We start from the raw sequence: 115343 nt of genomic DNA, 5'->3' as shown, positions 1-115343 counted from the left end.
GGAGCGCCGCAAGGCGGGCGCGGACCTTCCGCTCGTGGGCGGAGTCGTCGGCGGAGGAGTCCGGCAGGCCCGGCCCCACGAGGAGCAGGCGGAACCGCGGATCCGTCTCCCGCAGGCGCTCGAGCAGGTCGAGCGTGAAGAGCACGTCCTTGACCGGGCGCACCCAGCCCACCTGCGCGAGCAGGTGCGGGTCGTGGCCGGCGCCCGGCTCGGGCCCGAGCCCGTGGGCGAGGAAGTTCTCCACCTCGAGCACGGATCCGGCCCGGGAGAGGTGCGGGGTGAGGTGGTCGAGCAGGATGCGCACGTGCCCGGAGACGAAGAGCACCCGGTCGATCACCGGGTACACCGTCAGCAGCGGGAACGGCGTGTAGACCTCGAAGCGGTGGAAGCGGGCGACGGTGCGGCGGGGCATCAGCTCGAGCAGCGACATCCAGGTCAGGACGTGGTGGCCCCATTCGACGAGGACGACGTCGGCCCATTCGATCTGCTCGGCGAGCGGCGCCGGGGTGGGCAGGCGCCGACCGTGCAGGGCCAGGTCGAGCCGGGCCCGGAGCACCCGCTCCCGGGAGGGTCGCTCGGCGACGGGCAGGGAGTCCACCTCGAAGCGGCGGATCTCCACGCCGCGCGCGCCGAGCGACTCGATGACCGGGTCGACGAAGGTCCAGTTGCGCTGGGCGACGACGAGCAGCCGCACGGGCGCGCCGTCCTCCGCGGTGCGGGGGGCGGGGCGCCTGGGTCCCGGGTCGTGCGCCGGCAGGTCGAGCAGCAGCGGACCCAGTCGCGCCGCCCGGAACGGGGCGAGGAAGGCGGAGGGGTCCGTGGCGAGCGGCGACGGGGTCGCGTCGTAGTGCAGTGCGGGGTGATAGGCCATGCGCAGCGCCTTGTCGAACCAGCCGAGGGCCTCCTCAGGCTTCCCGGCGGCGACGAGGGCGTCGGAACGGGCGAGCAGGGCCTCCTGCACCTCGGCGCCGTCGACGGGGAGCTCACCGCGGTCCATCCGGTCGACGGTGTCCATGTAGCGGGCGCGGTCCCCGGGCGCGCCGGGGAGCGCGCGCCCGCCGCGCGCCGCCCAGCGCAGGGCGTGGGTGCGCACGGCGCGGACGACGGCCTGCCTGCTCATGCCTCCGGGCCCGGATCGGGGACGACGACGGTCCCCTCGCGCGCCGACTCGAGCACCGCCTCGACGGTGCGCACGGTGTGCAGGCCCTCGCGCATGGTGACGATGTTCGAGCCCTGGCCGAGGACGGCGTCGCGGAAGGCCTCGTGCTCGGTCGCGAGCGGCTCGGTGCGCTGGAGCGCGTAGCGGATCGCGTCGCCCTCACTGACCCCGCGGAAGGACGCCATGTGGTCCCAGTGGTTCGTGTCCGCCTCGGCGTTCGCGATGAAGGTGAGGTCCGCGTTGACGGTGTCCCCGATGAGCGCGCCGTTCTCGCCGGTCACGACGGTCACGCGCTCCTTGAAGGGGGACAGCCAGTTCACGAGGTGGTTGGTGATCGTGCCGGAGGCGAGGCGCCCGGCGATCGAGACCATGTCCTCGTCCTCGCGGCCCGAGCGGCGGGTCGAGGTCGCGGCGACCTGCGCGTACGAGGACTGGGCGACCCAGGCGGTGAGGTCGAGGTCGTGGGTGGCGAGGTCCTTGACGACGCCGACGTCGGCGATGCGGGCGGGGAAGCCGCCCTGGCGGCGGGTGGTGATCTGGTAGATCTCCCCCAGCTGGCCCTCGGCGATGCGCCGACGCATCTCCTGCAGGGCGGGATTGTAGCGCTCGATGTAGCCCACGGCGCCCACGAGCCCGGCCTCCTCGTAGGCGGCGGTGATCTCCTCCGCCTCGGAGATGTCGAAGGCGAGGGGCTTCTCGACGAGGGTGTGCACGCCGGCCTCGGCGAGGCGCAGGGCGACGTCCTTGTGGAACTGGGTGGGGACCGCGACGACCGCGTAGTCGATCCCGGCGTCGATGAGCGCATCGACGTCCGGCAGCACCTCGTAGCCGGGGGCGGCGCCGTGCGGGTCGCCGTAGGCGTCGGCCACGGCGACGAGGTCCACGCCCTCGAGGGCGCGGAGGTTGCGGGCGTGGTGGCGCCCCATCATGCCGAGGCCGATCAGACCGGCCCGGAGCGACGGGCGCGTCGGGTCCGTCATGCTCACGCCCCCGCCTTCGCGACGGCGTTGACGGCCGCGACGATGCGGTCGCGGTCCTCGTCGCTCACGCTCGGGTGCACGGGGATCGAGAGCACCTCCCGCGCGAGCATCTCGGTGACGGGGAGGTCGAGGTCCACGCGGAAGGTGTCCAGGCGGTGCACGGGGGTCGGGTAGTAGACCCCGCAGCCCACGGCGTGCTCCTCGCGCAGGGCGGTCGCGAAGGCGTCGCGCTCGGCGGCGCTCGCGCCCTCGATGCGGACGGTGTACTGGTGGTAGACGTGCACGGCGCCCTCGCGGACCACGGGCGTCACGACGCCCTCGAGGTGCGCGTCGAAGTGGGCGGCGAGCTCCTGGCGGCGGGCGGTCCAGGCGGGGAGCTTCCCCAGCTGGACGCGGCCGATCGCTGCGTGGATGTCGGTCATGCGGTTGTTGAAGCCGGCGACCTCGTTCGCGTACTGCTTCTCCATGCCCTGGTTGCGCAGCAGCCGCACCTGGCGGGCGAGCTCCGGGCCGTCGGTCGCGACCATGCCGCCCTCGCCGGAGGTCATGTTCTTCGTGGGGTACAGCGAGAACATCGCGCCGCGGCCGAAGCTGCCGACGGGCGCGCCCTGCCAGGCGGCGCCGTGCGCCTGGGCGGCGTCCTCGAAGATCCACAGGCCGTGGGCGTCCGCGATCCGGAGGAGCTCGTCCATCGGCGCGGGGTGGCCGTACAGGTGCACGGGCTGGATGCCGACGGTGCGCTCGGTGATCGCGGCCTCGACGGCGGCGGGGTCGAGCGTGAAGGTCTCGGGGTCCACGTCGACGAAGACCGGGGTCGCCCCGGAGACGGCGACGGAGTTCGCCGTGGCGGCGAAGGTGAAGGAGGGCACGATGACCTCATCGCCCGGGCCGAGGCCCAGCGCGAGCATGCCGAGGTGCTGGCCCGAGGTGCCGGAGTTCACGGCGACGCACTCGCGGCCGGCGACGAGGGCCGCGCTGAACTCCTCCTCGAAGGCCGCGACCTCGGGGCCCTGGGCGACCATGCCGGAGGCGAGCACGCGATCCACCGCGTCCCGCTCCTCCTGGCCGATCAGCGGCTTGGCCGCGGGGATCATCGGGAGATCGGTCGTCATCGTGCGGATCCGTCCTGTTCATCGGTGCTGTCTGTGCTGGAGCTGCTGTCGGCGCCCACGGCGGCCGTGGCGTCGGTGGAGTCGTCGGCGTCGTCGGCCTCGAGCGGGGCGGGGCGGGGGGCGTCGACCACGGGGGTCGAGGCGAGCTGGAGGCCGCCCGTGGACTCGTCAGGGATGTACCACTCGCCGGTCACCGGGCACACCCACGCGTCGGTGCCGTCTGAGGCGGGGACGAGCTTCTCCCCGGCGCGGCCCACCCAGGCCAGGCGGCGGGCGGGCACCCCGGCGACGAGCGCGTGCGGCGGGACGTCCTTCACGACGGTGGCGCCCGCGGCGACCATCGACCAGGCGCCGATCGTCACGGGGGCGACGCACACGGCACGGGCGCCGATCGAGGCGCCCTGCTCGCAGGTCACGCCCACGGGCTCCCAGTCGCTCGCGGACTTCGGGCTGAGGTCCGGGTTCACGGCGCGGGGGAAGTGGTCGTTCGTGAAGACGACGGCGGGACCCACGAAGACGCCCTCGGCGAGCCGGGCGGGCTCGTAGACGAGGGCGTGGTTCTGGACCTTGCAGCCGGCGCCCATCTCGACGCCGGAGCCGATGTAGGCGCCGCGTCCCACGATGCAGTCGGCGCCGAGGACGGCGCCCTCACGGATCTGGGCGAGGTGCCAGATCGCGCTGCCCGCGCCGATCACGGCGTCCTCGGCGATGTCGGCGCCCGGGGCCACCCGGTACGCGGGGGTGTTCGTCATGGCCTCGACGATACCGCGCGGACCAGCCGCTTCCCAGGAGCCACGGCGCGGGCCCGGCAGCTGTTGCACATCTCGCCCCGGCCCTCCACAGGCCCTTCACGCGGGCCCGCGGAGGCTGGGGGGATCAGCGGGAGGAGCGCAGCGCCTCGCCCTTGCGCAGCGCGACCTGTCGCAGCTCCGCCTGGAAGGCCTCCATGCGCGCGCGGAGCTCCGCGGCGCGCTCGTCCCCGCCGGCGGCGAGGATCCGCGCGGCGAGCAGCCCGGCGTTGCGGGCCCCACCGATCGAGACGGTCGCGACCGGGACGCCGGCGGGCATCTGCACGATCGAGAGCAGGGAGTCCATGCCGTCGAGGTGCTTGAGCGGCACCGGCACGCCGATCACGGGCAGCGGGGTGAGGGCGGCGAGCATGCCGGGCAGGTGCGCGGCCCCGCCGGCGCCCGCGATGATCGCGCGCAGGCCGCGACCCGCGGCGCCGCGGCCGTAGTCGACCATGTCCTCGGGCATGCGGTGCGCGGAGACGACGTCGACCTCGACGGGGATCCCGAACTCGGCGAGCGCCTCCTCGGCGGCCTTCATGACGGGGTAGTCGGAATCGGATCCCATGACGATGCCGACCAGCGGCGCGAGGGTGCTCATGCGGTCTCTCCTGCGATGACGGGGGTAGGACGGGGACGGGTCGGGTCGCGGTGGCGGGTCACGGGGCGGGGACGGCGTCGCCGTCCCCCGGGCCGTCGACGATCAGGCGCTCGGCGCGGTGGGCGCGCTCGAGCAGGGCGCCCGGCTCCTCGCCGAGCAGGGTCACGTGGCCGATCTTCCGGCCGGGCCGCACGGACTTGCCGTACAGGTGCACCGTGAGCTCGGGATCCGCGGCGAGCGCGGCCTCGAGGCCGGGGCGGAGGTCCTCGGCGGCGCCGCCGAGCAGGTTCACCATGACCGCGCACGGGGCGAGCGGGGTGGTCGCGCCGAGCGGGAGGTCCGCGACGGCGCGCAGGTGCTGCTCGAACTGACCGGTGACCGCGCCGTCCATGGACCAGTGGCCCGTGTTGTGGGGGCGCATGGCGAGCTCGTTGACGCTCACGGCGCCGTCGGCCGTCTCGAAGAGCTCGACGGCGAGCATGCCGACCACGTCGAGGTCCTCGGCGATCGCGAGGGCCAGCTCGCGGATCCGGCGCTCGGCCTCGGGGTCGAGGTCCGGCGCGGGGGCGATCACCTCGTAGCACACCCCGTCCTTCTGGCGGGAGGCGACGACCGGGTAGGCGACGGCCTCTCCCCTGGGCCGGCGCGCCACCTGGGCGGAGAGCTCGCGGGTGAAGGGCACGAGCTCCTCGCCGAGGAGGTCGCCGCCCTGGGCGAACCAGTCCGCGACGTCCTCGGCGCGCTCGACGATCCGCACGCCGTGGCCGTCGTAGCCGCCGCGCGGGGTCTTCACGACGATCCGGCCGCCCGCCTCGGCGAGCGCTGCCTCGAGCGCGGCCGCGTCGGGCAGGCGCCACCAGCGCGGGCAGGGGTGGCCGAGCGCGGAGAGCCGCTCGCGCATGTGCAGCTTGTCCTGGGCGTGCAGGAGGGCGTCCGGGCCGGGCCGGACGGCGGCGAGGCCGTCGCGGCCGATCCCCTCGAGGATCTCCGGGGGCACGTGCTCGTGGTCGAAGGTGATCACCTCGACGGGGCCGGCGAGCTCGCGCACGGCGTGCTCGTCGTCGTGGGCGCCCAGGGTCACGTCCCCGGCGACCGCGGCGGCGCTCTCGGCGGGGTCGGTCGCGAGGACGGTGAGGTCCAGGCCGAGCTCGATCGCGGGGCCCAGCATCATGCGGGCCAGCTGCCCGGCGCCGACGACGCCGATGCGTCGGGCGCTGCGGGCGGGGGTCAGGGAGGTGGGGTCGTCAGGCACCGGATCAGTGTAGGCGGGGCCGTGGGCACCCTCCGCGGCCGTCCGCCCCTGCCGGCGTCCGAGCTCGACCCTCAGCCGCGGGAGCGGTGGCGCCGGCGCACCACGGAGCCCTGCGGCAGCGAGGAGAGGTCGTCGGTGCGCTCAGTCCCCGCCGGCTCCTCCTCGCCGGGCGCGGAGATGAGGAAGACGCCGAAGGTCGCGGGGCTCTCCGTCAGCAGCTCGAGCCGGCCGCCGTCGTCCTCCACGAGGGTCCGCGCGAGGGCGAGGCCGACGCCGGTGCCCTTGGAGCTGCGCCCGGAGACGGAGCGCTCGAAGATGCGGTGCCCGAGCGCGGGGTCGATGCCGCCGCCCTCATCCATGACCTCGATGACGGTCGAGTGGTCGTTGCGGCGCACCTTGACGCTCGTGCGGCCGCCGCCGTGCATGAGCGCGTTCTCGATGAGCGTCGCGACGACCTGGGTGAGGGGGCCCGTCGATCCCCAGACGGCGGCGCTGCGCGGCACCTGGATGCGCAGCTCCCGGCCGGCGCGGCGGTACGCGGGCGCCCACTCCTCGCTCTGCTGGGTGAGCACGGTGCGCAGCTCGACCACGCCGGGCGTGCGCCGCTGGGAGGAGCGGGGGGCGTTGATGAGGTCGTGGACCACCTCGGTGAGGCGGTCGATCTGCTCGAGGGAGATGCGGGCCTCCTCGCGCACCCACTCCTCGGAGCTCGTCGCGAGGATCTCGTCCAGCCGCATGGACAGCGCCGTGAGCGGGGTGCGCAGCTGGTGGGAGGCGTCGGAGGCGAGGCGGGACTCCGCCTCGAGCCGCTCGGTGAGCTGGGCGCCGGAGCGGATGAGCTCCTCGGCGACCTCGTCGACCTCGACGATGCCGGCGTCGGTCCAGGGGCCGCGGGCGCGCCCGCTGCCCATCTCCTCGGCACGGCGGGCGAGCCGTGAGAGCGGCATGGAGATCCGCTGCGCCTGCCACAGCGCGACCGAGACGCCGATCGAGAGCGCCGCGAGGCCCGCGACCACGAGCAGCACGATCGCGCTCGCGGTGTGGGCGCGCACGTCGGACTGCGGGATGAGCACACGGATCGACTGGCCGTTCGCCCCGTTGGTCGAGACCTGCAGCGGCGAGTCGCCGGGGTCCTCGCCGACGGAGATCACCTGGCCGTCGTGGGTGACCTCGATCGCGACGTGGAGGTCGGTCTGGGCGTCGACGTGCCGCTGGAGCAGCGCCTGGTCGAGATCGCGCTTGCTCGCGAGCCGGGAGTCGGTGTCGACGCGGACCTCGTCGAGGATGCTGGTCGCCTGGGTGGTGAGGCTCTGCTGGGACAACGTCAGCCACGAGTAGCCGAGCGGGATGCCGAGGATGAGGACGACCAGGAGCACCGTGATCATGGTCGCCTGCAGCACGCGCTGCCGCAAAGGTCAGCTCCCGTCGCCGGTCTCGAACCGGAAGCCCACCCCGCGCACCGTGGTGATGCGTCGCGGATCGGAGGCGTCGTCGCCGAGCTTCCGGCGCAGCCAGGAGATGTGCATGTCGAGCGTCTTCGTGGAGCCCCACCATTCGGCGCCCCACACCTCGCGCATGAGGTCGTCGCGGGTGACGACGCTGCCGGACTCGCGCACGAGCACGGTGAGCAGGTCGTACTCCTTGGCGGAGAGGCTGAGCTCCTCGCCGTCGGCGTAGGCGCGGCGGGCGGAGACGTCGAGGCTCACGCCGTTGACGTCGAAGCTGTCGCCCGTCTCCTCGACGGCCTGGGCGCGCCGCAGCAGCGCACGGATGCGCGCCTGGAGCTCGCCGAGCCGGAAGGGCTTGGTGACGTAGTCGTCCGCGCCGGCGTCCAGCCCCACCACGGCGTCGACCTCGTCGGCGCGGGCGGTGAGGATGAGGATCGGTGACTCCAGACCGCCCTTGCGCAGGCGCCGGGCGACCTCGAGGCCGTCCAGGTCGGGCAGCCCGAGGTCCAGGATGACCACGTCGATCGGGTCCTCCCCCGCGGCGATCGCGAGCGCGTCCATCCCCCGGGAGGCCCGGGTGACGGTGTAGCCCTCGCGGTCCAGGGCGCGGGACAGCGGTTCAGCGATGGCCGAGTCGTCCTCGACGAGAAGCAGTCGTGTCACGTCAGCCATAGTACGTCCCGCGCTCACAGCCCCAGGTCCAGGGCCGCCGAGCGGCCCCGCCGGAGCTCCGCCAGGTGCACCGTGCCGATGCCGTGGAGGTCCACGTCCTCGCCCTCGGCGACCTCGAAGCCGCCGGGGATGGCCTTCTCGACGGCGTCCGCCGTGTCCGGGTCGATCAGGACCGTCCCGGGCCTCGCGACGGACTCCATGCGGGCGGCGAGGTTCACGGTGGGGCCGAAGACGTCGCCGTAGCGGGAGAACATCGATCCCCAGGCGAGGCCGACCCGGAGCGGGGGGAGGTCCGGGTCCGCGGTGATGGTCTCGGCGAGGGAGACGGCGATCTGGGCGCCGTCCTCGGGAGTGTCGGCGAGGAACATGATCTCGTCGCCGACGGTCTTGACGACGCGGCCGCCGCCCACGGAGATGACGTCGCGGCCCACGGCCTCGAAGCGGGCGACGACGTCGGCCAGCTCGGCCCCGGAGAGGTCGCGGGAGAGCCGGGTGAACTGGACGAGGTCGGCGAAGCCCACGGCGCGCTGGAGCGGGAACAGCTCGTCGGTGCCCCGGTGGAGCACCTCGGATCCCGCCCGGGCGGCGTAGGCGGCGAGCTGGCGCCGGAAGGTGAAGACGACCTGGGACTCGAGGGTCTCGAGCAGCTCGGGCATGCGGTCGAGCATCTGGAGGCGGGCGTCGGCGTCCCCGAGGCCGTCGACCACCTTCGCCTCGTCGACCATCGCCTCCGTGATCCACATGGCCAGGCGTCCCATGTGGAAGCCGAGGCCACGGGTGATGGAGGAGAAGGCGCGCTCGGACAGCGCGTCGTCCTCGACGATCGCGGCGAGGTCGCCGATCGCGTGGGCGTCCTCCTCGGTGTAGACGACGGTGTCCTCGTCCACGGGGCTGAAGCCCAGGGAGCGCCAGTACACGGAGGTGAGGCGCTCGGGGATCCCCTGCTCCTCGGCGAGGTCGCGCCGGGAGTACTTGCGGGGACCCTGGAGGAGGACCTTCTCGAGGGCGCCGACGCTGCGGCGCACCTGTGCGAAGCGTCGGTTCAGCCCGAGCACCTCCTCGCCGTCGATCGAGGTCTGCTCGAGGTCCGGGCTGGTGTCCGTCGCGCTCGGCGCGGCCTGTCCCGCCGCCTCCTCGGGCGTCGTGCGCCCGTGCGCCGTCGTGGCGTCCGGGGTCCCGGGCGCGCTCTCCGTCCCGTGGATGTCGCTGCTCACCGCGTCCCTGCCTCCTCGCCGTCGTGACCGTTCCGAACCGGACCTGCCATGGTGCCCCCGCTTCCTCGGACGGCCCTGAGATGCCGGACGTCGCCGACGTCCACCGCCACGACCCCGCCCTGCTCCGGGCCGGGGTCGACCAGGAGCCGTCCGCGATCGTCGATGCCGACGGCCCTCCCGGTGAGGGGCGCCGACCCGCGGGGACCGTCGTGCCCGAGAGGCTCGACGCGCACGTCCCGCCCGAGTGTGACACAGGTCATAGCAAAGCGCTCGTCGAGTCCGGTGGCCGAGGCGTCGCCGCCGCTCGCCTCGAGCGCCTCGAGCTCCCGGACAAGACGGGAGGCGATGCCGGCGGCGAGCGCGTCCCGCAGCGCGGGCACCTCCGCCGCGGTCAGCCCCTCGCCGCCCTCGTCGTCCAGCAGCCCTCCGGGCCCATGGAGCCACGCCGCACCGGGCACCTCCGTGGCGTCCTCGCCGTGGATCGGGCCGCGCAGGTTCAGGCCGATGCCCAGCAGCACGGTCCCGGCGCCGCGGCCCTCGACGAGGATCCCGCCGAGCTTCCCGCCCGCGGCCGTGTGCAGGTCGTTGGGCCACTTCAGGCCGAGCCCGGCCGCCTCGAGACCCGCGGCGGCCCCGGGCAGCGCGTGCAGGGCGTCCAGGGCGGCGACGCCGAGGGCGAGCGGGAACCAGGAGCGGTCCCCGGGGGCGAGCGCGGACTCGTGGACGACGGTGAGCGCGAGGGCGCCCCCGGCGGGAGAGGAGAAGCGGCGCCCGAGCCGGCCGCGTGCGGCGGACTGCTGCGCGGCGAGCACGGCGAAGGGGGCGGGCCGCCCCTCGGCGCGCCGGCGCGCGGCGAGGTCCTGCGTCGAGGGCGTCAGGTCGACGAGTTCGACGGGGAGCGCGGGCGGCTCGGCCTCCCCGCGAGCCCCTCCGCGGACGACTGACGTGTTCATCCGGGGTCTCCTCGCATGCCGGGGCTCACTGCCGGGCTCCCCGACGGGGGCCGAGGGGTAGCGTAGTATCCCTGTGTTTCGGGCCGTGGACCCGCGCCTGCCGCCGGACCCCGCCCGCGCCCCTGCACCCGGATCAGGCGGCCCCAGGGTCGCAGTTGGAGGCTCCGTGTCCGACGCCCCTCGGCCGCTCACCACCGCTCAGCGACTCGAAGACCTGCGCGCCCGCTCGGCGGCCGCGGTCTCCGACGCCGACGGTCTCGCCGTCCAGAAGCAGCACGCCCGGGGCAAGGGCACCGCTCGCGAGCGCATCCACGACCTGCTGGACGACGGCTCCTTCGTCGAGACCGACCGCTTCGTGGCGCACCAGTCCCACTCCTTCGGACTCGAGCGCAAGCGCCCCGCGGGTGACGGCATCGTCACCGGCTACGGCACGATCGACGGCCGCCAGGTGTGCGTGTACTCGCAGGACTTCACCGTCATGGGCGGCTCCCTGGGCGAGGCGCACGGCCGCAAGATCCAGAAGATCCAGGACCTCGCGCTGTCCACCGGGGTGCCGATCATCGGCATCCTCGACGGCGGCGGCGCGCGCATCCAGGAGGGCGTGGCCTCGCTCGCCATGTTCGCCGGGATCATGCGGCGCAACACGCGCGCCTCGGGCGTCATCCCGCAGATCTCGCTGATCATGGGACCGGCCGCGGGCGGTGCCGTGTACTCCCCGGCCCTCACCGACGTCATCGTCATGGTCGAGAAGACCTCCCACATGTTCATCACGGGACCGGACGTCATCCGCACCGTGACCGGCGAGGACGTCGGCTTCGAGGAGCTCGGCGGGGCGCGCACCCACTCCACCCGCTCGGGCGTCGCCCACTACATGGCGCCGGACGAGTCCGAGGCGATCGAGTACGTCAAGGACCTGCTCTCCTACCTGCCCTCGAACACGCTGAGCCCCGCGCCCGTGTTCCCCACGCCGCTCGAGGAGCAGCCCACCGCGGAGGACCGCGCGATGGACGTGCTGATCCCCGACTCCCCCAACCAGCCCTACGACATGGGCGAGGTGTGGCGGGCGATCCTCGACGACGGCGAGTTCCTCGAGGTGCAGCCGGGCTACGCGCAGAACATCGTCGTCGGCTTCGGCCGGGTCGAGGGCAGCAGCGTCGGCATCGTCGCGAACCAGCCCTCGCACTTCGCCGGCACGCTCGACATCGACGCCTCGGAGAAGGCGGCGCGCTTCGTGCGCCTGTGCGACGCGAACAACATCCCCGTGCTCACGCTCGTGGACACCCCCGGGTTCCTGCCCGGCACGGACCAGGAGTACAGCGGCATCATCCGCCGCGGCGCGAAGCTCCTGTACGCCTACGCGGAGGCGACGGTCCCCCTGGTCACCGTCATCACCCGCAAGGCCTACGGCGGCGCCTACATCGTCATGGGGTCCAAGGACCTCGGCGCGGACGTCAACCTCGCCTGGCCCACCGCGCAGATCGCGGTCATGGGCGCCCAGGGCGCGGTGAACATCCTCCACCGGCAGGGCCTCAAGCAGGTCGCCGAGGAGGGCGGGGACGTCGAGGCGGAGCGGCTGCGCCTGCAGACCGAGTTCGAGGACCAGTTCGCGACGCCCTACGCGGCGGCCGAGCGCGGCTGGATCGACGGGGTCATCGAGCCCTCGGAGACCCGCGTCCAGGTGGCCCGCGCGCTGCGCGCCCTGCGCACCAAGCGCGACTCCCTGCCCACCAAGAAGCACGGGAACATCCCGCTGTGAGCACGGAGTCCCCGGCCGCCGAGGGCGGTCCCGACGGGCGGTCCGACGTCCGGCTCGTCTCCGGCCGCCTCGAGGCCGACGAGCTCGCGGCGATCGCCGTCGTCGTCTCCGCGATGAGCGTCACGAGCCGCCTCGAGGCGGAGGAGCGCTCGCTCGACGGCGGTCCCGTGCAGGAGAGCGCCTGGACCTCCCCCGTGCACACGCACGCCCGCGGGCACAGCGAGCGCCACCACCCCTCCGCCTCGGCCTGGGTCTTCGCGGACCGCTGAGCGCGCCGGCGCGCCGGGGACCGCCCGTCGCGCCCGGCCCCGCCGCGGGCGTCGCACGGCGTTCATCCGGACGTCGCGCGGCCGCCATGCCGTGGTCGCCGGGGGCCGATGGGATCGGTCCATGACCTCCCTCCCCCGCCGCGGCGTCCTCGCCGCGCTCGCCGTGTCCCCGCTCGCCGTCGCCTCCCCTGCGCTGGCCGCACCCTCCCGCGGCCATGACCGCGGTCCGCGGCTCGTGGCCCGCGCGACCCTCCCCTCCGACCACCTCGAGGAGGGCCCGGTCTCGGGCGCGGCCGTGAGCCCCGCGAACGGGGTGTCCGGTCCGTTCGACGGGCAGGTCGTCCCCGGGTTCTCGGCGGCCGTCGAGATCGGCGACGGGAGCTACTGGGCGATGCCGGACAACGGCTTCGGTGCGAAGACCAACTCCGCGGACTTCCTGCTGCGGATCTACCGGGCGACCCCGCGCTGGGAGACCTCCCGCGGCGGGGCGGGCACGATCTCCCTGGACTCCTTCGTGTCCCTGAAGGATCCTCGGCGCGTGCTCGACTTCCCGATCGTCCACGAGCACACCGAGGAGCGGCTGCTCACCGGTGCGGACCTCGACGTCGAGTCGCTCGTCCTCGCGAAGGACGGCAGCTTCTGGATCGGCGAGGAGTTCGGCCCGTTCCTGCTCCACGCGGACGCCGACGGCGCGCTGCTCGAGGCGCCGGTCCCGCTCCCGGGCGGCCTGCGCTCCCCGCAGAGCCCGTACCTCGAGGACGGCGAGACGCCGAGCATCCGCGCGAGCAAGGGCTTCGAGGCCCTCGCCGCCTCCCCGAACGGGAAGATCCTGCATCCGATCCTCGAGGGGTACCTCCCCGGCGAGGAGGACCAGCACCGCGTCGAGGTGCTCGAGTTCGACGTACGCCGCCGCGCGTACACCGACCGCCGCTGGACCTACCGCACGGACCTTCCCGGGAACCTCGTGGGCGACGCCTTCGCCCTGGATCCCCACCGCCTGCTGATCCTCGAGCGGGACGACGTGTGGGGGCCGGGCGCGGTGACGAAGAAGGTCTACCGGGTGGACCTGCGCCGCACCGACGCCGACGGGACGCTCGAGAAGACCCTCGTCATCGACCTTCTCACGATCCCCAACCCGGACGGCATCGGCCTCGCGGCGGACCCCGGCGCCTACGGCGTCGGCGAGACCTTCTCCTTCCCCATGCAGTCCGTGGAGACGGTCGTGCTGCTCGAGGACGGCCGCCTGCTCATCGCGAACGACAACAACTACCCGAGCAACGACGCCCGCTACCCGGGCACCCCGGACGACACCGAGATGATCCTCATCGATCTCGGCACCCGCCGCGGCGGGAGGGCCTGACCTCGATCGGAGGACGTGCGGCGGCAGCAGGAGACCTAGACTGCGACCCATGTCGAGCGACTCCCCGGCCACCGGCCGCACCCCCTCCGCCCTGGACGCCCTGGCCGACTCCTACGTCGACCGCCTCGCCGCGGCGGACCCGTTCCTCTCCACCCAGCTCGGGATCGTCGGCCACGACGCGGAGGCGACCGACTACTCCCCCGCCGCCGAGCAGGCGCGCCACGACCTCTCCCGTGAGCTGCTCTCCGCGATCGCCGAGGTTCCCGACGCCGACGGCGTCGACGCCGTGACCCGCGCGGCGCTCCAGGAGCGCCTGGGCCTCGAGCTCGAGCGCGCCGAGCAGCACCTCGACGTGGCCGCCGTGAACAACCTCGCCTCCGTGCTCCAGTCGCGGGACGTCCTGGACCTCATGGCGACGGAGACCGCCGCGGACTGGGAGGTGCTCGCCGAGCGCATGGCCGGCTTCCCGCGCGCCCTGTCCTCGTGGGCCGAGTCGCTGCGCGAGGCCGCCGCCGCGGGCACCGTCTCCGCCCGCCGCCAGCTGCGCCTCGGCGCCGAGCAGGCCCGCGGCTACGCGGCGGATGGCGGCTTCTTCGACACCTTCGCCGCGGAGGCCGTGGGCGACGACGCGCAGAAGGCGCACGTGCGGGAGGCGGCGAATCAGGCCCGCGCCGCGTACCGCGAGATCGCCGACGTCCTCGAGGAGCTGCTGCCGCAGGCGCCCGAGGCGGACGCCGTCGGCCGCGAGGCCTACCAGCTCGCCTCCCGCACCTACCTCGGCACCGAGATCGACCTCGACGAGACCTACGCCTGGGGCGTCGAGGAGCTGCGCGCGATCATCGCCGAGCAGGAGCAGGTCGCCGCGCGCCTCAACGAGCGCTACGGCACCGGCGGCGGCAGCAGCGTCGCCGCCGCGAAGGAGGCGCTGAACGCCGATCCCGCCCGCATCCTCCACGGCAGCGACGCGCTCCAGGCCTGGATGCAGCAGCTCTCCGACACGGCGATCGCGGACCTCGCCGGCACCCACTTCGACATCCCCGAGCCGCTGCACCGGCTCGAGTGCCGGATCGCCCGCACCGGCTCCGGCGGCATCTACTACACGGGCCCCAGCGAGGACCTCACCCGTCCCGGCCGCATGTGGTGGGACGTGCCCGCGGGCACCGAGGAGTTCCGCACCTGGGCGGAGACCACGACCGTCTACCACGAGGGCGTCCCCGGCCATCACCTGCAGGTGGGCACGCAGACCCTGCAGGCGGGCTCCCTGAACCGCTGGCGCGCGATGCTCTGCTGGGTCTCCGGGCACGGCGAGGGCTGGGCCCTGTACGCCGAGCGGCTCATGGAGCAGCTGGGCTACCTCGACGACGACGGCGACCGCCTCGGCATGCTCGACGCGCAGCGCCTGCGCGCCGGGCGCGTGGTCCTCGACATCGGCCTGCACCTGGGGCTGCCCATGCCGACGGGCGTGCCGGGCTCCGACGGCGGTGCGTGGGACGAGCGCACCGCCTGGGACTTCATGACGGAGAACTGGGGCATCGAGGAGGCCGAGCGCCGCTTCGAGCTGCACCGCTACCTCGGCTGGCCGGGGCAGGCGCCGTCGTACAAGATCGGTCAGCGCACCTGGGAGCAGATCCGGGACCGGGCGACGGCCGCGGACTCCTCCCCCGGCGCTGTCCGCGCCTTCCACCGCCGCGCCCTCGAGCTCGGCAGCCTCCCCCTCTCCGTCCTCGAAGGAGCCCTCTGATGAGCACCGCCCCCGTGTCCGCCGCCGCGACCGAGGACGGGTTCGAGCCGCTGCTGCTGCTCGCCTCCGCCTCGCAGGGCCGCCGCCACGTCCTCGAGGGCGCCCGCATCGCGCACTCGACCCTGCCCGTGGACCTCGACGAGGCGGCGATCCTCGCCGCGGCGCGCGAGGCCGCCGGCGAGGAGCCGCTCACCGCCGCGGAGGAGGTGCTGCTGCTCGCCCGGGAGAAGGCGCAGGCGGCGACCACCCGCAGCGAGGGCGGCTACGTGGTGCTCGGCTGCGACTCGATGCTCGAGCTGGACGGCGAGGCGATCGGCAAGCCGCACACGGCGGAGGTCGCCGTCGAGCGCTGGAACCGGCTGCGCGGCCGCACCGCCGTGCTGCACTCGGGCCACTGGCTCGTGGACGACCGCGACGAGGAGGACGGCGGGACCGGCGCGACCGTCGGCGCGACGGCCAGCTGCGAGGTGACCTTCGCCGCGGTCACCGACGAGGAGATCGAGGCCTACGTGGAGACCGGGGAGCCGCTCGGCGTCGCCGGTGCGTTCACGATCGACGGGATCGCCGGCCCCTTCGTCACCGGCGTCGACGGTGATCCGCACGCCGTGGTGGGGCTGTCCCTGCCGCTGCTGCGGGAGCTGCTCGCGGGGATCGGGCTGACCGTCATGGATCTGTGGGACCTCCCCGAGGCCGACGGCGACGCCGTCTCCGGCTGAGCCGCCTGCGCCGATCGGCGCGCCCGCCCCGTTAGACTCGATCGTCGTCGCCTCCCGGAAGGACCCTCGCCCCATGGCTTCACGCCACCCCAAGCCCCGCCCCCTGACCACGGTGCTCATCGCCAATCGTGGGGAGATCGCGGTGCGCGTGGCCCGGGCCTGCAAGGACGCGGGCCTGCGGTCGATCGCCGTGTACGCGGACCCGGACCGCGACGCCCTGCACACCGTCATCGCGGACGAGGCCTACGCCCTCGGCGGCACCACCGCCGCGAGCTCCTACCTCGTCATCGACAAGCTCCTGGACGTCGCCAAGCGCTCCGGCGCGGACGCCGTCCACCCGGGCTACGGGTTCCTCTCCGAGCGCGCCGACTTCGCCCAGGCGGTCATCGACGCCGGGCTGACCTGGATCGGCCCGAGCCCCGACGCGATCGAGAAGCTCGGCGACAAGGTCTCCGCGCGGCACATCGCGCAGAAGGCCGGCGCCCCGCTCGTCGCGGGCACCAAGGACCCCGTCCAGAACTCCGACGAGGTCGTCGCCTTCGCGCGCGAGCACGGACTGCCGATCGCCATCAAGGCGGCCTTCGGCGGCGGCGGCCGCGGCCTCAAGGTCGCCCGCGAGGAGGGCGAGGTCCGCGAGCTGTTCGACTCCGCGGTGCGCGAGGCGACGGCCGCCTTCGGCCGCGGCGAGTGCTTCGTCGAGCGCTACCTCGACTCCCCGCGCCACGTGGAGACGCAGTGCCTCGCGGACCAGCACGGCAACGTCCAGGTGGTCTCCACCCGTGACTGCTCGCTGCAGCGCCGCCACCAGAAGCTCGTCGAGGAGGCGCCCGCGCCGTTCCTCACGCCGCAGCAGAACGCGCAGCTGATCTCCTCCTCGAAGGCGATCCTGCGCGAGGCCGGCTACGTCGGCGCGGGGACCTGCGAGTTCCTCGTCGGCAAGGACGGCACCATCTCCTTCCTCGAGGTGAACACGCGCCTCCAGGTCGAGCACCCGGTGACCGAGGAGGTCGCCGGGGTGGACCTCGTGCGCGAGCAGCTGCGGATCGCCGCCGGCGAGCGCATCTCCGAGGAGGACCCCGTCGCCCGCGGGCACTCCTTCGAGTTCCGCATCAACGGCGAGGACCCGGGCCGCGGCTTCATGCCGTCCCCGGGGCCCGTGCACCGCTTCGACGCGCCGAGCGGCCCGGGTGTGCGGGTGGAGACCGGGGTGCGCTCGGGCGACGTCGTCTCCGGCGCCTTCGACTCGATGCTCGCCAAGCTCGTCGTCACCGGCGCGACCCGGCAGGAGGCGCTCGAGCGCTCCCGCCGGGCGCTCGCCGAGTTCCGCATCGAGGGTCTGCCCACGGTCCTCCCCTTCCACCGCGTGGTTGTCGAGGACCCGGCCTTCGCCCCGGCGGATCCCGAGGCGCCGTTCTCAATCCACACGCGCTGGATCGAGACCGAGTTCACCGGGGAGATCCCGCCGGCCTCCCTGCCCGCGCAGCCGGAGGAGCCCGAGGACCGCGAGGCGGTCGTCGTCGAGGTGGACGGTCGCCGCGTCGAGATCTCCCTGCCCGCGTCCCTGCGTGCCCCGCAGCAGGCGGTGCGCCAGCGCCGCAAGCGCCAGCACCGCGCCTCGGGCGAGGCGGCGGTCTCCGGCGGCACGGTCACCGCGCCGATGCAGGGCACGATCGTGAAGGTCCAGGTCGAGGAGGGGCAGACGGTGGCCGACGGCGACCTGCTGCTCGTGCTCGAGGCGATGAAGATGGAGCAGCCCATCACGGCGCACCGCTCCGGCGTCGTCACGGGGCTCAGCGCGGAGGTCGGCGCGACCGTCTCCGCCGGCGCCGCGCTCTGCACCATCGACGACTGAGACCGAGCTGGTGACCGGCACCGCCGGGCCACCACTCCCTCGCTGATCCGCGGACGCGTCGGCCGAGCCGGTCGTCCTCGGACAGGTCGGCCCCACCGAGGGCGAGCCGGCTCCCGAGCACCGTCTGTTCCGAAAAGCCCGGACATCATGTACATGATATCCGCGTTCTTCTGCAGGGCACCCCGACCCGAGTGCGGTCCGCGATCGACGACGGACTGCGGTCGGCAGCCCCTGCTGACGGTTCCTGGCGGAGGCTGTCGGTCGACGGTCCGCCGGCGACGGCCTCCTGCCGACGGTCGAGGCCCGGCGGCCTGGCGCCCATCGGCAGAGCGTCCATCGAGAGGCCACGTTCATGCGCCGTCCCCGACGGGGCGAGGACTCCGGGCCGGCTCACTCCCCCAGCGTCATCGCGATCTGCCGGGCGGCCTCGGCGAGCGAGCCGGTCATCGACGGGTAGACGATCGAGGTGTCGGCGAGCTGCTCCACGGTGAGCCGCTGGGCGACGGCGAGGGTGATCGGGTGGATGAGCTCGCTCGCCCGCGGGGCGACGACCACGCCGCCCAGCACCGTCCCGGAGTCGTGGCGCACCACGAGCTTCACGAAACCCTCGCGCACGCCCTGCATCTTCGCGCGGGCGTTCGTGCCGAGCGGGTAGGAGCGGACGTCGGCGACGACGAGGCCGTCAGCGACGTCCTGCTCGCTCGCGCCGACGGTCGCGATCTCGGGGCTCGTGAACACCGCGGAGGCGACATGGGCCCGGAACAGCGGGGCGACCGCCTCGCCGAGCGCATGGTGCACGGCGGTGCGGCCCTGGATCGCGGCGACCGAGGCGAGCGGGAGCACGCCGGTGCAGTCCCCCGCCGCGTACACCCCGCGCACCGAGGTGCGGGAGACCCGGTCGGTCTCGATGTGGCCGCTCTCCCGCAGCCGCACCCCGGCCTCCTCGAGGCCCATGCCCGCTGTCGCGGGGATCGCACCGAGGGCGAGCAGCACGTGGCTGCCGCGGATCTCCTCCCCCGAGGTGAGGGCGACCCGCACCCCGTCCCCCTCGACCCGGGCGGAGGCGGCGCGGGAGCGGGAGCGCACGGTGATGCCGCGGCGACGGAAGGACTCCTCGAGCACCGCCGCGGCGTCGCGGTCGCTGCCGGGGAGGACCTGGTCCCTCGAGGAGACGAGCGTGACCTCGCAGCCGAGCGCCCGGTAGGCGCTCGCGAACTCGGCGCCGGTCACGCCGGAGCCGACGACGACCAGGTGCGAGGGCAGCTCGTCGAGGTCGTAGAGCTGGGTCCAGGAGAGGATCCGATCGCCGTCCGGCGGGGACCCGTCGAGCTCACGGGGACGGGCACCCGTGGCGAGCAGCACGGCGTCCGCCTCGATCCGCTCGATCTCCGCTCCTGCCCCGACCAGGGCATGCACGGCGACGAGCCCCGGCGTGAGGAGGTGCCCGCGCCCGAGGACCGTCCGCACCCCGGCCTCGGCGAGCGCGGCGGTGACGTCCGCGGACTGCGCCCGGGCGAGCCGGCGCACGCGCGCGTTGACGGCCGCGAGGTCCACGGTGAGCGCCCCTGCGCCGGGGCTGCCGGCGGTGTCGGCGTCGCGGATGCCGAGCGCCGCGGAGCCGGCGACGAGGTCGAGGACGTCCGCGGTCGCGATGAGGGTCTTCGAGGGGACCACGTCCGTGAGCACCGCGGCCCCGCCGAGGGGTCCGGCGCTCACGAGGACGACCTCCGCGCCGAGTCGGGCGGCGGTGAGCGCTGCCTCGTAGCCGCCGGGCCCGCCGCCGATCACCACCAGGCGGGTGCCGCCGTCGTCGGCGGTGATCCGAGGTGCTCCGGCGGGGATCGCGGTCGTGGAATCGCTCACGGTGCCATTCTCGCCCAGGCCCCGCACCGCGCGGGCGGCAACGGAGGGACCGGGGGCGTCCCCCGGCGGGCACGGCCCGCGCTAGGTTTCTCCCATGAGCGATTCGACCCCTGATCCGTACCTCCTCGCCCGTGATGCGGCGGCCGCGATCGCCGAGGCCAGCGGCGTCGGCTCGCACGACGTCGCCCTCGTGCTCGGCTCCGGCTGGGCCGGCGCCGCGGACCTCCTCGGCGAGACCGTCTGGCAGGCCCCCGCGACCACGATCCCCGGCTTCCGCGCCCCCGCCGTCGCCGGCCACGTGGGCACCCTGCGCTCCGTGGAGGTGGAGGGCAGCGGCGCCCACGCCCTCGTGCTCGGTGCGCGCACCCACTACTACGAGGGCGCCGGCGTGGACCCGGTCGTGCACGGCGTGCGCACCGCGGCGGCCTCCGGCTGCCGCACGATCGTGCTGACCAACGGCTGCGGCGGCATCGACCCGTCGTGGGAGCCCGGCACCCCCGTGCTCATCGCCGACCAGATCAACCACACGGGCGCGACCCCGTTGCGCGGCGCGACCTTCGTGGACATGACCGACGTCTACACCCCCGCCCTGCGCGACATCGCCCGCGAGGTGGACCCGGACCTCCCCGAGGGCGTCTACATGCAGTTCCACGGGCCGGCCTACGAGACCCCGGCGGAGGTCCGCATGGCGCGCACCCTCGGCGCGACCCTGGTGGGCATGTCCACCGCGCTCGAGGCGATCGCCGCCCGCGAGGCGGGGCTGGACGTGCTCGGCATCTCGCTCGTCACGAACCTCGCCGCGGGCATCTCCCCTGTGCCGCTCTCCCACGAGGAGGTGCTGCAGGCGGGCCGCGAGGCCGGTCCCCGCATCTCCCGCCTGCTCGCCGAGACCGTGCGACGGATCACCGGGGCGAGCACGGAGGACGCACCGGCATGAGCGCCGCCGTCCTCACGCCCGAGCTGCAGGAGCGGGCGCGCGCCTGGATCGCCGACGACCCCGACGCCGAGACCCGCGCGGTCCTCGGCAGCCTCCTGGAGCAGGCGGAGGGCGGTGACGAGTCGGCCGTCGCCGAGATCGCCGACGCCTTCTCCGGCACCCTCGAGTTCGGCACGGCCGGCCTGCGCGGCCGCATGGGCCCCGGTCCCCTGCGCATGAACCTCGCGGTGGTCTCCCGCGCCGCCCGCGGGCTCGCCGACCACCTCGTGGGCACGCTCGGGCTCGAGGAGCCGCTCGTGGTGATCGGGCACGACGCCCGTCACCGCTCACGCGACCTCGCGCACCGCTCCGCGGCGATCATGGCCGCGGCGGGCTGCCGTGTGCAGCTGCTGGACCGGGCGCTGCCCACCCCGCTCGTCGCCTTCGGCGTGCGGCACCTGGGGGCCGACGCCGGGATCGTCGTCACCGCCTCCCACAATCCGCCGGCGGACAACGGCTACAAGGTCTACCTCGGCGGCCGTGCCGCGGACGCCGACGGGAACGGCGTGCAGATCGTGCCGCCGTCGGACGCGCAGATCGCCGCGAGCATCGAGGCCGTCGGCCCCGTGCTGGAGATCCCGCACGACGCCGAGCCGGAGATGATCGGCGACAGTCTGGTCGAGGACTACCTCGAGGCGATCTGCGCCCTCGTGGATCTGCCCGCGCTCGCCGAGGTGGGCGGCGGGCGGTCCGTGCGGATCGTCCACACGGCCATGCACGGCGTGGGCACCGAGACGGCCGTCGCGGCCCTGCACCGCACGGGCTTCACGGACGTGCACACCGTCGGCAAGCAGGCGGACCCGGATCCCGACTTCCCCACGGTCGCCTTCCCGAACCCGGAGGAGCCCGGTGCGATCGACCTGGCCCTCGAGCTCGCCCGCACCGTCGAGGCGGACGTCGTCGTCGCGAACGACCCGGACGCGGACCGCTGCGCCGCGGCGGTCCTCGACCCGCACCTCGGGGACTGGCGGATGCTCACCGGCGACGAGCTGGGCGTGCTGCTGGGCGACCACCTGCTGCGCCGCCACGGCTACCGGGGCACGGTCGCGAACTCGGTCGTCTCGAGCCGCTGGCTGGGCCGGATCGCCGAGGCGGCCGGCGCGAGGGCCGCGACGACCCTCACGGGCTTCAAGTGGATCGCCCGCGCCGCCGGCATCGTCTTCGGCTACGAGGAGGCGATCGGGTACTGCGTGCTGCCGCAGGTCGTCAAGGACAAGGACGGACTCTCCGCAGCCCTCATGGTCGCGGAGATGGCCGCGTACGCGAAGGCGGAGGGCACCACGCTCGTGGGGCGGCTCGACGCGCTCGCCCGCGAGCACGGGCTCTTCGCGACCTCGCAGCTGTCCCTGCGCGTCACGGACCTCTCGGACCGCGACGTCATGATGGCGCGCCTGCGCGAGCGGCCGCCCGTCTCCCTCGCGGGCTCCGAGGTGACCGAGGTGCAGGACCTCGCCGAGGGCTCCGTGGAGACCACGGGCCTCCCCGCGACCGACGGCGTGCTGCTCGCGACGGCGGACGACGCCCGCGTGATCGTGCGCCCCTCGGGCACCGAGCCGAAGCTCAAGTGCTACATCGAGGTCCACGAGGAGGTCGCCGCGGGGGCCGGCGACGCCGCCCTCGGGACGGTCCGCGTCGCCGCCGCGGAGCATCTCGCCGCGATCACGGAGGACATGCGCACGGCGCTCACGGGCGCCTGAGCACGGGGACTCGAGGAGCGCACCGACGCGGGAGGGCGGCCGGGACCACGTGGTCCCGGCCGCCCTCCGTCGCGAGTGTGCGGGCTGCTGCTCAGTAGCCGGTGCCGGTCCCGCCGTCGAGGATCGCGCGCGAGGAGGACAGGCCCAGGCGGCTCGCGCCCGCGGCGACCATCGCCTCCGCGGCCTCGCGGGTGCGGATGCCGCCGGAGGCCTTCACGCCGAGGCGGTCGCCCACGGTCGCTCGCATGAGCTGGACAGCATGCTCGCTCGCGCCGCCCGCGGGGTGGAAGCCGGTGGAGGTCTTCACGAAGTCGGCGCCGGCGCGCTCGGAGGCCTCGCAGGCGGCGACGATCTGCTCGTCGGTGAGCGCGGCGGACTCGATGATCACCTTGAGCACCACGGGGGCCGGGGCGGCCTCGCGCACGGCGCGGATCTCCGCCTCGAGCGCCTGGTCCTCACCGGCGCGGGCGAGGCCCACGTTGATGACCATGTCGACCTCGTCGGCGCCCTTGGCCACGGAGTCGGCGGCCTCGGCGGCCTTGATGGAGGGGGCGTGCTGACCCGAGGGGAAGCCGCAGACGGTCGCGACCTTCACGGTCGTCTCGATCGGCAGCATCGACGGGGAGACGCAGATGGAGTAGGTGCCGAGCTCCTCCGCCTCGCGGGCGAGGGCGAGGGCGTCCTCGCGGGTGGCCTCGGGCTTGAGCAGGGTGTGGTCGATGAGGGCGGCGAGATCGGTGCCGGCGGCGGGGTTCGTCATGTCCCGAATCCTCCCACGATCGAGCACTGACGGACCGCAGCATCACACCTGTCGAGCTATCTGATAGGTTGCGCGAGTACGGCGCCGTCGGTCCTCCGCGAGCGCCCCGCCCCACGAAGGAGAAGCGTCGATGACGACGTCCCCCGGCCCCGCCCCCGCGGACGCCCCCAGCACCACCATCCTGTCCAAGGAGGTGGACCCCTACGTCGTGGACGGCTCGCAGATCGCCGAGCCGCCCTCCACCCTGCGGGGCAAGCTGAAGTTCCTCGGCCCGGGCATGATCACCTCCGCCGCCGTCGTCGGCTCCGGCGAGCTGCTGACCGCCACCGCCCTCGGCGCGACCGTCGGCTTCATGCTCCTGTGGCTCGTGCTCGTCTCCACCTTCCTCAAGGTCTGGGTGCAGATCGAGCTCGCCCGCTGGTCCATCTCCACCGGCCGCACCGCCGTGGACGGCTACGACGACGTCCCGCCCAGGATCGGGAGGCGCGGCTGGATCGCCTGGCTCCAGCTGCTCATGCTCCTGCAGTTCTTCATCGGCCAGGCGGGCGTCATCAGCGCCTCGGCCTTCGCCTTCTCCTCGCTCCTGCCGATCGGCCCCGAGCCGTACTCGCTGCTCTCGATCGGCACCTGGGTCGCGATCCTCGTCGTCGTCGCGATCGCCATCCACTCCCTGAACCGCTACGCGGTCGTCGAGCGCATCTCCACCGTGCTCGTCCTGGCCGTGACGCTCTTCGCGATCGCCATGGTCTTCCTGCTCCAGGGCACGCAGTTCGCCTGGACGCTCGGCGACCTCGGCGGCGGCCTGCGCTTCCAGGTCGCGGCGGGCGCGATCGGCGTCGCCATCGCCATGTTCGGCATGACCGGCGTGGGCGCCGGCGAGACCACCGCCTACACCTACTGGGTCGTCGAGAAGGGCTACGCCGCCTGGACCGGCCCGAACGACGGCACCCCCGGCTGGGTCACCCGCGCCCGCGGCTGGATCTCCGTCATGAAGGTCGACGCCTGGGTCAGCTGGGTCGTCTACACCGCCTCCACCGCCGCCTTCTACGTGCTCGGCGCGGCCGTGCTGCACCCGCAGGGGCTCGTCCCCGAGGGCAACGAGGTCATGGTGACGATCTCCTCGATCTTCGACTCCGCCGTCGGCACCTGGGGCGGCGTGCTCTTCCTCGTGGGCGCCGGGCTCGCGCTGTTCAAGACGATCCTCGCGAACGTCCCGAGCCTCAGCCGGATCGTGGGCCAGACCCTCGCCGTCTTCGGCGCCTACGACTGGCGCGACCAGACCGCCCGGAACCGCTGGCAGCGGATCATCATGATCATCCTGCCGATCGGCTGGGGCCTGCTGGGCACCATCGCCTCCTCCCCGCTGCTGCTCGTGATCATCGCCGGCATCCTCAACGCGGTGTACCTGATCGGTGCCGCCATCGCGACGGTCTACCTCGCGCGCACCCAGACGGACCCGCGGATCCGCGACGGCCGCCCCACGGAGGTCATGCTGTGGATCTCCGCCGCGGCGATCATCGCGGTGGGCGTGATCGGACTGGTCAATGCCTTCTGAGACCGCCGTCGAGGGCGCGGGCTTCCCGCTCGGCGACGCCGCCCGCCGCCATCTCGCGGCGTCCTCGACGGCCGACGGCTCCGTAGGCCTGTCCCGCGAGACCCTGGTGGACCGGGCACGGGACGCGGTGCTCGCGCTCATCGACGACGAGCACCTCGGCGCCGGGGACGCCCTCCCCTCCGCGGGAACCCTCGCGGAGCGGTTCGGGGTCTCCAAGGCCGTGGTGCGCGAGGCGCTCTCCGCCCTCGCGGCCCTCGGCATCGTCGAGATCAGCAACGGCCGTGCCGCCCGCGTCCGGCCCCCGGACAGCTCGATCGTGCGCTTCTACCTCTCCCGCGCGATCCGCGACACCCCCGGGGACGGCTTCCTCGTGCTCATGGACCTCCGTGCTCCGCTCGAGGTGCGCGCGGCCTCCCTCGCGGCGGATCGCCTCGCCGCCGATCCCGCCGGGCGCGAGCAGCTCGAGGAGCTGCTCGCCCGGATGGGGGAGGCGCTCGGCGACGCCGAGGAGTACCCGCGGCTGGACCTCGAGCTCCATGCGCTCGTCGCCCGCCTCTCCGGCAACCTCGCCCTGCAGGGCGTGCTCGACGCCGTGAGCGGGCCGCTGTTCCGGGCCATGCGCGAGCTGCGCGTGACCCGTGAGCAGCGCGGCCTCGTCGGCGCCGAGCACGACGAGCACAGCGCCGTCGTCACCGCGATCATCGCCGGGGACGCCGCCGCCGCGGCCGCCGCGATGGACGCGCACATGACCGCCGCCGCCGGCTTCGCCGTCCCCCGCTGACCACCCCACCCACCGAACGACCCATCCCGATCCTGGAAGGACCCCCCTCATGCGCAGCCTCGAGATCCACGCCGTCCGCGACCTCCGCCTCGCCGAGCGAGAGATCGTCCCGCCCGGCCCCGGCCAGGTCCGCATCGCCGTCGAGTACGGCGGCATCTGCGGATCGGACCTCGGCTACTGGAAGCACGGCGGCACCGGCACCGCCCTCATGCGCCACCCCTTCGTGCTCGGCCACGAGATCTCCGGCCGCGTGGCGGAGCTCGGCGAGGGCGTCACCGGCCTCGCCGTGGGCCAGGGCGTCACCGTCCACCCGGCCCGCACGCACGGCGAGCTCCCCGAGCGCCTCGCCGGCCGCGAGAACCTCCACCCGCAGCTGACCTACTTCGGCTCCGCCCAGCACGAGCCGCACACCGACGGCGCCTTCGCCGAGTCGGTCACCGTCGACGCGGACCAGGTCGTGCCGCTCCCCGAGGGCCTCTCGACCCGGCGGGCCGTGCTCGCCGAGCCGCTCGGCGTCGCCATGCACGCCGTCTCCCGCGCCGGGGACGTCACCGGCCAGCACGTGCTCGTGAGCGGCTGCGGCCCCGTGGGCCTGCTCGTCGTGCTCGCGGCCCGCGCCGCGGGCGCCCGCCGCATCACCGCGGTGGACCTCTCCGAGGTGGCCCGCGAGCGCGCGCTCACCCTCGGGGCCGACGTCGCCGCCGAGTCCCCCGACGACCTCGACGAGGAGTTCACCGTCGCCTTCGAGGCCGCCGGCGTCGCCCCCTCCCTCGAGGGGATCCTGCGCAACGCCGCCCGCGCCTCCGTGGTCGTGCAGGTGGGCAACCTGCCCACGACCCCTGTCCAGGTGACCCTCGCGGCCCTCGTCACCCGCGAGATCGACTACCGCGGCACCTTCCGCTTCGTCGACGAGATCGAGCGCGCCGTGGAGCTGCTCGCGACCACGCCCGAGGCCGAGCAGGTGATCAGCGACGAGTTCCCCCTCGACCAGGCGGAGGCCGCCTTCGAGGCGGCGGCGGGCCGCGGATCCAGCAAGGTCGTGCTCACGATCGCCTGAGCGATCCCGGGAACGTGGTGCCCGCCCCGGGACCGGCACGTATGCGGATCGGTGTCCCCGTCCTCGCGTGGGCGGGTCCGACGTCGATCCCGACAGCAGCCGGCTCGGCGGGGACGACGAGAGCCAGGGACGGGGCTCCACGTCCTCGATCTGCTGCTCGCCACCCCGCGCCCGGACGGTTCCTTGACGGTCACCTCGACGTGCATCAGTCCCGTGTCGGGCCAGCGAGGCCCGGCGCCGCGCCTAGAATCGACGTCCATGACCGCTCCCGCTGCCGCCTCCAGCCCGCCGCGCCGGATCGTCATCGTGGCCGGGCCCTCGGGCAGCGGGAAGGGCGAGATGTCCCGCCGCGCCGGGCTCCCCACGGTGCCGCTGGACGAGTTCTACCGGGACCACGACGATCCCTCCCTCCCCCGTCGCTTCGGCATCGTCGACTGGGACGACCCGGCCTCCTGGGACGCCGGGGCCGCGCTCGAGGCGCTCGTCTCCCTCGCCCACGAGGGGCGCGCTCAGGTGCCCGTCTACTCGATCCCCCGCTCCCGCCGCACGGGCACCACCACGCTCGACGTCGACGGCGCGGAGCTCGTCATCGCCGAGGGGATCTTCGCCGCGGAGCTCATCGCCCCGCTGCAGGCGCTGGGCCTGCTCGCGGACGCGATCGTGCTGCACCGGCCGGTGCCCGTGGTGTTCGCGCTGCGCCTCACCCGTGACCTCCGCGAGGGACGCAAGCCGCCGCTCACGCTGCTGCGCCGCGGCTGGGCCCTCGCCCGGGAGCAGCGGGGCGACCTCGAGCGCTGGCGCGGTGCGGGGATGCGGCCGGTGGGGCTGCACGAGGGGACGGCGCTGCTGCGCCGCCTCACCCAGCTCGCCGAGGCGGAGCGTCGCCAGCGCTGGACCGCCGGGGCGCCCACGGTCCTCGAGATCACGGCCGTGGCCTTCCTCCGCGAGGGGAGCGGCGGCGAGGAGCTGCTGACGGTCCGCAAGCGCGGCACCGGCTCCTACATGCAGGTGGGCGGGAAGCTCGAGCCCGGGGAGAGCCCGCTCGAGGCGGCCCTGCGGGAGGTCGAGGAGGAGATCGGCGTGCGGCTGCGCGCGGAGGACCTCGAGGTGCTCGGCGAGTTCGAGGCGGTCGCCGCGAACGAGCCCGGCACGCGCGTGCGCTCGACCGTGTTCCGCTGCCGCACGGCCCTGCCGGAGCCGCTCGCGGTGCGCGCCGAGCTCGCGGACCACCGCTGGATCAGCATCGAGGACCCGGCTCCCGGTCCCCGCCTCGCCCCGCTCATGACCGAGCACATCCTGCCGGCGCTGCGACGGGCCTGAGGGCCGCGGCGTCGCGGACGCACCGCCTCTGCACGTGACACGGCCCCTGCCCCGCGCCTGCGGGACGGTGGCCGTGGTGCAGCCGCTGCCAGACGTCAGGCGATGCGGTCCATGACGATGCGGCGCTCGGGCAGGGCGGTGCCGGGAGCGGCGAGGGTCCAGGAGCCCTCGATCGCCTCGAGCGCGCGGGCCACCCGCTCGGGGGTGTCCGTGTGCAGGCGCGCGAGGACGTCCCCGGCGCGCACCTCGTCGCCGAGGTGCTTCTCGATCTCGACGCCCGCGGCGGCCTGCACGGCCTCGCCCGGGCGGGAGCGGCCCGCTCCGAGCCGCCAGGCGGCGACGCCCACGCCCATCGCGTCGAGCCCCGTCACCACGCCGTCCTCGGTCGCGCGCAGCTCCTCGACGTGCTTCGCCGTGGGCAGCGGGGCGTCCACGTCCCCGCCCTGGGCGGCGATCATCGCGCGCCAGGAGTCCATCGCGCGGCCGTCGCGCAGCGCCGCCTCGACGTCCGCGTCGTGCACGCCCGCGGCCTCGAGCATCTCGCGGGCGAGGGCGACGGTGAGCTCGACGACGTCGGCCGGGCCGCCGCCCGCGAGCACCTCGAGGGACTCGCGCACCTCGAGGCCGTTGCCGGCGGTGCGGCCGAGCGGCGCGGACATGTCGGTGAGCAGGGCGACGGTGCGCACGCCCGCGTCGGTGCCGAGGTCCACCATCGTGCGGGCGAGCTCGCGGGCGTCGGCCTCGTCGGTCATGAACGCCCCGGCGCCGGTCTTCACGTCGAGCGTGAGCGCGGCCGTGCCCTCGGCGATCTTCTTGGACATGATCGAGCTCGCGATGAGCGGGATCGCCTCGACGGTGCCGGTGACGTCGCGCAGGGCGTAGAGCTTCTTGTCCGCCGGGGCGAGGCCCGAGCCGGCCGCGCAGATCACGGCGCCCACCTCGTCGAGCTGGCGCATCATCTCGTCGTTGCTGAGCGCGGCGCGCCAGCCGGGGATCGCCTCGAGCTTGTCGAGCGTGCCGCCCGTGTGGCCGAGGCCGCGGCCGGAGAGCTGCGGGACGGCGACGCCGAAGGAGGCGACGAGCGGGGCGAGCGGGAGGGTGATCTTGTCCCCCACGCCGCCGGTGGAGTGCTTGTCCGTGGTGGGCTTCGCGAGCGCGGAGAAGTCCATGCGCTCGCCGCTCGCGATCATCGCGGCGGTCCAGCGTGCGATCTCGGAGCGGTCCATGCCGTTGAGGAAGACGGCCATGGCGAGCGCGGCCATCTGCTCCTCGGCGACGACGCCGCGGGTGTAGGCGTCGATGACCCAGTCGATCTGGGAGGGCTCGAGGGTGCGGCCGTCCCGCTTGGTGCGGATGACGTCGACCGCGTCGAAGGGCTCGACGGCGGGGGCGGGCTGGTTCATCGGTCTCCTCAGGAGCGGTGTCGGCGGCGGTGTCAGGGAAGCTCGAGGTCCGCGGGCCCGAAGGCCTGCGGGAGCACCTCGTCCATGGTGCACGGTCCGGCGGGGGTGAGCACCACCAGGCTCTCCCCCGCGTGCTCGGAGAGCAGCTGCCGGCAGCGCCCGCAGGGCATGACGACCTGCCGCTCGTCCCGGCCCAGGTGCTCGTCCCCGCCCACGCACACGAAGCGGGAGAGCCGGCCGCCGCCTCCGGCGACGAGCTCGCTGATGAGCCCGCACTCGGCGCACAGGGTCACGCCGTAGCCGGCGTTCTCCACGTTGCAGCCGCGCACGAGACGGCCGTCCTCGGTGAGCGCGGCGGCGCCCACCCGGAAGTGCGAGTACGGGGTGTAGGCGCGCTCGGCGATCTCGCGGGCGGCGGCGAGCAGCTCCGCGAACTCCTCGCCGGCCCGACCGTCGGCCGTGCCGGCGCCGTCTCCGGTGCCGTTCGCCGTCATCGCCTGCTCCCCCATGGTCACTGCTTCACGTAGGGCACGCCGTCGGCGGCCGGGACGCGCACCCGGCCCACGACGCCGGCGACGGCGAAGAGGGTGACGATGTACGGGAGCATGAGCAGGAACTGGCTGGGGATGCCGGCGCCGCTGCCGGTGGGCAAGGTGCCGAGCCGCAGCTGGAGGGCGTCGGTGAAGGCGAACAGGAGCGCCGCGGCGAGCGCGCCCACCGGGTGGTAGCGGCCCAGGATCATCGCGGCGAGGGCGATGTAGCCCTTGCCCGCGCTCATCTCCTCGCCGAAGGCGACGCCCGTGCCGATGGTGAGGGTCGCCCCGCCGAGGCCCGCGACGGCGGAGCCCAGCAGCACGTTGCCCCAGCGGGTGCCATTGACGTTGATGCCGACGGTGTCCGCGGCGCGGGGGTGCTCGCCGACGGCGCGCACGCGCAGGCCCCAGCGGGTGCGGAACAGGGCGACGGTGAGCACCGCGACGATGATCCACATGAGATAGACAAGGATGTTCTGCTCGAACAGCACCCGCCCGATCACGGGGAGGTCGGCGAGCAGCGGGATGCGCAGGGTCGGCAGGCGCAGCGGCTGGTTGAACATCTGCGGGTTCTGCTTCATGACGGTGCCGAAGAAGAAGCTCGTCAGGCCGATCGCGAAGACGTTGAGGACGACGCCGACGATGATCTGCTGGACCCGGTAGCCGACGGCGAACAGGGCGAGCAGCACGCCGATCAGGAGGGACATGACGGGCGCGGCGATCAGGCCCGCCCAGGGGCTGCCCACCATCGAGCCCACGAGCACGGCGCCGAAGGCGCCCATGAGCAGCTGGCCCTCGATCGCGATGTTGATGACGCCGGAGCGCTCGGAGAGAACGCCGGAGAGGGCGCCGAAGGCGAGCGGCACCGCGAGCACCATCATGGTCTGCAGCATGGCGCCGACGTCGACGGTCGCGCCGTGGAAGGCCCAGTCGAGGAAGGCGATCACCCACAGCAGCCCGAAGACGACCACGAGCGCGGTGCGCCAACGACCCAGCGCGGTCACCGTCGCCGAGGCCCACCAGAGCACGCCCGCGATGACGAGGCAGAGCGCCGCGAGGACGATCGCTAGCACCCGCGCCGGGATCGCCACGTCCCCGGGGACGATGCCGCCGGGGTTGAGGTCGCCCTCGGCGGCGAGGCGGAAGGTCGTGGAGTCGGCCGCGGGCGAGCCGAGGCCGAAGACGAGCAGCGCCGCGAGGGCGAGCACGGTCAGCGCGGTGGGCAGGTGCCACCAGGAGCGCAGGCGCTCGGAGGTGCGCACGGGGACGACGGGGGCGTCCGCCACCGGGACCGGGTCCTGGACGAGGGTGCTCATGCGTTCTCCCCCTTCGGGGCGTCGGGGCCGCAGGGGTCCACGGTGCTGTGGGTGCCGGCGGGGTCAGCGGGATCGGCCGAGTCGACAGGGCCGACGGGTTCCGCGGGATCGCCGGGCGGACCCGGCGGCTGCGCCCCGCCGTCGGCCGCGGGCTCGACCGGGGCGCGGTGGGCGCCCTCGCGCGGGGCGGCGGGCCCCTCCGCGGCGGCGACCGCGGCGGCGTCGGCCGCGAGGACCGGGGCGGCGTGCGCGCCGGTCGCGGTGCGTCGGCGCGGGGCGCGGGGGCGGTCCACGCCGCCGAGGCCCACGAGGAAGCGCACGAGCGGCGGCGCCGCGATGAAGAGCACCACGAGCGCCTGGATGACCTGCACGAGGTCGATCGGGACGCCCTGCGCGGACTCCATGAACCGCCCGCCCGTGGAGAGCCCCGCGAAGAGCACGCCCGCGAGCAGGATCCCGACGGGGCCGGAGCGGCCCAGCAGGGCGACGGTGATCGCGTCGAAGCCGATGGAGCCGGCGATCGAGCCGGTCAGCCGCTGCTCCGTGCCGAGCACGTGCACACCGCCCGCGAGGCCCACGAGGGCGCCCGCGACGACCATGACGCCGATCGCGCTGCGGCCCACGTCGATGCCGGCGACCTCCGCGGCGCGCGGGTTCGATCCCACGGCGCGGAAGCGGAAGCCCAGGGTGGAGCGGCTCATGAGCCACCACAGGAAGACGACGGCGAGGAGTGCGATGACCAGGCCCAGGTGGAGGCGGTACTGGTCGCCCGCGAGGAGCGGGAGGCGCGCGGTCCCCGCGATCGCGGGAGAGGTGGGCTGGGCCTTGTTCGCGCCCGTGAAGGCGGAGGTGGTCAGCGCGAAGGCGAGGGCGTAGGTCGCGATCCAGTTCAGCATGATCGTCGTGATGACCTCGCTCGCGCCGAAGCGGGCCTTGAGGAAGCCGGCGATGCCGCCGTAGAGGCCGCCCGCGACGATCGCCGCGAGGATGCAGACGAGCAGGTGGATCACGACGGGGAGGTCGATCGCGAAGCCGACGTAGCCCGCGGCGGTCGCGCCGACGATCAGCTGGCCGGTGCCGCCGATGTTGAACAGGCCCGAGCGGAAGGAGACCGCCATGCCGACGGAGGCGATGATCAGCGGGGTCGCGACGGTGAGGGTCTCCAGCAGCGGCTTGATGCCGCGCAGGAAGGCGGGGCCCAGCAGGTACAGCCCGCTGCCGCCGCGCTCGGCGATGTCGTCGGCGACCTTGCGCGCGCCGGGGAGGTCGAAGACGGCCCCGCGGAACATCGCCGCGTAGGCCTCGGTGATCGCCGTCCAGGAGGCGCCGATGAGGTCGCCCGGACGGGAGAGGAAGTAGCCCGCCGCGGCGCGCACGTCCACGTCGGAGACGAGGATCAGCACGGAGCCGACGACGAAGGCGAAGACGAAGGCGAGCACGACGACGAGCACGTTGCTGCGCGCGATCGACTGCAGCACCGAGCCGGCGGAGCGCTCGGCGGCCTCGGCTCCGGGGGTGCCGGGGTCGCCGGGCTGCGTGGCGGTGCCGGGGGCGACCGCGGGCGCCTGGCCCTCGGTGGGGGCGCTCATACGATGTCTCCTTCGTCGGCGAGCGTGGTGTCGCTGGTGCGGGCGCCCGCGGCGACCGCCTCGCGGGCGGCCTCCGCGGTGTAGCCGGCCATCATGAGGCCCAGCACGTCACGGTCCTCGTCCGCGGGGACGATGCCGAGGATCCCGCCGCGGTACATGACGGCGATCCGGTCGGAGAGCTGGATGACCTCGTCGAGCTCGGTCGAGACGATGATGACCGGGGTGCCCTTGTCGCGCTCGGCGACGATGCGGCGGTGGAGGAACTCGATCGAGCCCACGTCCACGCCGCGGGTGGGCTGGGAGGCGATGAACAGGGAGAGGTCGCGGCCCAGGGCGCGGGCCATGACGACCTTCTGCTGGTTGCCGCCGGAGAGGGTCGAGACGGCGTCGTCGATCGATCCGGTGCGGACGTCGAACTCCTCGACCTCCGCGGTCGCGCGGCGGCGCACGGCCTCGGGGTGCAGGAGCACGCCGGTCGCGTAGGGCGCGCGGTGGTGCTGGTCCAGGACGAGGTTCTCCGCCACGGAGAAGTCGGGGACGAGCGCGTCGTGGGTGCGGTCCTCGGGCACGAAGCCCACGCCCGCGTCGAGGATCTGGCGGGTGCTGCGGCCCACGAGCTCGGCGCCGTCGAGGCGGATCGAGCCGCGGGCGCCCTTCTGCAGGCCCAGCAGGGCCTCGGTGAGCTCGGTCTGGCCGTTGCCCTGCACGCCCGCGACGCCGAGCACCTCGCCGCGGTGCACGTCGAGGTCCACGTCGTCCAGGAGCACGACGCCGTCGGCGTCGGTCACGCCGAGGCCGCGCACCTCGAGGGCCACCTCGCCGGGGGCGGCGGGGGCCTTGTCGAGGTCGAGGGCGACGGAGCGGCCCACCATGAGGGAGGCGAGCTCGGTCTGGTCCGCGGAGGGATCGGCGGTGCCGACGATCCGGCCGCGGCGGATCACGGTGATGCGGTCCGCGACGGCCTTGACCTCGCGGAGCTTGTGCGTGATGAAGACGATCGAGGTGCCCTCGTCCCGCAGCTGGCGCATGATGCCCATGAGCTCGTCGGTCTCGTGCGGGGTGAGCACGGCGGTGGGCTCGTCGAGCACGAGGACCTTCGCCTGGCGCGAGAGGGCCTTGATGATCTCCACGCGCTGCTGGGCGCCGACGGGCAGGTCCTCGACCACGGCGTCGGGGTCGATGTCGAAGCCGAAGCGGGCGGAGAGCTCGCGCACGGTGCGGCGGGCGGAGGCGAGGTCGAGGAACCCGAAGGTGCCGGGCTCGTTGCCGAGCATGACGTTCTCGGCGACGGTGAAGGGCGGCACGAGCATGAAGTGCTGGTGCACCATGCCGATGCCGGCGCGCATCGCGTCGCCGGGGCCGCTGAAGCGGACGGGCTCGTCGTCCAGGAGGATCTCGCCGCCGTCGGGCCGGTAGAGCCCGTACAGCACGTTCATGAGGGTGGATTTGCCCGCACCGTTCTCCCCCAGCAGGGAGTGGATCTCTCCGGGCTCGACCACGAGGTCGATCGCGTCGTTGGCCACGAAGGTGCCGAAGACCTTCGTGATCCCTCTGAGCTCGAGCTTCACGCCTGCTCTCTCCGTCGGGGTGGGCGGTGCCGGGGCGGCACCGCAGGGGCGTGGCCGCCGCCTCCGTCGAGGGTCTCGACGGGGGCGGCGGCCACCTGGTGGTGCGGTCTCAGCCGAGGTTCTGCGGGGAGGCGTCGGACTCGACGGTGATCTTCCCGGAGATGATGTCGGCCTTGAGCTGGTCCACCTCGGACTTGAGCTCGTCGGGGACCTGGGCGTCGAGGTCGTGGTACGGGGCGAGGCCCACGCCCTCGTTCTCGAGCGTGCCCACGTAGGGCTCGTTGGAGAACTCGTCGGAGGAGGCGGCGGTCGCGACGTCCTCGACGGCGGGGGCGATGCCCTTCATGACCGAGGTGAGGATGAGCGGCTTCGCGGCGTCGTCGTCCACGGACTCGTAGCCGTCGGAGTCGACCCACACGACGTAGCGGCCGTCGGCCTCCTTCGCGGAGGCGAGGGTGCCGGAGCCGACGGGACCGGCGACCGGCATGACGATGTCCGCGCCCTGGGAGTAGAAGGTGTCGGAGAGCGCCTTGCCCTTGGACTGGTCCTCGAAGTCGCCGGTGAAGGAGCCCTTCTGGGTGTCCTTGTCCCAGCCCATGAGCTGCACGTCGGCCTTGTGGACCTCGTTGTACTTGGCGACGCCGTCCGCGAAGCCGTCCATGAAGATGGTGACGGTCGGGATCTGCATGCCACCGTAGGTGGCGACCTTGCCGGTCTTCGAGGTGCCCGCGGCGACGTAGCCGGCGAGGTAGGCCGCCTGTGCGGTGTCGAAGGAGAGCGGCTTGACGTTGTCGACCTCGATCGCGTTGCCGTCGGCGTCCTGCGCGGTGGAGTCGATGATCGCGAACTCGACGTCCTCGTTGGCCTGGGCGGCGGTGCCCGTGGCCGGGGCGAGGAGGAAGCCCACGGTGAAGATGAGGTTGCAGTCCTGGGAGACCAGGTTGTCGATGTTCGTCGCGAACTGGGCCGGGTCGGTGGACTCGGCGGTGGAGGTCTCGATGCCGAGCTTCTCCTTCGCGGCGGTCAGCCCGGTGAAGCCGGACTCGTTGAACGACTTGTCGTCGAAGCCGCCGGAGTCGGAGACCATGCAGGCCTTGAAGTCCGAGGTCGCCCCGGAGCCGCCGTCGCTGCCACCGGAGGAGGCGGACTCCTCGGGCGGGGCGCCGCAGGCCGCCAGGGTCAGGATGCCGGCGCCCGTGAGGGCGATCGCGCGCGAGATGCTCTTCATGAAGTTCCTCCGAGGAAAGGGATGCCGGACGCGCCCGGTGTCGGGCGTCACCACGTCGCAGTCCTCCGGAGACTAGCCGCGCCGCACACTCCGTGAGACGCCGTCGCGGTCCCGGTCTCGAACCGTTATGAAATCGTCGCGCGGGCGACGGGCAGATGGCCGGCAGGCGACCGTCGTGCTCGCCCGGGGGCGCGGCGCCTCAGCCGCGCTGCGCGACGAGGTCGCGCTGCAGGCACGCCGTGGCGAGCACCGCGGCGCCGTTGCCGATCGCGCGCTCGTCGATCATGAGGTCCCCCATGTGGAGGTCGTAGCTGCGACCGCCGGGCGTGCGCGTGCCGAGCCGGGCGAGCGCGCCGGGCACCTTCTCGAGGTACCACGCGAAGTCCTCGCCGCCCAGGGACTGCGCGGTGGGGTCCACGTTCGCGCAGCCCAGCACGGCGGAGGCGGCGGCCTCGAGCACCGCGGTCGAGGAGGCGGAGTTCGAGACCGGCGGCACGCCGCGGTCATGGGTCACGCGGGCCTCGACGCCCCACGGCCGCACGAGATCGGCGAGGAGCTCCTCGAGCAGCTCCTCCGCGCGGTCCCAGGCGTCGTGGTCCAGGCAGCGCAGCGTCCCCTCGAGCGTGCCCGAGCTGGGGATCGCGTTGAAGGCGGAGCCCGCGTGGATCGAGCCCCAGGTGAGGTTCACGCCCGAGCGGGGGTCCATGCGACGGGTGAGGGCCGCGGGCAGGCCGGTTGCGATCGAGCTCAGCGCGAAGACGAGGTCCTGCGTGAGGTGGGGGCGGGAGGTGTGGCCGCCCGCACCGCGCACCTGCACCGTGACCGGGTCGGTCGCGGAGGTGATCGGGCCGACCTTGAGCCCCACGTGACCCACGTCGACGCCCGGGTCGCAGTGCAGGGCGAAGATCGAGTCGACGCCGTCGAGCACACCCTCGCCGATCAGCTCGAGCGCGCCGCAGGGGTGGCGCTCCTCGGAGGGCTGGAAGATCAGGCGCACCCCGCGGCGCAGGTGCCCCTCCTCGGCGACCCGCACGAGGGCCATGGCCGCGCCGAGCACGGCGCTCATGTGCACGTCGTGTCCGCACGAGTGGGAGACGCCCTCGACGCTCGAGCGGAAGGAGACGGTGGAGAGCTCGGGGATCCCCAGCGCGTCCATGTCCGCGCGCAGGGCGACGGGCTTCAGGGAGGGGTCGCTGCCGGGCACGTCGCAGATGAGACCGGTGCGCGGCATGCGCACGGGCTTCAGACCGAGCGCCTCGAGCTGCTCGGAGATGTAGTCGGTGGTGCCGTGCTCCTCGTGGGAGAGCTCGGGGTGGCGGTGGAGGTGGCGGCGGATCCCCCGCAGGTGGTCGGAGCGCTCGTGGACGGTGCGCATGATGAGCCCGTCGGGGCCGAGCATCGCCTGCTCCGGTCCGCCCGGGTGCTGCTCCTGCTGAACCTGCTGCGCCTGCACGTGCGTCCTGCCTTCCGGACGGTCCCTGGGGCCCGTCCCTCGATCCTGGCCGCCCGCGGTCGCGGGCGGCGACTGCCGGGTCTCCCCCGCCCGGCTCTGCTCCTGCTCCCCCGTCCCCGCGCGGACCTCAGCGCAGGTCGTCCCTCCCGGCGCCGGACAGGGCGGAGACGATCCGCGTGAGCTCCTGGGCGTGGTCCTCGTCGAGCACGAGGAGGGCGTCCTCGGCATCGACCACGGTGATCCCGTCGAGGCCGACGAGGGCCACGTGACGATGCGTGGCACCGTACACCGTGGCCCGGGAGCCGACGGCATCCACGGTGGCGGTGCCCAGCACCCGGACATCTCCCCCACCTCCGGCGCCGTCACCGGCCCCGTCGACACCTTCCGCGCGGACGGTCCCGTCGGCGGCGCCGACCGTCCGGACGCCGCCGCCGGCCGCCGGCGAGCGCAGCTGCCGCGCCAGCGCGGCGAAGTCGCCGACGTCGTCCCAGTCGAAGCGGGCCGGCACCACGGCCACGCGGCCGCGCGCGGCGAGCGGCTCCGCGAGCGCGTGGTCGATCGCGATCGAGAGCAGCGAGGGCCAGACCTCCTCGAGCACCTCCTGCTCCTGCGCGGTGCCGCGGGCCGCGGCGATCCTGCGCACACCCTCGGCGAGCGGCGGGATCTGCACGGCCAGCTCGTCGAGCAGGACCCGCGCGCGGACCACGAACATGCCGGCGTTCCACAGGAACCGGCCCGAGGCGAGGAACTCCTCCGCGACCTCCCGGGTCGGCTTCTCGACGAACCGGGAGACGGGCAGCGCCCCCGCGCGCTCGAGGACGGACGCCACCGGCGCGGTGGAGCGCTCGATGTAGCCGAAGCCCGTCGCCGGGTGCGTGGGGACGATGCCGAGGGTGACGAGGTGGCCGTCCTCCGCGGCGGCGCGCGCGGCGCGGACGTCCTCGGCGAAGGCGGCGGTGTCGGCGACCAGATGGTCCGCGGCGAAGGAGCCGATGACGGCGTCCGGCATCTCCCGCTCGACGACGGCGGCGGCGAGCGCGATCGCGGGCATCGAGTTGCGCGGCGAGGGCTCCGCGATCACGCGCGCGCGCCCGGCGGCCTGCTCCTCGACCGCGGCCCGGTGCACGGCGCCGGTGACGACCACGGGAGGGGCGTCGGCCAGCGGGAGCAGGCGCTCGATCGTCTGCTCGAGCAGGGAGGATCCGGTGCCGGTCAGATCGAGCAGGAACTTGGGGCGCTCACGCCGTGAGAGCGGCCACAGTCTGGTGCCGGAGCCGCCTGCGGGGATGACGGGGACGAAGGGGGCCTCGGGCATGCGGCCAGGGTAGCGGCGTCCTGCGACCCCTCCGTGGAGGCGCCGGGGACCGACCCGACACCGCCGCGCGCGGGACAGAAAGCGCACGTCATGGTGTTACGCTGGCGGGGCCCCTGTCGGGGGCGATGATGATGTCGCCGTGTCGTGAACCGGCCCTCTGCGGGTCCCCAGTGCGGGCCCTGCAGCCGTCGGGCCGGGTGCGGCGCGACAGGCCCCTGCGGGCCCGCCCGTCATCCCGTCCGCCGACGACTCAACCGACGCTTCTGGAGGAACTCCGTGGCTTCCGCCCAATCCGGGACGCTGTATCGCGGACGCGAGGGCATGTGGTCCTGGGTCGCTCACCGCATCTCAGGGATGCTCATCTTCCTGTTCCTGCTCGTCCACGTCCTCGACACCGCCCTCGTGCGTGTCTCCCCCGAGGCGTACAACGAGGTGATCGGGCACTACAAGACGGTGGTGTTCGGCCTCGGCGAGATCGGCCTGGTGGGCGCCGTGGTGTTCCACGCGCTGAACGGCCTCCGCATCATCCTGGTGGACTTCTGGTCGAAGGGCACCAAGCACCAGCGCGGCCTGTTCTGGGGCGTCGTCGTGCTGTGGGTGGTCCTCATGGCCGGCTTCCTCCCCCGCCACCTCATGCACATGTTCGGAGCCTGACCATGAGCGCACAGACCTCCCCCACGCGGATCCCCGATCCCACCACGCGCTACCGCCGCACCGGCCAGCGCGGCGTGAACACCGAGATGCTCTCGTGGATGTTCATGCGCGCCTCGGGCGCCCTGCTCGTGATCCTCATCTTCGGCCACCTCTTCGTGAACCTCTGGCTGGGCCTCGGCGTCAAGGGCATCGACTTCGCCTTCGTCGCCGGCAAGTGGGCCAACCCCTTCTGGCAGGTCTGGGACCTGCTCATGCTGTGGCTCGGCCTCATCCACGGCGGCAACGGCGTGCGCACGATCATCAACGACTACGCCCGCTCCTCGACGCCGCGCCTGGTCCTCAAGGGCCTGCTGCTCGTCGCCGTGGTCGTCACGATCGTGCTCGGCACCCTCGTGATCTTCACCTTCAACCCCTGCCCGGCCGGCGCGGAGCCCAGCCTCCTGCCCGCCGTCTGCCAGGGCTGACGGCTCGGCCGTCCCGCATATCGCGATCGAAACGGAGCACTCACCGACCATGCAGACTCATGACTACGACGTGGTGATCGTGGGCGCCGGCGGCGCCGGCATGCGCGCCGCCCTCGAGGCCTCCAAGCGCGCCCGCACCGCCGTCGTCACCAAGCTCTACCCCACCCGCTCCCACACCGGCGCGGCGCAGGGCGGCATGTGCGCCGCCCTCGCCAACGTCGAGGAGGACAACTGGGAGTGGCACACCTACGACACCGTCAAGGGCGGCGACTACCTGGTGGACCAGGACGCCGCCGAGGTCATGGCCAAGGAGGCCATCGACGCGGTGCTCGACCTCGAGAAGATGGGCCTGCCGTTCAACCGCACGCCCGAGGGCAAGATCGACCAGCGCCGGTTCGGCGGCCACACGCGTGAGCACGGCGAGGCGCCCGTGCGCCGCGCCTGCTACGCCGCGGACCGCACCGGCCACATGATCCTCCAGACCCTCTACCAGAACTGCGTGAAGCAGCAGGTGGAGTTCTTCAACGAGTACTACGTGCTCGACGTCCTCATGACAGGCGACCCTCGCACCGACGAGGGCGTCCGCGCCTCCGGCGTGGTCACCTACGAGCTCGCGACCGGCGAGATCCACGTCTTCCGTGCGAAGTCCGTGGTCTTCGCCTCCGGCGGCTTCGGCAAGGTCTTCAAGACCACCTCGAACGCGCACACGCTGACCGGCGACGGCCCCGCCATGGTGCTGCGCCGCGGCATCCCGCTCGAGGACATGGAGTTCTTCCAGTTCCATCCAACGGGCCTCGCGGGCCTGGGCATCCTGCTCTCCGAGGCGGCCCGCGGCGAGGGCGCGATCCTGCGCAACAGCAACATGGAGCGCTTCATGGAGCGCTACGCGCCGACGCTGAAGGACCTCGCCCCGCGCGACGTCGTCGCCCGCGCGATGGCCAACGAGGTGCGCGAGGGCCGCGGCTGCGGTCCGAACAAGGACTACGTGCTGCTGGACCTCACCCACCTCGAGCCCGCGCACATCGACGCGAAGCTCCCGGACATCACCGAGTTCGCCCGCACCTACCTGGGTGTGGAGCCGTACACGGAGCCGGTGCCGGTGTTCCCCACCGCGCACTACGCCATGGGCGGCATCCCCACGAACATCCGCGGCGAGGTGCTCCGCAACGCGGAGGACGTCATCCCCGGCATGTACGCCGCGGGCGAGGTGGCCTGCGTGTCCGTGCACGGCGGCAACCGCCTGGGCACGAACTCGCTGCTGGACATCAACGTCTTCGGTCGCCGCGCCGGCATCGCCGCCGCGGAGCACGCGGCGACGGTCGAGTCCCCCGAGCTGCCCGAGGGCGTCGAGATCCCGACGGTCGAGCTGCTGCAGCGCCTCCGCGACCGCCCGGCCACCGAGGACCGCGTCGCGGACATCCGCCGCGACCTGCAGGAGACCATGGACGCCAACGTCCAGGTGTTCCGCACCGAGGAGACCTGCCGGAAGGCGCTCGCGGACATCGAGGCGCTCAAGAAGCGCTACGAGACCGTCGCCGTCCAGGACAAGGGCCTGCGCTACAACCTCGACCTGCTCGAGGCCGTGGAGCTCGGCTTCCTGCTGGATCTCGCGGAGACCGTCGCACTCGGTGCGCTGTACCGCAAGGAGTCCCGCGGCGGCCACTTCCGCGAGGACTTCGACAAGCGCGACGACGTCAACTTCCTGCACCACACGATGTACTACCGCACCCTCGAGGGTGAGGAGGGTGCCGAGGGCACCTCGATCCGGCTCGGCACCAAGCCCGTCGTGATCACGCGCTACGAGCCGAAGGAGCGTACGTTCTGATGACCGCCGTCGCCGAGAAGACCCCGGCCCCCGAGGCCTCCGCCGCGGAGATCCCCTCCTTCGAGGTCACCCTCCGCATCAACCGCTTCGACCCGGATTCCGGGAAGGACTCCTCCTGGGAGGACTTCACCGTCACGATGCACGGCACCGACCGTGTGCTCGACGCCCTGCACGAGATCAAGTGGCACCTGGACGGCTCGCTGAGCTTCCGCCGCTCGTGCGCGCACGGCGTGTGCGGCTCCGATGCGATGCGCATCAACGGCCGCAACCGTCTGGCCTGCAAGACACTGCTCAAGGACCTCGACATCTCCAAGCCGATCCTGGTCGAGCCGATCAAGGGCCTGCCGGTGGAGAAGGACCTCATCGTCGACATGGACCCGTTCTTCGAGTCCTACCGCGAGATCATGCCGTTCCTCGTGGCGAAGGGTCAGGAGCCCAGCCGCGAGCGCCTGCAGTCCGCGGAGGAGCGCGAGCGCTTCGACGACACCACCAAGTGCATCCTGTGCGCGGCGTGCACCTCGTCCTGCCCCGTGTTCTGGACCGACGGGCAGTACTTCGGCCCGGCCGCGATCGTCAACGCGCACCGCTTCATCTTCGACTCGCGCGACGACGCCGGCGAGCAGCGTCTGGAGATCCTCAACTCCAAGGAGGGCGTGTGGCGCTGCCGCACGACCTTCAACTGCTCCGAGGCGTGCCCCCGGGGCATCCAGGTCACCAAGGCCATCGCCGAGGTCAAGCAGGCCGTCATCCGCGGTCGCATCTGATCCTGCGGGGCCCGCCCACCTGCGGGGCGGCCCCCGCACGACGGAGCGCCCGGCCCCCTCGAGGGGGCCGGGCGCTCCGTCGTCCCGGAGGAGGGCGTCGGATCAGTCGTAGGTGACCACGAGCGGCGAGTGGTCGGACCAGCGGGTGTCGTAGCTCGGGGCGCGGTCCACCTGCGCGGCGGTCGCCCGCTCCCCCAGCTGCGGGGTGGTCAGCTGGTAGTCGATGCGCCAGCCCGAGTCGTTGTCGAAGGCCTTCCCGCGCTGCGACCACCACGTGTAGGGACCCGGGACGTCGCCGGCGAGACGGCGGTGCACGTCGACCCAGTCGCCCTCGACGAGGAGGCGGTCGAGGTAGGCGCGCTCCTCGGGCAGGAACCCGGCGGACTTCAGGTTGCCCTTCCAGTTCTTGATGTCGTTGTTCTGGTGGGCGATGTTGAGGTCTCCGGTGAGGACCACGTGGCGGCCGTCGGCCCGCAGCGCGGCGAGGCGCTCGAGGGCGACGTCGAGGAAGGCGTACTTGTCGACCATCGTCTGCGGCTTGTCGACGCTGCCGGAGTGCATGTAGCAGGAGATGACGGTGAGGTCCTGGCCGTCGCCGAGGGGGTCGCCGAGGTCCGCCTCGAGCCAGCGGCCCGAGTGCGCGTCCTCCTCCTCGAGGCCGGGCAGGCCGCGCCGCACGCCCTCGAGATCGATCCGCTCGAGCGAGGTGCGGGCCGCGATCGCGACGCCCGCACGGCCCTTGAGCCGTGACGCCTCGCCGACGATGCTCCAGCCCTCCCCCATGAGGTCGGCGAGCAGCTCGTCCGGCGCACGCACCTCCTGGAGGGTGACGACGTCCGCGGAGGTCGCGGCGAGCCAGTCGCCCATGCCCTTCCGGGCGGCGGCGCGCAGGCCGTTGACGTTGACGGTGGCGAGTGTGAAGGTCATGCCCGCCAGTATTCCAGGGCGAGCCGAGGCCCGCCGCCCGCACCCCTCCCCCGGAGCGCCGTCACCGGGGGGCGTCCGCACGCGACGAGGCCGCCCCGATCACCGGCCGGGGCGGCCTCGTGCGCGTGCGGCGAGCGGGTCAGGCGGCGGGGCCGGTCCCTGCGGCGTGCTCCGCCATCTCGACGACGTTCTGCACGAGCAGCGCGCGGGTCATGGGGCCCACACCGCCGGGGTTCGGGGAGATCCAGGAGGCGACCTCGGCGACGGCCGGGTCCACGTCGCCCACGAGCGTCGCCTTCCCGCCCTCGGGGTCCTCGACCCGGGAGACGCCCACGTCGAGCACGATCGCGCCGGGCTTGACGTCCTCGGGTCGCACGAGGTGCGCGACGCCCGCCGCGGCGACGATGACGTCCGCCCGCTTCAGGTGGTCGGGGAGGTCGCGGGTGCCGGTGTGGGTGAGGGTCACGGTCGCGTTGATCGCGCGGCGCGTGAGCAGCGCCCCGATCGAGCGGCCGACGGTCACGCCGCGACCCACCACGACGACGTCCTTGCCCTTGAGGTCCACGTCGTGGCGCAGCAGCAGCTCGACGACGGCCCGCGGGGTGCAGGGCAGCGGCGTGGAGATCGGGCCGTAGGCGTTGAGCACGAGCCGGCCCAGGTTCATCGGGTGCAGGCCGTCGGCGTCCTTCGCGGGGTCGATCCGCTCGAGGATCGCGTCGGTGTCGATGTGCGCGGGCAGCGGCAGCTGCACGATGTAGCCGGTGCACGCCGGATCGGCGTTGAGCTCGTCGATGACGGCCTCGAGCTCGGCCTGGGTGGTCTCCGCCGGGAGGTGGCGCTGGATCGAGTTCAGGCCGATCTGGGCGCTGTCGCGGTGCTTGCCACGCACGTACGCGGCGCTGCCGGGGTCCTCCCCCACGAGGACGGTCGCGAGGCCGGGCTGGGGGTGGCCGGCGTCGACGAGGGCGCTGACGCGCTCGGCGAGCTCGGCCTTGATGGCCTTCGCGGTGGCCTTGCCGTCGAGGATCTGAGCGGTCATGGGGCTCCTTCCGGGGAGCGCTGGGAACGGTCGGGGACGAGCGCGGGGCCCGGCATCGGCCGGGCCCCGCGAACGTCGATCAGTACTGCTGGAGCTCTGCGTAGAGCGGCTTCTTCTCGGCGAGGGCCGCGGTGCGGGCCCGCAGGGACTCGAGGTCCGCGCCGCCCGTGAGGGCGAGGGCGATGACGTCGGCGACCTCGGTGAACTCCTCGGCGCCGAAGCCGCGGGTCGCGAGGGCCGGGGTGCCGATGCGCAGGCCCGAGGTGACGCGCGGGGGACGCGGATCGTTGGGGACCGCGTTGCGGTTCACGGTGATGCCCACCTCGTGGAGGCGGTCCTCGGCCTGCTGACCGTCGAGCTCGCTGTCCACGAGGTCCACGAGCACGAGGTGCACGTCGGTCCCGCCGGAGATGACCTTCACGCCCTGGGCGGCGGCGTCCTCCTGCTGGAGGCGCTCGGCGAGGATCTTCGCGCCCTCGAGGGTGCGGGCCTGGCGATCCTTGAAGTCCTCGGAGGCGGCGACCTTGAGCGCGACGGCCTTCGCGGCGATGACGTGCATGAGGGGCCCGCCCTGCTGGCCGGGGAAGACGGCGGAGTCGATCTTCTTCGCCCACTTCTCCTTGCACAGGATCATGCCGGAGCGGGGGCCGCCGATGGTCTTGTGGATGGTGGTGGAGACGACGTCCGCGTAGGGGACGGGGCTCGGGTGCAGACCCGCGGCGACGAGGCCCGCGAAGTGCGCCATGTCGACCCAGAGCGCGGCGCCGACCTCGTCGGCGATCTCGCGGAAGCGCGCGAAGTCGAGCTGGCGGGTGTACGCGGACCAGCCGGCGACGATGACCTTGGGCTGCGACTCGACGGCGAGGGCGTGGACCTTGTCCATGTCGATCAGGCCGGTGCCGGGCTCGGTCTCGTAGGCCACGATGTCGTAGAGGCGGCCGGAGAAGTTGATCTTCATGCCGTGGGTGAGGTGGCCGCCGTGCGCGAGCGAGAGGCCCATGAGGGTGTCGCCGGGGCGGGCGAGGGCGTGCATGACCGCGGCGTTCGCGGTGGCGCCCGAGTGCGGCTGGACGTTCGCGTGCTCGGCGCCGAAGAGGTCCTTCGCGCGCTGGATCGCGATCTCCTCGGCGACGTCGACCTCCTCGCAGCCGCCGTAGTAGCGGCGACCGGGGTAGCCCTCCGCGTACTTGTTCGTCAGCACCGAGCCCTGCGCCTGGAGCACGGCGCGCGGCACGAAGTTCTCGCTGGCGATCATCTCCAGCGTGCGCTGCTGGCGGGCGAGCTCCCGATCCAGGACCTGGGCGATGTCCGGGTCGAGATCGGCGATGGACTGGGAGAGGACGTCGTTCACAGGGCCTCCTGCGGCAAGGGTGGATCGGCGGGCATGGGCCGTCCCTCCATCCTAGATCGCCGCGCCGCCCCGGGCAGGATCGTCCACGCCGTCCCGCAGCGTCGCGGCCCTGCGCGGCGTCCCCGGCCAACCGCCTCGGATCAGCCGCCCCGGGTCAGCCGTCCCCGGATCAGAGGTCGACGCCGAGCCGCACCGGCTCCGGGTGCAGCGCGACGCCGAAGCGCTCGGCGACCCCGGCCTGCACAGCGCGGGCGAGGGCCACGAGATCCTCGCTCGAGGCGCCGCCGCGGTTGGTCAGTGCGAGGGAGTGCTTGGTGGACAGGCTCGCCCGCTCCCCCACCGCGAAGCCGCGGTCGAAGCCGGCATGGCTGATGAGCCAGGCGGCGCTCGTCTTCACGAGGCCGTCGCCCGCGGGGAAGCGGGGGGCGTCCTCGGGCAACCGCTCGGCCTCCGCCGCCGGGAGGATCGGGTTGGTGAAGAAGCTGCCGGCGCTCCACGTGTCGCGGTCCGCGGGATCCAGGACCATGCCCTTCTCCCCGCGGATCCGCAGCACGGTCCCCCGCACCTCCGCCATCGGCGCCCGCTGGCCCACCTCGATGCCGAGCGCCGCGGCGAGCTGGGCGTAGCGCACCGGGGCGGAGAGCGAGCCGAGGGTGTGCTGGAAGCTCACGGAGAGCACCACGTAGCGGCCGGTGGCCGACGGCGCACCGCCCGTGAAGGGCGTGCGCTTGAAGATGCTGTCGCGGTAGGCGAAGTCGCAGTCGCCCGCGTAGAAGGTGCGCACGGCCCCGCGCTCGCGGTCCCAGGTGCGCACCCGGGTGATCGTCGAGGCGACCTCCTGGCCGTAGGCGCCGACGTTCTGGATCGGGGTCGCGCCCACGGTCCCGGGGATGCCGGAGAGCGCCTCGATGCCCACGAGCTCCCGCGCCACGGCGTACTGCACGGCGCGGTCCCAGCTGACCCCGGCGAAGTGCTCGACGATCGCGCCGCCGCAGGTGGGGTCCAGCGGCGTGAGGGCGGCGGGATCCGCGGGGCTGCCGTCGGGCTCACCCGAGGTCGGGATCTCGCAGGTCGCGTCGAGGCCGGGCGGGGTCCCGGGGTCCTTCAGCAGGACGACGGTGCCCTCGAAGGGGGCGTCGGAGGCGATGAGGTTGGAGCCGCCGCCGAGCACGAGCATCGGCTCCCCTGCGGCGTCCGCCGCGGAGACGGCGTCGATGACCTGCTGCTCGGTCGTCGCCTCGACGAGGGTCCGGATCTCCCCGCCGATCCGCAGGGTCGTGAGGTCGGCGAGCCTCATGCCTGCACCGGCAGCGCGATGACGGCGCGGGCGCGGCCCAGCACCGAGGTGCCCTCCGCGGTGACGGCGGTGAGGTCGATCCGGACGGTGCCGGCCTCGGGGTCGACGGCGCCGACGGTCGCGGTCACCTCGAGCACGGCCTCGCCGGTGGCGGGGACGGGCACGGGCTTGGTGAAGCGGGTGGAGTACTCGCGCAGCAGCGAGGGGTCGCCGAGCTCCTCGAGCAGGCCGGTGATCGCGGTGCCCATGGTCAGCATGCCGTGGGCGATGACGCCGGGCAGGCCGGCGGCCTCGGCGACGGTGTCGTTGTAGTGGATCGGGTTGAAGTCGCCGGAGGCGCCCGCGTAGCGGACCAGGGTGTCGCGGCTGAGCCGGTGCTCGCGCCGGGCGAGGACCTGGCCCTTCTCGAGGGTGCTGAGGTCGAGGTCGTTCATCGCATCTCCAGGGGCGTGGGGCGGCCGGGGCCGCGGGAGGTCGGGGATCCGGCGTCGGTGCCGGGGCGCTGCGGGGAGGGGGCGGGCGGGCCGTGTGCGGCAGGTCGCCGCGCGGAGCCGCCGTCGCTGCGGCGGGTCAGTCGCCGCGGACGACGAGCATGCTGCGCACGCTCGCGACCGGCGCGCCGGCCTCGTCGGTCATGTCCACCCGGGTGGTGACCATGGCGTGGCCGCCGGCGGCGCGCACGGACTCGACGGTGAGCGTCGGGACGAGCCGATCCCCCGCGACGACGGGGCGCTCGAGGGTGAACCCCTCCTCGCCGTGGACCACGCGCGTGAAGTCGATCCCCGAGGCCGGGTCCTCGATGTACTGCGCCTCGGTGGCCTGGGCGAGGGAGACCAGGAAGGTGGGCGGTGCGACGACGCCCGCGTGGCCGGCCGCGCGCGCCGCCTCGGGATCGAGGTGCAGCGGGGAGGTGGCGCCGGTGGCGCGCGCGAACTCGGCGATCTTCGCGCTCGAGACCTCGTGCACGGCCCCTGCGGGGTAGGTGCGACCGGCGAAGGACGGATCCGGGGTGGTGGTCATGTCTCTCCCAGGGTGCCCGGGCGGGTGATCCCCCGGGCGATCGAAGGCGGTGGCACTGCGGAGCCGCAGGTCCGACGGCGGGCCCGCGGGCGTGGTGGCCTGCGGGCCGTGAGGACGGCGCGCCCGTGGCGCACCTCCCCCCGAGGATGCACGAAGGCCACCCGGGTCGCCCCGAGTGGCCTGTCGTGTCGCGCTGGGGAGACCCGGTCAGCGGGTCTCGCGGTGCGCCGTCTGCTTGCCGCAGGTCGGGCAGAACTTCGAGAGCTCCAGCCGATCCGGGGTGTTGCGACGGTTCTTCTTGGTGATGTAGTTGCGGGCCTTGCACTCGGTGCAGGCCATGGTGATCTTGGGACGCACGTCAGAGCTCTTGCTCGCCACGACTCGCCTCTTTCGTTCCGAGAAGCGCGCTCGCCCGCGCGCCTGGCTGGGTCCCCTCGCGGGGAGATGAATCTTATCGCCGGTAGGACCGGTGCGGTACCGAGGGCGGGGATCGAACCCGCGACCTCACGATTATGAGTCGTGCGCTCTAACCGTCTGAGCTACCCCGGCGTGATCGATGCGACGGCCCGATCTCGAGACGAGACCGGGCCGGCATCCATCAGAGCCCTGAAAGGGAATCGAACCCTTGACCTTCTCCTTACCATGGAGATGCTCTGCCGACTGAGCTATCAGGGCAACCCGGTGAACACTACACAATCCCTGCTCGGAGAGCAATTCTCGCGGTGTTCCCGGTGCTTCGGATCACAAGGACCCTCCGCGGTGGCAGGTGAGGGATTCGAACCCCCGTAGGCAATGCCAGCTGATTTACAGTCAGCCCCCTTTGGCCACTCGGGTAACCTGCCGGGTTGGCCTCCCCCGTCGTCCTCCACCCCTGGGAACCAGGTGCGAGGGCCGCCGGAAGCGGACTCGGAAAGCATAGCGGGGTGGGCGACGGTGCGCGAACCCGGGAGGCCTCTCCGCCGCATGACCATGGTCACAGGGCTCCTGACCTGCAGTTTCGATGCCCCTGGCGGATTCGGTGCCCGCTCGGCACCGGGGCAGCGCCGGGTCAGCACCGGGTCACGGGGATCGTCGGCCCGCCGCCGGCGGCCCGGCCGACGCGTCCCGCTCCGATCCGGCACGGCCCGCGGATCGCCTCTCCCTCGGCACACAGGGCCACGGCCCCGCCCGGCGCAGCGCTCGGATCGGGCATCATCGGGGGATCGTGCATCATGCAGGGGCAGGGAACCCCCGAGGAAGGAAGGCACCCCATGGCCGATTCATCGTTCGACATCGTCAGCCAGCTCGACCGCCAGGAGGTCGACAACGCCGTGAACCAGGCGGTGAAGGAAGTGGGCCAGCGCTACGACTTCCGCGGCACCGGCGCCTCGCTCACCCTCAGCGGGGACGAGATCGTCATGACCGCGAACGCCGAGGAGCGCGTGCTGGCCGTCCTCGACGTCCTGCAGACCAAGCTCCTGCGCCGCGGCATCTCCCTCAAGGCCATCGAGGTGGGCGAGCCCAAGCAGTCCGGCAAGGAGGTGCGCCTCGCGGCCGCCCTCAAGGAGGGCATCAGCACCGAGGACGCCAAGAAGATCTCCAAGATCATCCGCGACGAGGGCCCCAAGGGCGTGAAGGCCCAGATCCAGGGCGACGAGCTGCGGGTCTCCTCCAAGAGCCGCGACGACCTCCAGGCCGTCATCGCCCTGCTCAAGGGCAAGGACCTCGAGGTCGCGCTGCAGTTCATCAACTACCGCTGATCGCCCGCGACCCCTCAGCACGTCGAGGAGCCCCGATCCCCTCCCCTGCACGGGGTGGGATCGGGGCTCCTGCGTTCTCCCGGCGGGGCCGGGAGGGACCTCAGTTGCTGTTCGAGGTCGTGTCCTGCTCCTCGGCATGCTGGTTCAGCTCATCCGACTTCGCCTTGCACGCCTCGACCACGCTGTTCACCGGACCCGAGACAAAACCGTTCCAGTCATCCACATACGTGTCGTAATCCGGACCGACCCACTCCACACCGTTGACCACACCGGTCACCGCATCGATCGCATCCAGGATCTGGCTGCCCGCCTCATTGATCGCGGTCGCGACCTCGCGACCCTCCTCCGGGTTCATTCCCTTGAAAGCCATGACAATCCCCTCGCTCTAGAAAAAACTGATCTCGACGACTACGAGAAGCTGACGCACCCGCCGATCAGGCGGACGCATCCCGCTGCTCGGAAGCATTCTTCGACGCCCGCTCCGACAGATCCTGCGCCTGCTGCACCAGCTGCTGCACCGCCTGACCCACCGTCGACTCGAACTCCGACACGTACCGGTCACGATCCTCACCGGTCCAGTCGAACTCCTGCACACGCGCCAGCACCCGCTGGTACGCCTCATTCGCCTGATCAGCCGCATCGGTGATCTGCGTGGCCATCTGATCGACAGCCTCCGGGTTCATACCCTTCTTCATGGCGTTCCTCCTCGTCGCGTCTTCCCTGGTCCACCCATGGCCCGGATCTCCGCGGCCGCCATGGCCGCCTCCTCGATCCCTGACCTCCAGGTGATGACTCCACACTAGGCGGCCCTGCACGACCTGACGATGGGGACAACTCCCCATCCCCCTCCCCATACCGCCTGCTGAATATCACCACAGGTCAGAGGCGGGATCGCGCTCTCGGCCCGCACGGAGCCGTTGTGGATGACGGCCGGCTCGGGCCGCTCGTCCCGGCCGCCCAGCTCGCCGTCGGCCCGCACCCCCGCTCGCCCAGCTCCCCGCCGGGGTCGGCGGCGGACGGCGAAGGACCCCGCACCGCTCCCCTGCGGGGGACGGGACGGGGTCCTGCGGCGGCGCGGACGACTACGCGACCGGACGGACTCAGTTGCTGTTCGAGGTCGTGTCCTGCTCCTCGGCATGCTGGTTCAGCTCATCCGACTTCGCCTTGCACGCCTCGACCACGCTGTTCACCGGACCCGAGACAAAACCGTTCCAGTCATCCACATACGTGTCGTAATCCGGACCGACCCACTCCACACCGTTGACCACACCGGTCACCGCATCGATCGCATCCAGGATCTGGCTGCCCGCCTCATTGATCGCGGTCGCGACCTCGCGACCCTCCTCCGGGTTCATTCCCTTGAAAGCCATGACAATCCCCTCGCTCTAGAAAAAACTGATCTCGACGACTACGAGAAGCTGACGCACCCGCCGATCAGGCGGACGCATCCCGCTGCTCGGAAGCATTCTTCGACGCCCGCTCCGACAGATCCTGCGCCTGCTGCACCAGCTGCTGCACCGCCTGACCCACCGTCGACTCGAACTCCGACACGTACCGGTCACGATCCTCACCGGTCCAGTCGAACTCCTGCACACGCGCCAGCACCCGCTGGTACGCCTCATTCGCCTGATCAGCCGCATCGGTGATCTGCGTGGCCATCTGATCGACAGCCTCCGGGTTCATACCCTTCTTCATGGTCCTCATCCCCTCATCCGGTGTTCCCTGGACTCTCCCCGGGTGACCTCCGCGGCCTCCGTGGCCGCCTCCTCGATCTCCCGGGCTGATGGCTCCACGCTATGTCGGGGACCGGCGGCGGGTCGATGGGGAGAACTCCCCGTGGATTACCCTCCGCTCGGGGACGCCCCGGCGGGCGGGGGGGGGTGGGTCAGTCGGTCTCGATGCGCAGTGAGTCCTGGATGCCGCGCACGATCTCGATCTCGTCGTCGGCGCCATCCGCCCCGCAGCTGCCGACGATCTCCACGACATCCGTCGCGCTCTCCCCGCGCGGGACCACCGTGTACCGGGCGGCCTGCACCACGGTGGGCCGGCCGGGCTGGGTGTAGCCGTATTCGCTCGCGATCCACTCGCGCTCGCCCACCTCGATCCGGCCCGTGCCGAGCTCCTCGAGCTCGGGGAGGGCGGCCTTGCGGCGCGTGAGCGACTCACCGGCCTGGTCGAGCGTGAACCCGGGCCCGAAGCGCTGCACGGTGACCACCACGTTGGCGCGGAAGCGCCCCTCGATGCGCGGCTGGGCGACGGCGAGCTGGACACCGGCGACCGTGAGAGCCTCCCAGTCCTCGGGCACGCCGGCGCTGATCCGCGGCGGCCCGGGGAAGTCGGCGCTCGGGTACGAGATGCTCTTGACCATGCTGTCCGCTCCGTTCGTCCCACCCGTGACGGCGCCCAAGATACCAGCGCGCCGGAGGCCCGGACGGGTGTTCCGTCCGGGCCTCCTGTCCCCCGTCTCCAGGGGTCACCGCGTCCCTTCGATCAGGAGGAGGTGGCCTCCTGCTCGGCGGCGTTGGAGTCGGCCGTCTGCCCCAGCTCCTCGACGGCCTTCCTGACCTGCTGCAGCGCGGGGACCATCTCCCCGGACCATTCGCCGCGGAAGCGGTCCGCATCCGGACCCGTCCAGTCGACCTCCTCCAGCCCGGAGGTCAGCTCCTGCTCGATGCGGGTGATCTCCTCCGCCGCATCGCGCAGCTGGTTCGCCATCCGGCGGACCTCTTCCACGTTCATGCCCTGCGTGGCGTTCACGGGACCCTCTCCCCTCACTCGGTGTGCTCGGCTGATCGGACCGGCGCCCGCGTCCCTGCTCGGGGCTCCGGCACCTGCGTCCTGGTCGACGTCCTCACTGTAGGTCGACCTCCCGGATCCGACGATGGGGAGGAGTCCCCATGTGGACGACCGGTCCTCCCCAGCGCGGCGGGAGCGCCGACGTGGGACCGGATCAGTCGATCGTGCGCTGGGCGACCTGCAGCTTGGTCGCACGGCCGCCGGCGACGAGGAACCCTCGGCCCGTCGGGAAGTCCGCGCGCCGGATCCTGCCCAGGCTCGTCCCCAGCAGCGAGTCGCCCTCCATCTCCCCCGGCTGCAGCAGCAGGCCGCGGCGACCGGACTTGAAGGGCTGGGCGAGCACGTAGGCCTGCGACCACGAGGCGGACTCGTTCTCGCCCACCACGAACTGGGCCTCGCGGGTGGAGGCGCGGATCAGCTTGTCGAGGTCGTTCTCGACGCCCGTCCCGGTGAAGTCGGTGACGCCGTCGATGAAGAGGGCCAGCCGCCCCTCCCCCACGGATCCGGACTCCACGGTGCCGCGCAGCTGCGCGGCGAGCTCCTTGACCGTCTCCGGGTCCGAGGCCTCCACGTCCCAGACGTCGAGCCCCGTGAGCGGAGTCCGTCGTGCGGAGAAGCGCACGAGCCGCATCGGCTGCTCGAGCGCCTTGAGGCCGGTGGCGATCGTGAGCATCGCGGTGGTGCGACCCGAACCCATCGGGCCCGTGACCATGAACGCGCCGCGCGGCTCGAAGGTGACCTCGGCGAGGGTCTCGTCGCCCACACCCAGCACGGGGCGACCGCCGACGACCGGACGCAGCGAGGACAGCTCGACCCGCTCCGGCAGGCGCTCCACGGCGGGGGCCTCCGGCACGCCGGCCCGGCGCATGGCCCGCGCGAGCTTCGTGACCTCGCGGGACTGGATCGCGACGTTCGCATCGCCGCCGTGGACGGCGACCTGCACCTCGTGCCCCTCGAGGATCGCGCGGCCGGGTGGCGAGGAGCCGTCGAGCACGTCCTTCGGCTCGCCGAAGCCCGCATAGTCGTCCACCCCGGTCATGCGGTGGATGAGGCGGCGCTGGATCGAGGAGCCCAGCGAGGTGGGGATCGCGTTGGGGCGGTCGCCGGTGACGATCACGTGCACGCCCACCTGGCGCCCGTCGGTCGCGATCTGCACGAAGGTCGTGAACCATTTGGTGAGGTTCGAGTAGTCGTAGGCCTCGCGGAACGCGGCCATGCCGTCCACGAGCAGCAGGATGCGCGGCTCCTCCGGCTTCCCGGCGAGTGCGCGGTACTCGGAGATCGAGCCGGCGCGGAAGCGCGCGAAGTCGCGGGCGCGCTCGTCGACCAGCCCGCGCAGGGTGCGCAGCAGGCGGATGACCCGCTCCTCGTCGTCCCCGGGGACGATCGAGCCCACGTGCGGGAGCTCCTCGAGCATCGACAGGCCCGAGGCGCCGAAGTCCAGGCCGTACACGTGCACGGGACCGCCGCGCACCGTCGAGGCGGCGGAGATCGCGAGGGTGCGCAGGGTCGTGGACTTGCCGGAGCCGCCCGTGCCGTAGATGGCCATGTTGCCGTCACGGTCGGGGAAGTAGGAGATCGTGGGCTGCGCCTGCTGCTCAGGGACGTCCATGACGCCCAGCAGCAGCTCCTCGTCGCTGCGCCGGGTGGGCAGGCGGGAGAGGTCGTAGGCGTCCGCGAGCTCGGAGAGCCACGGCTTGCGCGGGGCCGGAACGCAGGCCTGCTCCGCGGCGCCGATGATCGTGTGCACCATGCGGCTGATGTCGTTGGGACCCGGGTCCTTGACCTCCTTCACGGGCGGGGCCGGGATGTCCCAGGCCTCCCCCGTGCCGAAGTCCCGCTCGACGATGTCGATGCGGGCCCGCTCGGGCTCCTCCGTCGTCCAGCCTCCCGCGTAGCCGGTCTGGAAGGTCGCGATGCGGCCCGGACCGGTCTTGGCGGCGGCGCGGCCCGGGATCCCCGGATCGAAGTGGGCGGCCATCTTGTCGCCCAGGATGTCCTGGGAATCCGCCTCGTCGGCCATGCGCAGGGCGATCCGGAGGTTCGTGTTCGCGCGCAGGTTGTCCTTGATGACACCGGCCGGCCGCTGGGTGGCGAGGATCAGGTGGAGCCCCAGGGAGCGGCCGCGCGCGGCGACGTCGACCACGCCGTCCACGAACTCGGGGATCTCCTTGGCCAGCGCCGCGAACTCGTCGACGATGATGATGAGGCTCGGCGGGGTCTCGGGGTCGCCGGTGCGCTCGAGCGAGACGAGGTCCTTCGCCTTCTTGCGGTTCAGCAGGTGCTCGCGATGGTGCAGCTCGGCCCGCAGGGAGGTGAGCGCGCGCCGCACGAGGTGCGGGGAGAGATCGGTGACCAGGCCCACCGCATGGGGCAGCGTGATGCAGTCCGCGAAGGCCGCTCCGCCCTTGTAGTCCACGAAGAGGAAGGTCACGCGGTCCGGGCTGTGGGCGGTGGCCATGCCCATCACCCACGCCTGCAGGAACTCGGACTTGCCGGCGCCGGTGGTGCCGCCCACGAGGGCGTGCGGGCCGTTGGTGCGCAGGTCCAGGTGGAAGGCGTCCTGGCCGTTGTGCCCGATCAGCCCGCGCAGGTTCGCGTCGTGCTTGCGGCGCACCGGCTCGGAGCCGTCCCGCGGGGTGAGGGAGTTGTTCTCCTTCCACCGCTCGATGATGTGGCCGGGGTCCTCGGCGAGCGCCATGCCGCCGAGCTTGAGGTAGGAGATCGCGCGCGGGAGGTCGGAGTCGTCGTCCACCGGCACGCCCGCGTCGACCACGGGCGAGAGGTGGCGGGCCACCCCGGCGGCGACGTCGACCGCGACGGTCTCGACGGTCACGGGGTAGTACCGCTCCCCGAGCCGCACGTGGCCCGCGCTCGCGCCCTCCACGGCCTCGTCGACCGAGACGTAGGTGCGGCACGCCGCGGGTAGCGCGGCGACGTTCGCGGCGGACCACAGCACGTGCACGCCGACGTCGGGCCCCTTCTCCGCGAGGCGCACGAGGCGGGCGCGGTCGACGGGCGCGTCGTCCTCGATGACCACGAGCAGCAGCGGGGCGACCGGCTCCGGCGGGATCCGCGGCTCCTTCGTCACGTCCGGCGTGAGCGGGGTGCGCAGCTGGGCCGGGGCGCCCTGGCCCCGCTGCTCGATGAGCTCCTCGATGCGGGAGAGCAGGGCGGTGCCGCGGCCGGGGCTGTCCGCGAGGTGGTCGCCGGGCAGCGGGGAGTGGGGGCTCGAGGTGTGCGGGAGCCACTTCAACCACTGCCAGCGGTCGCGGCTGGTGCGCGAGGTGATCGCGGCGATCGCGAGATCCGCCGGGGAGTGCAGGGCGAACAGCTGGGTGACGAGCCCGCGGGCCACGCCGTCCGCCTCCTGGCCGCCGCCGGCGACGCCGATGCTCCCGGCGGAGCGGAGGTCCCCGACGATCGGCACGCCCGCGATCAGGCGGTACTTCTCGTGCATGTCGTCGAGCATGTCGTAGTACTTCGGGATCGCGTCGTTCTCCCCCGGCATCTCGATGCCCACCCGCGACTCGGCGACGCCGAGGCCCAGGCGCACCGTGCCGAAGGCGTTGTGCTCGGTGCGGTGGGTCCACAGCAGGCGGCCCAGGCGGAACGCCGCGTCGACGGTGTCCGCGGCGGAGGGGGTCTCCACCAGCCGCACCGCACGCTCGAGGTCCTGGGCGGCGGTGACGCGGCGCTTGAGCGAGGCGAGCCCCTCCTCGAAGTTCTCGATCTGCCGCTCGAGCTGCTTCTTCTGCTGCCACTTGCGGTTGAGGTAGCCCGCGGTGGCCATGAGCGGCATCATCACCACGAACATGAGCGAGAAGGGGCTGCGGGTCAGGGAGAACATGAACGCGCCCATGAACACCGGCGCGAACATCATGAAGATCGGGAAGTACTGCGGCGCGGGCTCCTTGGGCGGGGTGGGCGCCTTGAGCGGGCGGTAGGGGAAGCGCGGCACCACCCGCGGGGAGCGGTTGAACTCGACGACGGGGCTGCTCGGGGCGGCGCCGCCCAGTCGGTGCAGGGTGATCACGGAGAAGGTCGTCCCGCCGATGAGGACGGTGTCCGCGGGGCCGATGACGGCGCGCTGGACCTGCTCGCCGCCGATCACCACACCGTTGGAGGAGTGCAGGTCCACGACCTCGATCGTGTCGGAGACGTTGATCCGCGCGTGCCGTTTGGAGAGCATCGGATCGGCGATGCGGATGTCGAGGTCGCCCTCGCGTCCCACGACGCTCGAGCCGCTGGGCAGCGGGAACTCGCGTCCCGCCTCCGGCCCGGAGAGGACCCGCAGCAGGGCGACGGCCGCGCCGCGTGACTCCGCCCGGGTCTCGAAGTCCTCCGAGGAGCGGGCGATGGAGACGACGCTCCCGGAGCGCAGGCCCGCCTGGATGAGGTCCGCGCCGCGGTCCAGGGAGCGCACGCCGCTCGCGCCGGGGCCCGCGCCCGGGTCCTGGACCTGGAGGGTCAGCCCATCGGGCGGCTCGACCTCGTCGCGGAGGGGATCGGCGAGGTACAGCGCGTTGGCGACGTCGGCGACCGAGGCGGTCGCGTCGGCGGTCACCTCGAGGTCGGTGAGCCGGTCCTCGGGACGGCGCAGCGTCAGCTTGATGCGCATGGTGGTGCGGGTCCTCCCCTGGGGCGGGCTCAGACCCGCCGTCGTCGGCGACCGGCGGTGCCGGCCGCCCGGTCGATCAGTCCTCGTCGGGCTGCTGCGCCTGGTCGAGCAGCGGCAGGTCCTCCACCGTCACGAGCCGCGACATGACGGCGTGCTCGACGAGACGGGCCCGCCGGTTGCTCGCGAGCTTCCCGGGGCCGCCGCGCAGACCGCGCACGCCCATCCGGTCGAGCTTGTCGCACACGTTGTCGAGCTTGCGGTTGAACTTGGTGAGCTGCCATCCGAGCCGCTCCGCGGCCTGCGCAGAGGTGGGGACGGTGCTCATGCCGCTGCCCTCACGGGCGAGCATCTGCTCGGAGAGCGCGAGGATGAGCAGCTTCTGGCTCGCCGTGAGCTGCACGGCGCCCACCGTCGTCTCCCCCACCGGGTCGTCCGGGCCGGCGATCCGCTCGAAGGAGGGCGACTCGGTGTGGATGGAGAGGTCGTAGGTGGTCGGTCCCGCGGTGAACACGACCTTGGTCTCGTCGAAGACGAGCGGGATGCGGGCGCCCGGGGCGAGCCAGGCCTGCATCGCGCCGCCGGGGTCGGTGATCGTGGCGGAGAGCCGTGAGCCGATGTTGACGAGCCACCACAGCGTGTCCACCTGCACGATCGACAGGAAGCGCCGGTGCAGGAAGGGGTTGTCGTCGTCGACGCTGAGATCCGCGTCGCGGCCGATCGTCAGCTCCTCGCCGTCGGCGACCGTGAACCATTCGCCGCAGAACTCCACGGAGATCGAGGACGTCATCGGCGTCCCTCCTCGTGCTCGTGCCCCCGTCGGGGGCTGCTGTCGTCGGTCATCCTGCTCGTGCCGGTCATCCGTCGTCCTCGAGGCAGGCCTCGACGATCCCGCTCGACTGCCCGTCCGGGGAGACGGTCTGCACCTCGAGGCAGCGATCCTTCAGGTTCGGCGGCATGTCGCGCACCTCGGAGCTGCGCCCGTGCTGCTCAGTCCACTCGCCGAACTTCTCGTAGTTGTCCGGCATGTCCTTCCACCGGACGCGGAAGAAGTCGTCCTCCGTGTAGCCCTCGGGGACGCCCCAGGTGACCTTGGCCCGCCCGGTGACGCCCTCCGACTCCTCGGTGATGACGACGACCTTCGGGTCGACGGGCTCGCCCGGGGGCTCCGCCCCGCCCGTGGGCACGTTGACCGGCGAGGTCGCGGTGACCGGCTCCGGCTCGACGACCAGGGCGCGCACGCCGATCGTGGTGCCGACGCCGAGGAGGACGACGAGCACCGCGGCGAGCACGATCCAGGGCCAGGTCCGGGTGGTCCGCTCGGGTGCCGCGCCGCCGGCGGCGGTCGCCGCGAGCGGGGTCGCGCCGAGGGGGGCCGCGCCGGCCGGTCGCAGGACGGTGGACTCCCCTCCCGGCTCCGCGGCGGAGGCCGCGGAGTGCGCCGACGCGCCCGAGCCGGGCGAGCCGTGACGGGGGCCGGACAGCGCCGGCGCGACCCCGGCGAAGCGGTCGAGGCGACGGGAGGACTCCTCGGGGTCCACGGTCGAGACGCGCCGGATGCGTGTGTGCGCCTCGAGCTCGTCGTCCTGGCCCTGCTCCTCGGGGGCGGGTCCCCGCTCGTCGAGCACGTCCATCTGCGTGACCGGCAGGGAGAGCCCCAGCTCGACCTGCTGGAGCGCGCGGCCCAGGTCGAGGGCGCTCGGGTAGCGGGCCTGAGGATCCTTCGCCATGGCGACGGCGAGCACGCGCCCCAGCTCGGGCGGGACGTCGGGCCGGTCCAGCGGCAGCAGGGGCTCCGTGCTGATCCGCTGGATGAGATCGGTGGCGGAGTTGCGCTGACCGCGACGCTCGAACGGCGTCGCGGAGGCGAGCAGGGAGTAGATCGTCGCGGCGAGGGAGAACACGTCGCTGCGGACGTCCGCCCGCGGCGGGTCGGTGAAGAACTCGGGCGGCGACCACGGGATCGACAGGCCCTGGCTGTCCTCGATGTCCTGGCCGCCGGTCGTCGCGATGGAGATGCCGAAGTCCGTCAGCGCCGGCCGGTTGTAGTCGGTGACGAGGATGTTCGCAGGCTTGATGTCGCGGTGCAGGATCCCCGCGCGGTGCGCGGTCTCCACCGCGCCGGCGATCTGCACCCCCACCCGCAGGGCCTCCGTGACGGTGATCCGCTCGCGCCGGAAGCGCACGCCGTAGTTGGGGCGCGAGCAGTACTCCATGACGATGTAGGGCCGGTGGTCGGCGGAGACCTCGGCGGCGTAGATCGCGACGATCGAGGGGTGCGTGGAGAGGGAGGCCATGACGTTGGCCTCGCCCTCGAACTGGCGGGCGACGCTCTCGTCGAGCACGGTCGACAGCAGCACCTTGATCGCGACGCGTCGCTGCGGGCGCTGCTGGCGGTAGAGGAAGACGTCGGCGAAGCCGCCCGAGCCCAGCACGGTCTCGTAGGAGTAGCCGGCGAGCTCCGGCGGTGCCTGGGGCGGGCGCGCCATCACCGCACCCCCAGGTAGCGCAGCAGCACGCCGTCCCCGAGGTCGAGGACGTCCTCGTGACCCAGCCCGACGCCCTCGCGGGGGCGCAGGCGCACCGGGTCCGCGCCGGGTCGGTGCAGGGTCGTGCCGTTGGTGGTGCCGAGGTCCGTGGCCAGGACGTGCCACCCCTCGAGCCGCAGCTCGAGATGGGAGCGGGAGACGTCCTGCTGGGGGCTCGGGACGGTGATCAGCTGGGGCATGTCGGCGACGCTCACGCGGGAGGCGCGGGGGCGCCGGCCGATGATCGCGCTGCGGTCCAGGACGAACCCGCCGCCGGTCGAGATCATGACCTGCCCCAGAGCGGGACGGGCGACGGGCCGCACCGGGCCCTGGAGCGGGAGCCGGCACACGGCGCAGACCGCGCGCTCGGGGGCATTGGCATGGCCGCGGGGGCAGACGAGCCCGGGGAGGGTCACCTCGTGGGTGACCGCGTCGGGCCGGGAGCTCGACGGGCCCGACGCCGGGGCCACGGTCGGTCCGGCCTGGTGGCCGGGGGCGGGTGCCGCAGGGTTCGCCGACGCCGGCGGGGCCGTGGGTCGCCGCGGCGGGGCGGTGGGTCGCTGCTGCGGCGGGGCGACCGGCGATCCCGGCGCGCCCGCGGGAGCCGACGGCTCGGGCATGTGGACCTGCGGATAGGCGGGGGCGGCGACGGGCGGGGTCGCCGCGCGCTGCGCCGCGGTCTGCGCGATCTCCGGCGCCGTGCGTCCCACCCCGGGCACCCAGTCGATGAAGTCCGAGCCCGTGTGCTCGGGAGCGGGCGCCGGGCTGGGGGCGGCGAGGCTCGGCGACGGGGCAGGCTGCGCCGACGGGACGCTCCCCGGTGACGCGGCGTCCGCTCGTCCCGCATCGGGGACGTCGGCGCCGGGGCGCTCCGGTGCGTCCACCTCGTCCGCGTGCTCCTCGTCCTCCTCGCGGCGACGGACCGCGGCGTCCTCGATCGTGCGGAAGACGGTCTTCCCGAAGAGGTCGTCGTAGGTGAGGGAGGTGTCGAGATCCGGCGGGAGCTCCCGACGGGAGCCGGCGCGCGCCCCGGAGTGCTCGGGGACCGGTGAGGCGGCGCGATGGGCCGGCTGCGATCGAGCCGGGGCCGGAGCGGGGGTCGCCGCAGCCGCGGGCGTCACCGCGGATGCCGGCGTCGCCGCGGGTGCGGGCGTCGATGCAGAGGCGGGCGTCGCCGCAGGTCCCGGGGTCACGGGCCCCGGCTCCGCGGGAGCGGTCTCCGTGACCGGCACCTGGGTCTGCTCGTCCGGGACGTCGATACGGTCATCCGCCGGCTCGATCCGGGTCGCCCCGGGGTCCTCCGGCGCGACCGGCGACGACGCGGTGGCCGGCGCCGGAGCCGGCGTGGCCGCGGGACGACGACGGTCGAAGAGCGAGGTGCTCACGAGTCGGCGCCGGGGCGCGGGCTGCTCGGCCTGGCCCTGCACGGTCGACCGCTGCGGGACGGGCTGCTGCTCCGCCGACGGCGACGAGGGCACGTCCTGCGTCGGGGCCGGCGTGGGGACGGGCGAGGCTGCGAGTGCCGGAGAGGGTGTCGGGGCGGCGGCCGGCGCCGACTCCACGGCGGGGGTGGGGGCCTCGGCCTCGGCGCTCTCCGCCACCGGGGTCTCGGGGACAGGGGTCCCGACCGCCAGGGTCTCGGGCGCGGGCGCGGGCGCCGCTGCCGGGGTGGGCTCGGACACCCACCTCTCGGCTGCCGGGGCCACGGGGTCCGGGGCTGCGGCCGGGGTCGCCGCGGCGGGAGCCGGCGCGTCACCGCCGAACAGCCCGTCGAACACGCTGGGGCCGCGCGGCGCCTCGGGCTCGGTCCGCGAGGACCGAGAGGAGGAGCCGCCGCGTCCGGCGATCGAGGGAGGCATCTCCCCCGGCTTGCGGGTGGCCGCGGCGGGCTTCCTCACGGGGGTCGAGGAGCTCGAGGACGCCGCGGGCCGAGCAGGCGCCGGGGCCGCGGCCCGCTTCGCCTTCGACTCCTCGGACTCGATCGAACGACCGTCCTTCTCGACCTGCGCGGCAAGACGGGCCCGACGCTCGTCCGGGAGCGCGGCCGGGTCCACGAGCATGTGCACGAAGCCCTTGGTGCGCATGACCCCGGTCCCGATCCGCAGGACTCCCGTCGGATCCTCGGGAGGGAGGTCGCCGAAGGCGATCCGCTCGAGGCCCTCGGCGCTCGCGCTGCGCAGCTCGCCGTCGGCGCCCTCGAGCTGCCGTGCGCCGTCGGCGTCGTGGAGCGAGAGCAGGGTCCGTCCCTTCACGCCCAGCTGCGCCGAGCTCCCGCTGACGAGGGCGAAGAGGATCGCCGGGATCTTCTCCGGCCCCTCGAGGCCCGCGAGCTCCGCGGTCCGGGGCAGCAGGGTGTCGCCGTCGACCGCGTCCTCGCCGAGGACGCTCCACGCGGCCTCGATGACCTCCTTGCGGGTGCCTGGCACGAGGACGATCCAGCCGCGCTCGCGCACGACGAGCGTCGCCGGCCCGTTCTGCACCCAGATCCCGGCCCCGAGCAGCGGCGCGGGGCCGTCCCCGGTGCCCGTGCTCGCCGCTCCCTCGCCCCCGGTTCCGCTCATCGTCCCTCGCCGGCCTCGCGCTCGAGACCGCGGGGCAGCGTGTCCTCGTCGATCTCGTGCTCGTCGGTGTCCTCCCCGGGGAGGTCCGCCGTGGACTCCGGGGGCAGCGACAGGCCCAGGATCTCCACGGCCTCGACGATCACGACGCTCACGTTGTCGCGGCCGCCGGCGTCCAGCGCGAGCCGGACGAGGTCCTCGCCGATCGTCCGCACGTCCCGCGGGCTGCGCAGCGCGCGCTCGATCGACGCGTCCTCGACCTCGTTGGTCAGGCCGTCGGAGCAGATGAGCATGCGATCGCCGACCTCCGCCGGGATCAGCCAGTAGTCGGGCTCGGAGTCCGGGCCGGCGCCCAGGGCGCGCGTGACCATGTGCCGGTACGGATGGACCTCCGCCTCTGCCGGAGTGAGGTCACCGCGGTCCATGAGCTCCTGGACCACGGAGTGGTCCACGCTGACCTGCTCGAAGATCTCTCCCGAGAGGCGGTACACACGGGAGTCGCCGAGGTTCAGCACCACCCAGTAGCCCACGCCGTCCAGGACCATCGACGCGACGAGGGCGACGGTGGTCCCGGCACCCTGCTGCGCCTCGCCGGTGAGGGCAGCGATGCGGTCCCCGGCGGAGGTCAGCGCGTCGCCGAGCTGCTCGACGCTCACGTTCTCCTGCAGCGTGAGGCGCTCGAACTCCTCGACGGTGATCGCGCTCGCGACCTCGCCGGCGTTGTGCCCGCCCATGCCGTCGGCGACCAGGAAGATCGGCGGGTGGGCGAGCATGCTGTCCTCGTTCGTGGCGCGCACGTGCCCCACGTGCGTGGTCGCCGAGGAGACCACGCGGATGGTGCCCTGCGCGTCCGGGTCCGAGAGGGAGCGGTCGATCACTGCTCCCTCTCCACGGTGAGCCAGCGGTCGCCGATGCCCACGCGCGCCCCCGCGGGGACCTCGGTGGCGGTGTGCGGGACCAGCGCCTCGCGCGTGCCGTCCTGGAGGAGGATCGCGGAGCCGTTGGTCGAGCCGAGGTCCGTGACGGTGACGCCCTCCGCCGTCGGCTCCACCCGCAGGTGGGTCTTGGAGATCGAGCGCGTGGGGTCCGGCAGCACCACGCCCGCCTCGCCCTCCTCGGCGCTCGGGTTGCGGCCCAGGACCGTCGTGCGGTCGAGCCGGTGCTCGGTGCCGTCGTCGACGGTGAGCAGGGCACGGTGCACGGGCGGCAGGGAGACGGCGGAGATGCGGGTCGCCTCGAGGTCACCCAGGTCCTCGCCGACCGGGGAGGTCATGCGGGTCTGCTCGTCGACCTCGTCGGCGCCGACGGCGGTCTCCGCCTCGGCAGGGCCGTCGACCGCGGGCTGCGCGGCCCAGGCGTCGCCCGTGATGTCGCCGGACTGCTCCGGGACCGGCGCCGGGGCGAAGGACTCCTGGGGCGGGGGCGCGTACCCGGCGGCGGGCTGTGCCGGCGGAGCGGACGGGAAGAACTGGGCCGGCTGAGCCGGCTGGACCGGCGAGGCGGGCTGTGCGGGCTCGGCCGGCGGGACGGGCTGCTCCGTCGAGGGCGGCGGACCCCAGGCGGGAGCCGGTTGCTCCGCCTGCGCGGGGGCCGAAGGCGCGGACGGAGCCCAGGACTCGTGACCGGCGCCGGAGGGTGCGGAGCTCACGGGCGGCTGATCCACAGGTGCCGAGGCCGCGGGAGCAGGAGGGCCCCACTGCTCCGCGGGCGCGGCCGAGGGACCGCTCGACGGGGCCGCCTCGGGCGCGGGAGCCGCAGGGGCCGACGGCGGCGACCACAGGGCGTCGGCGGCCCCCGGCGCCCCGGCGGGCTGCGCGGACGGCGCCGACGGGACGCCGCCCGACCATGCGGCACCGGGCGCGGCGAGGAGGTTGTCATGGGCGTCGACGGCGACGGAGGGCGCCCCGAGGTACTCCTCGTCGCTGCGGCGCTCGAAGTCGTCGGCACGGGGACGCAGGGGGTCGCGGCCCGCCTTCACGTCGACCACGACCGAGTCCACCACGCGGTCGTGGAAGCCGCGCAGGGTGCCGCGCGGGTCCAGGAAGATCGACAGCGCGAAGAGCAGCGGGAACAGGCGGTACAGGAGCGCGCGGCCCAGGGAGCGCAGGAAGCCGAGGCGGCCGCCCTCCGAGACCCGCGCCGTGCGCAGGCCGAGGGCGAGCTTGCCGGGGGTGAAGCCCTTCGCTCCGTGCAGCCAGATGATCACCACGGCATAGGCGACGGGCAGGGCGACGCCGATCCCGGTGAGCACCGCGGCGAGGGTGCCGGGCGACTCCTGGGTCGCGATCAGGACGATGCCGATGATCAGCGGCACGAGGACGACGCCGTGGATCACGCCGTCGACGATCGCGGCGAGCAGGCGCTTGGCGGCGGGTGCGGACACGCAGCCGTCCAGCGGGGGCTCGAGAGCGGCGGGGCCGCCCTCCCCCGGGGTCGCGGAGACGGGTGCGGGAGCGGGAGCGGGGGAACCGTAGACGGGCGAGGCGCCGGGGTCCCCGCCGGGCTGCGTTCCGGGCTGTGTGACCATCCGCCGATCGTACTGGTCCGCACCCCGCATCGTCGTGGCCCCGGCCTCACGCGGAGCGAGGTCCTCGCGGGAGAGGATCTGGATTCCCTCCTCCTCCGCGGGGCCGGACTCCTCCTGACCGAGGTCACGGGAACGGGCGCGCGGCGACGGCGACCAGGCATCGGGTGCGTCCGTGGCGCGGCGCTCGTACGGGGAGGCCTGATAGCGGGCGCCGCACTCGCCGCACACGGCCGCCCCCTCCGAGAGCAGCGCGCCGCAGGTGCTGCAGTATCGGGTCTGGTTCATCGTCGATCGCCCTTCCTCGGCGCTCTCGGGATCCGCCCGGCGCGGCGGGAGAGGAATCCTCGCACCGCCGGGAGCAGGTTCTGGGGTGTCAGCGCGCCGCCCCCGGTGGCGGGGCGGGAGCCGGGGGCGGCCCGGCGGCGTCGGAGCTCGGCCCCACGGCGGTCCGCGGCGGCACGGGCACGGACCCGGGCCCGCTCGGAGCGGCGCTCGAGAGCCGACTCCCGCGGGCCGCGCCGGAACGAGCGCAGCGAGAACAGCGCACGGAGGCGGCGACGCCGCGGGGCCGCCGCGACGAGCGCGCGCCGGGTCCCCTGGACGTCGTCCCAGTAGGCGTCCACTGCGGCGGCGGGGACGTCGTCCGGTCCGAAGACCACGCGGTCCGCGGTCGCCGCGAGCGCCCTCGCACCGACCCCGGTCCCCGTGCCCCCGGGGCCTGCCGCACCTGGCGCCCCTGCGGGGATCGCCGCGGCGTCGAGGGTCGCGGCGATCTCCTGCCGCGTCATCCGCGGGTCCGGGCGCGTGCCGAGATCCGTGACCTGGTCGAGGATCTCCTGCCACCCGCCGTCGACCCGTGCCGGCAGCGAGTCCCGGTTCCTCCGCCGACGGCGGCGCACCACCTTGGCGACCACGATCGACGTGAGCACGAGCCCGATCAGGAGGAACGGAGAGACGCCGAGGAGCACGTAGACGCCCCAGGAGAGGGTCTCGTCCTGCTCGTCCTCCTCGTCGTCCGCGTCGTCGCTCATCGCGCCGGGCGGCGGGCTCGGCGGCTCGGCCGGGGGCGGCGGGGGCTGGGCGACCTGCGGCAGCGGCTTGTCCACCTCCTTGGGCTGGGGCTGGGTGGGGTCCTCGTCCTCCTCGGGGGCGGGATCGAAGCGCACCCAGCCCAGCTTCTCGAAGTCCACCTCGACCCAGGCGGTGACGTCCTCGCCCGTGATCGAGACGGTGCCCGAGGCGTCCTCGGGGACCTGGAAGCCCATGACGACCCGCGCCGGGATCCCGATCTCGCGGGCCATGACGGCGGTGAGCGCCGCGAACTGCTCCTCGTCACCGATGGGGCCCTTGGGACGCGCGTCGGCCTTCCCCTCCTCGAAGGAGGGGTCCTCGAGCATGTCCTGGAGGCGCATGACGCCATGGCCCGAGGGCGAGGCGGCGTCGTCGTCGTCCACGCCGTGGGAGTAGAAGGCATCCGCCTTGATCTGGCGGGAGAGGTTCGCGAAGCGCTCGTAGTCGGAGGCCGAGGTCCCCGCCCAGTCCTCGGCGAGCTCCCTGATCCGGGGATCGAGCTCCGGGTTCTCGGGCAGCTCGACGTCGGCGAACGTGGCGCTGCGTCGATCCTCCGCGGTGGGCGGCGTGTACGGCTCGTAGGAGAGCGTGTAGGTGTCCCCCGTGACCATGCCCGAGGCGTTGACGGCCGTGCCGCTGCGCTCGTTGAGGAACAGGTTCTCGGCCACGTCCCCCTCACGGCTCGGGGTGAGGTCACCGAGGTCGATGCGATCCGTGCGGCTGCCGACGGTCGGCATCCAGACCCCCGTGTAGGCGCCGATCGTGACGGTGCTCGTCGCCTGGGCGCTCGTCCCCTCGTGGAGGTCCACGCCGCTCGCGGTGCGCACGAACGCGCCCGAGGCGCTGTTCTTGGAGGTCGAGCTCGCGACGTTGTAGACCTGGGCGTCGTACCGGTCCAGGGAGGCCAGCCGCACGTACTCCCCGCCCGCCAGCCCGGTCGCGGAGAACAGCTCGGTATCGCGCTGGGACTTGTAGTAGCCCCGGAACTCCGCGAGCGGGGAGACGTACTCGCGGGGGTCGAAGGGCGGGGTGATCTCGTCGCGCAGCGCGGTGCGGCCCGCACCCTCCGGCGGGTCCAGGAGGGATTGCGCGCCGATCGCGACGCCGCCGGCGAGCGCGAGGATCACCGCGCCGCCCACCACACGGCGGCGCAGCACGGGGTTGCGCCAGGATCCGGGGCTCACCGTGCCGGTGGAGTCGGAGATGATCGTCGAGCGGGCCCCGGCGAGGCGATCGCTCTCGAAGCGCCAGGTCAGCCACGCGACGGAGAGGATCGCGAAGGGGACGGCCCGGATCACGGGCGCGAAGGCCTCGGTCGTCCCGAAGACGATCGTCACCGCGAGCAGGGCGATCGGGAACAGCCAGGCGGCGACGACGGCGCGCGTGCGCAGCACGATCGTGGAGCCCAGCAGGCTCAGCAGCAGGGTGCTGATCCAGACGACGCCGAGCACGCCCTGCGCGGTGCCCACCGGCGGGGCGACGGTGAGCACGGACTTCCAGGTCGCCACCGGCGCCCTGAGCAGCTCGAGCAGCGCGGCCGGGGTGGGGACCACGCCCCAGAGCGCGTGGGTGGGCGCCGCGACCATGGCGCCGAGCAGGAGGTAGACCCCGATCAGCAGGGCGGTGATCCGCAGCGGGCCACAGCGCCACTGCGCGCCGATCACGGCGATGAGCATGCCGAGCAGGATCCCGAGCACACCGGTGACCAGGTACTGCGCTCCCCCGTAGACGGGCTGGAATCCGACCAGGGCGAACACGAACAGGACGAGCAGGACCGCGAGGTCGATGACGTGACGGCGCATCGGCACCTCGGAGAAGAGGCTGCGGGAGCGCGGCGCACGGGCGCGGGCGGCGGCGCTCATCGGCCCACCGCCCGGAGGGCCTTGGGGAGGTCGTCGAGGGCGCCGAGGGTCACCACGTCGAGGCCGCCGATCGCGGAGCGGCGCACCTCGGCGCCGTCCACGCAGCGGATCGCGACGGCGAGCACGCCGAGCGGCAGCTGGGTGGCCGCCGCGTTCAGCTCCCGGGCGGTGGCGTGGGCACCGACGACGAGCATGACGGCGGAGGCGTTCGGGGCGAGGTCGGCGGCCTTCTGCCCGAGCTCGTGGAGCCCCTGGCGGCCGGCGCGCAGCTCGAGCTCGGTGTAGTCGTCCATGAGCGGGCGGTACGCGGCGGTGCGCTGGTTCGCGGTGACGGTGAAGGCGGTCAGCTCCTTCTCCTCCCGGAAGGTCTGGGCGGAGATCGAGGCGGCGGCGGAGACGGCGAGCTCGAACTCGTCCTCGCCGCTGTAGTGGTCGCGGAGGTCGTCGAGCGCGACGACGACGTGGGAGCGCCGGGTCTCCTCGAACTGCCGCACCATGAGCTTCCCGGTGCGCGCCGTCGTGCGCCAGTGCACGTGGCGGCGGTCGTCCCCGGGCACGTAGTCGCGCAGGGCGTGGAAGGCGATGTCGGAGCTCGAGAGGTCCGAGGACGGGGTGCCCTCGAGGTCGCGGAGGAAGCCGCTCGCCGCCTCGTCGAGGCGCACGGTGCGCGGGTGCACGTACAGCTCCTGGGAGCGGGCCCACGTCACCTGGCGGCGCATGAGGGACAGCGGGTCGTCGCGCACGGAGCGGACGGGGCCGACGACGAGCACGGCGCGTCGGCGGGTGGGGACGGCGAAGAGCTCCTCGTGCGTCTGCTCGGGGGCGAGGCGCGGGACGAGGAACTGGGCGGTGGCGGCGCCGACGGCGAGCTCGATCCGCGAGGGGAGGATGAGCCGCTGGGTGGGGTTGGCGACCTCGACGCGGCCGACGGCGCGCGTCCCCACCACCACCCGGTGGCTCTGGAGGTCGAGGGTCACCCGGTAGTTCGCGCGCCCCAGCACGAAGGCCGCCGCGATCACGAGCGGGACGGTGAGCACGAGGGCGAGCACGTTCAGCTCGGTGACGTGGAGCAGGAGGCCCGCCGTCCAGGCCGCGACGGCGACGCCGAGCACCGCCCAACCGATCGGCGAGACGACGCCGAGCACCGGTCGGATCCGCCTCCGCCAGAGGCGGGCGAGGCGAGAGCGGATCCTCGCGGCGCCGGTGGGCTCCGCCTCCGGGTTCTCGCCGTCGCCCTGGACGGCGCCCTGCGGGGCGGGCGCGCCGCCGCGGGGGTCCGTGGGCCCGGAGCTCCGTCGGCGTCGGCGGGACTCCCGGCGGGCGGCCTTCGCGTCGGCCGTGTCCTGGGGCAGCGAGGTGTCGACGTTCATGCGGTCTGCTGACGCGCCTGCGGAGGCGCCACCTCGCTGAGGATCTTCGTCATGACCGTCTTCGCAGTGGTGCCCGCGAACTCCGCCTCGGGGTCGAGCACGAAACGGTGCAGCCAGACTTGCTCGACGAGGTGCTTGACGTCGTCGGGGATGACGTAGTGGCGGCCGTTGACCGCGGCCCATACCTTCACGGCGCGCATGAGCGCGAGCGCGCCGCGGATGGAGACGCCGACCCGCACCTCGGGTGCGAGACGGGTCTCCTCCATGAGGCGGGAGACGTACTCGAGGACCGCCGGGTCCACGTGGACGGTCGAGGCGAGCTGGGTCATGTCGTTCACGGCCTGCAGGGAGATCCGTGGGGCGAGCTGGGCGCTGCGGTCGCGCACCGAGGCGCCCTGGAGGATCTGGACGCTCGAGGCGTGGTCGGGGTAGCCGAGGGAGGTCTTCATGAGGAAGCGGTCCAGCTGCGCCTCGGGCAGGCGATAGGTGCCCGCCTGCTCGATCGGGTTCTGGGTCGCGATGACCATGAAGGGGCTGCCCACCTCATGGGTGACGCCATCCACGGTCACCCGCCCCTCCTCCATGACCTCGAGCATCGCGGACTGGGTCTTCGGGGACGCGCGGTTGATCTCGTCGGCGAGGACGACGTTCGCGAAGACGGGGCCGCGGTGGAACTCGAACTGCTTGCTCGTCTGGTCGTAGATCGTCACGCCGGTGACGTCCGAGGGCAGGAGGTCCGGGGTGAACTGGATGCGCGCGCTCGAGCCCTGCACGGTCGCCGCGATGGAACGGGCGAGCGAGGTCTTGCCGGTGCCGGGCGCGTCCTCGAGCAGCACGTGGCCGGGCGCCATCATCGCGGTGAGCACGAGGCGCACCACCTCGTTCTTCCCGATCACCGCCTGGCCGACGCTCTGCACGAGCTTGTCGAAGGTGTCGGAGAACCAGCGGGCCTGTTCGGGGGTCATGCTCATGGGGTCAGCACCTCGGGGTCGGAGTGGGGTGGTCGGGGGCGGTACGGCGCGGGGAGGCGGTCACTTCACCGGATAGACCTTGTTGGAGTCGGCGGACCTCCCATCCTTCTCGACCCAGATCCAGACGGCCTTGTTGGGATTGCCCCAGTAGGGCTTCCGGCCGTCGCCGTGCAGCTGCCACCTGCCGTTGCCGTCCGTGGTCAGGGTCCCGGTGGTGGCGGTGCTGCCGTCGGTCGTGGGGTACCAGCAGTTCCCGCCGGCGAGGCCCTCACCCTTCACGCAGTAGGTGTAGGTCGTGTTCGGATCGAGGCCCGAGACCGTGAAGTCGATGTAGTAGCAGCCGCGTCTCGTCGTGCAGCCCTTCTCATGGCTCGCGTCGCCCACGGTCCCCTCGCCCGAGACGCTCGGGGTGGGCGTCGCGGTCGGGGCGTTCGCCTCGGCGCTCGCCTCGCTGACGAGCCCGCCGCGGTTCCTCGCCCGCACCGTGATCGTGTGCTTCTGCCCGCTCGAGCCGCTCACCGAGCCCGGGCAGTCGCCGAACGCACCGCCGTCGATGCTGCAGGTGAGGGTCACCGGGTCCGCCCCGCCGCTGCCGTTGGCGGAGGAGGAGAAGGTGACCGAGCAGGAGCTGCCGGAGCAGCTGCCGGGAGCGGCGGAGACGCTCGGCGCCGCGGGCGTCGTGTACGGGGTGACGCTGTTGGACGCCTTCGAGTAGTCGCTCTCGCCGCCCTCGAAGCGGTTCCGCGCCTTGACGGTGAAGGTGTAGGCCTTCCCGTTCGTCAGCCCCTCGATCCGGGTCGAGTTCTGCGAGGCGTCCACGATCTTCGTCTTCCCGGACCAGCTGACCACGTAGTCCTTGACCCGTGTGCCGCCGCCGTCGGCCTTCTCCCAGGAGACGTCCACGCGTCCGTTGGGACCGGCGCCCTTCCCCTCGTCCGGCAGCTTCGCGGTCACCTTCCCCGGTGCCTCGGGCTTCGCCCAGGGCACGACCTTGTTCGAGGCCGCCGAGGCGGAGGTGCCCGTGCCCACCGAGTTCACGCCGGTGTAGGTGAAGGAGTACTCGGTGTCCTCGTCGAGGCCGCGGAAGGTGTACGAGTTCGTGCCGCTCCGCGCCGTGACGGTCTTCTCCTGCCCGCCGGAGGCGGTGATCACGTACTGCGTGATCGGCTCGCCGTTGGACTCGGCGGTGGTCATCGCGGGCCAGGTGACGGTCACGCCGCCGCCGATCGGATCGTTGACGCGCGAGGCCTCCATCTTCCCGCCGGGCTTGCCGGGCTTGCCGGCCGGGTGCTCGGGGGCGGACCAGGCGGACCAGTCCGAGGGGTCGTCGGCGAGGTTCATGGCGCGCACCCGGAAGCGGTAGTCGGTGCCGTTGGTGAGCTCGGAGAACTCGTGCGTGGTCGCGCCGCCCTCGACGTTCACGGCCTCCGTCTGCCCGGTCGCGGTGTCCTGGATCTGCACGTCGTAGGACTGGATCGCGGAACCGCGGTTCTCGGGGGCGGACCATGTCACGCCGAGGCGGGTGTCACCGCGCTCGGCGGAGGGCGCGGCGGGCTTCTCCGGCTTCACGTCCGGCCGAGCCTTGGCGGAGGCGACGGACGGCTCCGACTCCCCCACCTCGTTGGTGGCGGTGACCCGGAAGGTGTACTCGGTGTCGTTGGCGAGCCCGGTGATCGTGCACGAGGTCGCGGGGCACTGCGTCGGCTTCGCCGATCCGCCCGCGGGGGTCACGGTGTACCCGGTGATCGGGGCGCCGTTGTCGTCCCCGGCGGAGAACCTCAGCTCGACGCTGCCGTCGCCCACCTCGCCGATGCGCGGGGCCGACGGCGCCTTCGGCACGTCCCGCACGGTCACGCGGACCTCGCCGGTGACGCGGCGGTCGGGGTCGCCGGTGTCGTCGAGCACCGCGTACTCCACGGTGAGGGTGCCGTGGAAGCCGGCGTCCGGGGAGATCTCGACCTGGTCGCCCTTGGCCTCGGCCTTCCCCTCGCCCGCGGTCGCCCGGGCGCTCTCGATCGTCCGCTTCCCGTCCTCGAAGGGGTTGGAGTCGTTGGCGAGCACGTCGACCGTGCCGGTCTTCCCCGCGTCGATCGTCGCGGTGTCGAGGCCGGCGGAGATCAGCGGCCGGTTCGACCCGGTGACGTTGACCTGCACGGAGGCCGTGACAGGGTCGTGGCTGCCGTCGGTGACCGTGACGGGCACGTCGATGATCGTCCCCTTGACGGCCGTCGTCGACGCCGTCGCGGTGAGCGTGCTGCCCTCGAGCGCGACGTCGACGCCCTTGCCCTCCGGCACGGCGGCGAGGGCGTACTCGAGCTCGTCCCCCTCGGGGTCCTCCGCGCCGGCCGAGAGGTCCACGGGGGGCGAGGACTCGCCCTGCTCGACCCGCAGCGAGGCGCCCTGGAAGGTGGGCGGGAGGTTCTCCTCCTTCTCCGTCGAGGGCTTCACCTCGATCGGGATGGCGAGTGTCGCGGTCGCCGCGGTCGCGTCCCCGCTCGCGCCGTCGGAGACCTCGACCGACACGGTGTCCTGGCCGGAGAAGCCCGCGGCGGGGCGGTAGGTGATCGTCGAGGCGTCCGTGACGAGCTGCGAGCCGTCGGCGTGGTCCGCGGAGACGCTCTCGGCGTCGGTGATCGTCGCGGCCTCGGCGCCGGGGCGCACGCGCACGTTCTCGGGGCTCGAGAGGTCGATGCTGGCCTCGCCCTCGAAGTCGACGGTGACCGGCTCGCCCACCCACACGGGGGGCTGCTTCGCGGTGCCCGGCACCCAGATGTAGCCGTAGGCCTCGAGGCCGTCCGGGTCCTCGACGCGGTAGCGGATGCGCTGCTGCTCCTCCTGCGGGGTGACGCGCACGGTGCCGTCGTCGCGGGCCTGCGTGCCCTCGGGCGCGCCGTCGGGCAGGGTCACCTCGAGGTCGGTGGTCGCACCGTCCGGGTCGGCGTCGTTCGCCCTCACGTCGACGTCCACGTACTCGATCTCGGGGTCGAGGGCGTCGTCCGGGGAGACGAAGTCGTCGCGGGCGATCGGGGCGAGCAGCGGCGCGTCGGGGTTCACCTTGACGGTGATCGTCCCGGTGCTGGAGAGCTGGCCGTCGCTCGCGGCGTACTGCACGGTGTGGGTGCCGGGCTCCTCGGGGGTGGTCACGGTGACCATGCCCTCGGGGGACTCCTCCTGGGGCGCGACCTCGATCTCGCTGATCGCCTCCACCTGGCCGGCGTCCACGGAGAGCGGCGCCCCCTCGGGGTCGGTGTCGTTGGCGAGCACCGGGACCTGGACGTCGCGGCCCGGCTGCACCTCGACCGTGTCGTTGACGGCGTACGGGGGCTGGTTCTGCTCGCTCGGGGCGGCGATGCCGACCTGCACCTCGGCGGTGCCGACGGCGCCGCTGCGATCCATCACCTGATAGCGGAAGCGGTCCGTGCCGGTCGCGCCGTCGTGCGGGGTGTACTCGATCCACTCGCCGGTGGTCTCGGTGACCTCGCCGAGCGAGGGTGCCGGGGAGGCGATGCCGGTGATGATGACGGAGTCGCCGTCGGGGTCCACCCCGGTGGTGCGCACGGGGATCCGCACCGGTGTGCCGGAGACGGTCCGGGCGGTGAGGTTCTCCGGCCGCGGTGGGGTGTTCGCGGCGTCCTCGGCGATGATCGAGATCGTCACCCGTGCGGATCCACGGCGGCCGGTCTCGTCGATCACCTGGTAGGTGAGCGTGACCTCGCCGCTCGTGCCCGGGTCCGCGAGATAGCGGATCCTGTCCTCGGTGACCTCGAGACGTCCCTTCGCGTCGGCGCTCTCGGTGTCCAGGAGCTTCTCGACGGTGAGGTCGGAGCCGGTGGGCGAGGAGTCGTTGTCGAGGGCGTCGATGAGCACCATGTCCCCCGCGCGGACCGTCGCGCGGTCGGGGACGGTGACGGGGTTCGCGAACTGGGTGTCGGTCTGGGCGAGCATGACACGGGCCGTGCCCTCGCTCCGACCGGCGGAGTTCGCGACGTGGTAGGTGAGCGGCACGGGACGGCCCGTGACCTCGGCCCCGGGCTCCGCCTCGATCCGCAGCAGGCTGTGGCCGACGACCGTCGCCTTCAGCCCGCTGCCCTCGGGGACGTCCACACCGTTGACCACGAGCACGCCGCCGGTGGGGTCCACGTCGTTCTGCAGCGGGTCGATGAGGGTCTCGGTGCCGGTGGTGACGGTGCCCATGTCGTCCACGGCGACGGGCACGAGCTCCTCGGAGCTCTCGGGCAGCACGTCCACACGGATCACGCCCGGCGAGGTCTCGGTGGTGCCGCTCGAGGCGACCGCGTAGTCGAGGTAATAGGTGCCGGGCTCCTGTCCGGAGACCTTGACGGTGCCGGCCTCGAGCGCGGGGTCGATCTCGAGGCGGTCGTCCTTCGAGACGTTCGTGAGCTCGAGGTCGCCGCCGTTGGGGTTGAGGTCGTTGGCGAGCGGCTTGATCGTCGCGGAGCGGCCCTGGACGATGCTGACGTGGTCCGCGGTCGTGATCGGGGTGAGGTCGGCGTCCGCGACGGCCTCGATCTCGAGGGTCCCCTCCCCCACCTCGCCGTTCTCGTCGCGGACCTGGAGGGTGACCTCCTTCTTCCCCGTCGTGAGGCCCGCGTCGTTGATCGTGAGGCGGCCGTCCGGGGTGAAGGAGACGATGTCCTCCGGCTCCATGGTGGCGTTGGAGAGGTAGAAGGCGTCCCCGTCGGGGTCCTCCCAGTACGGGAGGATGTTGAGCGAGACGGACTCGCCGGAGCGCACCTGCACCTTGGTGAGGCGGTCCTCGGCGGGCCGGGGGGCGGAGTTCTCGCCCTCCGGGACGACGTTCAGCGTCACGGTCGCCGTGTCCGTGCCGCCGCGGCCGTCGTCCGCCGTGTAGGCGAAGGTCTGGGAGCCGGTGGCGTCGTCCGCGACGTCCACCTGCAGCTGGGTGTCCCCCTCGATGGGTGTCACGGTCCCGATCGACGGCCCGCGACCCTTCACGCCGACGGTGAGCACGTCGCCGTCGGGGTCGGTGTCGTTGCGCACGACCGGCAGCACGATGCTCTGGCCGGCGCGCACGCCGAACTCGTCGACGTTCGCGGTGGGCTTGCGGTTCTCCTTGTCGCGCTCGGCGGCCACGTTGGTGATCGTGGTCGTGAGCGTCTCCTTCTCCTTCTCCTTCGCCGTGCTGGTCTCGATGTCCTGGGTGATGACCCAGTCGTCGACGACCTGCATCTGCTCGGCGATCATCCAGGAGAGGCCGAACTCCTGGTCGTTGAGGACCACGAGGTCATGATTCACGCGAAGGGTGAGCTCCTCGCCCCCGTGCGTGTCCGGGACCGCCTCGGGCACGGGCTCCTGACCCTCACAGGCACGCACGTAGCGGTTCGAGGCGGACCAGGCCCCGTAGGCGCAGCCCTTGGCCTGTGCCGGCTCCGTCGGCTCACCGTTGCCGCCGGCGGGGATCTTCTGCGGGTCACCGCCGCCGAGGGGGACGAGGAACAGCGCATCGGCGGTGGCGACGGCCACCTGGTCGGACTCGGTGCTCTGCTGCTGGAGCTTGGCGTCCTCGAGGGAGGCGACCCCCTGGTCGACGAGGCTCACGTCCTTGCCCTTGGTTCCCAGGCGCAGCAGCTGGTTCTCCGCGTCGAGGATGACCGGCTCCTCGCCGACGGTCGACAGCTGGAGGGACTCCGGCTTGGACGAGACGCCGCTGATCGTGACCGGCTTGCGGGCGACCTTCTTGGTGTTGCGCGTGTTGGGCTCGCGGGGGAAGGTGAGCAGCTGGTCGCCGTCGAGGACGAACACGGTGCCCTCGGTGCTCACCGCGATGCGCGGAGGCGTGCCCTGGGACTCGTAGACGGGATCCGCGCCGGAGGGGGTGAAGGCGGCGGCCTCGTCCGGGGACATGACCCAGACCTTGCCGTCCGGGGAGGCGATCGCGACGCGGTCCCCGCCGAGCTTCACCTGGCTGCCCGTGGCGAGCTCGACGACGCCGCCGCGGGAGAGGCCCTCGGTGTTGATGGGCGTGAAACCGCGCGGACCGGTCTCGATGACGTCGTAGCCGGACTGCAGCAGTCCGAGGTCGTCGCCTGTCTGTGCGATGCGGGCGTCGAGCTCCTGCGCGTCGACGTTGAGGCGGCCCATGAGGCCCTCGTGGCGGTTGGTGACCCAGACCCCGCCGTTGTTGACGTCGACCACGGAGGAGCTCAGTCCAGGGTGGTGGATCGCGAACCCCGTGATGACGAGCGAGGCGATCGCCAGGACCGCGGCGGAGATCGCGCCGGTTCGACGGCGACGGCGGATCGCACCGGTGTCGACGGACATGCTCGTTCCCCCATGAAGACTCGCTCGAGAGTCGTGGACGCGGAGCACCTGTGCTGAGGACGGGCGGAACTCCGGGGAACCGCACCGGGCCTCCGCACCGAGGCGGGCGCTGTGCGGGCGACCGACCCTGTGGGTCCGGTCGACCGGTCAGGACCTCCCCCGGGCTCGGACCACCGTATGCACGACCCGATCAGGGTACTCAAAGGCCGCGTTCAGCGCCATGTGTCCACAACGCGCCCCACCTGGGCAGGGACGGTCCCCCGCGGGAGGAGGGCCTGGTCCGGGCTCAGCGGCGACGCTGCACCAGGGTCGAGGTGAACGTGATGAGGGCCTCACGGACCGACCCCTCGGGAAGCTCCTCGAGCACGGCGATGGCCTCCGCCGCGGTGCGCTCGGCGAGCTGACGGGTCTCCTCGAGCGCCGGGTCCTCCCGCAGCAGCGCGACGAGCGCACCGAGCTCGGCGTCGTCCTCGAGGTCGCCGTCGAGCCGACGGACGATCTCAGCGGTGCGCTCGTCCTGGGGGGCTTGGGCGGCCCGCCGGCGCACGATGAGGGTCGGCATGGTCGGCACGCCCTCACGGAGGTCGATCCCGGGGGTCTTCCCGCTCGTGCCCGCGTCGCTCGCGAGGTCGAGGACGTCATCGGCGAGCTGGAAGGCGACACCGACCTTCTCGCCGTAACGGCGCATGATCTCCGCCGCGCTCTCCCCCGCACCGCCGAGGAGGGCGCCGAGCTGGCCGGCGAGGGCGAGCAGCGAGGCGGTCTTGTCCGCGAGCACGGAGATGTAGTGCTCGAAGGGATCGTCCTTCTCGGTGGGGCCGACGGTCTCGTGCAGCTGCCCCAGGCACAGGCGCTCGAAGGTGTGGGAGTGCAGACGCACGGCCTCGGTGCCGATGCTCGCGCTCAGCCCGCTCGCACGGGCGAACAGGAAGTCGCCGGTGAGGATGGCGACGTTGTTGCCCCAGATCGCGTGCGCACTGCGGGCGCCGCGCCGGGTCGTCGCGGAATCCATGACGTCGTCGTGGTACAGGCTCGCGAGGTGCGTGAGCTCGACGAGCACGGCCGCGTCGACCACGCCCGCCGCGTCGACGTCCCCGAGGGAGGCGGCGAGAAGCGTCAGCATGGGACGCACGCGCTTGCCGCCGGCGTCCATGAGGTGCCTGCCCGTCCACCGCACCATGTCGTCGCTCGTGGCCACGGACTGACGAAGCTGCTCCTCCACCTCGACGAGGCGCTCGACGATGCGATCCGCGATCACGTCGTCGATGTCGGGAACGGCCGGCAGCGAGGACGGCATGGCTCTCCTGAGGGTCGGCGCTCGCCGGCGGACCGACGGACGAAGAACGGTGGCGGGCCGAGGCCCGACGCGAGGGGCGTTCCTGCCCCCGGTGCGCCGCTGAAGTCTACCCGGCGTGGCACCTCGCGCCCCGAGCGCATGGTCCCGAGCGGGCCAACGCCACACGCCTGCTCGCGCACTGACACGGTGCGTCGAAGACGTGCAGGCGACGACGTGAGTACTCTCCGGACGCCTCGACCTGCAATGGGGCATGAAAAAAGGGAAGGGCGGGGGACGGCGAGACACTCTCACGAGCACCCCAGCGACGTCCTCCACCCTTCCCGATGAAGATGTCCGGCGGCGACCTACTCTCCCACACCCTCCCGAGTGCAGTACCATCGGCGCAATCGAGCTTAGCTTCCGGGTTCGGAATGGAACCGGGCGTTTCCTCGATGCTATGACCGCCGTAACACGGCGAGACCAACCAGCCCTGACCAACCACACCCCCGACCAGGGGACGCAGTGGCAGGAGTTGCTTCTCCAGAACCACACAGTGGACGCGAACACCAGCAAACAAAAACTTTGATGTTGATAAGTCATCGGCCATTAGTACCAGTCAGCTCCACACATTGCTGTGCTTCCACATCTGGCCTATCAACCCAGTCATCTACTGGGGGCCTCTCACCCACAAGGGGCACGGATATCTCATCTTGAAGCAGGCTTCCCGCTTAGATGCTTTCAGCGGTTATCCCTTCCCGACGTAGCCAACCAGCCATGCACTTGGCAGAACAACTGGCACACCAGAGGTCAGTCCATCCCGGTCCTCTCGTACTAGGGACAGGTCTTCTCAAATATCCAACGCGCGCAGCGGATAGGGACCGAACTGTCTCACGACGTTCTAAACCCAGCTCGCGTACCGCTTTAATAGGCGAACAGCCTAACCCTTGGGACCAACTCCAGCCCCAGGATGCGACGAGCCGACATCGAGGTGCCAAACCATGCCGTCGATATGAGCTCTTGGGCAAGATCAGCCTGTTATCCCCGGGGTACCTTTTATCCGTTGAGCGACACCCATTCCACAATGAGGTGCCGGATCACTAGTTCCTGCTTTCGCACCTGCCCGACATGTCTGTCTCGCAGTCAAGCTCCCTTGTGCACTTACACTCAACACCTGATTGCCAACCAGGCTGAGGGAACCTTTGAGCGCCTCCGTTACTTTTTGGGAGGCAACCGCCCCAGTTAAACTACCCATCAGGCACTGTCCCTGATCCGGATCACGGACCGAGGTTAGGAATCCAGAACGACCAGAGTGGTATTTCAACAACGACTCCACACTCACTAGCGTGAATGCTTCCCAGTCTCCCACCTATCCTACACAAGCCGTTCCGAACACCAATACCAAACTATAGTAAAGGTCCCGGGGTCTTTCCGTCCTGCTGCGCGTAACGAGCATCTTTACTCGTAATGCAATTTCGCCGAGTTCGCGGTTGAGACAGTGGAGAAGTCGTTACGCCATTCGTGCAGGTCGGAACTTACCCGACAAGGAATTTCGCTACCTTAGGATGGTTATAGTTACCACCGCCGTTTACTGGGGCTTAAATTCTCAGCTTCGCTCCAAAGAGCTAACCGGTCCTCTTAACCTTCCAGCACCGGGCAGGCGTCAGTCCGTATACAGCGTCTTACGACTTCGCACGGACCTGTGTTTTTAGTAAACAGTCGCTTCTCCCTGGTCTCTGCGGCCCTCAGGGCTCTCACCCTTCAGGCCCCCCTTCTCCCGAAGTTACGGGGGCATTTTGCCGAGTTCCTTAACCACGATTCTCTCGAACGCCTTGGTATTCTCTACCTGATCACCTGAGTCGGTTTAGGGTACGGGCGACCGTATTCGTCACGCCGGAACTTTTCTTGGCAGTACAGGATCACTCACCTACGCCCATACGGGATCCCCATCACGTCTCACCCTGGATGACCCCAGCATTACCCGGGGTCGGGCTGCACGCTTAGACGGACTATTCCATTAAGTCCGCGGAAGCTACCTCTCTGCGTCATCCCTCGCGCTGACCTACTACAACCTTGGTTCCCAGCCTCACAGCATCCCTCACCCCGAAGGGCAAGAGGACTGATCGGGTGGTTAGCATCGACTGCCTCGGTATGGGTCCTCCTACGATCGGTTCGGGAATATCAACCCGATGTCCATCGACTACGCCTGTCGGCCTCGCCTTAGGTCCCGACTAACCCAGGGCGGATTAACCTAGCCCTGGAACCCTTGATCAATCGGCGGACGGGTTTCTCACCCGTCTTTCGCTACTCATGCCTGCATTCTCACTCGAACAGCCTCCACCACTGGGTTCCCCCGCGGCTTCGCTGGCTGCTCGACGCTCCCCTACCCATCCCGGCAGAACCGGAATGACACAGCTTCGGCGGTGTACTTGAGCCCCGCTACATTGTCGGCGCAAAATCACTTGACCAGTGAGCTATTACGCACTCTTTCAAGGGTGGCTGCTTCTAAGCCAACCTCCTGGTTGTCTCAGCAACTTCACATCCTTTTCCACTTAGCACACGCTTAGGGGCCTTAGCTGATGTTCTGGGCTGTTTCCCTCTCGACTATGAAGCTTATCCCCCACAGTCTCACTGCTGCGCTCTCACGTACCGGCATTCGGAGTTTGGCTAAGGTCAGTAACCCGGTGGGGCCCATCGCCTATCCAGTGCTCTACCTCCGGCACGAAACACGCAACGCTGCACCTAAATGCATTTCGGGGAGAACCAGCTATCACGAAGTTTGATTGGCCTTTCACCCCTATCCACAGGTCATCCCCTCCATTTTCAACTGAAGTGGGTTCGCGCCTCCACGCGGTCTTACCCGCGCTTCACACTGCCCATGGATAGATCACTTCGCTTCGGGTCTAGAGCCGGCGACTGAACGCCCCGTTCAGACTCGCTTTCGCTACGGCTACCCCACACGGGTTAACCTCGCCACCGACCACTAACTCGCAGGCTCATTCTTCAAAAGGCACGCCGTCACCCCGTAAGGCTCCGACGGATTGTAAGCACACGGTTTCAGGTACTATTTCACTCCCCTCCCGGGGTACTTTTCACCTTTCCCTCACGGTACTTGTCCGCTATCGGTCAAGAGGTAGTATTCAGGCTTACCAGGTGGTCCTGGCAGATTCACACCGGATTTCACGGGTCCGGTGCTACTCGGGAACAGCACTCAACGCCATGCAACAGTTTCGTCTACGGGGGTCACACCCTCTACGCCGTCGCACTCAACACGACTTCGACTACCATCACACATTCACGTCGACCGTCCGGCAGAACAGTCCAGCACGTCCCACAACCCCCAACCTGCAACCCCTGCCGGGTATCACACAGGCTTGGTTTAGCCTCATCCGCTTTCGCTCGCCACTACTCACGGAATCACTATTTGTTTTCTCTTCCTGCGGGTACTGAGATGTTTCACTTCCCCGCGTTCCCTCCACACCACCTATACATTCAGTGGCGGGTACCAGGGCATGACCCCTGGTGGGTTTCCCCATTCGGACATCCTCGGATCACAGGTCGGTTGTCACCTTCCCGAGGCTTTTCGCAGACTCCCACGTCCTTCATCGGCTCCTCTTGCCAAGGCATTCACCGTGTGCCCTTTAAGACTTGGCAACACAAAGACACTAAAATTGCTTACAAGATGCTCGCGTCCACTATGTAGTTCTCAAGAAGCAACCCCACACCCACACCACCAACGCAACCGCGCCGACCATGCAGGGGAGGACCAGCCACACACCCCGCACCGACCCGAAGACCGGTGACAGGGCTGCGTGCAGCCTCACAACTCAATAGCGTGCCTCCACCTCGAACCCACCATGACCACCGCTCGTTCCACACCCACTCGAGAGCAGGTCGTACTGGAGCCGGTCACCGCCGGCGAAGTGCCTCTTCGTTGATGTTCCACCCTTGAGCAACCATCCTCACCACACGCGGGTGAGCAGACAGCCACCAATCATTGGTGTAGCTCCTTAGAAAGGAGGTGATCCAGCCGCACCTTCCGGTACGGCTACCTTGTTACGACTTAGTCCCAATCACCGATCCCACCTTCGACAGCTCCCTCACGAGGATGGGCCACTGGCTTCGGGTGTTACCGACTTTCGTGACTTGACGGGCGGTGTGTACAAGGCCCGGGAACGTATTCACCGCAGCGTTGCTGATCTGCGATTACTAGCGACTCCGACTTCATGGGGTCGAGTTGCAGACCCCAATCCGAACTGAGACCGGCTTTTTGGGATTCGCTCCACCTCACAGTTTCGCAACCCTTTGTACCGGCCATTGTAGCATGCGTGAAGCCCAAGACATAAGGGGCATGATGATTTGACGTCGTCCCCACCTTCCTCCGAGTTGACCCCGGCAGTCTCCCATGAGTCCCCGCCATTACGCGCTGGCAACATGGAACGAGGGTTGCGCTCGTTGCGGGACTTAACCCAACATCTCACGACACGAGCTGACGACAACCATGCACCACCTGTGCACCAGTCCGAAGAAAACCCCATCTCTGGAGTCGTCCGGTGCATGTCAAGCCTTGGTAAGGTTCTTCGCGTTGCATCGAATTAATCCGCATGCTCCGCCGCTTGTGCGGGCCCCCGTCAATTCCTTTGAGTTTTAGCCTTGCGGCCGTACTCCCCAGGCGGGGCACTTAATGCGTTAGCTACGACGCGGAAAACGTGGAATGTTCCCCACATCTAGTGCCCAACGTTTACGGCATGGACTACCAGGGTATCTAATCCTGTTCGCTCCCCATGCTTTCGCTTCTCAGTGTCAGTAATGGCCCAGAGACCTGCCTTCGCCATCGGTGTTCTTCCTGATATCTGCGCATTTCACCGCTACACCAGGAGTTCCAGTCTCCCCTACCACACTCTAGCCTGCCCGTACCCACCGCACGCCCGAGGTTGAGCCTCGGGTTTTCACGGCAGACGCGACAAGCCACCTACAAGCTCTTTACGCCCAATAATTCCGGACAACGCTTGCGCCCTACGTATTACCGCGGCTGCTGGCACGTAGTTAGCCGGCGCTTCTTCTGCAGGTACCGTCACTTTCGCTTCTTCCCTGCTGAAAGAGGTTTACAACCCGAAGGCCGTCATCCCTCACGCGGCGTCGCTGCATCAGGCTTTCGCCCATTGTGCAATATTCCCCACTGCTGCCTCCCGTAGGAGTCTGGGCCGTGTCTCAGTCCCAGTGTGGCCGGTCGCCCTCTCAGGCCGGCTACCCGTCATCGCCTTGGTGAGCCACTACCTCACCAACAAACTGATAGGCCGCGAGCCCATCCTTCACCGAAAAACTTTCCAACACCCGCCATGCGACAGGAGCTCATATCCGGTATTAGCCCCGATTTCCCGAGGTTATCCCAGAGTGAAGGGCAGGTTGCTCACGTGTTACTCACCCGTTCGCCACTAATCAGACCGAGCAAGCTCGGTCGTCATCGTTCGACTTGCATGTGTTAAGCACGCCGCCAGCGTTCGTCCTGAGCCAGGATCAAACTCTCCATGAAAAAACATGAAAAACTATAAACCTGACAAAAAAACAAACAACCAGCATGTAACTGCTAATCATCCGTATATTCTGCCAATCAAATATTGGCATCAACAAATAGACACGCTATTGAGATATCAAGCAACACGCACACATCGGCACCACACCGCTGACGGTGGGACTTCGAGGTGCTGCGCCGTTCGGATGGACCGCTCGGCGACTCTGTCTCGTCGTCGTTCCGGCGCGAGTCACTACTCTAGCAGTTCCTCGGGGCCTTCGCAACTCCGACCCGCGTGGTCCGGGTCACTTCCTGATCGCGCTGCGATCCCTCCGTGTCCCGCTCCGTGCGGCCGATCCTCGAGAGGATCGGGCCCGTGCTCCGTCGGCCTCCTCGTCCGTCCCCGCTCCCTCTCGGGGGGCGGTGCGTCCGTCTCGGCGTCCGTCGCGCTGACAAGAGAAAACATTACGGGCACCGGAGCGGGGCGTCAAACCGCATCGTTCACCCCCGATTCACCCGGCGTAGAGGTCATCCGTGCAGGTCAGGGTCACTTTCCTGGCTTTGCGTCATCCCTTGCTCACGTGGATGTGACCTAGCCTTGAGAGTGGCCTCACGTCGGGGCGACAAAAAGTGCGGGCGGGTACCTCGTCGTGCTATCCGCGGAGCCGTCCACCCTCGCCGGGCACTGTTCCGCGGATGCTCTCCCCCGGTCGGCGCACGGCCGGCACCGCACCGCACCGCATCACACCGACGACGGACGCCCCCGCCCGCACCGGTGGGTGCGGACGAGGGCGTCCAGAAGGTGGTGACCGCGATCAGCCGGCGAGGCGGACCATCGCCGCGCTCTTGCGGCCGCGCCGCAGGAGCAGGTGGCCACCGGGGAGCGGGGACAGCGCGCCGATCTCTCCGGTCAGCTGATCGGTCGCGATCTTCTCGCCGTTCACCGAGAGACCGCCCTCGTCGGCCCCGCGTCGGGCGGCGCCCTTGGAGTCGACGATCCCCGCGGCGATGAACGCGTCCACGAGCGGCGTGTGACCCGGGAGCTCGGCGCCGGGCAGCTCGCCGGCGATCGCGCGGACCGTCGGCTCGTCCAGGGAGCGCACGTCCCCCTTGCCGAACAGGACAGCTGCGGCGGCCTCGGCCTGGTCCGTCGCCCCCTGCCCGTGCACGAGGGTCGTCATGTCCTGGGCGAGGAGCTTCTGCGCCGCGCGACGATGCGGCGCCTCGAGCGTCGCCTGCTCGAGCTCGGCGAGCTCCTCCCGCTCACGGAACGTGAAGAACCGCAGGTAGTTCATGACGTCGGCGTCGGCCGCGTTCAGCCAGAACTGGTGGAAGGCGTACGGGCTCGTCAGCTCCGCGTCCAGCCAGATCGCCCCGCCCTCGCTCTTGCCGAACTTCGTGCCGTCAGCCTTGGTGACGAGCGGGGTGGTCATCGCGTGGGCGTCGTGGCCCTCGACCTTGTGGATGAGGTCCACGCCCGAGAGCAGGTTCCCCCACTGGTCGTTGCCCCCGTACTGCAGGGTGACGCCGTGGCGACGGTGCAGCTCCAGGTAATCGGTGCCCTGGAGCACCTGGTAGCTGAACTCCGTGTAGCTGATGCCCTCGTCGCTCGCGAGCCGGCGCGCGACCGTCTCCTTCGCGAGCATCGTCCCCATGCGGTAGTGCTTGCCGATGTCCCGCAGGAACTGCAGGGCGCTCATCTCTCCGATCCAGTCGAGGTTGTTGACCATCTGCACGCCGAACTCCCCCTCGAGGTCGAGGAAGCGGGAGATCTGCCCGCGCAGCGACTCCACCCAGCCGGCGACGACCGACTCGTCGTTCAGGACGCGCTCCCCGGACATCCGCGGGTCGCCGATCAGACCCGTCGCCCCGCCCACGAGGGCGAAGGGCCGATGTCCCGCGAGCTGGAAGCGGCGCATCGTGAGCACCTGGGTCAGGTGGCCGACGTGCAGGGAGGCGGCGGTCGGGTCGAAGCCGCAATAGAGGCTGATCGGTCCGTCCGCCAGAGCGCTGCCGAGCGCCTCGCGCCCGGTGGTCTGCACGACGAGTCCTCGCCAGTCGAGGTCGTCCAGGACGGTCTGCATCGATCAGGTTCCTCTCCAGGTTTGCTGTCGGCGCCCGATCGGGCGCCGCGGTCCATTGTCCCCCAGGCCCGGACCGGGGCGCGACGGCATTTCGCGCGCGGTGCCGCCGGGAGGCGAACGCCGAGGAGGAGAGCGAGGACGGCCGACGGGCGCCGACCCGGAGGTCGACGCCCGTCGGCGGTGGGACGGCGGTGCGTCAGCGGGACGCGGCCGCGCAGCTCAGCGGTCCCGGGTGAAGCCGCGCAGATCCCCGAGCAGCGCCTCGACGGCGTCGCCCTGCTCGGCCACGCGCACCGGGGCGGTGCCGCCCTTCGCATCGCGCGAGGCGATCGAGCCCTCCACGGAGAGCACCTCCCGCACCGAGGGGTCCAGGTGCTCGGAGATCCCCGTGAGCTCGGCGTCCGTGAGGTCCCAGAGCTCCTTGCCCTGCTCCTCCGCGGTCTTCACGCAGGCGCCGGAGATCTCGTGCGCCGAGCGGAAGGGCACCCCGGCGCGCACGAGATGGTCCGCGATGTCGGTCGCGAGGGAGAAGCCCTGCGGGGCGAGCTCCGCCATGCGCTCCGTGTGGAACACGAGCGTCGCCATCATCCCGGTGAACGCCGGCAGCACGAGATCCAGGGAGTCCACCTGGTCGAAGACCGGCTCCTTGTCCTCCTGCAGGTCGCGGTTGTACGCGAGCGGCAACGCCTTGAGCGTGGTCAGCAGACCCACGTGGTCGCCCACGATGCGCCCGGCCTTGCCGCGCGCGAGCTCCGCGATGTCCGGGTTCTTCTTCTGCGGCATGATCGAGGAGCCGGTGGAGAAGGAGTCGTCCAGCGTGATGAAGGAGAACTCCTTCGTGTTCCACAGGATGACCTCCTCCGCGAGGCGCGAGAGATCGATGCCGATCATCGCCAGCACGAAGGAGAACTCCGCCGTCAGGTCCCGCGAGGCGGTCCCGTCGATCGAGTTCCACACCGAGTCCGCGAAGCCGAGCTCCGAGGCGACGGCCTGCGGGTCCAGCCCCAGGCTCGAACCGGCGAGCGCGCCCGAGCCGTACGGGGACACGGCCGTGCGGGCGTCGAGGTCCCGCAGGCGCTGCACGTCCCGCAGCAGCGGCCAGGCGTGGGCGAGCAGGTGGTGGCTCAGCAGCAGCGGCTGCGCGTGCTGGAGGTGCGTGCGCCCCGGCATGGGGACGCCGTGCACCTCGCGGGCTCGCTCGAGGAGCACCTCCACGAGATCCAGCACCCGGTCCCCCACCGCGCGCACCTGGTCACGGATGAACAGGCGGATGAGGGTCGCGATCTGGTCGTTGCGGGAGCGGCCCGCGCGCAGCTTGCCGCCCAGCTCGGTCCCCGCGCGCTCGATGAGGCCGCGCTCGAGGGCCGTGTGCACGTCCTCGTCGTCCTCCGCGGCGGCGAACGCCCCCGAGGCGACGTCGGCCGCGAGCACGTCGAGCGCCTCCTGCATGCGGGTCAGCTCGTCCTCGGAGAGCAGCCCGGCCGCATGCAGCACGTTCGCGTGCGCCTTCGAGCCGCGCAGGTCGTACTGGGCGAGCCGCCAGTCGAAGTGCGTGGACTTCGAGAGCGCGGCGAGCGCCGCCGCCGGCCCCGAGCCGAAGCGGCCGCCCCAGAGGGCCGCCGAGGCGCCCGGGGCGCCGGCGGGATCGGAGGAGGGGGCCGACGTCACTTCGCGTCCTCGGTGCTGAGGTCCTCGCCGTTGCCGAGGGCCACGTCGCGCGCCGCCGCCTGCTTCGCGGCGAGACCGTAGATGTCGATGAAGCCGCGGGCGCTGGCCTGGTCGAAGGTGTCGCCCTCGTCGTAGGTCGCGAGGTTGAAGTCGTACAGGCCCGTCTCGCTGCGACGACCGGTGACGGTCGCGCGACCGCCGTGGAGCGTCATGCGGATGTCGCCGTTCACGTAGCGCTGGGTGTCCTCGATGAAGGCGTCCAGGGACTTCTTCAGCGGGGAGAACCACTGGCCGTCGTAGACCATCTCGGTCCAGCGGTCGCCCACCTGGCGCTTGAAGCGGGCCTGCTCGCGCTCGAGGGTCACGCGCTCGAGCTCCTGGTGCGCGGTGATCAGGGCCATCGCGCCGGGGGCCTCGTACACCTCACGGGACTTGATGCCCACGAGGCGGTCCTCGACGATGTCGATCCGGCCGATGCCCTGGGCGCCCGCCCGACGGTTCATCTCCTGGATCGCCTCGAGGGGGGTGACCGTGCGGCCGTCGATCGCGACCGGCACGCCGCGCTCGAAGGAGATGACGACCTCGTCGGCGACCGGCGGGAAGGCCGGGTCGTCGGTGTAGTTGTAGACGTCCTTCGTGGGCTCGTTCCAGATGTCCTCGAGGAAGCCGGTCTCGATGGCGCGGCCCCACACGTTCTGGTCGATCGAGAAGGGGTTGTGCTTCGTCGTCGCGATGGGCAGGCCCTTGCGCTCGGCGTACTCGATCGCGCGGTCGCGGGTCAGGGCGAGATCGCGGACGGGGGCGATGCACTTGAGCTCGGGGGCGAGCGAGGTGATCGAGACCTCGAAGCGCACCTGGTCGTTGCCCTTGCCGGTGCAGCCGTGGGCGACGGTGGTCGCGCCGAACTTCTTCGCGGCCTTCACGAGGTGCTTCGTGATCACCGGGCGGGAGATCGCCGAGACGTTCGGGTAGGCGTCCATGTACAGGGAGTTCGCCTTGAGGGCCGGCATGCAGTACTCCTCCGCGAACTCGTCGCGGGCGTCGGCCACGTACGCCTCGACGGCGCCGCAGTCCAGCGCGCGCTGGCGGATGACCTCGAGATCCTCGCCGCCCTGGCCCACGTCCACCGCGCAGGCGATGACGTCGGCGCCGGTGGCGTCGTGGATCCAGCCGATGGCGACGGAGGTGTCGAGGCCGCCGGAGTAGGCGAGGACGATCTTTTCGGTCACGGGTGATGCTCCTTGGGGGTGGTTCCGGTCGTTCTGGTCATGCATGTCGAGCCGCGGGGCAGGGCGGGCGACAGGGTCAGGGGGCAGGATCCTCGGCGCCGGCTCGGCCGTCCGCGAGCTCGAGCAGCCGCGCCGCGAGGCGCTCCCCGCCGAGGGGGTCGCGCGCGATCAGCAGCACCGTGTCGTCCCCCGCGATGGTACCGAGGACGTCCGGCATCACCGAACGGTCCAGGGCGGAGGCGAGATACTGCGCCGCCCCCGGCGGGGTGCGCACGACCACGAGGTTCGCGCTCGCCTCGGCGGAGACGAGCAGACCCTCCGCGAGCCGCGGCAGCCGCGCCTCGAGCACCTCCGACTCGCCGGTGGTGCCGGCGGGACGGAGCAGCGCCCCCTCGGGAGGGGTGCGGTACACGAGGCTGCCCGAGGAGCCGCGGACCTTCTCCGCCTGCAGCTCCACGAGGTCCCGCGAGAGGGTGGCCTGGGTGACCTCGATCCCCTCGTCCGCCAGGAGCTCCGCCAGGCGGGACTGCGAGCCCACCTCCTGGCGGGTGAGGATCCAGGCGATCCGCTGCTGTCGGGAGGTCTTGGTCTGCGCGAGGCCGCGCCGGGTCTCCGTCACGGACGGCTCGATCGTCGAGGCAGGGCGTGCTCGGCGCTCTGCGCGTCCGGGTGCTCGACGAGCCAGGTCATGAGCGCCTTCTGGGCGTGGAGGCGGTTCTCCGCCTCGTCCCAGACGACGCTGCGGGGCCCGTCGATCACCGAGGCGGCGACCTCCTTGCCCCGGTACGCGGGCAGGCAGTGCAGGAAGACCCCGCCCGAGAGGTCCATGAGGTGCTCGGTGACCTGGTAGCGGTGGAAGGTCTCCTCGCCGCGGCCGGCCTCGCCCTCCTGCCCCATGGACACCCAGGTGTCGGTGACGACGGCGCTCGCGCCGCGCGCGGCGGCCTCGGGGTCGTCGGTCACGGTGACCGCGCCGCCCGTGCCGGCGGCGATCTCCTGGGCACGGCGCACGATCGCGCCGTCGGGCAGGTGGGTCGCGGGAGCCGCGATGCGCACGTCCATCCCGGCGGTCACGCCGCCCAGCAGGTAGGAGTGCGCCATGTTGTTCGCCCCGTCGCCGAGGTACGCGAGGGAGCGGCCGGCGAGCGCGGGCTCGTCGAGGCCCGAGAGGCCCCCGGTGTGCTGGGCGATCGTCACGAGGTCCGCGAGGATCTGGCACGGGTGGAACTCGTCCGTGAGCGCGTTGATCACGGGCACCGTGGAGTGCGCCGCCATCTCGCGGATCCGGTCCTGCCCGAAGGTGCGCCACACGATCGTGGAGACCATGCGGGTGAGCACGCGGGTGGTGTCCGCGATCGACTCGCCGCGCCCCAGCTGGCTCGAGCCGGCCTCCATGACGAGGGGGCTGCCGCCGAGCTCCGCGACGCCCGTCGCGAAGGAGACCCGGGTGCGGGTGGAGGACTTGTCGAAGAGGACGGCGACGGTGCGCGGTCCCTCGAAGGGCCGGCGCGCGAAGCGGTCCGCGGTCAGCTCGAGGGCGAGGGCGAGGACCTCCTTCTGCTCGTGCGGGGCCAGGTCGTCGTCGCGCAGGAAGTGGCGGGGCATGTCAGAACCTCTTCTCGGGAGTGGCGTCGGTGCCCGCGACGAGCTGCTCGGCGCGGTCCAGCAGCGCGGGCAGCGCCGTGAGGAAGCTCGTCAGCTGCTCGCCGGTGACGACGAGCGGAGGGGCGAGGCGGATGGTGGAGGGATTCGCGGCGTTGACGATGAAGCCGGCCTCGAGGGCGGCGGTCACCACCTGGGGCGCGATCGGGGCGGCGAGCGCGATGCCCTGCAGCAGCCCGGCGCCGCGGCTGCCCTCGACGCGCGCATCCCGCGCGGCGAGCGCCGCGACCTCGGCGGTGATCTGCGCCCCGAGGGTGCGCGCGGCACCCAGGAGGTCCTCCTCGGCGAGGGTGCCGAGGACGGCCAGGGCGACGGCCGCGCCGAGCGGGTTCCCGCCGAAGGTCGTGCCGTGCTGGCCCGGGGACAGCAGCGTGCTGGCGTGCTCGCCGAAGGTGACCACGGCGCCGATCGGGAACCCGCCGCCGAGGCCCTTGGCGAGGGTCATGACGTCCGGGACGACGCCCTCGAAGCGCTGGTGGGCGAACCACTCCCCCGTGCGGCCGATCCCCGTCTGGACCTCGTCGAGGATCAAGAGCGTGCCGTGGGCGGCGGTGAGCTCCCGGACGCCCAGCAGGTACGCCTCGGTGAGCGGGATGACACCGGCCTCGCCCTGGATCGGCTCGAGCACGACGGCGGCCACGTCCCCGGTGGCGAGCGCTGCCTCGAGCGCCGGGAGGTCCTCCGCGGGGAGGAACTCGACGCCGCCGGGCAGCGGCTCGAAGGGGGCGCGGTAGGCCTCCTTGTGGGTGAGGGCGAGGGCGCCCATCGTCCGCCCGTGGAAGGAGCGCTCGAGGGCGATGATGCGCGGCCGGCCCGTGCGGCGGGCGATCTTGAAGGCGGCCTCGTTGGACTCGGTGCCGGAGTTCGTGAAGAACACCCCGGAGCCGCCCGGCGCCTGCGCGAGCTGCAGCAGCCGCTCGGCGAGCTCGATCTGGGTGGGCGTCGCGAAGAAGTTCGAGACGTGGCCCAGGGTCTCCGCCTGCTTGCCGAGCGCCGCGACGACGTCCGGGTGGGCGTGGCCCAGGGCGTTCACGGCGATGCCGCCGAGGAGGTCGAGGTAGCGGTTGCCGTCCGCGTCCCAGACGTGCACGCCCTCACCGCGCACGAGCACGCGCTGCGGCGCGCCGAAGACGCCGATCAGGGACCGGGAGTAGCGCTGCGCGAGCTCCTCGGCGCCGGTGGCTGTGCTCTGCTCAGACATAGTCGTCCCTCCTCACCATCGTGCCCACGCCCTTGTCGGTGAACACCTCGAGCAGGAGGGCGTGGGCGATCCTGCCGTCGATCATCGCGGCCGTGCGCACGCCGGCGTCCACGGCGTCCAGCAGCGACTCCGCCTTGGGGATCATGCCCGCGGTGAGCGCGGGCAGCATGCCCTTCAGCTCGCTCGCGGCGATCTCCGGGATGAGGGAGTCGCGGTCCGGCCAGTCCCGGTACAGGCCCTCGACGTCGGTGAGGACCACCAGCTTCTCGGCGTCGAGACCCGCGGCGAGCGCGGCCGCGGCGAGGTCGGCGTTGATGTTGAGCACGGCGCCCGTCGGCTCGCCGTCCTCGTCGATCTCCGGGGCGATCGAGGAGACCACCGGGATCCTCCCGGCGTCCAGCAGGTCCTGGATCGACTCGGGACGCACCTGCGTCACCGCGCCGACGTGGCCCAGGTCCACCTGCTCGCCGTCGACGACGGCGCCGCGGCGGACGGCGGAGAAGAGCCGGGCGTCCTCCCCGGACATGCCGATCGCGGAGGGGCCGTGGCCGTTGATGAGGCCCACGAGCTCCCGGCCGACCTTGCCGACGAGGACCATGCGGACCACGTCCATCGTCTCGTCGTCGGTCACGCGCAGGCCGGCCCGGAACTCCGAGTCGATGCCGACGCGCTGCAGCATGGCGTTGATCTGGGGGCCGCCGCCGTGGACGACGACCACGTGGATGCCGGCCTGGCGCATGAAGACGACGTCCGCCGCGAAGGCGCGACGCAGCTCCTCGTCGATCATCGCGTTGCCGCCGTACTTGACGACGACGATCTTCCCCGCGAAGCGCTGCATCCAGGGCAGCGCCTCGATGAGGATCTCGGACTTGGCGCGGGCGCCCTCCTGCGCGGGGGTCAGCTCCGTGAGGGGGTTCTTGCCCGTCGATGCGATGGTGCCGCTCATGAGGAGTACGCGCTGTTCTCTTCGACGTAGGCGTGGGTGAGGTCGTTGGTCCAGATGTCCGCCTCCGCGGCGCCCGCCCCGAGGTCCACCTCGATGACGGTCTCCCGCGGGGTCATGTCCACCTCGGAGCGGTCGCGGTGGGCTCCCCCGCCGCGGCACACCTCGACGCCGTTGACGCTGACGGAGAGGTCTGTGACGTCGAAGGGGGCGACCGCCTCGGGCACGCAGCCGGCGGCGGAGACGATCCGGCCCCAGTTGGGGTCGTTGCCGAAGATCGCGGTCTTCACCAGGCTCGAGCGGGCGATCTCGCGGGCCACGGCGAGCGCGGCGTCCTCGCTGCTCGCGGAGCGGACCACGACGTGCACGTCGTGGCTCGCACCCTCGGCGTCGGCCACGAGCTGGCGGGCGAGGTCGGCGCTCACGGCGCGCACGGCCTCGCCGAGCTCCGCCGCGTCCACCGCTGTGCCGCTCGCCCCGGAGGCCAGCAGGATGACGGTGTCGTTGGTGGACATGCAGGCGTCGGAGTCGACCCGGTCGAAGGTGGTGCGGGTCGCCGCGGCGAGCGCCTCCTGGGCGGTGGCGGCGTCGACGTCCGCATCGGTGGTGAGCACGACGAGCATGGTCGCGAGCTGGGGGGCGAGCATGCCCGCGCCCTTGGCGATGCCGCCGACGACGACGCCCGAGGGCAGCACGACCTCGGCGGTCTTGGGGACGGTGTCGGTGGTCATGATCGCCTGCGCGGCGGTGGCGTCCGCCTGCTCGCCGGCGTCGAGCGCGTCGACGGCGGCGCTGGCCCCGGCGAGCAGCGGCTCCATGGGCAGGCGCTCGCCGATCAGCCCGGTGGAGCAGACGAGAACGTCCTGCGCGGAGACGTCGAGGGCGCCCGCGAGGTGCTCGGCGGTGCGGTGGGTGTCCGCGAAGCCCTCGGGTCCGGTGCAGGCGTTCGCGCCGCCGGAGTTGAGGACCACCGCGCGGGCGCGGCCGTCCGCGACGGCCTGGCGGGACCACAGCACGGGCGCGGCCTGCACGCGGTTGCTCGTGAACACGGCGGCGGCGGTGTCGCGCGGGCCGTCGTTGACGACGAGCGCGAGGTCGCGCCGGCCGTTGGCCTTGATGCCGGCGGCGAGGCCGGCGGCGCGGAATCCCAGGGGGCGGGTGATCGACACGATGTGGTCCTTCGCGGGGTGGAGCGGTGGTTCGGGATCGGCGGGCCCGGGGGCCGGCGGGATCAGGGGGCGAGCGCGGTGCGGACGAGGCCCGTCGTCTCGGGCAGGCCGAGGGCGAGGTTCATCGACTGGATCGCCGCGCCGGCGGTGCCCTTGACGAGGTTGTCGATCGCGGCGATGACGGTGGCCTGGCCGCTGCGGCGGTCCACCGCGGCGCCCACGCGCAGGGTGTTCGCACCGACGACCTCCTGGGTCGCGGGGACGACGCCCTCGGGCAGCACGGTCACGAAGTGCTCGGAGCCGTAGTCGCCGTCGAGGGCGGCGAGCAGGTCCGGCGTCGTCGTCCCCTCGGCGACCGGGGCGTTGCACACGGCGAGGATCCCGCGGCTGAAGGGCACGAGCACGGGGGTGAAGGTGAGGCGCCGCGACGGGTCCTCGCCCGCGGCGCGGCGCAGGTTCTGGAGGATCTCCGGGATGTGACGGTGCGTGCCGCCCACGCCGTAGGGCCGGGCGCCGCCGCCGGCCTCCGTGAGCAGCAGGTGCTGCTTGGGGCTGCGCCCGGCGCCGGAGTAGCCGACGGGCAGCACCGCGGAGAGAGCGGTGGCGTCCACGAGCCCGGACCGCACGAGCGGGACGAGCGCGAGGGAGACGGCGGTCGCGTTGCAGCCGGGGACGGCGATCTCGCGGGCACCGGTGAGCAGCTCGCGCTGGCTCGGACCGGCGGCGAGCGGGAGCTCGGGCATGCCGTAGGTCCAGGTGCCCGCGTGCTCGGTGCCGTAGTACTCCGCCCAGTCCTCGGCGCTCTCGAGGCGGTGGTCCGCGCCGAGGTCGAGGACGAGCACGTCCGGGTCCTCGGCGCGCAGCGCGGCACTGATCCGGCCGGACTCGCCGTGGGGCAGGGCGAGGACGACGACGTCGTGGCCGCGCAGGACCTCGACCGTGGTCTCCTGGAGCACGAGGTCGGCGCCGAGGTCGATGTGGGGCGCGATCTCGGAGAGGTGCCGGCCCGCGCTCGAGTGCGCGGTGAGCGTGGTGACCTCCACGAGCGGGTGCTGGGAGAGCAGGCGCAGGGCCTCACCGCCCGCGTAGCCGGAGGCGCCGACGATCGCGGCCCGCAGGCGACGGCCCGCCGGGGCGGCGGGGGTCGGGACGACGGCGGGAGCGGACTCGGCAGACATGAGGCAATTGTATACACACTGCTGCATGTTCTCCCAAGTCGAGCGGCTCGACCCTGCGCCCGCCGGGCGGCCGGGCGGCACCTCGGAGATCGAACCGCCCCACCGCCCGGCGAGCCGTCGGCTCAGGCGCGCAGCTCACCGCCGACGGCGCTCGCGACCGCCGCCACGATGCTCTCGCGCACGGCGCCGATCTGCTTCGCGCCGAGGGTCCCCTCGGCGGAGCGCAGTCGCACCGCGAAGGCGAGCGACTTGCGGCCCTCGCCGACCTGCTCGCCGGTGAAGACGTCGAACAGGTGGACGCGCTCGGCGAGATCGCCCGCGCCCACGAGGATCGCGGCCTCGACGGCGCTCGCCGGCACGGACTCCTCCACCACGAAGGCGAAGTCCTCCTTCGCCGGCGGGAAGGTGGGCACCGGTGCGGCCAGCACCACGGCGGGGGCCGAGGCGATGACCGCCTCGATGTCGAGCTCGAACGCGGCGGTGCGCGCGGGCAGACCGAACGCCTTGATCACGGCAGGGTGCAGCTCACCCGCGAGACCCACGACGACGGAGTCGCCCGCGGAGGTGAGGACGCGCAGCTCGGCACCGCGGCCCGGGTGCAGCGGGGCGATCTCCCGCTGGCGCACTTCGAGCTCGGCGCCCACCGCAGCCGCGGCCCGGCGGGCGAGGTCGAGCGCATCGGTCCAGCCCCACGCCTCGGGGGCTCCCTGCCAGGAGTCCGGGCCGGAGGGCCCGCCCTGCACGGCGCCGAGGACGGAGGTCTGCTCCGGCAGCGCCGCGGCGATCGCCGCGAGCTCCGCCTCGCTGGGACGCGTCGCCGGGGCGGGCACCGGTGCGGCGCCGCCGCCGGATGCGCGGAACACGGAGCCCCGCTGGAAGATCGCGACGGACTCCTCGCCGCGGCCCAGGTTGCGCCGCGCCGTGGGGAGCAGGCTCTGCAGCATCGAGGTGCGCAGCAGCGGCTCGTCCTCGGCGAGCGGGTTCAGCAGGCGCACGGCCCGGCGGCGCTCGTCGTCGGCCGGGTAGCGGAGCGTGTCGTGCACGTCCGCCGGCACGAACGGGGAGACCTTGACCTCGACGAGGCCGGCCTCGGCGAGGGCGCGCTGCGCGGAGCGGCGGGCGCGCTGCGCGACGGTGAGGCCGCGGCCCCCGGGGGCGGTGGGCAGCACGGAGGGGATCTCCGCGTAGCCCACGAGGCGGGCGATCTCCTCGACGAGGTCCTCGGCGAGGAGGAGGTCCGGCCGCCAGGACGGCGGGGTGACCACGAGGTGGTCCTCGCCGTCGGGCTCGACGGCGCAGCCGATCTGCTCGAGGCTCCCGCGCACCTGCTCCGCCGTGTAGGGGATGCCGACGAGGCGCTCGGCCGCGTCTGCAGCGAGGCGGATCGGGGCGGGGTCCGTGACGGTGCCGTCGTCGGTGACCTCGCGGGCGATCGTGCCGCCGCCGTGCTCGACGATCAGCTGCGCCGCCCGGGTCGCCGCGATCAGCGGCAGCCGCGGGTCCACGCCGCGCTCGAAGCGCTTGGAGGCCTCGGAGGGGAGGCGGTGGCGGCGCGCGGTGCGGGCCACGCTCACGGGATCGAAGGTCGCGGCCTCCAGGACGATGTCGGTGGTGCTCGCGGAGACCTCGGTGGAGGCGCCGCCCATGACGCCGGCGAGGCCGAGCACGCGCGAGGCGTCCGCCCCGTCGGTGATGAGCAGGTCCTCGGGGTCGAGGGTGCGCTCCACGTCGTCGAGGGTCGTGAGCTTCTCCCCCGCCCGGGCGCGGCGCACGACGATCGGCGCGCTCAGCTTCGCCGCGTCGTAGGCGTGGAGCGGCTGGCCGAGGTCGAGCATCACGTAGTTCGTGACGTCGACGATCAGGGAGATCGGGCGCATGCCGGCGAGGGTGAGGCGGCGGGCCATCCAGCGCGGGGTCTGTGCGGAGGGGTCCACACCGGTGACCTCGAGGGCCACGAAGCGGGTGCATCCCTCGGCGCCGCGGAGCGGGGCGTCGTCACGGCGCTCGACCGCGACGCCGGTCCCGCTCGCGGCGGGGACCTCGACGGCGAGCGCCGGGTCGGTGTAGGCGGCGCCGGTCGCGTGGGAGTACTCGCGGGCCACGCCGCGCATCGAGAAGCAGTAGCCGCGGTCCGGGGTCACGTTGATCTCGACGACCTCGTCGGCGAGGCCCAGCAGGGCGATCGCGTCGTCGCCGGGTTCGCCGGTGAGGCCCTTCGCGTGCCCGCGGCCGAGGACGATGATGCCGTCCTCGCCGTCGGGGTCCGGGCCCAGGCCCAGCTCGTCGCCCGAGCAGATCATGCCGTCGGAGGTGTGGCCGTAGGTCTTCCGCGCGGCGATCGCGAAGTCGCCGGGGAGCACGGTGCCGGGCAGGGAGACGACGACGAGGTCGCCCTCGACGAAGTTGTGCGCGCCGCAGATGATCCCACGGCTGGGGCGCTCCTGCCCGGGCTGCGGGTCCTTCGGGTCGTCGAGGTCCTCGTTGTGCTCGGGGCCGACGTCGACGCGCACCCAGTTGATGGTCTTGCCGTTCTTCTGCGGCTCCTTGACGAGCTCGAGCACGCGGCCCACCACGAGGGGGCCGGTCACCTGCGCGCCGAAGATCGCCTCCTCCTCGAGGCCCACGCGGGAGAGGTCGGTCGCGACCTGCTGGGCGCCGGTGCCCTCGGGGAGGGTGGTGTGCTCGGCGAGCCAGGTCAGGGGAATGCGAGGCATGTCAGATCTCCGTCCCGTAGTGCTGGGAGAAGCGGACGTCGCCCTCCACCATGTCGCGCATGTCGGCGACGCTGTTGCGCAGCATGAGGATGCGCTCGATGCCCAGGCCGAAGGCGAAGCCCTGGTACTCCTCGGGGTCCACGCCGGCCGCGCGGAGCACGTTCGGGTGGACCATGCCGCAGCCGCCCATCTCGATCCAGCCGGTGCCACCGCAGACCCGGCACTCCGGGTCCGCGTCGTGGTCCAGGCCCAGACGCGCGTCGCACGAGAAGCAGCGGAAGTCCATCTCCGCGCTCGGCTCCGTGAAGGGGAAGTGGTTGGGGCGCAGGCGCGTCACGGGCGCCCCGCCGAAGAGGTGCGCGGCGAAGGCGTCGAGCGTGCCGACGAGGTTCGCCATCGTCAGGCCCTTGTCGATCGCGAGACCCTCGACCTGGTGGAAGACGGGCGAGTGGGTCGCGTCGATCTCGTCGGCCCGGTAGACGGTCCCGGGGCACGCGACGTACAGCGGGGCGCCGCGCTCGAGCATGGCCCGGACCTGCACCGGCGAGGTCTGCGTGCGCAGCAGCATGCCGGACCCCTCGGGCGCGAGGTAGATGGAGTCCTGCAGCGAGCGGGAGGGGTGCTCGGGATCCGCGTTCAGGGCGTCGAAGTTCAGCCAGGAGGACTCCGCCTCGGGGCCCTCCGCGATCTCCCAGCCGATGCCGACGAAGAAGTCCTCGATGCGGTCGGTGAGCGTGCTCAGCGGGTGCGCGGCGCCGCGGGGGCGGCGGTCCGTGGGCAGGGTCATGTCCACGGTCTCGGCCGCGAGCGCGGCCTCCTCCTCGGCGGCGGCGAGCTCGCCCTGACGGGCGGCGAGGGCCTGCTGGACGCGGCCCTTGCCCTGGCCCACGAGCTTGCCCGCGGCGGCCTTCTGGTCCTTGGGGAGGTCCTTGATCGCGCGGTTCGCGGTGCTCAGCACGCTCGCGTCGCCCACGTGGTCGATGCGCACCTGCTTGAGGGTCGCGGTGTCCGGGGCCGCGGCGATCGCGGCGAGCGCGGCGTCGACGGCGGCGGTGATCGCCTGCTCGTCGATCGCGGGCCCGCCGGGCGCGGGGTTCGTCTCTGACACGGGGTTCGCTTTCGTCCTGGGGTGCTCGGGAGGCGCCGGCCGCGAGGCGGGCACCGCGGACCATTCTAGGAGGGATGCACGGGCGTCGGGCCACGGCGCCCGCCCCGGCCCCCGCTCCCCGCTAGCCTGGGACGGCAAGCCCGACCACTGCTGAAGGAGCATCCCCGTGCCCACGACCGTGAAGGGCGTCATCGCCCGCGCCGAGAAGGCGCCCGCCGAGCTCGTCGACATCGTCATCCCCGACCCCGGCCCGCACGACGTGATCGTCGACATCGAGGCGACCGGTGTGTGCCACACCGACCTCGCCTACCGCGACGGCGGCATCAACGACGAGTTCCCGTTCCTGCTGGGCCACGAGTCCGCCGGCCGCGTGTCCGTCGTCGGCGAGGCCGTGACCCACGTCGAGGTCGGCGACTACGTCGTGCTGAACTGGCGCGCCGTGTGCGGCGAGTGCCGCGCGTGCAGGAAGGGCGTGCCGCAGTACTGCTTCGCCACCCACAACGCCTCGCAGAAGATGACCCTCACCGACGGCACCGAGCTCACCCCCGCGCTCGGCATCGGCTCCTTCGCGGAGAAGACGCTCGTCCACGAGGGCCAATGCACCAAGGTCTCCGAGGACGCCCCCGCCGAGGTCGCCGGCCTGCTGGGCTGCGGCGTCATGGCGGGCCTCGGCGCCGCGATGAACACCGGCCAGGTCCAGCGCGGCGAGAGCGTCGCCGTGATCGGCCTGGGCGGCGTGGGCTGCGCCGCGATCGCCGGCGCGAAGCTCGCGGGCGCCACGACGATCATCGGCCTCGACGTCGACGAAAAGAAGCTCGCCGCGGCGAGCGAGCTCGGCGCCACCCACACCCTCGCCACGCAGGGCCTCTCCCCGCAGGAGGTGGCGGAGAAGGTGCAAGAGCTCACGGGCGGTTTCGGCGCGGACGTCGTCATCGACGCCGTCGGCATCCCGCAGACCTACGAGACCGCCTTCTACGCGCGCGATCTCGCCGGCCGCGTCGTCCTCGTGGGCGTGCCGCGGCCGGGCGTGGAGCTCACGCTCCCGCTGCTGGACGTGTTCGGTCGCGGCGGCTCGCTGAAGTCCTCCTGGTACGGGGACTGCCTCCCCGAGCGGGACTTCCCCTACCTCACCGACCTGTTCCTGCAGGGGCGACTGCCGCTGGACCGCTTCGTCACCGGCCGCACGGACCTCGCCGGTGTGGACACGGCGCTGGACTCCCTCCACGAGGGCGGCACGCTGCGCACCGTGGCGGTGATCGGACGATGACCGCGCGGCTCGAGCGGACCGTCGTCTCCGGCACCTTCACGCTCGACGGGGAGACCTTCGACGTCGACAACAACGTGTGGGTGCTGGGCGACGACGAGCAGTGCGTCGTCTTCGACGCCCCGCACGACGTCGAGGCGATCGTGCGCCTCGTGGGCGAGCGGGAGTGCGTGGGCATCCTGCTCACCCACGCCCACGACGACCACGTGCGCTTCGCCCCGGAGCTCTCCGAGGCGCTCGAGGCGCCGCTGCTGCTGAACCCGGCCGACGCCGAGCTGTGGAAGCTCACCCACGGCGACCTGCCCTGGGACGCCGACGTCGAGGACGGGGACATGTTCACCGTCGCAGGTGTGGACATCGAGGCGGTGCACACGCCGGGCCACTCCCCCGGCTCGACCTGCTACCACCTCGACCAGCTGCAGGCCGTCATGACCGGCGACACCCTGTTCCAGGGCGGCCCGGGTGCGACCGGCCGCTCGTTCTCCTCCCGCGACACCATCGAGGAGTCGATCCGGGAGCGCCTGTTCGTCATGGATCCCGCGACGGTGGTGCACACCGGTCACGGCGACGACACCACGATCGGCGAGGAGCAGGAGCGCGCCCGCGGCGACTGGCTCTGAGGCCCGCTCAGCTCCCGGCGCCCGTCCCGGGCCCGCCGTCCTCCCGCGCGGAGGCGGCCGGGTCGGGGGCGGGCGCCGTCGCGTCGGCCTGGTCCCCGTCGGACGGGGCCCCGCCCTGGAGCCCCGCGAGGTACGCGTTGTACGCGGCGAGCTCGGCGCCGCCGTCGCGCTCGGCCTTGCGGTCGTACTGCCGGGCGCGGCGGTCCTCCGAACGGATCCACTGGAGCACCAGGAGGATCGCGTAGAGCACCGTCGGGATCTCGGAGACGGCCCACATGATCGAGGCGCCGCGGGCCTGGATCAGCTCGAGCTGCGCGGGCGCGTAGAGCCCCAGCTCGGTGTACCAGTCCTGCGCCACGATCCAGGTCGCCGAGTACAGGGCGATGCCGAAGAAGGCGTGGAAGGCGAGGGTGACGAGCAGCGTGATGAGCTTGAGGACCGGGTTGATCGGCTTCTGCGCCGGGTCCACGCCGATGAGCACCCAGGCGAAGAGGTACCCGGCGAGCAGGAAGTGCACGGTCATCGCGACGTGGCCCACGTGGGTGCGCATCGACAGCTCGAACAGCGGGGTGAAGTAGAAGACGACGAGCGAGCCGGCGAAGAGCAGCCCGGCCACGGGCGGGCTCGAGACGATGCGCGAGTACCCGGAGTGGAGCGCCGCGAGCACCCACTCGCGCAGGCCGCGGGAGCCGTCGGTGCGGGGCGCGACGGCGCGGGAGAGCAGCGTGACCGGGCCGCCGAGCACCCACAGCGGCGGCACGATCATCATCATCGCCATGTGCTGGACCATGTGCGCGTCGAAGCGGTAGCGGCCCCACGCGGCGGCGCCCCCGTTCATCACCCACACGAGGGCGAGGCAGCCGGCAAGCCAGAGCGCGGTGCGCAGCAGCGGCCAGGAGTCGCCGCGGCGGCGCAGGCGCACGACACCCGCGAGGTAGAGCCCGGCCATCGCGGCGGCGATGATGACGCTGCCCCAGTCCGGGTGCCAGACGGTGACCAGGGCGGCCGGGTCCAGGGGCGTGGTGGGCGGCAGGTAGCCCACGAGCGCGAGGCGGCGCAGGTCGCCGACGAGCGGGACGGTCTGCGGGACGGGCGGGGCGGTGCGGCCCAGCGCGATCGACGCCCCGATGACGACGGCGAGCATGACGCCCTCGGTGAGGGCGAGGTGGCGGAACCGCAGCCGCTCCCCGAGGCGCCGCCGCTGGGCGGCGCCGAGCGCGGCGAGCCCCATGAGCAGCACCGTCTTCAGCAGCAGCACGCGACCGTAGGCCGTGGTGAGCAGCTCGCCGGGCCCGTCGAGCCGGATCGAGGCGTTGACCAGGCCGCTGAGGGCGAGCACGACCACCGCAGCGAGCGCCCACGGGGAGAAGCGGCGCACGACGACGGCGAGCTCGGCGTCCGGCAGCCTCGGCGCGATCAGGGAGATCGCGAGCAGGCCGCCGGCCCACACCGAGACGCCGAGGAGGTGCAGCACCATCGCGTTGACGGCGTTGGTGTGGTCCAGGCTCGCCCCGGCATGACCCTCGAGGCCGACGGCGGCGACGCCGAGGCCCGCGGCCGCGAGCGCCCAGGCGGCGCCGACGGTGCTGCGGGCGAGCAGCCCGAGGAGGGCCGAGAACCCGGCGAGGATCGCGACGGCGAGCTGGATCCGGCCGAGGTCCGCGCCGAGCGCGATCTGCCAGACGTCGAGATCGGTCCCCGCGCCGGCCGCCTCGAGACCGCCGAGAGGGACGAGGGCGAGGGCGGAGAGGGCCCACAGGCCGGCGCCGGCGGCGGCGAGGCGCACGGTCCGGCCGCGGCCGCCGCCCAGGGAGCGCACCTCGGCGCGGGAGGGCCCGGGCTGCAGGAGCACGGCGGTCCCGCCGGCGCCCACCGCGAGCAGCAGGCCCAGGTGGTGCAGGCCGCGCACGGCGGGGATCCCCCAGGTGACCAGGCCCGAGGCCGGGACGAGGGAGTTCGGCGCGGCGGCGCCGGTCGCGATGATCCCCAGCAGGGCCACGGCGATCGTCAGAGCGAGCAGGACCGGGACCGCGAGCGGAGTGGGGAGGGTGCGGCCGCCGTCGCGGTTGCGGGGCGAGGCTGCGGCGGGGTTCGGGCTCATCGGGCTGTGGGCGCCTTCATCGGGTTCGGCGGCGGAGGGTCTCGAAGAGGCACACCGTCGCGGCGGTGTGCACGTTGAGCGATTCGGCGTGACCGGCCAGCGGGATCCGCACGGCGAGCGGGGCGGCGGCGAGGGTGGCCTCGTCGAGCCCGCGGGCCTCGTTGCCGAGGATCCAGGCGATCCGCTCGGGCAGCTCCGCCTCGAACAGGTCCGTGCTCGCGTAGCCGCTCGTCGCGGTGGCGGTGATCCCCCGGCCGGCGAGGGCGTCCAGCAGGGCGGGGGCCACGGCGCCGGCGATCACGGGGAGGTGGAAGGTGCTGCCGACGGCGGCGCGGACGGCCTTCGGGGAGTACGGGTCCGCGCTCGTGCGGGTGAGCAGCACGAGGTCCGCGCCGGCGGCGTCTGCCGTGCGCAGCAGGGTGCCGACGTTCCCGGGGTCCCGCACCTCGTGCAGGACGACCGCGGTGAGCGGCCCCTCGGCGGGCAGCGCGGCGATCGCGGCGAGGGCCGCGCCGGCGCTCTCCTCGGGGAGGCGGGCCACGGCGATCGCACCCTGGGGCGAGACGGCGCCCGCGGCACCGCTCTCGGGGCGGTCCTGGCCCTCCCCGCCGCCGGGCTCGCGGGTCATGGCACGGATGAGCGTCTCGTCGACCTCGCGGGTCGGGACACCGGCCGCCGCGGCGAGCCGCGCCAGCTCGGGATGGTCCTCGGCGGCGCGGGCGGTGAGGAAGAGCTCGAGCGCGAGCTCCGGGCGCTCGGCGAGCAGGGAGCGGACGGCCTGGGGGCCCTCGACGCGGAGGTGCCCCTGCTTGCGACGCGCGGAGCGCCCGGACAGTGCCGCGATCCGCCGCACCCGCTCGGAGCGGGGCGAGGTGATCGGGGACTGGTCCGGGCGCTCGGGGTTCACGCTGGTGGAGTCAGGCCGCGGGGGCGTTGACGTCCTCGGGCAGCGCGCCCTTGGCGACCTCGACGAGCGCGGCGAAGGCCGGCGCGTCGTTCACGGCGAGCTCGGCGAGCATGCGGCGGTCGACCTCGACACCCGCGAGCCCGAGGCCCTGGATGAAGCGGTTGTAGGTCATGCCGTTCGCACGGGCCGCAGCGTTGATGCGCTGGATCCAGAGCTGGCGGAAGTTGCCCTTGTTCTTCTTGCGGTCGCGGAAGTTGTAGGTCTGCGAGTGCAGGACCTGCTCCTTCGCCTTGCGGTACAGGCGCGAGCGCTGACCGCGGTAGCCGCTGGCCTGCTCGAGGATTTCCCGACGCTTCTTATGGGCGTTGACCGCCCGCTTCACGCGTGCCACGTGATTCTCCTTCGCTGGTATGTGAGTTCAGTGCTGCGGGAACTCTCCTCCCGCGAGGAGGTTCAGCGGCCGAGCAGCTTCTTCATGCGCTTGACGTCCGCCTTGGCCACATCGGTGTCGTTCCCGAGACGGCGCTTGCGGGTCGAGCTCTTGTGCTCGAGGAGGTGGCGAGCGTTCGCCTTCTCCCGCATGAGCTTGCCGGAGCCGGTGACGCGGATGCGCTTCTTGGTGCCCGAGTGGGTCTTGTTCTTCGGCATGGTGCCTTGTCTCCTTCGTGCTGTCTCAGGACTCGTCGCCGGTGGGCGCGACGTCCTCGGCAGGCGCCTCGGCCTGCTTCGACGAGTTGCTCTCGGCCTTCTCGGCGTCGGTGCGACGCTTGCGCGCCTCGGCCATCGCCTGGGCCTTCTTCTTGTGGGGTCCGAGGACCATCACCATCGTGCGGCCGTCCTGTCGCGGGTGCGACTCGACGAAACCGAGCTCGGCGACGTCCTCCGCCATGCGACCGAGCAGCTTGATGCCCATCTCCGGTCGGGACTGCTCACGACCGCGGAAACGGATCATGACCTTGACCTTGTCGCCACCGTTGAGGAACTTCTCGACGTTGCGACGCTTGGTCTCGTAGTCGTGCTTGTCGATCTTCAGGCCCATCCGGATTTCCTTCTGGACGGTGTTGGCCTGGTTCTTCCGCGACTCGCGGGCCTTCATGTTGGCTTCGTACTTGAACTTGCCGTAATCCATGAGCCGCGCAACAGGCGGATTGGCGCCCTGGGCGACCTCCACCAGATCCAGATCGGCTTCCTGGGCGAGTCGCAGGGCGTCCTCGACGCGGACGATCCCGACCTGCTCGCCGTTGGGGCCGACCAGGAGGACCTTGGGGACCTTGATCTGACCGTTGATGCGCTGTTCGCTGATGGTGGCTCCTCACCTCGGTGTCGACACGGAACATGAGAAAAGGGCCCCCGCTCCTGCGGAGGCCCCGACACCATGGCGCGTGAACGCCGGCCGACCCGTGAGGGCCGGTCTGGTACTGACCCGGTGACGGTCGCCCGGCGCATTGCGCTCGGGACGGTGGCCACGAGGTGGGAGGGACTCCACTTGAGGACTGCCCGGCCCCTCCATCCCGAACGGGACGGACAGACCGAAGACATGTTCCGGTCGTCTATCCTAGCAGGGCAGAGCGCCGCGTCCAGGGGGTCCTGGGTGATGTGCATCGCGCAGGGGGACGCCCGCGCCGCGAGGACGAGGAGCACCGGTGGACACCACGGACCATGATCCCACGCCCGGGGAGGACGCCGGCGCGGCACCCCACAGCTACGACTACGGCTCCGACGACGCCTCCGGCAGCTCCGAGGCCCCCGGCGCCGCTGATGCCCCCGCGGCCGACTCCCGCGCCGATGGCGCCGCGGAGCCGCCCGCCCCGACCTCCCCGCGCGCCGTGCTGCGCCCCGTGCCCGAAGGGTTCCCCGCGCCCGCCGTCGCCCCGCTCCGCTCCCACCGCGCCCCCGCCCTCCCCGTCGCCGACGAGCCCGCCCCCCGCTCCGGCCGCGGCCTCCGGATCGCCGCGATCGCCGTCTCCGCCGTGCTCCTGCTCGCGGTGCTGACCGGCGGCGGGATCCTCGCCGTTCGCGCCCTGACCGGCGGCGGGGAGGACGCGGCGACCGCGAGCTCCGACCCGGCCGCGAGTGCCGCGGCGACGGGGACGGTCGCCCTGGGCCCCGCGACCTTCCGCGAGGTCTCCACCGAGGTCGGCGTGCGCTCCGTGGGCGACGCCTCCGGCCGGATCGAGCCCGAGGGCGAGTTCGTCGTCGTGACCGTCGAGATGACGAACGACGGCGAGGCCCCGCTCCTGGTGAGCTCCGGCGGTGGCACCATGGAGCTGGTCTCCGCCGCGGGCGACCGCTATCCCGTCTCCGAGGAGGCGAACCGGGCGCTCGTCGCGGATTCCGAGGCCTTCGGCACGGTGGGCGCGGGCGAGACCGCCGTCTACCACGGCGTCTTCGACGTCCCCGCGGGCACCGAGGCCACCGGGCTCGACCTCGCCTTCTCCTCCGCCCCCGAGGTGGGCCGGGGCACGCTGCCGCTCGGCGGATGAGCCCCGCTCCCCCACCGCACCCGATTCACGTCCGACCCGCGCACTCCCCCGCTGACCCCGAAAGGACCCCCATGACCGAGCAGCAGCACCCCACCACCGAGGACGAGCTCGCCGCGCAGGCACTGCGCGACATCGCCGACGTCGCCGCCGTCGAGATCATCACGAGCTCCTGCGTGCACCTCATGAGCGCCGCCGCGGTGAAGGTCGGGCTCGGCGAGGACGAGGAGGAGGCCGGCCACAAGGACCTCTCCGAGGCCCGCAAGCTCATCACCGCGCTCGCCGGGCTCGTCGTCGCGGCGGCTCCCGAGATCGGCAACGAGCACGCCCGCTCCCTGCGCGACGGTCTGCGCTCGCTGCAGCTCGCCTTCGCCGAGGCACTGCCCTTCCCCGATGCGCCGGGCGAGGCCCCGGGCGAGAAGTGGACCGGCCGGATCTCCTGACCCCGCCCCACCGCCTCAGCCGGCGGCGGCCTCCCAGCGACCCCGTCGCCGGGAGCGCCGCACCCGCCGGGCGAGCAGCGCCGCGAGCGCGACGAGGAGCGCGACCGCTCCCGCGGCGCCCACGCCCCAGGCCGGGCCGGCCCCGTCGATGACGGCCCCCACCACGGGGGAGCCCGCGGCGGCGCCGACGGTCATCGCGGTGCCGTGCCAGCCCATCGCCTCCCCGCGCACGGCCTCCGGCACGAGCTGCGCGATCGCCTCTCCTGTCGCCGTGATCATGGGGGCGATGAACAGCCCCGCGAGGGTGATCGTCACCGCGAGCAGGAGCAGGTCCCCCGAGGCGGTGACGGCGACCGGGAGCGAGAGCGCCCCGAGGCCCAGCAGCACCCACAGCGGGTCGAGCCCACGGCTCATCGCGCCGTAGACGAGGCCGCCCACGAGGCTGCCCGCGCACCACAGCGCCATCATCCCGGCGATCATCGCCGCGAGGCCACGCTCGTCGAGGATCGCGACGATCGAGAGGTCCGTCGCGGTGAGGACGAGGGAGCCCGTCGCGGTCGCGAGCAGCACCGACAGTCCCCCGGCCGTGAGCAGGGCGCGGCGTGCGGCGGTCTTCCCGGGGTCACCCTGTCCCGGGGCGATCACCGGGATCTGGCCCGTGCGCAGGTCCTCCGCGACCCGGCGCTCGGCGAGCAGCTCCTGCTGGGCGAGGACGGCGCCCTCCGCAGCCTCGAGCGGGGCCGGCAGCCGCGCGGGCAGCATGAGCTGGTCGCTCCGGGTGGGCGGGTTCGTCACGGCCATGCCGATGCCGGCGAGGGCGACGAGGACGCCGACGACCACGAGGCTCGCCCGGGTGCCCGCGGCGAGCGCGGCGAGGGTCACGGCGGCCGGGCCGATCATGAACGCCAGCTCGGTGAACACCGAGTCGAGGGCGAAGGCGCTGCGGCGCAGCGTCGCCGGCACGAGCACGGACAGCGAGGTGCGGACGATCGCCCAGACCGGGAGCCCGAACAGCCCGCCGATCAGCGCGAGCACGAGCACCGCCTCGAAGGGGGCGAAGGCCATGGCGACCACGGCGACGGACTGCACGAGGATCGAGGGCAGCACGGCCCGGCGCAGGCCCTTGGTGTCCACGAGCCGGCCGCGCCACGGGGAGGAGATCGCGGTGCCGATCGTCGTCGCCGTGACGACGAGGCCCGCCTCGAGGTAGGAGCGGTCCAGGGTGCGCACGCAGTGGAGGGTCAGCAGCAGGCCCAGCGTGGAGAACGGGATGCGGGCGAGGAACCCGAGCAGGAGCACGCCCGCCACGCCGGGCGCCGCGAGCACCCGGCGATAGGCGTCCATCTACCGTCCCAGGGCCAGGGTGAGCGAGGAGATCCGCTCCGCGACGAGGGTCGAGGCCCCCAGGCGGGCGGAGAGATCGGTGACGACCGCCTGCACGCCGTCCCGGTCCAGGCCGTCCTCGAGCCGCACCCGGAGCACGACCTCGGTGCGCTCCCCCGGGGTCGCGGCGAGCGCGAGCACGGAGGGGACGGCGGCCGCGATCGCGTCGAGCTCGGCCGCGAGCTCGGGATCCTCGTGGGGCGGGATCCACGTGCGGCCCTGGGCGAGCGCCCACAGCACGGAGCGCGGCAGCGGGATCGGCCCGCCGTCGTCCTCGGGAGCCGAGGCGTCCAGCAGCAGCGACGTGCACCCCTCCTGGACCGCTGCCTGCGCGGCCTGGGCGGCGAGCACGGGCACGGGCCGCGCCTCACGGCGCCAGGCGGAGAGCGCCGCGGCCGAGGTGAAGACGGGCAGCACGCGGGAGCCGTCCGGCGCGGTCAGCGAGACCATGGCCATGTCCGCGCCGTTGTCCCCGGTGAGGCCGTGGGCGGTCTCGCCCTCCTCGGTCGCGACGGCCATGATCGGCACGAGCAGCCGGGAGCCGGCGATCGCGGCGACAAGCGCACGCCGGTGCGGGTCCTCCCCCGCGCGGTGCGCGGCGAGGGCGGCGGCGACGTCGGCCGGGGTGGAGCCGTCGTCCCCCGGGAAGGGGCTCACGGTGTAGTCGCGGCCCTTCCAGGAGACCCCGGCGGTGTCGGTGAGCGGGGACTTCTCGACGAAGTGGGCCGGGAGGTCCCGACGGGCGGGGCTCGTCGCGGGGTCCTGGGGCGAGGTCACGCCCGCCCCGCGACGTCGAGCGCCTCGGGCAGGGTGAAGGCGCCGGCGTAGAGGGCCTTGCCGACGATCGCCCCTTCGACGCCGTCGGCGACGAGCCCGCGCAGCGCCTCGAGGTCCGCGAGGGAGGAGATGCCGCCGGAGGCGACGACCTTCGCCTCGGTGCGGGAGCAGACCTCGCGCAGCAGGTCGACGTTGGGCCCCTGGAGGGTGCCGTCCTTGGTGACGTCGGTGACGACGTAGCGCTGGCAGCCGGCGGCGTCGAGGCGCTCGAGGGTCTCCCAGAGGTCACCGCCGTCGCGGGTCCAGCCGCGGGCGGCGAGGGTCGTGCCGCGCACGTCGAGGCCGACGGCGATGCGGTCGCCGTGCTCGGCGAGGATCTCCGCGGTCCAGTCCGGGTTCTCGAGGGCCGCGGTGCCGAGGTTGACGCGGCGGCAGCCGGTCGCGAGGGCCGCGGCGAGGGACTCGTCGTCCCGGATGCCGCCGGAGAGCTCGACGTTCATGTCCACGGCGGCGACGACCTCCGCGAGCAGCGAGGCGTTGCTGCCGCGGCCGAAGGCGGCGTCGAGGTCCACGAGGTGGAGCCAGCGGGCGCCGCCCTCCTGGAAGCCGAGCGCGGCCTCGAGCGGGGCGCCGTAGGCGGTCTCGGAGCCGGCCTCGCCCTGGACCAGGCGCACGGCCTGGCCTCCCTGCACGTCGACGGCGGGGAGGAGTTCGAGCACGGGAGCGGTCATGAGGGGTGTCTCCTGGTCAGGACTGTGGGGGTGAGGAACGGTGGGGCGGCAGGGGCGGCGGTCAGCCGGTCTGGATGCGCCAGATCGAGACGCCCAGGCACACCAGGCCCACCACCGCGAGGGCGATGACGGACCACAGCGGCTTCTTCGAGCGGAGGAAGGACCAGGCGCCGCCGAGCAGCAGGCCGCCCGCGAAGAGCATGAGGAAGGCGAGGATCACGGGGCGGTCCCCTCGTCCCCGGCCCCGCGGCGCGGGAGGGCCGCGAGCCAGTTGCGCAGCAGGCGCGCGCCCGCCGCGCCGGACTTCTCGGGGTGGAACTGGGTCGCGGTGAGCGCGCCGTTCTCGACGGCGGCGACGAAGCGGTCGCCGCCGTGCTCCGCCCAGGTCACCAGCGGCGGGGTCAGGGGGCCGATGCTGTCGAGCTCCCAGCTGCGGGCCGCGTAGGAGTGCACGAAGTAGAAGCGCTCCTCGGCGACGCCGTCGAACAGGACGGAGCCCTCGGGGCTCTCGACGGTGTTCCAGCCCATGTGCGGGACGATCTCCGCCTCGAGCCGGGTGACCTCGCCGGGCCACTGGTCCAGGCCCTTGCTGCGCACCCCGTGCTCGGTGCCGGCGGCGAACATGATCTGCAGGCCCACGCAGATGCCGAGCACCGGCAGGCCGCCCGCGAGGCGGCGCTCGACGATCCGGTCGCCGCCCACGGCGAGCACCTGCTCCATGGTCGCCGCATAGGCGCCCACGCCGGGGACGACGAGGCCGTCGGCCGCGAGGGCCGCCTCGCGGTCCGCGGTGAGCTGCACGTGCGCACCGGCGGCCTCGAGGGCGCGCACCACGGAGCGCACGTTGCCGGAGCCGTGGTCGAGGACCACGACCTCAGGAGCGGTCGTCATCAGCGCTTCTTCTTCGAGATCCAGGAGAGCGCCTCGTTGCGCGTGAGCGTCGAGGGGTCGATGCCCTCGCCGAGCTCGTCGAGGGTGAGGGCGCCCAGCAGCAGCTGCTCGACCTCGTCCGCGACGGCGCCGAGCACGATCGCGGGCGAGACGTCCTCGCCGCGCTCCCCCGCCTTGTAGCGGGTCGCGGTCATGCGGTCCCCGCGGCGCCAGAAGAGCACCAGGCCGGTGCGCTGCAGGGCGGTGGAGGTGATCGCGGCGAGGTCGTGGGCGAGCTGCTCCTTGAGCTCGCCCACGGCGATCGCGCCGGTCTCGGTGTCGAGGGTGCGGGTGCCGCCGGGGATGTCGATCCCGTCGGTGCGGGCCTCGCGGCCCAGGCGGATCGCGCCCGCGAGCGCCTTCGCGGAGGCGACGGAGGTCGCGACCACGGCGATCGCGGGCTCCTCCTCCTCGGCGGACTCGGCGAGCACGTCGTCGACGGTCAGCGGCTCGTCGCCGAGGCCGAGGCCCGCGGTGAGCCGCGCGAACTCGGCGTCGATGTCGTGGGAGCCGTCGCCGGAGGGGTTCTCCTCGGGCTGCTGGGGGTCGGGTCGGTCGGCGGTGGTCACAGGGCTCCCTTCGTGGAGGGGACGTCGAGGACGCGGTCGTCGAAGGCGCAGGCCGCGCGGAGCGCACGGGCGAGTGCCTTGAACTGGGCCTCTACGACATGGTGGGGATCGCGGCCGGCGAGCACGCGCACGTGCAGGCAGATCGCGGCGTGGTGGGCGATGGACTCGAGCACGTGGCGGGTCAGCGAGCCGGTGAAGTGGCCGCCGATGAGGTGCAGGGCCTGGGCCTCGCTCTCCCCGGTGTGCACGCAGTAGGGGCGGCCGGAGAGGTCCACGACGGCCTGCGCGAGCGCCTCGTCGAGCGGGACCATCGCGTCGCCGAAGCGGGCGATGCCCTTCTTGTCGCCGAGCGCCTCGCGCAGCGCCTGGCCCAGCACGATCGCCGTGTCCTCGACGGTGTGGTGCACGTCGATGTGGGTGTCGCCGGTGGCGCGCACGGTGAGGTCGAAGCGCGCGTGGGTGGCGAGCGCGGTGAGCATGTGGTCGAAGAAGGGCACGGAGGTGGACACGTCCACCTGGCCGGTGCCGTCGAGGTCGAGGCTCAGCTCGATGCTCGACTCGCGGGTGGTGCGGGTGATGCTCGCGGTGCGCGCGGGACGCGCGGGGGCGGTGGTCATCGGGGGTCTGCCTCCTCGAGGGCGGTGCGGAATGCGGCGTTGTCCTCCGGGGTGCCGATCGAGACCCGAAGCCAGGGCTGCGGCCCCACCTCGCGGATCAGCACGTCGCGATCGAGCAGCGCCTGCCACACCGCGTGGCGGTCCGCGGCGGTGCGCAGGAGGGGCTGGAAGAAGATGAAGTTGGCGTCCGACGGGGCGACGACGTGGCCGCGCTCCGTGAGATGGGCGGCGAGCGCGTCCCGCTCCTCCCGCAGCGTCGCCACCTGGGAGAGCAGCTCCTCGCGGTGGGCGAGGGCGGTGCGGGCGACGGCCTGGGTGACGGCGGAGAGGTGGTAGGGCAGGCGCACGATCCGCACGCCGTCCACGATCGCGGGATCCGCGACGAGGTAGCCGATCCGGCCGCCGGCGAGCGCGAAGGCCTTCGACATGGTGCGGGTGACGACGAGGTTCGCGAACTCGGGCAGCAGCTCGAGGGCGCTCGGGACGCCGTCGCGGCGGAACTCCCCGTAGGCCTCGTCGACGACGAGCAGCCCGCCCGCGGCGAGCATGGCCTCCGCGGCGGCGCGCACGACGGCGGGGTCGAGGGCGGTGCCGGTGGGGTTGTTGGGGCTCGTGAGCACGAGGATCTGCGGCCGGTGCTCGGCGATCGCCGCGGTGACCTGCGCGGCGGTCAGGGCGAAGTCCGGGGCGGGCCCGCGCTCCGCGGTGACCCAGCGGGTGAAGGTGTCCCGCGCGTACTCGGGGTACATCGAGTAGTGCGGGGTGAAGCCGAGGGCCGTGCGCCCGGGCCCGCCGTAGGCGAGCAGCAGCTGGTGCATGACCTCGTTGGAGCCGTTCGCGGCCCACACGGTCTCCGCCGGCGGGGCGGGGATGCCGGACTCGGCGGCGAGATAGGCCGCGAGGTCCTCGCGCAGGGCCGTGAACTCGCGGTCCGGGTAGCGGTGCAGGCCCGCGGCGGCCTCGGCGACCGCGGCGCCCATGTCCGCGGCGAGCGCGGCCGAGGGCCCGAAGGGGTTCTCGTTGACGTTCAGCAGATGGGCCACGTCGATCTGGGGAGCGCCGTAGGGCTCCTCCCCCGCGAGGTCGTCGCGTCGCGCCGGGATGCCGGGGCGCGCCGTGCTGGAGAGGGACGCAGGCACGGCCTGGTCCTGAGGGGTGTCGACGGGCATGGCTCCATGGTAGAGGTCCACCGGCCGTGCGGAGGGGGTCGTCCGGGCCCCGTCGCCGCCGCGCGATGCGGCACGTCCCACACCGTGCGGGGCCCTCCGTCCCCGTCCCCGCACCGAGCACGTGGCTACCCTGGGGGGATGTTCCGCTCCTTCGGTGCCCTGGTGGCCGATCTCCTCGTGATCCTGCTGTTCGTGGCGATCGGACTGTTCCAGCACGACCTCTCGCTCTCCATGGAGAACATCGCCCAGGTGGGCTGGCCCTACGCGCTGGGCACCCTGCTGGGGCACCTCGTGCTGCGGGCCTGGCGGCACCCGTTCCGGCTGTGGCCGCACGGCGTGATGATCTGGGCGATCACGATCGTCACCGCGATGGCCGTGCGCACCCTCTTCGGGGCAGGCACCGAGGTGTCCTTCGTGATCGTCTCCGCCATCTTCACCGGGGTGCTCATGCTCGGCTGGCGCGCCGTCGCCCTGTGGGCGACCCGCGCCGAGCGCCGCCCCGCCCCCGTGGAGCCCGAGCCCACCGCCTGAGGCGCCCCGTGCTGCACGGCGAGTTCTGCGTCGACACCGGCGACACGCGCCGCGATCGCGCCCTGTCCCCCGAGGAGGTGGACGAGGGCGGTCACGGGATCATCGCCTTCCCCGCCGTCACCGCCGCGGCGGTCGACGCGACCACGACGGTGACCGTCGAGGACGACCCCGCCGGGGTCGAGCTCGACGTCACCGGCCGGAACGAGCTCGCCCGGCTGTGGCTGCTCTCGCCGTCCCTCACCCTCGGCCGCGGCGCGCTCGTCACGACGCTCCGCGACGAGGGCGAGCACGAGGCCGCCCCGCACGGCACCCCCGGCCCGCCGTGGCGGTGCCACCGCTGGGTCGTGGACGTCGATCCGGCCTCCGTCACCGGACCGCCGCTGCACCTCCCGCCGGAGGAGGCCGCGGCGAGCCGGCCCGCGCAGGGCGACCGCGTCCTGCTCACCGTCGACCGCCGGGAGGACGGCGCGGCGCGGCGGATCACGATCGACCTGCGGGTCCTCGGCGGCTGAGAGGCGCCACGACCTCACAGCGGGGCGAGGTCAGCCCGCTGCGCCGAAGCGCTCCTGCGCGATGACGGGCCGCAGCGCCTCCTCGACGGCGGGCCTCCCGAACCAGTCGTGGAGGATCCCGCCGAGCAGCACGTTGCCGAGCGCCCCCATGATCATCGACTGGTCCAGGGAGAGGTGCCGCTCCGCGCGCACGCCCGTGCCCACGGCGACGGCGTCGTGGAAGCCGCCCTCCCCGTAGGCGCCGAGCTCCGTCTCGATCCGGGAGAGGTTCGCGAAGGCGGCCTCGGGCTCGTACTGGAGGGCGAGCGCCGCGGCGTGCGGGGTGACGACCCCGTCGAGGCCGCGGGGATAGTCCTCGCCGGCGTGCCAGTCGGTGCCGGCGGCGTCGGAGAAGTAGCCGGTGGGGTTCAGCCCGAGCGCGTCGACGCCGTACTCGCGGTACCCGGCGTGCGGGTCGGAGCTCGGGGAGAAGCCCCAGTAGCCGTAGCCGGCCTCGTCGAGCCCGTGCTCGCGCTGGGCGCGCACGTGGAGCGGGTGGTTCACGCCCCAGCTGTCCGGGGCCCACTCCGCCTCGGGGACGAAGAGGTCCGGCATGAGCTCCTCGAACATGGAGCCGCCCCAGCCGGGCACGACGTGCATGCCGCGGTAGGGGTGCGCGCCCTCGAAGACGTCGACGCCCTCGTACGTGGCCCACTCCCCGACCGGCGCCGTCTCGGGCCAGGTCCAGTCCGGCGGGAAGGTGCGGAAGGTCGTGAAGTAGACGCCCGCGGGGAGCTGCCCCGCGGCGATCCCGAGGTAGGTGACCATGCGCGCCTCGGAGACGGCCGTGTCGTAGTGGTGGGTCGCGTGGTACCAGACGTCCTCGCCGCCCACCCCGTTCCAGGGGGCGGAGGCGGTGACGCCGTCCCGGGACGGGTCCTCGAGCCAGAACCCGCCGACGACCTGCCCGGGCTGCGCCTCGACCTCGCGGTCCAGGAAGACGTCCCAGCGCATGGCGTCGGCCAGCGCGCGGGCGGCGCGACGGTTCGAGGGGTCCGCCTCGGCGACGACGCGCAGGGCGGCGCCCAGCCAGCCCATGTCGACGCTCGAGACGAAGGGGACGACCACGTCGCCGGAGCCGGGCCAGGTGCGCAGGATCGACCCGTCGGCCTCGTCGTACCAGTTGACGTACATGCCCGACGGCTCGTGGCGCTCCATCGCGGCGAGGGTGCGCAGCGTGCGGGCGACGCGGCGGCGGGACTCGCCGGGGGTGATGAGTCCCAGCTCGCGGGCCACGAGCGTGGACCAGAGCAGGCCGCCGATGTTCGTGGGCGAGGTGTAGCCGGAGCGGGTGGCGAGGTCCGCGCCGATGTTGTCCGCGGCGAGGCCGGTGCCGGGGTGGGTCATGGCGTCGAGGGAGCGCCACGTGTCCGCGGCCCAGCGGCGCAGGGTCCGCTCCCGCTCCTCCGCGCGGGGGGCGGCCGGTGCCGCGGGTGCGGGGGGAGCGGCAGAGGCGGGCGCCGCGGCGGCGAGGGCTCCCCCGGCGCCGAGCAGCGGGACGGCGCCGAGCATGCCCCGGCGGGTGAGGCGCCCGGGGGCGGCGTGGGCGCGCTCGGAACGGCCCGGTCCGGGCGCGGCGCGGTCGGTGCCCTGCCAGGGGAAGGCGGGGCGGCGGTCGGGGCGGGGGGATGCGGCGTGCACGGGGTGCTCCTTCGACGTCGTCGTCTGGGGTGGTGCACCGGCGGGTCCTGCTGCCGGAGGGGACGGACGGTCGCCCGGGGCCGGACGACCGGGTGCCGGCCCGGGGGCCGACGACCGGGGCCGACGGAGACGGGGTCCCCGTCGGCCCCGGGGGATCACTTGATGCCGGTCGTGGCGATGCCCTGGATGAAGTGGCGCTGGAAGAAGAGGAAGACTACGAGGATCGGCAGCACGATGAGCGTGGCGCCCGCGAGCAGCAGCCCGTAGTCCGTCTCGTTCTGACCGGTCGAGATGAGGGCGAGGGCGACGGGCAGGGTGTACGTGCTCTCCGAGGAGGAGACCACGAGGGGCCACAGGAAGTTGTTCCAGGAGCCCAGGAACGTGAGGATTCCGAGGGTCGCGAAGGCGGGGCCCGCGAGCGGGAGGTAGATCCGGAAGAAGATCGCGATCTCCCCCACGCCGTCGATCCGTCCCGCCTCGAGCAGCTCGCGCGGGATGCCGAGGAAGAACTGGCGCATGAGGAACACGCTGAACGGCTGCACGAGGAACGGCAGGATCAGCGCAGGGATCGTGTTGGCGAGCCCCATGTTCACCACGAGCACGTACTGCGGGATGAAGGTGACGAGTCCCGGGATCATGAGGCACGCGAGCACGATGCCGAAGAGGATCCTCTTGCCCGGGAAGCGCAGGTGCGCGAGGGCATAGCCGAACATCGAGCTGAGCACGAGGTTGCCGGCGGTGACGACCACGGCGACGACGGCGGAGTTGGTGAAGTAGCGCCCGAAGGGCCGCTCGAACAGGCGGCGGAAGTTGTCCAGCGTGGGCTGCTCGGGCCACCAGGTGGGCGGGGTGCGCAGCAGCTCCCCCTGGGTCTTGAGGCTGCCGAGGATCATCCACACGAAAGGCGTGATGACCAG

At 72.6% G+C, this 115343-nt stretch carries 92 protein-coding genes, 3 tRNA genes, 3 rRNA genes and 1 pseudogene (2 of these 99 only partly in view); 23 read left to right on the top strand and 76 right to left on the bottom strand.

The window, feature by feature from the left end; genetic code table 11:
• The 10 genes and pseudogenes from C1N80_RS08390 to C1N80_RS08345 all read right to left on the bottom strand — a co-directional run.
• Window positions 1-1120, bottom strand: partial view of a glycosyltransferase gene (locus C1N80_RS08390; RefSeq protein WP_137770346.1) — the 5' portion only. It extends 374 nt beyond the left edge of the window; 1120 of the gene's 1494 nt are visible here — the first part of the coding sequence; its start codon is at window positions 1118-1120; its stop codon lies beyond the left edge, outside the window.
• Complete coding sequence (locus C1N80_RS08385) at window positions 1117-2139, bottom strand: Gfo/Idh/MocA family protein (protein WP_137771707.1); 1023 nt, start codon at window positions 2137-2139, stop codon at window positions 1117-1119. Before C1N80_RS08385 ends, C1N80_RS08390 begins: the two co-directional genes overlap by 4 nt.
• Before the next feature lie 2 nt (window positions 2140-2141).
• Entirely contained in the window at window positions 2142-3251 is a 1110-nt protein-coding gene (locus C1N80_RS08380) for a DegT/DnrJ/EryC1/StrS aminotransferase family protein (RefSeq protein WP_137770345.1), read from the bottom strand.
• A gap of 158 nt (window positions 3252-3409) precedes the next feature.
• Window positions 3410-4003 (bottom strand): annotated as a pseudogene (locus C1N80_RS08375) (acyltransferase); the annotation flags it as partial.
• Window positions 4004-4127: 124 nt separating this feature from the next.
• Window positions 4128-4640 carry a 5-(carboxyamino)imidazole ribonucleotide mutase gene (gene purE / locus C1N80_RS08370; protein WP_137770343.1) on the bottom strand — a complete coding sequence of 171 codons (513 nt, stop codon included), beginning with the start codon at window positions 4638-4640 and terminating at the stop codon, window positions 4128-4130.
• Window positions 4641-4698: 58 nt separating this feature from the next.
• Window positions 4699-5811: a 5-(carboxyamino)imidazole ribonucleotide synthase gene (locus C1N80_RS08365; RefSeq protein WP_370297281.1), complete on the bottom strand. Its 1113-nt coding sequence runs from the start codon at window positions 5809-5811 to the stop codon at window positions 4699-4701.
• Window positions 5812-5963: 152 nt separating this feature from the next.
• Window positions 5964-7292, bottom strand: a complete 1329-nt coding sequence (locus C1N80_RS08360) for an ATP-binding protein (RefSeq protein WP_240811062.1) — start codon at window positions 7290-7292, stop codon at window positions 5964-5966.
• 15 nt (window positions 7293-7307) lie between these two features.
• A complete protein-coding gene (locus tag C1N80_RS08355; RefSeq protein ID WP_137770340.1) occupies window positions 7308-8003 on the bottom strand; it encodes a response regulator transcription factor in 696 nt (231 codons plus the stop codon).
• A 23-nt stretch (window positions 8004-8026) separates the two neighbouring features.
• Window positions 8027-9226 carry an adenylate/guanylate cyclase domain-containing protein gene (locus tag C1N80_RS08350; protein ID WP_137770339.1) on the bottom strand — a complete coding sequence of 400 codons (1200 nt, stop codon included), beginning with the start codon at window positions 9224-9226 and terminating at the stop codon, window positions 8027-8029.
• Window positions 9223-10179, bottom strand: a complete 957-nt coding sequence (locus tag C1N80_RS08345) for a biotin--[acetyl-CoA-carboxylase] ligase (RefSeq protein ID WP_137770338.1) — start codon at window positions 10177-10179, stop codon at window positions 9223-9225. Before C1N80_RS08345 ends, C1N80_RS08350 begins: the two co-directional genes overlap by 4 nt.
• A 166-nt stretch (window positions 10180-10345) precedes the next feature.
• Here C1N80_RS08345 and C1N80_RS08340 point away from each other — a divergent pair, with 166 nt between their 5' ends.
• The 6 genes from C1N80_RS08340 (at window position 10346) to C1N80_RS08315 (ending at window position 17873) form a co-directional block, all read left to right on the top strand.
• The gene (locus C1N80_RS08340) at window positions 10346-11935 is read left to right on the top strand and encodes an acyl-CoA carboxylase subunit beta (RefSeq protein ID WP_137770337.1); all 1590 of its coding nucleotides are present in this window, start codon (window positions 10346-10348) and stop codon (window positions 11933-11935) included.
• A complete protein-coding gene (locus tag C1N80_RS08335; protein WP_137770336.1) occupies window positions 11932-12204 on the top strand; it encodes an acyl-CoA carboxylase epsilon subunit in 273 nt (90 codons plus the stop codon). The genes C1N80_RS08340 and C1N80_RS08335 overlap by 4 nt, the downstream gene beginning before the upstream one ends.
• Window positions 12205-12325: 121 nt before the next feature.
• Window positions 12326-13564 carry an esterase-like activity of phytase family protein gene (locus tag C1N80_RS08330; RefSeq protein WP_137770335.1) on the top strand — a complete coding sequence of 413 codons (1239 nt, stop codon included), beginning with the start codon at window positions 12326-12328 and terminating at the stop codon, window positions 13562-13564.
• A 49-nt stretch (window positions 13565-13613) separates the two neighbouring features.
• Complete coding sequence (locus C1N80_RS08325; protein WP_137770334.1) at window positions 13614-15305, top strand: DUF885 domain-containing protein; 1692 nt, start codon at window positions 13614-13616, stop codon at window positions 15303-15305.
• Window positions 15305-16021 (top strand): nucleoside triphosphate pyrophosphatase, encoded by a 717-nt coding sequence (locus tag C1N80_RS08320; RefSeq protein ID WP_137770333.1) that lies wholly within the window; start codon window positions 15305-15307, stop codon window positions 16019-16021. Before C1N80_RS08325 ends, C1N80_RS08320 begins: the two co-directional genes overlap by 1 nt.
• Window positions 16022-16094: 73 nt before the next feature.
• Window positions 16095-17873 carry a biotin carboxylase N-terminal domain-containing protein gene (locus C1N80_RS08315; protein ID WP_137770332.1) on the top strand — a complete coding sequence of 593 codons (1779 nt, stop codon included), beginning with the start codon at window positions 16095-16097 and terminating at the stop codon, window positions 17871-17873.
• A 390-nt stretch (window positions 17874-18263) separates the two neighbouring features.
• On the opposite strand, the gene C1N80_RS08310 is transcribed toward C1N80_RS08315, so the two are convergent.
• Window positions 18264-19736 carry an NAD(P)H-quinone dehydrogenase gene (locus C1N80_RS08310; protein ID WP_168198065.1) on the bottom strand — a complete coding sequence of 491 codons (1473 nt, stop codon included), beginning with the start codon at window positions 19734-19736 and terminating at the stop codon, window positions 18264-18266.
• A 94-nt stretch (window positions 19737-19830) separates the two neighbouring features.
• On the opposite strand from C1N80_RS08310, the gene C1N80_RS08305 reads away from it, so the two are divergent.
• Window positions 19831-20673, top strand: coding sequence for a purine-nucleoside phosphorylase (locus C1N80_RS08305; RefSeq protein WP_137770331.1), 843 nt, complete (start codon window positions 19831-19833; stop codon window positions 20671-20673).
• Window positions 20670-22409, top strand: a complete 1740-nt coding sequence (locus tag C1N80_RS08300) for a phospho-sugar mutase (RefSeq protein ID WP_137770330.1) — start codon at window positions 20670-20672, stop codon at window positions 22407-22409. Before C1N80_RS08305 ends, C1N80_RS08300 begins: the two co-directional genes overlap by 4 nt.
• A gap of 91 nt (window positions 22410-22500) precedes the next feature.
• On the opposite strand, the gene deoC is transcribed toward C1N80_RS08300, so the two are convergent.
• Window positions 22501-23169 (bottom strand): deoxyribose-phosphate aldolase, encoded by a 669-nt coding sequence (gene deoC, locus C1N80_RS08295; RefSeq protein ID WP_137770329.1) that lies wholly within the window; start codon window positions 23167-23169, stop codon window positions 22501-22503.
• Window positions 23170-23299: 130 nt separating this feature from the next.
• Here deoC and C1N80_RS08290 point away from each other — a divergent pair, with 130 nt between their 5' ends.
• The 4 genes from C1N80_RS08290 to C1N80_RS08275 all read left to right on the top strand — a co-directional run bounded on the left by C1N80_RS08290 (window position 23300) and on the right by C1N80_RS08275 (window position 27882).
• The gene (locus C1N80_RS08290; RefSeq protein ID WP_240811061.1) at window positions 23300-24724 is read left to right on the top strand and encodes an Nramp family divalent metal transporter; all 1425 of its coding nucleotides are present in this window, start codon (window positions 23300-23302) and stop codon (window positions 24722-24724) included.
• Window positions 24714-25505: a FadR/GntR family transcriptional regulator gene (locus C1N80_RS08285; RefSeq protein WP_137770328.1), complete on the top strand. Its 792-nt coding sequence runs from the start codon at window positions 24714-24716 to the stop codon at window positions 25503-25505. Before C1N80_RS08290 ends, C1N80_RS08285 begins: the two co-directional genes overlap by 11 nt.
• A gap of 49 nt (window positions 25506-25554) precedes the next feature.
• Window positions 25555-26562 (top strand): L-idonate 5-dehydrogenase, encoded by a 1008-nt coding sequence (locus C1N80_RS08280; protein WP_137770327.1) that lies wholly within the window; start codon window positions 25555-25557, stop codon window positions 26560-26562.
• A 258-nt stretch (window positions 26563-26820) separates the two neighbouring features.
• Window positions 26821-27882, top strand: coding sequence for an NUDIX domain-containing protein (locus tag C1N80_RS08275; RefSeq protein ID WP_137770326.1), 1062 nt, complete (start codon window positions 26821-26823; stop codon window positions 27880-27882).
• 95 nt (window positions 27883-27977) lie between these two features.
• On the opposite strand, the gene C1N80_RS08270 is transcribed toward C1N80_RS08275, so the two are convergent.
• The 8 genes from C1N80_RS08270 to C1N80_RS08235 form a co-directional block, all read right to left on the bottom strand.
• Window positions 27978-29285 (bottom strand): thymidine phosphorylase, encoded by a 1308-nt coding sequence (locus C1N80_RS08270; protein ID WP_137770325.1) that lies wholly within the window; start codon window positions 29283-29285, stop codon window positions 27978-27980.
• Between the two features lie 32 nt (window positions 29286-29317).
• Window positions 29318-29779 carry a cytidine deaminase gene (locus C1N80_RS08265; RefSeq protein WP_137771705.1) on the bottom strand — a complete coding sequence of 154 codons (462 nt, stop codon included), beginning with the start codon at window positions 29777-29779 and terminating at the stop codon, window positions 29318-29320.
• Window positions 29780-29796: 17 nt separating this feature from the next.
• Window positions 29797-31134, bottom strand: coding sequence for an ABC transporter permease (locus tag C1N80_RS08260; RefSeq protein ID WP_137770324.1), 1338 nt, complete (start codon window positions 31132-31134; stop codon window positions 29797-29799).
• The gene (locus tag C1N80_RS08255) at window positions 31131-32723 is read right to left on the bottom strand and encodes an ABC transporter permease (protein ID WP_137770323.1); all 1593 of its coding nucleotides are present in this window, start codon (window positions 32721-32723) and stop codon (window positions 31131-31133) included. The genes C1N80_RS08260 and C1N80_RS08255 overlap by 4 nt, the downstream gene beginning before the upstream one ends.
• Window positions 32720-34291 carry an ABC transporter ATP-binding protein gene (locus tag C1N80_RS08250; RefSeq protein WP_137770322.1) on the bottom strand — a complete coding sequence of 524 codons (1572 nt, stop codon included), beginning with the start codon at window positions 34289-34291 and terminating at the stop codon, window positions 32720-32722. Before C1N80_RS08250 ends, C1N80_RS08255 begins: the two co-directional genes overlap by 4 nt.
• A 109-nt stretch (window positions 34292-34400) precedes the next feature.
• Window positions 34401-35519, bottom strand: coding sequence for a BMP family protein (locus C1N80_RS08245; protein ID WP_137770321.1), 1119 nt, complete (start codon window positions 35517-35519; stop codon window positions 34401-34403).
• Window positions 35520-35718: 199 nt separating this feature from the next.
• Window positions 35719-36972 carry an amidohydrolase gene (locus C1N80_RS08240; RefSeq protein WP_240811060.1) on the bottom strand — a complete coding sequence of 418 codons (1254 nt, stop codon included), beginning with the start codon at window positions 36970-36972 and terminating at the stop codon, window positions 35719-35721.
• 127 nt (window positions 36973-37099) lie between these two features.
• Window positions 37100-38287: a mannose-1-phosphate guanylyltransferase gene (locus tag C1N80_RS08235; protein ID WP_137770320.1), complete on the bottom strand. Its 1188-nt coding sequence runs from the start codon at window positions 38285-38287 to the stop codon at window positions 37100-37102.
• 276 nt (window positions 38288-38563) lie between these two features.
• Here C1N80_RS08235 and sdhC point away from each other — a divergent pair, with 276 nt between their 5' ends.
• From sdhC to C1N80_RS08215, 4 genes are read left to right on the top strand one after another with little or no spacing between them, the layout of a single operon-like run.
• A complete protein-coding gene (sdhC, locus tag C1N80_RS08230) occupies window positions 38564-38941 on the top strand; it encodes a succinate dehydrogenase, cytochrome b556 subunit (protein ID WP_103385101.1) in 378 nt (125 codons plus the stop codon).
• A gap of 2 nt (window positions 38942-38943) precedes the next feature.
• The gene (locus C1N80_RS08225) at window positions 38944-39405 is read left to right on the top strand and encodes a succinate dehydrogenase hydrophobic membrane anchor subunit (RefSeq protein ID WP_137770319.1); all 462 of its coding nucleotides are present in this window, start codon (window positions 38944-38946) and stop codon (window positions 39403-39405) included.
• Window positions 39406-39454: 49 nt separating this feature from the next.
• Window positions 39455-41230, top strand: coding sequence for a succinate dehydrogenase flavoprotein subunit (gene sdhA, locus C1N80_RS08220; RefSeq protein WP_137770318.1), 1776 nt, complete (start codon window positions 39455-39457; stop codon window positions 41228-41230).
• Window positions 41230-41994: a succinate dehydrogenase iron-sulfur subunit gene (locus tag C1N80_RS08215; protein ID WP_137770317.1), complete on the top strand. Its 765-nt coding sequence runs from the start codon at window positions 41230-41232 to the stop codon at window positions 41992-41994. The genes sdhA and C1N80_RS08215 overlap by 1 nt, the downstream gene beginning before the upstream one ends.
• A gap of 102 nt (window positions 41995-42096) precedes the next feature.
• On the opposite strand, the gene C1N80_RS08210 is transcribed toward C1N80_RS08215, so the two are convergent.
• The 10 genes from C1N80_RS08210 to C1N80_RS08165 all read right to left on the bottom strand — a co-directional run bounded on the left by C1N80_RS08210 (window position 42097) and on the right by C1N80_RS08165 (window position 48470).
• A complete protein-coding gene (locus tag C1N80_RS08210; protein WP_137770316.1) occupies window positions 42097-42921 on the bottom strand; it encodes an exodeoxyribonuclease III in 825 nt (274 codons plus the stop codon).
• A gap of 139 nt (window positions 42922-43060) precedes the next feature.
• Complete coding sequence (locus C1N80_RS08205; RefSeq protein ID WP_137770315.1) at window positions 43061-43960, bottom strand: bifunctional methylenetetrahydrofolate dehydrogenase/methenyltetrahydrofolate cyclohydrolase; 900 nt, start codon at window positions 43958-43960, stop codon at window positions 43061-43063.
• Window positions 43961-44039: 79 nt separating this feature from the next.
• Window positions 44040-45311 carry a serine hydroxymethyltransferase gene (gene glyA / locus C1N80_RS08200; protein WP_137770314.1) on the bottom strand — a complete coding sequence of 424 codons (1272 nt, stop codon included), beginning with the start codon at window positions 45309-45311 and terminating at the stop codon, window positions 44040-44042.
• 169 nt (window positions 45312-45480) lie between these two features.
• The gene (locus C1N80_RS08195; RefSeq protein WP_137770313.1) at window positions 45481-46608 is read right to left on the bottom strand and encodes a UDP-N-acetylmuramate dehydrogenase; all 1128 of its coding nucleotides are present in this window, start codon (window positions 46606-46608) and stop codon (window positions 45481-45483) included.
• Window positions 46605-47042 (bottom strand): MaoC/PaaZ C-terminal domain-containing protein, encoded by a 438-nt coding sequence (locus C1N80_RS08190; protein WP_137770312.1) that lies wholly within the window; start codon window positions 47040-47042, stop codon window positions 46605-46607. The genes C1N80_RS08195 and C1N80_RS08190 overlap by 4 nt, the downstream gene beginning before the upstream one ends.
• A 136-nt stretch (window positions 47043-47178) precedes the next feature.
• Window positions 47179-47628 (bottom strand): MaoC family dehydratase N-terminal domain-containing protein, encoded by a 450-nt coding sequence (locus tag C1N80_RS08185; RefSeq protein WP_137770311.1) that lies wholly within the window; start codon window positions 47626-47628, stop codon window positions 47179-47181.
• 207 nt (window positions 47629-47835) lie between these two features.
• Complete coding sequence (gene rpmG / locus C1N80_RS08180; protein WP_228018590.1) at window positions 47836-47967, bottom strand: 50S ribosomal protein L33; 132 nt, start codon at window positions 47965-47967, stop codon at window positions 47836-47838.
• A 136-nt stretch (window positions 47968-48103) separates the two neighbouring features.
• Window positions 48104-48177: transfer RNA gene (locus C1N80_RS08175), tRNA-Met, on the bottom strand.
• A gap of 53 nt (window positions 48178-48230) precedes the next feature.
• Window positions 48231-48303: transfer RNA gene (locus tag C1N80_RS08170), tRNA-Thr, on the bottom strand.
• A gap of 85 nt (window positions 48304-48388) precedes the next feature.
• A tRNA-Tyr gene (locus tag C1N80_RS08165) sits at window positions 48389-48470 on the bottom strand.
• Window positions 48471-48878: 408 nt separating this feature from the next.
• Here C1N80_RS08165 and C1N80_RS08160 point away from each other — a divergent pair.
• A complete protein-coding gene (locus tag C1N80_RS08160; protein WP_137770310.1) occupies window positions 48879-49367 on the top strand; it encodes a YajQ family cyclic di-GMP-binding protein in 489 nt (162 codons plus the stop codon).
• A gap of 100 nt (window positions 49368-49467) precedes the next feature.
• Here the strand turns inward: C1N80_RS08160 and C1N80_RS08155 are convergent, their stop codons facing one another.
• The 31 genes from C1N80_RS08155 to pheS all read right to left on the bottom strand — a co-directional run bounded on the left by C1N80_RS08155 (window position 49468) and on the right by pheS (window position 97712).
• Window positions 49468-49737: a hypothetical protein gene (locus tag C1N80_RS08155; protein WP_137770309.1), complete on the bottom strand. Its 270-nt coding sequence runs from the start codon at window positions 49735-49737 to the stop codon at window positions 49468-49470.
• 64 nt (window positions 49738-49801) lie between these two features.
• Window positions 49802-50062: a WXG100 family type VII secretion target gene (locus C1N80_RS08150; RefSeq protein WP_137770308.1), complete on the bottom strand. Its 261-nt coding sequence runs from the start codon at window positions 50060-50062 to the stop codon at window positions 49802-49804.
• A gap of 405 nt (window positions 50063-50467) precedes the next feature.
• Entirely contained in the window at window positions 50468-50737 is a 270-nt protein-coding gene (locus C1N80_RS08145; RefSeq protein WP_137770309.1) for a hypothetical protein, read from the bottom strand.
• 64 nt (window positions 50738-50801) lie between these two features.
• Window positions 50802-51062 carry a WXG100 family type VII secretion target gene (locus C1N80_RS08140; RefSeq protein ID WP_137770308.1) on the bottom strand — a complete coding sequence of 87 codons (261 nt, stop codon included), beginning with the start codon at window positions 51060-51062 and terminating at the stop codon, window positions 50802-50804.
• Between the two features lie 190 nt (window positions 51063-51252).
• Entirely contained in the window at window positions 51253-51735 is a 483-nt protein-coding gene (locus tag C1N80_RS08135; RefSeq protein ID WP_137770307.1) for a hypothetical protein, read from the bottom strand.
• A gap of 122 nt (window positions 51736-51857) precedes the next feature.
• Window positions 51858-52124: a WXG100 family type VII secretion target gene (locus C1N80_RS08130; protein WP_137770306.1), complete on the bottom strand. Its 267-nt coding sequence runs from the start codon at window positions 52122-52124 to the stop codon at window positions 51858-51860.
• Between the two features lie 193 nt (window positions 52125-52317).
• Window positions 52318-56784, bottom strand: coding sequence for an FtsK/SpoIIIE domain-containing protein (locus tag C1N80_RS08125; RefSeq protein ID WP_137770305.1), 4467 nt, complete (start codon window positions 56782-56784; stop codon window positions 52318-52320).
• 76 nt (window positions 56785-56860) lie between these two features.
• Window positions 56861-57571, bottom strand: coding sequence for a hypothetical protein (locus tag C1N80_RS08120; RefSeq protein ID WP_137770304.1), 711 nt, complete (start codon window positions 57569-57571; stop codon window positions 56861-56863).
• A 67-nt stretch (window positions 57572-57638) separates the two neighbouring features.
• Complete coding sequence (locus C1N80_RS08115) at window positions 57639-59270, bottom strand: serine/threonine-protein kinase (RefSeq protein ID WP_240811059.1); 1632 nt, start codon at window positions 59268-59270, stop codon at window positions 57639-57641.
• Entirely contained in the window at window positions 59270-61870 is a 2601-nt protein-coding gene (locus C1N80_RS08110; protein ID WP_137770302.1) for an FHA domain-containing protein, read from the bottom strand. Before C1N80_RS08110 ends, C1N80_RS08115 begins: the two co-directional genes overlap by 1 nt.
• Window positions 61867-62745, bottom strand: coding sequence for a PP2C family serine/threonine-protein phosphatase (locus tag C1N80_RS08105; protein WP_137770301.1), 879 nt, complete (start codon window positions 62743-62745; stop codon window positions 61867-61869). The genes C1N80_RS08110 and C1N80_RS08105 overlap by 4 nt, the downstream gene beginning before the upstream one ends.
• On the bottom strand, window positions 62742-64679 hold the full coding sequence (locus C1N80_RS08100) for an RDD family protein (protein WP_137770300.1): 1938 nt from the start codon (window positions 64677-64679) through the stop codon (window positions 62742-62744). Before C1N80_RS08100 ends, C1N80_RS08105 begins: the two co-directional genes overlap by 4 nt.
• Complete coding sequence (locus C1N80_RS08095; protein ID WP_137770299.1) at window positions 64676-67327, bottom strand: transglutaminase-like domain-containing protein; 2652 nt, start codon at window positions 67325-67327, stop codon at window positions 64676-64678. Before C1N80_RS08095 ends, C1N80_RS08100 begins: the two co-directional genes overlap by 4 nt.
• A complete protein-coding gene (locus C1N80_RS08090) occupies window positions 67324-68697 on the bottom strand; it encodes a DUF58 domain-containing protein (RefSeq protein WP_137770298.1) in 1374 nt (457 codons plus the stop codon). The genes C1N80_RS08095 and C1N80_RS08090 overlap by 4 nt, the downstream gene beginning before the upstream one ends.
• Window positions 68694-69668 (bottom strand): MoxR family ATPase, encoded by a 975-nt coding sequence (locus C1N80_RS08085; protein WP_168198064.1) that lies wholly within the window; start codon window positions 69666-69668, stop codon window positions 68694-68696. The genes C1N80_RS08090 and C1N80_RS08085 overlap by 4 nt, the downstream gene beginning before the upstream one ends.
• A 60-nt stretch (window positions 69669-69728) precedes the next feature.
• Window positions 69729-75971, bottom strand: coding sequence for an Ig-like domain-containing protein (locus C1N80_RS08080; protein WP_137770297.1), 6243 nt, complete (start codon window positions 75969-75971; stop codon window positions 69729-69731).
• Between the two features lie 286 nt (window positions 75972-76257).
• Window positions 76258-77268 carry a polyprenyl synthetase family protein gene (locus C1N80_RS08075; RefSeq protein WP_137770296.1) on the bottom strand — a complete coding sequence of 337 codons (1011 nt, stop codon included), beginning with the start codon at window positions 77266-77268 and terminating at the stop codon, window positions 76258-76260.
• A 331-nt stretch (window positions 77269-77599) separates the two neighbouring features.
• Window positions 77600-77716 (bottom strand): 5S ribosomal RNA (rrf, locus tag C1N80_RS08070).
• Window positions 77717-77834: 118 nt separating this feature from the next.
• A 23S ribosomal RNA gene (locus C1N80_RS08065) occupies window positions 77835-80898 on the bottom strand.
• Between the two features lie 360 nt (window positions 80899-81258).
• Window positions 81259-82777, bottom strand: a 16S ribosomal RNA gene (locus C1N80_RS08060).
• The 16S, 23S and 5S rRNA genes sit together here, the layout of an rRNA operon.
• Before the next feature lie 794 nt (window positions 82778-83571).
• Window positions 83572-84840 carry a tyrosine--tRNA ligase gene (gene tyrS / locus C1N80_RS08055; RefSeq protein WP_137770295.1) on the bottom strand — a complete coding sequence of 423 codons (1269 nt, stop codon included), beginning with the start codon at window positions 84838-84840 and terminating at the stop codon, window positions 83572-83574.
• 219 nt (window positions 84841-85059) lie between these two features.
• Window positions 85060-86508 (bottom strand): argininosuccinate lyase, encoded by a 1449-nt coding sequence (argH, locus tag C1N80_RS08050; protein ID WP_137770294.1) that lies wholly within the window; start codon window positions 86506-86508, stop codon window positions 85060-85062.
• Window positions 86505-87737 carry an argininosuccinate synthase gene (locus tag C1N80_RS08045; RefSeq protein WP_137770293.1) on the bottom strand — a complete coding sequence of 411 codons (1233 nt, stop codon included), beginning with the start codon at window positions 87735-87737 and terminating at the stop codon, window positions 86505-86507. The genes argH and C1N80_RS08045 overlap by 4 nt, the downstream gene beginning before the upstream one ends.
• Window positions 87738-87813: 76 nt before the next feature.
• On the bottom strand, window positions 87814-88356 hold the full coding sequence (locus C1N80_RS08040) for an arginine repressor (RefSeq protein WP_137770292.1): 543 nt from the start codon (window positions 88354-88356) through the stop codon (window positions 87814-87816).
• Window positions 88353-89342, bottom strand: a complete 990-nt coding sequence (gene argF, locus C1N80_RS08035; protein ID WP_137770291.1) for an ornithine carbamoyltransferase — start codon at window positions 89340-89342, stop codon at window positions 88353-88355. The genes C1N80_RS08040 and argF overlap by 4 nt, the downstream gene beginning before the upstream one ends.
• Before the next feature lies 1 nt (window position 89343).
• Complete coding sequence (locus C1N80_RS08030) at window positions 89344-90600, bottom strand: acetylornithine transaminase (RefSeq protein ID WP_137770290.1); 1257 nt, start codon at window positions 90598-90600, stop codon at window positions 89344-89346.
• Window positions 90593-91546: an acetylglutamate kinase gene (gene argB, locus C1N80_RS08025; protein ID WP_137770289.1), complete on the bottom strand. Its 954-nt coding sequence runs from the start codon at window positions 91544-91546 to the stop codon at window positions 90593-90595. Before argB ends, C1N80_RS08030 begins: the two co-directional genes overlap by 8 nt.
• Entirely contained in the window at window positions 91543-92712 is a 1170-nt protein-coding gene (gene argJ / locus C1N80_RS08020) for a bifunctional glutamate N-acetyltransferase/amino-acid acetyltransferase ArgJ (RefSeq protein WP_137770288.1), read from the bottom strand. The genes argB and argJ overlap by 4 nt, the downstream gene beginning before the upstream one ends.
• Window positions 92713-92774: 62 nt before the next feature.
• Window positions 92775-93890 carry an N-acetyl-gamma-glutamyl-phosphate reductase gene (gene argC / locus C1N80_RS08015; RefSeq protein ID WP_168198062.1) on the bottom strand — a complete coding sequence of 372 codons (1116 nt, stop codon included), beginning with the start codon at window positions 93888-93890 and terminating at the stop codon, window positions 92775-92777.
• 122 nt (window positions 93891-94012) lie between these two features.
• Window positions 94013-96604 (bottom strand): phenylalanine--tRNA ligase subunit beta, encoded by a 2592-nt coding sequence (gene pheT / locus C1N80_RS08010; RefSeq protein ID WP_137770287.1) that lies wholly within the window; start codon window positions 96602-96604, stop codon window positions 94013-94015.
• A gap of 1 nt (window position 96605) precedes the next feature.
• Window positions 96606-97712 carry a phenylalanine--tRNA ligase subunit alpha gene (pheS, locus tag C1N80_RS08005; protein ID WP_137770286.1) on the bottom strand — a complete coding sequence of 369 codons (1107 nt, stop codon included), beginning with the start codon at window positions 97710-97712 and terminating at the stop codon, window positions 96606-96608.
• Window positions 97713-97878: 166 nt separating this feature from the next.
• Here pheS and C1N80_RS08000 point away from each other — a divergent pair, with 166 nt between their 5' ends.
• Complete coding sequence (locus tag C1N80_RS08000) at window positions 97879-98979, top strand: S-(hydroxymethyl)mycothiol dehydrogenase (protein ID WP_137770285.1); 1101 nt, start codon at window positions 97879-97881, stop codon at window positions 98977-98979.
• Window positions 98976-99596: an MBL fold metallo-hydrolase gene (locus C1N80_RS07995; protein ID WP_137770284.1), complete on the top strand. Its 621-nt coding sequence runs from the start codon at window positions 98976-98978 to the stop codon at window positions 99594-99596. Before C1N80_RS08000 ends, C1N80_RS07995 begins: the two co-directional genes overlap by 4 nt.
• 7 nt (window positions 99597-99603) lie before the next feature.
• Here C1N80_RS07995 and C1N80_RS07990 read toward each other — a convergent pair whose 3' ends face one another.
• From C1N80_RS07990 to infC, 5 genes are all read right to left on the bottom strand, one after another.
• Window positions 99604-101697 carry a cytochrome c oxidase assembly protein gene (locus C1N80_RS07990; protein ID WP_137770283.1) on the bottom strand — a complete coding sequence of 698 codons (2094 nt, stop codon included), beginning with the start codon at window positions 101695-101697 and terminating at the stop codon, window positions 99604-99606.
• A gap of 16 nt (window positions 101698-101713) precedes the next feature.
• Window positions 101714-102604, bottom strand: coding sequence for an RNA methyltransferase (locus tag C1N80_RS07985; RefSeq protein ID WP_137770282.1), 891 nt, complete (start codon window positions 102602-102604; stop codon window positions 101714-101716).
• 10 nt (window positions 102605-102614) lie between these two features.
• A complete protein-coding gene (gene rplT, locus C1N80_RS07980) occupies window positions 102615-102995 on the bottom strand; it encodes a 50S ribosomal protein L20 (protein WP_137770281.1) in 381 nt (126 codons plus the stop codon).
• 62 nt (window positions 102996-103057) lie between these two features.
• Entirely contained in the window at window positions 103058-103252 is a 195-nt protein-coding gene (rpmI, locus tag C1N80_RS07975; protein ID WP_137770280.1) for a 50S ribosomal protein L35, read from the bottom strand.
• A 25-nt stretch (window positions 103253-103277) separates the two neighbouring features.
• Window positions 103278-103859 (bottom strand): translation initiation factor IF-3, encoded by a 582-nt coding sequence (gene infC, locus C1N80_RS07970; RefSeq protein ID WP_240811294.1) that lies wholly within the window; start codon window positions 103857-103859, stop codon window positions 103278-103280.
• Window positions 103860-104247: 388 nt separating this feature from the next.
• Here infC and C1N80_RS07965 point away from each other — a divergent pair, with 388 nt between their 5' ends.
• Both C1N80_RS07965 and C1N80_RS07960 read left to right on the top strand, forming a co-directional pair.
• Window positions 104248-105087 carry a DUF4352 domain-containing protein gene (locus tag C1N80_RS07965; protein ID WP_137770278.1) on the top strand — a complete coding sequence of 280 codons (840 nt, stop codon included), beginning with the start codon at window positions 104248-104250 and terminating at the stop codon, window positions 105085-105087.
• A gap of 71 nt (window positions 105088-105158) precedes the next feature.
• Window positions 105159-105527 (top strand): DUF1844 domain-containing protein, encoded by a 369-nt coding sequence (locus tag C1N80_RS07960; protein ID WP_137770277.1) that lies wholly within the window; start codon window positions 105159-105161, stop codon window positions 105525-105527.
• Window positions 105528-105542: 15 nt separating this feature from the next.
• Here C1N80_RS07960 and C1N80_RS07955 read toward each other — a convergent pair whose 3' ends face one another.
• From C1N80_RS07955 to C1N80_RS07925, 8 genes are all read right to left on the bottom strand, one after another.
• Complete coding sequence (locus tag C1N80_RS07955; protein ID WP_137770276.1) at window positions 105543-106871, bottom strand: MFS transporter; 1329 nt, start codon at window positions 106869-106871, stop codon at window positions 105543-105545.
• Window positions 106872-107687 (bottom strand): SseB family protein, encoded by an 816-nt coding sequence (locus C1N80_RS07950; protein WP_137770275.1) that lies wholly within the window; start codon window positions 107685-107687, stop codon window positions 106872-106874. It abuts the gene before it with no gap.
• Window positions 107684-108418, bottom strand: a complete 735-nt coding sequence (gene priA, locus C1N80_RS07945; RefSeq protein WP_137770274.1) for a bifunctional 1-(5-phosphoribosyl)-5-((5-phosphoribosylamino)methylideneamino)imidazole-4-carboxamide isomerase/phosphoribosylanthranilate isomerase PriA — start codon at window positions 108416-108418, stop codon at window positions 107684-107686. Before priA ends, C1N80_RS07950 begins: the two co-directional genes overlap by 4 nt.
• 61 nt (window positions 108419-108479) lie before the next feature.
• Window positions 108480-108638 carry a hypothetical protein gene (locus C1N80_RS15515; RefSeq protein ID WP_168198061.1) on the bottom strand — a complete coding sequence of 53 codons (159 nt, stop codon included), beginning with the start codon at window positions 108636-108638 and terminating at the stop codon, window positions 108480-108482.
• Window positions 108635-109309 (bottom strand): imidazole glycerol phosphate synthase subunit HisH, encoded by a 675-nt coding sequence (gene hisH, locus C1N80_RS07940; RefSeq protein ID WP_137770273.1) that lies wholly within the window; start codon window positions 109307-109309, stop codon window positions 108635-108637. The genes C1N80_RS15515 and hisH overlap by 4 nt, the downstream gene beginning before the upstream one ends.
• Complete coding sequence (locus tag C1N80_RS07935; RefSeq protein WP_137770272.1) at window positions 109309-109917, bottom strand: hypothetical protein; 609 nt, start codon at window positions 109915-109917, stop codon at window positions 109309-109311. Before C1N80_RS07935 ends, hisH begins: the two co-directional genes overlap by 1 nt.
• Window positions 109914-110534, bottom strand: a complete 621-nt coding sequence (hisB, locus tag C1N80_RS07930; protein WP_137770271.1) for an imidazoleglycerol-phosphate dehydratase HisB — start codon at window positions 110532-110534, stop codon at window positions 109914-109916. The genes C1N80_RS07935 and hisB overlap by 4 nt, the downstream gene beginning before the upstream one ends.
• Window positions 110531-111703: a histidinol-phosphate transaminase gene (locus tag C1N80_RS07925; protein WP_137770270.1), complete on the bottom strand. Its 1173-nt coding sequence runs from the start codon at window positions 111701-111703 to the stop codon at window positions 110531-110533. The genes hisB and C1N80_RS07925 overlap by 4 nt, the downstream gene beginning before the upstream one ends.
• Window positions 111704-111841: 138 nt before the next feature.
• On the opposite strand from C1N80_RS07925, the gene C1N80_RS07920 reads away from it, so the two are divergent.
• Together C1N80_RS07920 and C1N80_RS07915 are read left to right on the top strand one after the other, a co-directional pair.
• Window positions 111842-112234 (top strand): DUF3054 domain-containing protein, encoded by a 393-nt coding sequence (locus C1N80_RS07920; RefSeq protein ID WP_137770269.1) that lies wholly within the window; start codon window positions 111842-111844, stop codon window positions 112232-112234.
• An 8-nt stretch (window positions 112235-112242) separates the two neighbouring features.
• Window positions 112243-112746 carry a hypothetical protein gene (locus tag C1N80_RS07915; protein ID WP_137770268.1) on the top strand — a complete coding sequence of 168 codons (504 nt, stop codon included), beginning with the start codon at window positions 112243-112245 and terminating at the stop codon, window positions 112744-112746.
• 30 nt (window positions 112747-112776) lie between these two features.
• Here the strand turns inward: C1N80_RS07915 and C1N80_RS07910 are convergent, their stop codons facing one another.
• The gene (locus C1N80_RS07910) at window positions 112777-114297 is read right to left on the bottom strand and encodes a glucoamylase family protein (protein ID WP_137771701.1); all 1521 of its coding nucleotides are present in this window, start codon (window positions 114295-114297) and stop codon (window positions 112777-112779) included.
• A gap of 284 nt (window positions 114298-114581) precedes the next feature.
• Window positions 114582-115343: the 3' portion of a carbohydrate ABC transporter permease gene (locus C1N80_RS07905; RefSeq protein WP_137770267.1), read on the bottom strand. 57 nt of this gene lie beyond the right edge of the window; only the last 762 of its 819 coding nucleotides appear in the window; its start codon lies beyond the right edge, outside the window; the stop codon is at window positions 114582-114584.

The sequence above is a fragment of the Brachybacterium sp. SGAir0954 genome, from assembly GCF_005490785.1.
GTDB lineage: Bacteria > Actinomycetota > Actinomycetes > Actinomycetales > Dermabacteraceae > Brachybacterium > Brachybacterium rhamnosum.
Note: the sequence above shows the minus strand (reverse complement) of the source record. Positions and strands in the feature narration are given on the sequence as shown.

What these genes read in the sequence shown, in the direction of transcription:
- C1N80_RS08385 (WP_137771707.1), bottom strand. Translation starts at nt 2,139, where the DNA reads ATGACGGACCCGACGCGCCCGTCGCTCCGGGCCGGTCTGATCGGCCTC.
- C1N80_RS08380 (WP_137770345.1), bottom strand. Translation starts at nt 3,251, where the DNA reads ATGACGACCGATCTCCCGATGATCCCCGCGGCCAAGCCGCTGATCGGC.
- purE (WP_137770343.1), bottom strand. Translation starts at nt 4,640, where the DNA reads ATGAGCACCCTCGCGCCGCTGGTCGGCATCGTCATGGGATCCGATTCC.
- C1N80_RS08365 (WP_370297281.1), bottom strand. Translation starts at nt 5,811, where the DNA reads ATGATGCTGGGCCCCGCGATCGAGCTCGGCCTGGACCTCACCGTCCTC.
- C1N80_RS08345 (WP_137770338.1), bottom strand. Translation starts at nt 10,179, where the DNA reads ATGAACACGTCAGTCGTCCGCGGAGGGGCTCGCGGGGAGGCCGAGCCG.
- C1N80_RS08330 (WP_137770335.1), top strand. Translation starts at nt 12,326, where the DNA reads ATGACCTCCCTCCCCCGCCGCGGCGTCCTCGCCGCGCTCGCCGTGTCC.
- C1N80_RS08325 (WP_137770334.1), top strand. Translation starts at nt 13,614, where the DNA reads ATGTCGAGCGACTCCCCGGCCACCGGCCGCACCCCCTCCGCCCTGGAC.
- C1N80_RS08320 (WP_137770333.1), top strand. Translation starts at nt 15,305, where the DNA reads ATGAGCACCGCCCCCGTGTCCGCCGCCGCGACCGAGGACGGGTTCGAG.
- C1N80_RS08315 (WP_137770332.1), top strand. Translation starts at nt 16,095, where the DNA reads ATGGCTTCACGCCACCCCAAGCCCCGCCCCCTGACCACGGTGCTCATC.
- C1N80_RS08305 (WP_137770331.1), top strand. Translation starts at nt 19,831, where the DNA reads ATGAGCGATTCGACCCCTGATCCGTACCTCCTCGCCCGTGATGCGGCG.
- C1N80_RS08300 (WP_137770330.1), top strand. Translation starts at nt 20,670, where the DNA reads ATGAGCGCCGCCGTCCTCACGCCCGAGCTGCAGGAGCGGGCGCGCGCC.
- deoC (WP_137770329.1), bottom strand. Translation starts at nt 23,169, where the DNA reads ATGACGAACCCCGCCGCCGGCACCGATCTCGCCGCCCTCATCGACCAC.
- C1N80_RS08290 (WP_240811061.1), top strand. Translation starts at nt 23,300, where the DNA reads ATGACGACGTCCCCCGGCCCCGCCCCCGCGGACGCCCCCAGCACCACC.
- C1N80_RS08285 (WP_137770328.1), top strand. Translation starts at nt 24,714, where the DNA reads ATGCCTTCTGAGACCGCCGTCGAGGGCGCGGGCTTCCCGCTCGGCGAC.
- C1N80_RS08280 (WP_137770327.1), top strand. Translation starts at nt 25,555, where the DNA reads ATGCGCAGCCTCGAGATCCACGCCGTCCGCGACCTCCGCCTCGCCGAG.
- C1N80_RS08275 (WP_137770326.1), top strand. Translation starts at nt 26,821, where the DNA reads ATGACCGCTCCCGCTGCCGCCTCCAGCCCGCCGCGCCGGATCGTCATC.
- C1N80_RS08270 (WP_137770325.1), bottom strand. Translation starts at nt 29,285, where the DNA reads ATGAACCAGCCCGCCCCCGCCGTCGAGCCCTTCGACGCGGTCGACGTC.
- C1N80_RS08265 (WP_137771705.1), bottom strand. Translation starts at nt 29,779, where the DNA reads ATGACGGCGAACGGCACCGGAGACGGCGCCGGCACGGCCGACGGTCGG.
- C1N80_RS08260 (WP_137770324.1), bottom strand. Translation starts at nt 31,134, where the DNA reads ATGAGCACCCTCGTCCAGGACCCGGTCCCGGTGGCGGACGCCCCCGTC.
- C1N80_RS08255 (WP_137770323.1), bottom strand. Translation starts at nt 32,723, where the DNA reads ATGAGCGCCCCCACCGAGGGCCAGGCGCCCGCGGTCGCCCCCGGCACC.
- C1N80_RS08245 (WP_137770321.1), bottom strand. Translation starts at nt 35,519, where the DNA reads ATGAAGAGCATCTCGCGCGCGATCGCCCTCACGGGCGCCGGCATCCTG.
- C1N80_RS08235 (WP_137770320.1), bottom strand. Translation starts at nt 38,287, where the DNA reads ATGCCCGAGGCCCCCTTCGTCCCCGTCATCCCCGCAGGCGGCTCCGGC.
- C1N80_RS08225 (WP_137770319.1), top strand. Translation starts at nt 38,944, where the DNA reads ATGAGCGCACAGACCTCCCCCACGCGGATCCCCGATCCCACCACGCGC.
- sdhA (WP_137770318.1), top strand. Translation starts at nt 39,455, where the DNA reads ATGCAGACTCATGACTACGACGTGGTGATCGTGGGCGCCGGCGGCGCC.
- C1N80_RS08215 (WP_137770317.1), top strand. Translation starts at nt 41,230, where the DNA reads ATGACCGCCGTCGCCGAGAAGACCCCGGCCCCCGAGGCCTCCGCCGCG.
- C1N80_RS08210 (WP_137770316.1), bottom strand. Translation starts at nt 42,921, where the DNA reads ATGACCTTCACACTCGCCACCGTCAACGTCAACGGCCTGCGCGCCGCC.
- C1N80_RS08205 (WP_137770315.1), bottom strand. Translation starts at nt 43,960, where the DNA reads ATGACCGCTCAGATCCTCGACGGCAAGGCCACCGCGAAGGCCATCAAG.
- C1N80_RS08195 (WP_137770313.1), bottom strand. Translation starts at nt 46,608, where the DNA reads ATGAGGCTCGCCGACCTCACGACCCTGCGGATCGGCGGGGAGATCCGG.
- C1N80_RS08190 (WP_137770312.1), bottom strand. Translation starts at nt 47,042, where the DNA reads ATGAACGACCTCGACCTCAGCACCCTCGAGAAGGGCCAGGTCCTCGCC.
- C1N80_RS08185 (WP_137770311.1), bottom strand. Translation starts at nt 47,628, where the DNA reads ATGACCACCACCCCGGATCCGTCCTTCGCCGGTCGCACCTACCCCGCA.
- rpmG (WP_228018590.1), bottom strand. Translation starts at nt 47,967, where the DNA reads ATGGCCTGCACCGAGTGCAAGGCCCGCAACTACATCACCAAGAAGAAC.
- C1N80_RS08160 (WP_137770310.1), top strand. Translation starts at nt 48,879, where the DNA reads ATGGCCGATTCATCGTTCGACATCGTCAGCCAGCTCGACCGCCAGGAG.
- C1N80_RS08155 (WP_137770309.1), bottom strand. Translation starts at nt 49,737, where the DNA reads ATGGCTTTCAAGGGAATGAACCCGGAGGAGGGTCGCGAGGTCGCGACC.
- C1N80_RS08150 (WP_137770308.1), bottom strand. Translation starts at nt 50,062, where the DNA reads ATGAAGAAGGGTATGAACCCGGAGGCTGTCGATCAGATGGCCACGCAG.
- C1N80_RS08145 (WP_137770309.1), bottom strand. Translation starts at nt 50,737, where the DNA reads ATGGCTTTCAAGGGAATGAACCCGGAGGAGGGTCGCGAGGTCGCGACC.
- C1N80_RS08140 (WP_137770308.1), bottom strand. Translation starts at nt 51,062, where the DNA reads ATGAAGAAGGGTATGAACCCGGAGGCTGTCGATCAGATGGCCACGCAG.
- C1N80_RS08135 (WP_137770307.1), bottom strand. Translation starts at nt 51,735, where the DNA reads ATGGTCAAGAGCATCTCGTACCCGAGCGCCGACTTCCCCGGGCCGCCG.
- C1N80_RS08125 (WP_137770305.1), bottom strand. Translation starts at nt 56,784, where the DNA reads ATGCGCATCAAGCTGACGCTGCGCCGTCCCGAGGACCGGCTCACCGAC.
- C1N80_RS08120 (WP_137770304.1), bottom strand. Translation starts at nt 57,571, where the DNA reads ATGACGTCCTCGATCTCCGTGGAGTTCTGCGGCGAATGGTTCACGGTC.
- C1N80_RS08115 (WP_240811059.1), bottom strand. Translation starts at nt 59,270, where the DNA reads ATGGCGCGCCCGCCCCAGGCACCGCCGGAGCTCGCCGGCTACTCCTAC.
- C1N80_RS08110 (WP_137770302.1), bottom strand. Translation starts at nt 61,870, where the DNA reads ATGAGCGGAACCGGGGGCGAGGGAGCGGCGAGCACGGGCACCGGGGAC.
- C1N80_RS08100 (WP_137770300.1), bottom strand. Translation starts at nt 64,679, where the DNA reads ATGAACCAGACCCGATACTGCAGCACCTGCGGCGCGCTGCTCTCGGAG.
- C1N80_RS08095 (WP_137770299.1), bottom strand. Translation starts at nt 67,327, where the DNA reads ATGAGCGCCGCCGCCCGCGCCCGTGCGCCGCGCTCCCGCAGCCTCTTC.
- C1N80_RS08090 (WP_137770298.1), bottom strand. Translation starts at nt 68,697, where the DNA reads ATGAACGTCGACACCTCGCTGCCCCAGGACACGGCCGACGCGAAGGCC.
- C1N80_RS08085 (WP_168198064.1), bottom strand. Translation starts at nt 69,668, where the DNA reads ATGAGCATGACCCCCGAACAGGCCCGCTGGTTCTCCGACACCTTCGAC.
- C1N80_RS08080 (WP_137770297.1), bottom strand. Translation starts at nt 75,971, where the DNA reads ATGTCCGTCGACACCGGTGCGATCCGCCGTCGCCGTCGAACCGGCGCG.
- C1N80_RS08075 (WP_137770296.1), bottom strand. Translation starts at nt 77,268, where the DNA reads ATGCCGTCCTCGCTGCCGGCCGTTCCCGACATCGACGACGTGATCGCG.
- tyrS (WP_137770295.1), bottom strand. Translation starts at nt 84,840, where the DNA reads ATGCAGACCGTCCTGGACGACCTCGACTGGCGAGGACTCGTCGTGCAG.
- argF (WP_137770291.1), bottom strand. Translation starts at nt 89,342, where the DNA reads ATGCCCCGCCACTTCCTGCGCGACGACGACCTGGCCCCGCACGAGCAG.
- C1N80_RS08030 (WP_137770290.1), bottom strand. Translation starts at nt 90,600, where the DNA reads ATGTCTGAGCAGAGCACAGCCACCGGCGCCGAGGAGCTCGCGCAGCGC.
- argB (WP_137770289.1), bottom strand. Translation starts at nt 91,546, where the DNA reads ATGAGCGGCACCATCGCATCGACGGGCAAGAACCCCCTCACGGAGCTG.
- argC (WP_168198062.1), bottom strand. Translation starts at nt 93,890, where the DNA reads ATGTCTGCCGAGTCCGCTCCCGCCGTCGTCCCGACCCCCGCCGCCCCG.
- pheT (WP_137770287.1), bottom strand. Translation starts at nt 96,604, where the DNA reads ATGCCTCGCATTCCCCTGACCTGGCTCGCCGAGCACACCACCCTCCCC.
- C1N80_RS07995 (WP_137770284.1), top strand. Translation starts at nt 98,976, where the DNA reads ATGACCGCGCGGCTCGAGCGGACCGTCGTCTCCGGCACCTTCACGCTC.
- C1N80_RS07990 (WP_137770283.1), bottom strand. Translation starts at nt 101,697, where the DNA reads ATGAGCCCGAACCCCGCCGCAGCCTCGCCCCGCAACCGCGACGGCGGC.
- rpmI (WP_137770280.1), bottom strand. Translation starts at nt 103,252, where the DNA reads ATGCCGAAGAACAAGACCCACTCGGGCACCAAGAAGCGCATCCGCGTC.
- C1N80_RS07960 (WP_137770277.1), top strand. Translation starts at nt 105,159, where the DNA reads ATGACCGAGCAGCAGCACCCCACCACCGAGGACGAGCTCGCCGCGCAG.
- C1N80_RS07955 (WP_137770276.1), bottom strand. Translation starts at nt 106,871, where the DNA reads ATGGACGCCTATCGCCGGGTGCTCGCGGCGCCCGGCGTGGCGGGCGTG.
- priA (WP_137770274.1), bottom strand. Translation starts at nt 108,418, where the DNA reads ATGACCGCTCCCGTGCTCGAACTCCTCCCCGCCGTCGACGTGCAGGGA.
- hisH (WP_137770273.1), bottom strand. Translation starts at nt 109,309, where the DNA reads ATGACGACCGCTCCTGAGGTCGTGGTCCTCGACCACGGCTCCGGCAAC.
- hisB (WP_137770271.1), bottom strand. Translation starts at nt 110,534, where the DNA reads ATGACCACCGCCCCCGCGCGTCCCGCGCGCACCGCGAGCATCACCCGC.
- C1N80_RS07925 (WP_137770270.1), bottom strand. Translation starts at nt 111,703, where the DNA reads ATGCCCGTCGACACCCCTCAGGACCAGGCCGTGCCTGCGTCCCTCTCC.
- C1N80_RS07920 (WP_137770269.1), top strand. Translation starts at nt 111,842, where the DNA reads ATGTTCCGCTCCTTCGGTGCCCTGGTGGCCGATCTCCTCGTGATCCTG.
- C1N80_RS07910 (WP_137771701.1), bottom strand. Translation starts at nt 114,297, where the DNA reads ATGCTCGGCGCCGTCCCGCTGCTCGGCGCCGGGGGAGCCCTCGCCGCC.